The 114,577-nt window shown below is 63.4% G+C and carries 101 protein-coding genes and 7 pseudogenes (1 of these 108 only partly in view); 55 read left to right on the top strand and 53 right to left on the bottom strand.

The annotated features are described in order from the left end of the window. Positions 1-337 precede the first annotated feature (337 nt). The 6 genes from ASG11_RS19455 to ASG11_RS05115 all read right to left on the bottom strand — a co-directional run bounded on the left by ASG11_RS19455 (position 338) and on the right by ASG11_RS05115 (position 6,890). On the bottom strand, positions 338-481 hold the full coding sequence (locus tag ASG11_RS19455) for a DUF6894 family protein (protein WP_443024438.1): 144 nt from the start codon (positions 479-481) through the stop codon (positions 338-340). Between the two features lie 235 nt (positions 482-716). After that, positions 717-1,241: a PEPxxWA-CTERM sorting domain-containing protein gene (locus ASG11_RS19220; RefSeq protein WP_236697389.1), complete on the bottom strand. Its 525-nt coding sequence runs from the start codon at positions 1,239-1,241 to the stop codon at positions 717-719. A 240-nt stretch (positions 1,242-1,481) separates the two neighbouring features. Beyond that, on the bottom strand, positions 1,482-2,816 hold the full coding sequence (locus tag ASG11_RS05130; protein ID WP_055775999.1) for an alpha/beta hydrolase family protein: 1,335 nt from the start codon (positions 2,814-2,816) through the stop codon (positions 1,482-1,484). A gap of 284 nt (positions 2,817-3,100) precedes the next feature. Next, positions 3,101-5,257: a xanthine dehydrogenase family protein molybdopterin-binding subunit gene (locus tag ASG11_RS05125; RefSeq protein WP_055775996.1), complete on the bottom strand. Its 2,157-nt coding sequence runs from the start codon at positions 5,255-5,257 to the stop codon at positions 3,101-3,103. After that, a complete protein-coding gene (locus ASG11_RS05120) occupies positions 5,254-6,273 on the bottom strand; it encodes an FAD binding domain-containing protein (protein WP_055775994.1) in 1,020 nt (339 codons plus the stop codon). Before ASG11_RS05120 ends, ASG11_RS05125 begins: the two co-directional genes overlap by 4 nt. Continuing rightward, on the bottom strand, positions 6,273-6,890 hold the full coding sequence (locus ASG11_RS05115) for a (2Fe-2S)-binding protein (RefSeq protein WP_055775990.1): 618 nt from the start codon (positions 6,888-6,890) through the stop codon (positions 6,273-6,275). The genes ASG11_RS05120 and ASG11_RS05115 overlap by 1 nt, the downstream gene beginning before the upstream one ends. Positions 6,891-7,385: 495 nt before the next feature. On the opposite strand from ASG11_RS05115, the gene ASG11_RS05110 reads away from it, so the two are divergent. The 4 genes from ASG11_RS05110 to ASG11_RS05095 all read left to right on the top strand — a co-directional run bounded on the left by ASG11_RS05110 (position 7,386) and on the right by ASG11_RS05095 (position 12,782). After that, positions 7,386-9,584, top strand: coding sequence for a xanthine dehydrogenase family protein molybdopterin-binding subunit (locus ASG11_RS05110; RefSeq protein ID WP_055775983.1), 2,199 nt, complete (start codon positions 7,386-7,388; stop codon positions 9,582-9,584). A gap of 440 nt (positions 9,585-10,024) precedes the next feature. After that, positions 10,025-10,870, top strand: coding sequence for an alpha/beta hydrolase (locus ASG11_RS05105; RefSeq protein WP_156363663.1), 846 nt, complete (start codon positions 10,025-10,027; stop codon positions 10,868-10,870). A 182-nt stretch (positions 10,871-11,052) separates the two neighbouring features. Next, positions 11,053-11,487: a DUF2231 domain-containing protein gene (locus tag ASG11_RS05100; protein ID WP_055775980.1), complete on the top strand. Its 435-nt coding sequence runs from the start codon at positions 11,053-11,055 to the stop codon at positions 11,485-11,487. Next, positions 11,487-12,782, top strand: coding sequence for a PQQ-dependent sugar dehydrogenase (locus ASG11_RS05095; protein ID WP_055775978.1), 1,296 nt, complete (start codon positions 11,487-11,489; stop codon positions 12,780-12,782). Before ASG11_RS05100 ends, ASG11_RS05095 begins: the two co-directional genes overlap by 1 nt. 591 nt (positions 12,783-13,373) lie before the next feature. On the opposite strand, the gene ASG11_RS05090 is transcribed toward ASG11_RS05095, so the two are convergent. From ASG11_RS05090 to ASG11_RS05075, 4 genes and pseudogenes are all read right to left on the bottom strand, one after another. Continuing rightward, entirely contained in the window at positions 13,374-14,162 is a 789-nt protein-coding gene (locus ASG11_RS05090; RefSeq protein WP_055775976.1) for a hypothetical protein, read from the bottom strand. Between the two features lie 519 nt (positions 14,163-14,681). After that, positions 14,682-15,314, bottom strand: a complete 633-nt coding sequence (locus tag ASG11_RS05085) for a class I SAM-dependent methyltransferase (RefSeq protein ID WP_055775973.1) — start codon at positions 15,312-15,314, stop codon at positions 14,682-14,684. Positions 15,315-15,389: 75 nt separating this feature from the next. Beyond that, positions 15,390-15,839, bottom strand: a complete 450-nt coding sequence (locus tag ASG11_RS05080) for a nuclear transport factor 2 family protein (protein ID WP_055775965.1) — start codon at positions 15,837-15,839, stop codon at positions 15,390-15,392. 31 nt (positions 15,840-15,870) lie between these two features. Beyond that, a pseudogene (locus ASG11_RS05075) lies at positions 15,871-16,620 on the bottom strand (glucose 1-dehydrogenase). A 146-nt stretch (positions 16,621-16,766) separates the two neighbouring features. Here ASG11_RS05075 and ASG11_RS05070 point away from each other — a divergent pair. Then, positions 16,767-17,732: a LysR family transcriptional regulator gene (locus ASG11_RS05070; RefSeq protein ID WP_236697388.1), complete on the top strand. Its 966-nt coding sequence runs from the start codon at positions 16,767-16,769 to the stop codon at positions 17,730-17,732. Positions 17,733-17,849: 117 nt separating this feature from the next. Here ASG11_RS05070 and ASG11_RS19215 read toward each other — a convergent pair. Both ASG11_RS19215 and ASG11_RS19210 read right to left on the bottom strand, forming a co-directional pair. Next, positions 17,850-18,413: pseudogene (locus ASG11_RS19215) on the bottom strand (LysR substrate-binding domain-containing protein). 72 nt (positions 18,414-18,485) lie between these two features. After that, positions 18,486-18,764, bottom strand: a complete 279-nt coding sequence (locus ASG11_RS19210) for a helix-turn-helix domain-containing protein (RefSeq protein WP_236697387.1) — start codon at positions 18,762-18,764, stop codon at positions 18,486-18,488. A 56-nt stretch (positions 18,765-18,820) separates the two neighbouring features. Here ASG11_RS19210 and ASG11_RS05060 point away from each other — a divergent pair, with 56 nt between their 5' ends. Together ASG11_RS05060 and ASG11_RS05055 are read left to right on the top strand one after the other, a co-directional pair. Further along, positions 18,821-19,690 carry an aldo/keto reductase family oxidoreductase gene (locus tag ASG11_RS05060; protein WP_055775962.1) on the top strand — a complete coding sequence of 290 codons (870 nt, stop codon included), beginning with the start codon at positions 18,821-18,823 and terminating at the stop codon, positions 19,688-19,690. A gap of 461 nt (positions 19,691-20,151) precedes the next feature. After that, positions 20,152-21,066, top strand: coding sequence for an alpha/beta hydrolase (locus ASG11_RS05055; protein ID WP_055775960.1), 915 nt, complete (start codon positions 20,152-20,154; stop codon positions 21,064-21,066). Between the two features lie 132 nt (positions 21,067-21,198). On the opposite strand, the pseudogene ASG11_RS05050 reads toward ASG11_RS05055, so the two are convergent. Then, positions 21,199-22,135, bottom strand: a pseudogene (locus ASG11_RS05050) (DUF5996 family protein). Between the two features lie 300 nt (positions 22,136-22,435). Between ASG11_RS05050 and ASG11_RS05045 the strand changes: the two are divergent. Beyond that, positions 22,436-23,158, top strand: a complete 723-nt coding sequence (locus ASG11_RS05045) for a hypothetical protein (protein WP_156363662.1) — start codon at positions 22,436-22,438, stop codon at positions 23,156-23,158. Between the two features lie 208 nt (positions 23,159-23,366). Here ASG11_RS05045 and ASG11_RS05040 read toward each other — a convergent pair. Then, positions 23,367-24,052, bottom strand: a pseudogene (locus tag ASG11_RS05040) (nitroreductase). A gap of 227 nt (positions 24,053-24,279) precedes the next feature. On the opposite strand from ASG11_RS05040, the gene ASG11_RS05035 reads away from it, so the two are divergent. Beyond that, positions 24,280-24,957: a GntR family transcriptional regulator gene (locus ASG11_RS05035; RefSeq protein WP_055775954.1), complete on the top strand. Its 678-nt coding sequence runs from the start codon at positions 24,280-24,282 to the stop codon at positions 24,955-24,957. A gap of 2 nt (positions 24,958-24,959) precedes the next feature. Here the strand turns inward: ASG11_RS05035 and ASG11_RS05030 are convergent, their stop codons facing one another. Then, entirely contained in the window at positions 24,960-26,135 is a 1,176-nt protein-coding gene (locus ASG11_RS05030; RefSeq protein ID WP_055775951.1) for a cytochrome P450, read from the bottom strand. 101 nt (positions 26,136-26,236) lie between these two features. Between ASG11_RS05030 and ASG11_RS05025 the strand changes: the two genes are divergently transcribed. The 4 genes from ASG11_RS05025 to ASG11_RS05010 all read left to right on the top strand — a co-directional run bounded on the left by ASG11_RS05025 (position 26,237) and on the right by ASG11_RS05010 (position 32,106). Continuing rightward, complete coding sequence (locus tag ASG11_RS05025) at positions 26,237-27,553, top strand: MFS transporter (protein WP_236697386.1); 1,317 nt, start codon at positions 26,237-26,239, stop codon at positions 27,551-27,553. Between the two features lie 73 nt (positions 27,554-27,626). Then, positions 27,627-29,840 carry a TonB-dependent receptor gene (locus tag ASG11_RS05020; RefSeq protein ID WP_055775945.1) on the top strand — a complete coding sequence of 738 codons (2,214 nt, stop codon included), beginning with the start codon at positions 27,627-27,629 and terminating at the stop codon, positions 29,838-29,840. A 2-nt stretch (positions 29,841-29,842) separates the two neighbouring features. Then, the gene (locus ASG11_RS05015; protein ID WP_055775942.1) at positions 29,843-31,339 is read left to right on the top strand and encodes a hypothetical protein; all 1,497 of its coding nucleotides are present in this window, start codon (positions 29,843-29,845) and stop codon (positions 31,337-31,339) included. A 20-nt stretch (positions 31,340-31,359) separates the two neighbouring features. Continuing rightward, entirely contained in the window at positions 31,360-32,106 is a 747-nt protein-coding gene (locus ASG11_RS05010; RefSeq protein WP_168371698.1) for a hypothetical protein, read from the top strand. Positions 32,107-33,059: 953 nt separating this feature from the next. Here ASG11_RS05010 and ASG11_RS05005 read toward each other — a convergent pair. Together ASG11_RS05005 and ASG11_RS05000 are read right to left on the bottom strand one after the other, a co-directional pair. After that, positions 33,060-33,776: an IS6 family transposase gene (locus tag ASG11_RS05005; RefSeq protein ID WP_055775936.1), complete on the bottom strand. Its 717-nt coding sequence runs from the start codon at positions 33,774-33,776 to the stop codon at positions 33,060-33,062. Positions 33,777-34,461: 685 nt separating this feature from the next. Next, the gene (locus ASG11_RS05000) at positions 34,462-35,178 is read right to left on the bottom strand and encodes an IS6 family transposase (RefSeq protein ID WP_055775935.1); all 717 of its coding nucleotides are present in this window, start codon (positions 35,176-35,178) and stop codon (positions 34,462-34,464) included. Between the two features lie 283 nt (positions 35,179-35,461). On the opposite strand from ASG11_RS05000, the gene ASG11_RS04995 reads away from it, so the two are divergent. From ASG11_RS04995 to ASG11_RS04980, 4 genes are all read left to right on the top strand, one after another. Continuing rightward, positions 35,462-36,214 (top strand): SDR family NAD(P)-dependent oxidoreductase, encoded by a 753-nt coding sequence (locus ASG11_RS04995; protein ID WP_201781279.1) that lies wholly within the window; start codon positions 35,462-35,464, stop codon positions 36,212-36,214. A 19-nt stretch (positions 36,215-36,233) separates the two neighbouring features. Then, positions 36,234-37,322 (top strand): Zn-dependent alcohol dehydrogenase, encoded by a 1,089-nt coding sequence (locus tag ASG11_RS04990; RefSeq protein ID WP_055775929.1) that lies wholly within the window; start codon positions 36,234-36,236, stop codon positions 37,320-37,322. Positions 37,323-37,390: 68 nt separating this feature from the next. Beyond that, positions 37,391-37,924 carry a MarR family winged helix-turn-helix transcriptional regulator gene (locus ASG11_RS04985; protein ID WP_201781278.1) on the top strand — a complete coding sequence of 178 codons (534 nt, stop codon included), beginning with the start codon at positions 37,391-37,393 and terminating at the stop codon, positions 37,922-37,924. Continuing rightward, a complete protein-coding gene (locus ASG11_RS04980) occupies positions 37,921-40,113 on the top strand; it encodes a PQQ-dependent dehydrogenase, methanol/ethanol family (protein ID WP_055775923.1) in 2,193 nt (730 codons plus the stop codon). Before ASG11_RS04985 ends, ASG11_RS04980 begins: the two co-directional genes overlap by 4 nt. Here the strand turns inward: ASG11_RS04980 and ASG11_RS04975 are convergent. Next, entirely contained in the window at positions 40,091-41,056 is a 966-nt protein-coding gene (locus tag ASG11_RS04975) for a cyclase family protein (RefSeq protein ID WP_055775920.1), read from the bottom strand. The genes ASG11_RS04980 and ASG11_RS04975 overlap by 23 nt on opposite strands. Then, positions 41,053-42,369, bottom strand: a complete 1,317-nt coding sequence (locus ASG11_RS04970; protein ID WP_055775917.1) for an acyl-CoA dehydrogenase family protein — start codon at positions 42,367-42,369, stop codon at positions 41,053-41,055. The genes ASG11_RS04975 and ASG11_RS04970 overlap by 4 nt, the downstream gene beginning before the upstream one ends. A 149-nt stretch (positions 42,370-42,518) precedes the next feature. Between ASG11_RS04970 and ASG11_RS04965 the strand changes: the two genes are divergently transcribed. Then, entirely contained in the window at positions 42,519-44,912 is a 2,394-nt protein-coding gene (locus tag ASG11_RS04965) for a TonB-dependent receptor (RefSeq protein WP_082472595.1), read from the top strand. A 48-nt stretch (positions 44,913-44,960) separates the two neighbouring features. Here the strand turns inward: ASG11_RS04965 and ASG11_RS04960 are convergent, their stop codons facing one another. The 3 genes from ASG11_RS04960 to ASG11_RS04950 are packed head-to-tail and all read right to left on the bottom strand — an operon-like array spanning position 44,961 to position 47,835. Next, positions 44,961-45,341, bottom strand: a complete 381-nt coding sequence (locus ASG11_RS04960; protein WP_055775911.1) for a DUF6285 domain-containing protein — start codon at positions 45,339-45,341, stop codon at positions 44,961-44,963. A gap of 1 nt (position 45,342) precedes the next feature. Further along, positions 45,343-46,344, bottom strand: a complete 1,002-nt coding sequence (locus ASG11_RS04955; protein ID WP_082472594.1) for a phosphotransferase family protein — start codon at positions 46,342-46,344, stop codon at positions 45,343-45,345. A 9-nt stretch (positions 46,345-46,353) separates the two neighbouring features. Next, a complete protein-coding gene (locus ASG11_RS04950; RefSeq protein WP_156363659.1) occupies positions 46,354-47,835 on the bottom strand; it encodes an aldehyde dehydrogenase family protein in 1,482 nt (493 codons plus the stop codon). 63 nt (positions 47,836-47,898) lie between these two features. On the opposite strand from ASG11_RS04950, the gene ASG11_RS04945 reads away from it, so the two are divergent. The 4 genes from ASG11_RS04945 to ASG11_RS04930 are packed head-to-tail and all read left to right on the top strand — an operon-like array spanning position 47,899 to position 51,403. Then, positions 47,899-48,351 (top strand): MaoC family dehydratase, encoded by a 453-nt coding sequence (locus ASG11_RS04945; RefSeq protein ID WP_055775908.1) that lies wholly within the window; start codon positions 47,899-47,901, stop codon positions 48,349-48,351. Between the two features lie 2 nt (positions 48,352-48,353). Next, positions 48,354-49,217, top strand: coding sequence for an HpcH/HpaI aldolase/citrate lyase family protein (locus ASG11_RS04940; protein WP_055775905.1), 864 nt, complete (start codon positions 48,354-48,356; stop codon positions 49,215-49,217). 1 nt (position 49,218) lies between these two features. Then, positions 49,219-50,397: an acyl-CoA dehydrogenase family protein gene (locus ASG11_RS04935; RefSeq protein ID WP_055775903.1), complete on the top strand. Its 1,179-nt coding sequence runs from the start codon at positions 49,219-49,221 to the stop codon at positions 50,395-50,397. Between the two features lie 13 nt (positions 50,398-50,410). Continuing rightward, the gene (locus ASG11_RS04930; RefSeq protein WP_055775901.1) at positions 50,411-51,403 is read left to right on the top strand and encodes an NAD(P)H-dependent flavin oxidoreductase; all 993 of its coding nucleotides are present in this window, start codon (positions 50,411-50,413) and stop codon (positions 51,401-51,403) included. 135 nt (positions 51,404-51,538) lie between these two features. On the opposite strand, the gene ASG11_RS04925 is transcribed toward ASG11_RS04930, so the two are convergent. The 3 genes from ASG11_RS04925 to ASG11_RS04915 are packed head-to-tail and all read right to left on the bottom strand — an operon-like array spanning position 51,539 to position 53,956. Then, complete coding sequence (locus tag ASG11_RS04925; RefSeq protein WP_055775898.1) at positions 51,539-52,462, bottom strand: 3-keto-5-aminohexanoate cleavage protein; 924 nt, start codon at positions 52,460-52,462, stop codon at positions 51,539-51,541. Continuing rightward, positions 52,459-53,013, bottom strand: a complete 555-nt coding sequence (locus ASG11_RS04920) for a MarR family winged helix-turn-helix transcriptional regulator (RefSeq protein WP_055775895.1) — start codon at positions 53,011-53,013, stop codon at positions 52,459-52,461. Before ASG11_RS04920 ends, ASG11_RS04925 begins: the two co-directional genes overlap by 4 nt. A gap of 43 nt (positions 53,014-53,056) precedes the next feature. Further along, the gene (locus ASG11_RS04915; protein ID WP_055775892.1) at positions 53,057-53,956 is read right to left on the bottom strand and encodes an SDR family NAD(P)-dependent oxidoreductase; all 900 of its coding nucleotides are present in this window, start codon (positions 53,954-53,956) and stop codon (positions 53,057-53,059) included. Positions 53,957-54,062: 106 nt separating this feature from the next. Between ASG11_RS04915 and ASG11_RS04910 the strand changes: the two genes are divergently transcribed. Genes ASG11_RS04910 through ASG11_RS04870 form a run of 9 tightly spaced genes read left to right on the top strand, consistent with a single transcriptional unit; the run spans position 54,063 to position 65,750 of the window. Further along, positions 54,063-54,968: an SDR family NAD(P)-dependent oxidoreductase gene (locus ASG11_RS04910; RefSeq protein ID WP_055775889.1), complete on the top strand. Its 906-nt coding sequence runs from the start codon at positions 54,063-54,065 to the stop codon at positions 54,966-54,968. Further along, positions 54,965-56,443, top strand: a complete 1,479-nt coding sequence (locus tag ASG11_RS04905) for an OB-fold domain-containing protein (RefSeq protein ID WP_055775886.1) — start codon at positions 54,965-54,967, stop codon at positions 56,441-56,443. The genes ASG11_RS04910 and ASG11_RS04905 overlap by 4 nt, the downstream gene beginning before the upstream one ends. Before the next feature lie 2 nt (positions 56,444-56,445). Beyond that, positions 56,446-57,642 carry an acetyl-CoA acetyltransferase gene (locus ASG11_RS04900; RefSeq protein WP_055775883.1) on the top strand — a complete coding sequence of 399 codons (1,197 nt, stop codon included), beginning with the start codon at positions 56,446-56,448 and terminating at the stop codon, positions 57,640-57,642. Between the two features lie 24 nt (positions 57,643-57,666). Further along, the gene (locus ASG11_RS04895) at positions 57,667-58,464 is read left to right on the top strand and encodes an enoyl-CoA hydratase (RefSeq protein ID WP_168371697.1); all 798 of its coding nucleotides are present in this window, start codon (positions 57,667-57,669) and stop codon (positions 58,462-58,464) included. Positions 58,465-58,477: 13 nt separating this feature from the next. Beyond that, positions 58,478-60,019 carry an AMP-binding protein gene (locus ASG11_RS04890; protein ID WP_055775878.1) on the top strand — a complete coding sequence of 514 codons (1,542 nt, stop codon included), beginning with the start codon at positions 58,478-58,480 and terminating at the stop codon, positions 60,017-60,019. Beyond that, the gene (locus ASG11_RS04885; RefSeq protein ID WP_055775875.1) at positions 60,012-61,184 is read left to right on the top strand and encodes an acyl-CoA dehydrogenase family protein; all 1,173 of its coding nucleotides are present in this window, start codon (positions 60,012-60,014) and stop codon (positions 61,182-61,184) included. The genes ASG11_RS04890 and ASG11_RS04885 overlap by 8 nt, the downstream gene beginning before the upstream one ends. After that, the gene (locus ASG11_RS04880; RefSeq protein ID WP_055775872.1) at positions 61,184-62,779 is read left to right on the top strand and encodes a flavin-containing monooxygenase; all 1,596 of its coding nucleotides are present in this window, start codon (positions 61,184-61,186) and stop codon (positions 62,777-62,779) included. Before ASG11_RS04885 ends, ASG11_RS04880 begins: the two co-directional genes overlap by 1 nt. After that, a complete protein-coding gene (locus ASG11_RS04875; RefSeq protein WP_201781277.1) occupies positions 62,776-64,320 on the top strand; it encodes an AMP-binding protein in 1,545 nt (514 codons plus the stop codon). Before ASG11_RS04880 ends, ASG11_RS04875 begins: the two co-directional genes overlap by 4 nt. Next, positions 64,317-65,750, top strand: coding sequence for an aldehyde dehydrogenase family protein (locus tag ASG11_RS04870; protein ID WP_055775865.1), 1,434 nt, complete (start codon positions 64,317-64,319; stop codon positions 65,748-65,750). The genes ASG11_RS04875 and ASG11_RS04870 overlap by 4 nt, the downstream gene beginning before the upstream one ends. Here the strand turns inward: ASG11_RS04870 and ASG11_RS04865 are convergent. The 4 genes from ASG11_RS04865 to ASG11_RS04850 form a co-directional block, all read right to left on the bottom strand. Further along, complete coding sequence (locus ASG11_RS04865) at positions 65,740-66,597, bottom strand: MaoC family dehydratase (protein WP_055775862.1); 858 nt, start codon at positions 66,595-66,597, stop codon at positions 65,740-65,742. The two genes, ASG11_RS04870 and ASG11_RS04865, sit on opposite strands and share 11 nt — an antisense overlap. Positions 66,598-66,624: 27 nt before the next feature. Next, complete coding sequence (locus ASG11_RS04860; protein ID WP_055775859.1) at positions 66,625-67,959, bottom strand: spinster family MFS transporter; 1,335 nt, start codon at positions 67,957-67,959, stop codon at positions 66,625-66,627. Beyond that, entirely contained in the window at positions 67,956-69,479 is a 1,524-nt protein-coding gene (locus tag ASG11_RS04855) for a long-chain-fatty-acid--CoA ligase (RefSeq protein ID WP_236697494.1), read from the bottom strand. Before ASG11_RS04855 ends, ASG11_RS04860 begins: the two co-directional genes overlap by 4 nt. An 883-nt stretch (positions 69,480-70,362) precedes the next feature. Next, positions 70,363-70,839 carry a hypothetical protein gene (locus ASG11_RS04850; protein WP_055775854.1) on the bottom strand — a complete coding sequence of 159 codons (477 nt, stop codon included), beginning with the start codon at positions 70,837-70,839 and terminating at the stop codon, positions 70,363-70,365. A gap of 636 nt (positions 70,840-71,475) precedes the next feature. Here ASG11_RS04850 and ASG11_RS18645 point away from each other — a divergent pair. Together ASG11_RS18645 and ASG11_RS04840 are read left to right on the top strand one after the other, a co-directional pair. Continuing rightward, positions 71,476-72,693 (top strand): hypothetical protein, encoded by a 1,218-nt coding sequence (locus ASG11_RS18645; RefSeq protein ID WP_156363658.1) that lies wholly within the window; start codon positions 71,476-71,478, stop codon positions 72,691-72,693. A 373-nt stretch (positions 72,694-73,066) separates the two neighbouring features. After that, positions 73,067-73,315, top strand: a pseudogene (locus ASG11_RS04840) (transposase); the annotation flags it as partial. Between the two features lie 33 nt (positions 73,316-73,348). On the opposite strand, the pseudogene ASG11_RS18280 reads toward ASG11_RS04840, so the two are convergent. Continuing rightward, positions 73,349-73,754: pseudogene (locus ASG11_RS18280) on the bottom strand (integrase core domain-containing protein); the annotation flags it as partial. A 195-nt stretch (positions 73,755-73,949) separates the two neighbouring features. Here ASG11_RS18280 and ASG11_RS04835 point away from each other — a divergent pair. The 4 genes from ASG11_RS04835 (at position 73,950) to ASG11_RS04820 (ending at position 77,300) form a co-directional block, all read left to right on the top strand. Then, positions 73,950-74,471 carry a DUF3489 domain-containing protein gene (locus ASG11_RS04835; protein WP_055775846.1) on the top strand — a complete coding sequence of 174 codons (522 nt, stop codon included), beginning with the start codon at positions 73,950-73,952 and terminating at the stop codon, positions 74,469-74,471. Then, a complete protein-coding gene (locus tag ASG11_RS04830) occupies positions 74,468-74,926 on the top strand; it encodes a DUF2924 domain-containing protein (protein ID WP_082472590.1) in 459 nt (152 codons plus the stop codon). The genes ASG11_RS04835 and ASG11_RS04830 overlap by 4 nt, the downstream gene beginning before the upstream one ends. Next, complete coding sequence (locus ASG11_RS04825; RefSeq protein ID WP_055775843.1) at positions 74,923-76,611, top strand: recombinase family protein; 1,689 nt, start codon at positions 74,923-74,925, stop codon at positions 76,609-76,611. Before ASG11_RS04830 ends, ASG11_RS04825 begins: the two co-directional genes overlap by 4 nt. Positions 76,612-76,796: 185 nt before the next feature. Continuing rightward, the gene (locus tag ASG11_RS04820; protein WP_055780307.1) at positions 76,797-77,300 is read left to right on the top strand and encodes a MucR family transcriptional regulator; all 504 of its coding nucleotides are present in this window, start codon (positions 76,797-76,799) and stop codon (positions 77,298-77,300) included. Between the two features lie 170 nt (positions 77,301-77,470). On the opposite strand, the gene ASG11_RS04815 is transcribed toward ASG11_RS04820, so the two are convergent. The 8 genes from ASG11_RS04815 to ASG11_RS19200 all read right to left on the bottom strand — a co-directional run bounded on the left by ASG11_RS04815 (position 77,471) and on the right by ASG11_RS19200 (position 84,938). After that, positions 77,471-78,571, bottom strand: coding sequence for an extracellular catalytic domain type 1 short-chain-length polyhydroxyalkanoate depolymerase (locus tag ASG11_RS04815; protein WP_201781276.1), 1,101 nt, complete (start codon positions 78,569-78,571; stop codon positions 77,471-77,473). Positions 78,572-78,586: 15 nt separating this feature from the next. Next, complete coding sequence (locus tag ASG11_RS18275; RefSeq protein ID WP_330218889.1) at positions 78,587-78,919, bottom strand: DUF3253 domain-containing protein; 333 nt, start codon at positions 78,917-78,919, stop codon at positions 78,587-78,589. Positions 78,920-79,004: 85 nt separating this feature from the next. Beyond that, entirely contained in the window at positions 79,005-79,634 is a 630-nt protein-coding gene (locus ASG11_RS04810; protein ID WP_055775838.1) for an Eco29kI family restriction endonuclease, read from the bottom strand. Then, positions 79,634-80,821: a DNA cytosine methyltransferase gene (locus tag ASG11_RS04805; RefSeq protein WP_055775835.1), complete on the bottom strand. Its 1,188-nt coding sequence runs from the start codon at positions 80,819-80,821 to the stop codon at positions 79,634-79,636. The genes ASG11_RS04810 and ASG11_RS04805 overlap by 1 nt, the downstream gene beginning before the upstream one ends. Continuing rightward, complete coding sequence (locus ASG11_RS04800) at positions 80,818-81,240, bottom strand: very short patch repair endonuclease (RefSeq protein ID WP_055775832.1); 423 nt, start codon at positions 81,238-81,240, stop codon at positions 80,818-80,820. The genes ASG11_RS04805 and ASG11_RS04800 overlap by 4 nt, the downstream gene beginning before the upstream one ends. Before the next feature lie 828 nt (positions 81,241-82,068). Continuing rightward, on the bottom strand, positions 82,069-82,797 hold the full coding sequence (locus ASG11_RS04790; protein ID WP_156363656.1) for a Crp/Fnr family transcriptional regulator: 729 nt from the start codon (positions 82,795-82,797) through the stop codon (positions 82,069-82,071). Positions 82,798-83,408: 611 nt separating this feature from the next. Beyond that, a complete protein-coding gene (locus tag ASG11_RS18640; RefSeq protein WP_156363655.1) occupies positions 83,409-83,645 on the bottom strand; it encodes a hypothetical protein in 237 nt (78 codons plus the stop codon). 213 nt (positions 83,646-83,858) lie between these two features. Then, positions 83,859-84,938, bottom strand: a complete 1,080-nt coding sequence (locus ASG11_RS19200; protein WP_236697385.1) for a hemerythrin domain-containing protein — start codon at positions 84,936-84,938, stop codon at positions 83,859-83,861. A 240-nt stretch (positions 84,939-85,178) separates the two neighbouring features. On the opposite strand from ASG11_RS19200, the gene ASG11_RS04780 reads away from it, so the two are divergent. The 3 genes from ASG11_RS04780 (at position 85,179) to ASG11_RS18265 (ending at position 87,646) form a co-directional block, all read left to right on the top strand. Next, entirely contained in the window at positions 85,179-85,901 is a 723-nt protein-coding gene (locus ASG11_RS04780; protein ID WP_055775822.1) for an EAL domain-containing protein, read from the top strand. A 445-nt stretch (positions 85,902-86,346) separates the two neighbouring features. After that, positions 86,347-87,348, top strand: a complete 1,002-nt coding sequence (locus ASG11_RS04775; RefSeq protein WP_055775819.1) for a sensor histidine kinase — start codon at positions 86,347-86,349, stop codon at positions 87,346-87,348. Positions 87,349-87,388: 40 nt separating this feature from the next. Further along, positions 87,389-87,646 (top strand): hypothetical protein, encoded by a 258-nt coding sequence (locus tag ASG11_RS18265; RefSeq protein WP_082472589.1) that lies wholly within the window; start codon positions 87,389-87,391, stop codon positions 87,644-87,646. Positions 87,647-87,663: 17 nt separating this feature from the next. Here ASG11_RS18265 and ASG11_RS04770 read toward each other — a convergent pair whose 3' ends face one another. The 5 genes from ASG11_RS04770 to ASG11_RS04755 all read right to left on the bottom strand — a co-directional run bounded on the left by ASG11_RS04770 (position 87,664) and on the right by ASG11_RS04755 (position 92,615). Then, a complete protein-coding gene (locus ASG11_RS04770) occupies positions 87,664-89,883 on the bottom strand; it encodes a hypothetical protein (RefSeq protein WP_055775816.1) in 2,220 nt (739 codons plus the stop codon). Then, positions 89,880-90,068: a hypothetical protein gene (locus tag ASG11_RS04765; RefSeq protein ID WP_156363654.1), complete on the bottom strand. Its 189-nt coding sequence runs from the start codon at positions 90,066-90,068 to the stop codon at positions 89,880-89,882. Before ASG11_RS04765 ends, ASG11_RS04770 begins: the two co-directional genes overlap by 4 nt. Positions 90,069-90,268: 200 nt before the next feature. Continuing rightward, complete coding sequence (locus tag ASG11_RS18635) at positions 90,269-90,568, bottom strand: hypothetical protein (RefSeq protein WP_156363653.1); 300 nt, start codon at positions 90,566-90,568, stop codon at positions 90,269-90,271. 11 nt (positions 90,569-90,579) lie between these two features. Next, positions 90,580-91,611, bottom strand: coding sequence for a patatin-like phospholipase family protein (locus ASG11_RS04760; RefSeq protein WP_055775810.1), 1,032 nt, complete (start codon positions 91,609-91,611; stop codon positions 90,580-90,582). Next, positions 91,608-92,615, bottom strand: coding sequence for an SDR family oxidoreductase (locus ASG11_RS04755; RefSeq protein WP_082472588.1), 1,008 nt, complete (start codon positions 92,613-92,615; stop codon positions 91,608-91,610). Before ASG11_RS04755 ends, ASG11_RS04760 begins: the two co-directional genes overlap by 4 nt. A gap of 16 nt (positions 92,616-92,631) precedes the next feature. On the opposite strand from ASG11_RS04755, the gene ASG11_RS19195 reads away from it, so the two are divergent. The 5 genes from ASG11_RS19195 to ASG11_RS04730 all read left to right on the top strand — a co-directional run bounded on the left by ASG11_RS19195 (position 92,632) and on the right by ASG11_RS04730 (position 95,873). Beyond that, the gene (locus ASG11_RS19195; protein ID WP_236697384.1) at positions 92,632-93,000 is read left to right on the top strand and encodes a hypothetical protein; all 369 of its coding nucleotides are present in this window, start codon (positions 92,632-92,634) and stop codon (positions 92,998-93,000) included. After that, positions 93,000-93,479: a hypothetical protein gene (locus ASG11_RS04745; RefSeq protein ID WP_055775806.1), complete on the top strand. Its 480-nt coding sequence runs from the start codon at positions 93,000-93,002 to the stop codon at positions 93,477-93,479. Before ASG11_RS19195 ends, ASG11_RS04745 begins: the two co-directional genes overlap by 1 nt. 109 nt (positions 93,480-93,588) lie before the next feature. Further along, a complete protein-coding gene (locus ASG11_RS04740; RefSeq protein WP_055780297.1) occupies positions 93,589-94,140 on the top strand; it encodes a DUF4142 domain-containing protein in 552 nt (183 codons plus the stop codon). Between the two features lie 84 nt (positions 94,141-94,224). Further along, positions 94,225-94,992, top strand: a complete 768-nt coding sequence (locus ASG11_RS04735) for a histidine phosphatase family protein (protein WP_055775802.1) — start codon at positions 94,225-94,227, stop codon at positions 94,990-94,992. Beyond that, a complete protein-coding gene (locus tag ASG11_RS04730; RefSeq protein WP_055775799.1) occupies positions 94,989-95,873 on the top strand; it encodes an NAD(P)H-hydrate dehydratase in 885 nt (294 codons plus the stop codon). Before ASG11_RS04735 ends, ASG11_RS04730 begins: the two co-directional genes overlap by 4 nt. 522 nt (positions 95,874-96,395) lie before the next feature. Here ASG11_RS04730 and ASG11_RS04725 read toward each other — a convergent pair. The 7 genes and pseudogenes from ASG11_RS04725 to ASG11_RS04700 all read right to left on the bottom strand — a co-directional run bounded on the left by ASG11_RS04725 (position 96,396) and on the right by ASG11_RS04700 (position 100,525). Next, positions 96,396-96,650, bottom strand: coding sequence for a hypothetical protein (locus tag ASG11_RS04725; RefSeq protein ID WP_055780294.1), 255 nt, complete (start codon positions 96,648-96,650; stop codon positions 96,396-96,398). 93 nt (positions 96,651-96,743) lie between these two features. After that, positions 96,744-97,511, bottom strand: a complete 768-nt coding sequence (locus ASG11_RS04720; RefSeq protein ID WP_055780291.1) for a ZIP family metal transporter — start codon at positions 97,509-97,511, stop codon at positions 96,744-96,746. A 7-nt stretch (positions 97,512-97,518) separates the two neighbouring features. Further along, positions 97,519-98,115: pseudogene (locus tag ASG11_RS04715) on the bottom strand (glutamine amidotransferase-related protein); the annotation flags it as partial. A gap of 39 nt (positions 98,116-98,154) precedes the next feature. Continuing rightward, positions 98,155-98,364, bottom strand: coding sequence for a hypothetical protein (locus ASG11_RS19190; protein WP_236697382.1), 210 nt, complete (start codon positions 98,362-98,364; stop codon positions 98,155-98,157). A gap of 118 nt (positions 98,365-98,482) precedes the next feature. After that, positions 98,483-99,172 carry an HAD family hydrolase gene (locus ASG11_RS04710; RefSeq protein ID WP_055775796.1) on the bottom strand — a complete coding sequence of 230 codons (690 nt, stop codon included), beginning with the start codon at positions 99,170-99,172 and terminating at the stop codon, positions 98,483-98,485. Positions 99,173-99,545: 373 nt separating this feature from the next. After that, on the bottom strand, positions 99,546-99,962 hold the full coding sequence (locus tag ASG11_RS04705) for a cupin domain-containing protein (protein ID WP_055775794.1): 417 nt from the start codon (positions 99,960-99,962) through the stop codon (positions 99,546-99,548). Between the two features lie 149 nt (positions 99,963-100,111). After that, positions 100,112-100,525 carry a metallophosphoesterase family protein gene (locus ASG11_RS04700; protein ID WP_236697381.1) on the bottom strand — a complete coding sequence of 138 codons (414 nt, stop codon included), beginning with the start codon at positions 100,523-100,525 and terminating at the stop codon, positions 100,112-100,114. A 92-nt stretch (positions 100,526-100,617) separates the two neighbouring features. Between ASG11_RS04700 and ASG11_RS04695 the strand changes: the two genes are divergently transcribed. The 4 genes from ASG11_RS04695 to ASG11_RS04680 all read left to right on the top strand — a co-directional run bounded on the left by ASG11_RS04695 (position 100,618) and on the right by ASG11_RS04680 (position 102,592). Continuing rightward, a complete protein-coding gene (locus tag ASG11_RS04695) occupies positions 100,618-100,848 on the top strand; it encodes a hypothetical protein (protein WP_055775791.1) in 231 nt (76 codons plus the stop codon). 255 nt (positions 100,849-101,103) lie between these two features. Continuing rightward, entirely contained in the window at positions 101,104-101,346 is a 243-nt protein-coding gene (locus ASG11_RS04690) for a hypothetical protein (RefSeq protein WP_055780287.1), read from the top strand. Between the two features lie 70 nt (positions 101,347-101,416). Continuing rightward, positions 101,417-101,722 (top strand): hypothetical protein, encoded by a 306-nt coding sequence (locus tag ASG11_RS18630; protein ID WP_156363652.1) that lies wholly within the window; start codon positions 101,417-101,419, stop codon positions 101,720-101,722. A 663-nt stretch (positions 101,723-102,385) separates the two neighbouring features. Further along, positions 102,386-102,592: a hypothetical protein gene (locus tag ASG11_RS04680; RefSeq protein WP_055775785.1), complete on the top strand. Its 207-nt coding sequence runs from the start codon at positions 102,386-102,388 to the stop codon at positions 102,590-102,592. A gap of 200 nt (positions 102,593-102,792) precedes the next feature. On the opposite strand, the gene ASG11_RS04675 is transcribed toward ASG11_RS04680, so the two are convergent. Together ASG11_RS04675 and ASG11_RS04670 are read right to left on the bottom strand one after the other, a co-directional pair. After that, the gene (locus ASG11_RS04675) at positions 102,793-103,509 is read right to left on the bottom strand and encodes a LytR/AlgR family response regulator transcription factor (RefSeq protein WP_055775783.1); all 717 of its coding nucleotides are present in this window, start codon (positions 103,507-103,509) and stop codon (positions 102,793-102,795) included. Beyond that, positions 103,502-104,620 (bottom strand): sensor histidine kinase, encoded by a 1,119-nt coding sequence (locus ASG11_RS04670; RefSeq protein WP_055775781.1) that lies wholly within the window; start codon positions 104,618-104,620, stop codon positions 103,502-103,504. The genes ASG11_RS04675 and ASG11_RS04670 overlap by 8 nt, the downstream gene beginning before the upstream one ends. 144 nt (positions 104,621-104,764) lie before the next feature. Here ASG11_RS04670 and ASG11_RS04665 point away from each other — a divergent pair, with 144 nt between their 5' ends. Continuing rightward, positions 104,765-105,901 (top strand): serine hydrolase domain-containing protein, encoded by a 1,137-nt coding sequence (locus tag ASG11_RS04665; protein ID WP_055775778.1) that lies wholly within the window; start codon positions 104,765-104,767, stop codon positions 105,899-105,901. Between the two features lie 11 nt (positions 105,902-105,912). Beyond that, entirely contained in the window at positions 105,913-106,296 is a 384-nt protein-coding gene (locus tag ASG11_RS04660) for a hypothetical protein (RefSeq protein WP_055775775.1), read from the top strand. A 179-nt stretch (positions 106,297-106,475) separates the two neighbouring features. On the opposite strand, the gene ASG11_RS04655 is transcribed toward ASG11_RS04660, so the two are convergent. Next, positions 106,476-106,775, bottom strand: a complete 300-nt coding sequence (locus ASG11_RS04655; RefSeq protein WP_156363651.1) for a hypothetical protein — start codon at positions 106,773-106,775, stop codon at positions 106,476-106,478. Between the two features lie 1,043 nt (positions 106,776-107,818). On the opposite strand from ASG11_RS04655, the gene ASG11_RS04645 reads away from it, so the two are divergent. The 4 genes from ASG11_RS04645 to ASG11_RS04630 form a co-directional block, all read left to right on the top strand. Next, positions 107,819-108,760: a hypothetical protein gene (locus tag ASG11_RS04645; RefSeq protein WP_156363650.1), complete on the top strand. Its 942-nt coding sequence runs from the start codon at positions 107,819-107,821 to the stop codon at positions 108,758-108,760. Positions 108,761-109,186: 426 nt separating this feature from the next. After that, positions 109,187-111,676: an ABC-three component system protein gene (locus ASG11_RS04640; protein WP_156363649.1), complete on the top strand. Its 2,490-nt coding sequence runs from the start codon at positions 109,187-109,189 to the stop codon at positions 111,674-111,676. Beyond that, the gene (locus ASG11_RS04635) at positions 111,673-112,371 is read left to right on the top strand and encodes an ABC-three component system middle component 1 (RefSeq protein WP_055775761.1); all 699 of its coding nucleotides are present in this window, start codon (positions 111,673-111,675) and stop codon (positions 112,369-112,371) included. Before ASG11_RS04640 ends, ASG11_RS04635 begins: the two co-directional genes overlap by 4 nt. Further along, positions 112,368-114,577, top strand: partial view of an AAA family ATPase gene (locus ASG11_RS04630; protein WP_055775758.1) — the 5' portion only. The gene runs 916 nt beyond the window's last position; only the first 2,210 of its 3,126 coding nucleotides appear in the window; its start codon is at positions 112,368-112,370; its stop codon lies beyond the right edge, outside the window. Before ASG11_RS04635 ends, ASG11_RS04630 begins: the two co-directional genes overlap by 4 nt.

Here is a 114,577-nt window from a genome sequence, read left to right as displayed (position 1 = left end):
CGCTTTGATCCCCGTCCCCGATCTAGGCACCTTATAGCCACTCTAATCCCCCAAGAAAGCCGATCTCACACGAGAGCGGAGCGGCAAGAGTGGGACAGTTGCCGTCATCATCTTCATCGAGCACCCCGTATCAAACCTGGACACCAGCCCACCGGAGTTCTGCAATGTCGCCCAAGGACCTGTACAAATAGGCCGACTATTAATGCCGGCATCGCTCCGCATCACCGAGCGATTGCGCGTTTCGTCCTTGTTTCGCTGGGTCCAAAGTCGTGACGGTAATCGTAAATAGCGTGACACTCCGTTCGTCGCTGACGGTAAGAACCCATTCGTCCGCGTCTCAGAAAGGGGGAAGCTGGTCGCTTAAAATCTGAGCAGCGAAACGCAGGGCGTGTACCCTGGCGGAAGCCAATGTTGGAAATTCCACCGCGTCCGCAATCTGCGGAGCGAATCGATCGGCGACGGCAAAATAATATAAGTCCATGGAAACTCCACGCTGCTTGCGGGAGCACATGTTCTGTCTCTCAAGCACTGCCAGCCAAACACTCAGCAGCGACAATAATCTGATGTGCCTCATGTCGAAGCTATTTTACAACCTGCATCAAGCTGGGACGTCTTAGTTTGTTAACTGAAGGAGTGCCTTCTATCAAACAATGCATCGCATGCAGCAAAAAGCCGCCGGCCTTTCGGCCAGCGGCTTTGCTGGACGAAAGGACAGATTAAGCGAACGAGACCGTGGTGCTGCGGCGACGCCCGCGCATCGCTGCGCCCATCATCCCGAAGCCTGCGATCATCATGCCCCACGTCGCCGTTTCTGGTACAGCGCCCGCCACTGCCGAGGATGTGGCTGTAACGAAGCCCGACTGGAACGGATTCGTCGTGTTGATCCGATACTGACCTGCAGAATCGAAAAGGTTCGCATTGGTACCTGCCGCCGTCACGAAGCCCAGTCCGTTGCCGGAGACGAACTTGCCCGTCAGATAATAGAAATTGTCTGATCCGGTGACGGAAGCGAGACCCGTGATGGCCGAACCGTTGTAGGTTCCCGTAATGCCGGTGATCATCTGAGCATCGCGACCATTCTGCTGCACCGTCACACCGCTGGTCGTCAGCGTACCCGATCCCACGAGCGGCTGGCCGCCGAAAAGGTTCGTTCCAGAAAACGAGAAGATGTAGTCCGCTGCTATTGCAGGAGAAGCTGCAAAGACGATCACCGCCGCCAAACCAAGTGCCAACTTTTTCATATGTGCTCCCTGCCGATCAGGGCCGCGAAATGCTGGCGTGACGGCTGAAGAGGTACGGCTGACGGCACTAATAGTTGCTGCGGAATTAACGATTTGCGTCCCGTGTTGGGATAGCCCTCCTCTAATTTGCTTTAGACCTATCTTCGTAGTTGCGGCGATCAGACGCGGTCGACCACTCACATGAACGAGCGGCTGGATTTAGGGGGCGCCTTATCGGCGCTGAGCGGCCGAAAAAGTGGGTCATATCTTCACAACTGAACGAATCCAGTCTATCATAAGATCTAGTGCCTTCGGAGCGACGGTTGTCGTAATCGTACCATATTCACTAGGCGATCCGGTCGTGGCCGGTTGCAGCAGATGGTTCAGTCCGGGCAGCTCGACGATCTTTGCGTTCTTATTACCCGCCAAAGCCCGACGGATCAGTGGTAGGTTGCGACCGGGCAAAACCTGAAGGTCCTTGGATCCCGCAATCACCAGTGTCGGAACCGTGAGCGTTTTCAGGGCGGGTAACGGGTCGTCGTTGAGAAACGCCCGGTACCAAGGCGAGGCAAGACCCTCGGCTTTTACGACAGCGCGGTCGGTCGGCATGCCCGCCTTGATGAGGATGTCCGTTGCCGCATTTTCGGCGGCGATGCTGTCCGGTGCCGCAGCAACCGCTGCCAGCAGGCGGCGCTCCAGCGCGTCGTTGACGGTCGCGGTTGCCGCCGACACTCCGTTTGCCAGTGCGATGGCGTTAGCCTGCGAAGCTATGGTTTCGATGCCCGTTTCCGCCGGGGCTGATAGCAAAACAGTAAAGGCTACCTTCCTATCGGCTCCGGCAACGGCAGGCGCGATCTCGGCTCCCTCGCTGTGTCCCAACAGACCAACCCTGGCGGCATCAACAAAGGGCTGTTGACGTAGCCACCGAAGCGCCGCGGTAGCATCGGCAGTGAAGTCGCGTTGCGTGGCGTTTGCATAGCTACCGCTGGATTTGCCGACCCCGCGCTTGTCGTAGCGAAGGACAGCGACTCCTTGCCGCGTCAGGCGATCGGCGATCACGAGGAAGATGCGGTGGCCGTCGACGGTCTCGTCGCGGTTTTGAGGGCCCGACCCTGCGATCATGACAACGGCGGGAAAGGGGCCCGTTCCTTTCGGCATGGTCAGCGTTCCAGCAAGCGTCAAGGCACCATCAATTATGCTAACGTCAGAAGCGTCATAAGGGAATGGCGGTTGCGGGGTCTGGGGCCGGGAGATCGCAGGTGCGGCCGCCCCGGCCGGACGGCGTTTGAAACTGGCTTTCATTTCCATACCGCTCTGGCGGAAGGGACCAGTGAGCGTGCTGCAGTCCGTCGAAATGGCTCCGGTGAACTGGGCCTTAGTCGACGGTATGACTACCAATAGGCTGTTGCCGGTCGCGGTGACGTCAATGGATATACCGCGTGCACCCTGGTCTGGGCTATCGATCGTGCTGCCCGTGTCCTTTAGATGTAGTATTAGTGGAAGCTGGATCCCTGCGGGAACGGTCAGCGAACCATCCCAGTCGCCCGCCGGCGAACAGGAGGTTGCGGCGGCAGCAAGTAGGGCGAGCGCGATCATCGTTAGATGATACTCTCAAAGACCCAGCCTACAACTGATGCTTGTCGATAAATTTGAAATTGGTAAGCCAAAGGCTCGGCGCTGGATGGCTGTTGTCTGCCATCGGTGATGAAGTCGATCACTTGACCGCTAGCGTGGCCGTCCTGAACGAACGACCGATTTTTGGGTCGACTGATACCAATCGCAGGGGCCGGTTATGGGTCAAAAGCACTTATTGCGAAGTCGAGAGGATTTAACCATCCAAAGGCCGAAACGGTTTTGGCAATTCCGCTGTACTCTCTGCATCATAGCAAGTCGTCAACACGGAATGGCATCTCCCGCAGCCGTTTCCCCGTGGCATGATAGACTGCATTGGCGATCGCAGCTGCGCACCCGGTCATGGCGACCTCACCCAGTCCCTTGGCGCCGAGCGTGTTGAACTGCAGGTCTGGACGATCGATGAACCCGACGTCGATCTCGCCTATATCCGCATTCACCGCAATGACATAGTCGGCCAGGTCGTTATTGAGCCAGCCGCCAAAACGCGGGTCAACTTCACTCGCTTCGCGTAGGCAGGCGCTGACGCCCCATACGACGCCGCCACGGACCTGACTGGCGGCGGTGCGCGGCGAGATTACGCGGCCGCAATCGGCGATGCTGACGACGCGTGGCACGCGGATGCGCCGGGTATATGGTTCGACATGCACTTCGACGAAATGGGCGATGTAGCTGAAGCTAGTGAATTCAGGATAATCGGGCCCCGAAACTGCCATGCCGCCCTGACGCAGCCTCTCGACCTCCTTCCCGCCCTGGCCAGGACCTGTCGTCGTTACCTCAACCTGCACGAACGGGCGGCGCACCGTCGCGAGCTGACGGTGCAAATTGCCGCCGGGGGTCCGTCCGGCGAGCAGCTGGGCCATCGCCGCCTTCAGCTTGGCGGCGGCCTGTTCGGCGGCGGGCACCGCGCTCGCCGTACCCCACGATCCGGCGGTGACGTGCTGCGGTGCGACCGAGGTGTCGCCGATGGCGATCTCCAGTCGCGCCGGATCGATCGCCAGATCGCGGACAAGGATCTGCTCGATCGTCGAGCGGATACCCTGACCCATCTCATGCCCGGCGGCGGCGAAGCGGGTGGTGCCGTCCGCACCGACGCGAAGCGTAGCGATGTTGGGATGCACGTTCGCGGGATAGGCACCGCAGCCCACGCCCCATCCGATCTGCGTGCCGTCGGGTCGCACCATCGCGCCTGCTGCCAGCGGGCGGTCCTTCCAGCCAAACCGGCGCGCGCCTTCGATCACGCAATCACTCAGGTAGCAGGACGAGAACGGCTTGTCGTCGATGGGATCGCGCGTAGCACGGTGGCGCAGCCGGAACGCGACCGGATCGACGCCCAGCTTTACCGCAAGTTCGTCGACCGCGCTGTCGAACGCGAAAGATGAGGGATGCGGTGTCGGCGCGCGCATGTAGCCGGGGGCCTGCGAGTCGATGCGGATGTTGGCGGCGGTGCCGTGATAGTCGGCGATGCCGTACATCATCGGCGGCGACTCATGGTATTTGGGCGGGAACTGGCCTTGACGCGACTGCTGCTGGTCGGCGTCGTAGCGCACCGCGATCATGCGCCCCCCGGCGTCCGCGCCGATCTCGATGCGGTGGCGGTTCTTCGGACGGAAGGTGGCGTTGTGGAAGATCTGCCCGCGCGGCACGACCAGCTTAACCGGGCGTCCGAGCAGCATCGCCGCGCGCGCGACCAAGGCGGTTTGGCGCTGCGCGGCGCCCTTCTGCCCAAACCCGCCGCCGACTTGCGGGCTCTTGACCACAACCTGATCAGCGCTGAGGCGGAGCGTGCGCATCAGCGCGCCCTTGACCATGTTGCTGCCCTGCGTGCCCTCGTAGACGGTCAGCACGCCGTCTTTCCACTCGGCGGTGGTCGACAGCATTTCCATCGGGTTGTGGTGCTGCGCGGGGCTAACATACTCGGCACGGTGGCGCGTAACGGCGCGGTTCATAGCCGTTGCCGCATCGCCACCAGTGATCGGCTCGACCGGCTGGCGAACTGCGCCTCTGTCGTTGATCGTCGCAGTGAAACTCGAGTCCGTGGCGTAGACCGGGCGGATAGCCTCGGCACCCTCGATCGCCGCTTCCAGCGTCTCGGCGATGACCAAGGCGACCGGCTGGCCGCGATAGGCGATTTCGGCGGTAAGCGTCGGCGGCGGCGGCGGGGCGCCCGGCTGCGCGGCGGGCGGCGGGGGGAAGTCGGCGCTTGTCAGCACCGTGACCACGCCGGGCACCTTGAGCGCGGCGTCGAGCGACAGCGCGGTGACGCGTCCTTTGGCGATCGTCGCCGGCACCTGCATTGCATAGAGCAGGCCAGTCATCCCATAATCCGCAGCGTATTTGGTAGCGCCGAGTACCTTCTCGCGCGCATCGACACGCGGGCGGTTCGGGAAAGGAGCGCTCGTCATGCCGGTTTCTTCTCCGCAGCGATCATCAGCGCGTCCGCTACGGTGCGCGCGGCGAGTTCGATCTTGAAGCCGTTGCCGCGGCCCGCCTTGGCACCGGTAAGCGCGACGCGTCCGGCAGCAAGCGCGGTTTCGCGCGTCAATTGCTTGCCGGCCAATCCTGTTTCCGCCGCTAACGCCCGCCACGGCCGGGTCGCGACACCACCAAGCGCTATCCGCGCCTGCCGGACGTTGTCACCCTCCATGTCAAGTGCGACGGCGGCGGAGGCCAGCGCAAAGGCATAGCTCTCGCGGTCGCGGATCTTATGATAAGTCGATCGCCGGCCGACTGGCGCCTTCGGCACAACGATCGCAGTGATAAATTCGCCCGGCGTCAGCGCGAACTCGATGTGCGGTGTATCCCCCGGCAGACGGTAGAGTTCGGCAACCGGCAGCGATCGAGTTCCCGCCGGCCCGAGGATTTCAACATAAGCGTCTAGCGCGACCAGCGCGACCGGCCAGTCGCCCGGCGACACCGCAGTGCACGAAGTGCTTTGTCCCAGCACCGCCTGTCCGCGATCGAGCCCGCCAATCGCCGCGCAGCCCGATCCGGGGTCGCGCTTGTTGCACGGATAGGTCGTGCCGGCCGATACCCCGCCCGCGCCGTTGCGGAAATAGAGACACCGCGTTCGCTGCAGCAGGTTGCCGCCGACTGTCGCCATGTTGCGCAACTGCTGCGACGCGGCCTTCGCAAGCGACTCCGCCAGAACCGGATAGTCGCGCAGCACAACGCGGTCGGTCGCCACCGCGCTCATCGGCGCCAGCGCTTGAAAACGCAGCTTGTCGCCACTGGTGTCGATACGATCTAGCCCGCTGATTGCGGTCACGTCGATCAGATGTTCGGGCCGCTCTATATCGAGCTTCATCAGGTCATAGAGCGTGGTACCGCCGGCAATGTATCGGGCACCGTGGCCTGCGGCGGCAAACGCCGCGATCGCGGCCTGTGGGCTGTCGGGGCGGGCATAGCTGAACGGCCGCATCAGACCCGACGCCCCTTGCCGGCGACGTCCTCGATCGCATCAACGATCCCGACATAGGCGCCACAGCGGCAAATGTTGCCGCTCATTGCCTCGCGGATCGTGGCGCGGCTCGTCGCTTTGCCTTCGCGGATGCAGGCGACGGCGGCCATGATCTGGCCAGGCGTACAATAGCCGCACTGTAACGCGTCGTGGTCGATAAACGCCTGTTGCATCGGGTGTAGCCGTTCCCCCTCGGCCAATCCCTCGATCGTCGTCACAGCTTGCCCGTTTGTCTTCGCGGCCAGCGTGAGGCAGGAGACCACACGGCGGCTATTGATGTGAACGGTGCACGCGCCGCACTGGCCATGGTCACAGCCCTTTTTCGCTCCAGTGAGTTTGAGCTTCTCACGGAGTAGGTCGAGTAGCGAAGTGCGCGGGTCGATCGTGACTGGGGTCGCACGTCCGTTCACGATCGGCGTTATCGCGAGCGTCGCGCCGCTCGGCGGTATAGATACCTTTGCTTGCACCGCGTCCCCGTCGACCAACACGAACGCTGCGGCCAGGCCTGCGGTGCTGCCGATCGCGGTACGTCGTGTTATAGTCGTGGGATCGTTCTCGGATCGTTCGCCGCCGTCCATTCGCTGCACCCTCGATCGTTTTGCGCCATTATGCAGATCTTGTAGCGCAATAATCGGGCCTTGCCACGCACTCCGATCACCTCGTTGCGCAACGACCGTGAAGGGCACATGGCAGAGCCGTCCACGACGCGTCTATCTTCATCACCGGCGCAAGGCTCGCTGGAAACATTGGTACATCGCCTAAGGCCGCGCTTAGCCCCTCGGTGGTCCTGAGATCTTTCGCCAGCCCCCGTTCTGCGCACGGGCGCTTACTGACACACCATTAAGGGCTTCGCGATACGCGGGTTGTCAAAGCATGTCAGAGCATGAACGAACGTCCGGTTTCGGGAGCGCTGAGATTACGCTGAATGTCTGGACCTGGGTCAAACCAACCGCTTGATCGGTCTGATAATCCGATTCGGCCGGCTGATTTAGGGTCACCTTCGGTCACTTCGCGCATGCTATCGGTGCAACTTCGAGCGCAAGCGCCCATATGAAGATCTTGGGAGCGCACCGATGAACAAGATGATGATGGACGAGCCGTTCCGCCCCGTGGGGCTGACGCACGCGCAACAGGGTCTGCTCGGCCGTCCTTTGGCGCGGATCGACGGGCCAGCGAAGGTCACCGGCTCGGCGACCTACGCGTATGAGGGAACACCGGATGGCATTACCTACGCCGCGATCGTCGGGACGCCGGTGGGTTCGGGCAGGGTCACGGCGATCGACGCCACCGCGGCAGAGGCAATGTCGGGCGTGCTCGCCGTCGTCCATGGCGATCCGCGAATGCCGGCTGGCGAGGCGAACAGCCGTGCGATGCCCAGCATGGCAACAGACCGCATTTTTCACGCTGGCCAGCCTGTCGCGATCGTCGTCGCCGAGAGCTTGCTCGTTGCGCAAGAGGCCGCCGCGCTCGTTCGCGTCTCGACGGAGCCGGGCGAGGACCGCTTTGACCCGCGTGCTCAACCAGTAGACCGCAAGCCGGCGATTGGGTTCCTGCCGCCAGTTCGCAAGGGCGATCTGGACGCCGCGCTGGCTGCGGCCGCCGTCGTCTTAGACCGGACCTATACGACGCCGATCCACTTTCCCGCCGCCCTCGAGCCGCACGCGTCTACCGTGTGGTGGGACGAAGGCCGCCTGACGGTGCGGTCGAGCAACCAAGTGATCGGCGCGGCACGCACAACGATCGCTCAGGTGCTGGGGATCGATCCTCACAACGTGCGCGTCCTCGCGCCCTATGTCGGTGGCGGCTTCGGCGGCAAGACCGGGGTCGGCCCCGAGGTTATCCTGGCCGCGATTGCCGCCGAGCGGGTCGGGCGGCCGGTCAAGATAGCTCTGCCGCGCCGCCAGACGGCTTACATGGTCCACCACCGCTCCGACACGGTGCAGCGATTGCGTATCGCCTGCGATGCGGATGGTCATATTAGCGCGATGGCGCATGAAAGCATCGCCGCACAGAACGACGATGGCGAATTTCTGGAACCGGTGCCGTTCGGCACGATGCCGCTCTACGCCGGCGAGACGCGGTGGTTCACGACCGACCTCGTCCGCGTGGACCTGCCCGCCACCGGCGCAGTGCGCGCGCCCGGCGAGGCTGTCGGCACCTTTGGGGTCGAGTGCGCAATGGACGAGCTTGCGGAGCAACTCCGGCTTGATCCCGTCGAACTGAGAAAGCGCAATGAGCCCGAGACCGATCCGCTGAACGGCAAGCCCTTCAGCACGCGCCGGCTGCTCGACTGCTATGATGAGGGCATGCGCCGGTTCGGCTGGGCCCCGCAACCGGTCGCGTCTGTGCGCGAGGGTGAGTGGCTGATCGGGACTGGTATGGCCGCGGCGCTACGGGGCAACTTCACGGTCAACGCTGAGGCCCGGGTGACGTTGGCGGCGGACGGCCGCGCGGTAGTAGAGACCGACATGACCGACATCGGCACTGGCACCTACACCATTCTAGCACAGACGGTTGGCGAGATGCTGGGCCTCCCGCTCACTTCGGTCGAGGTGCGGATCGGCGACACCGATCTGCCACCCAGCGCCGGCTCGGGCGGGTCATTCGGTGCCGGCTCGGCTTGCGCCGCCGCAATTCTCGCCTGCGAGGACATCTTGGCCGAACTTGCGCTGCGGATGAATGCGGCACCCGACGAGCTGAGGCTAAAAGACGGCTGCGTCAGCGTCGGCGGCCGACAGGTAAGCCTGCTCGACCTCGTGCGCGGCAAGGCAATTGTCGGTAACGGCAAAACTGGCCCGGGAGCCGAGAGCAGGCGCACCAGCCAGGCAAGCCACGGCGCGCACTTTTGTGAGGTCGCGGTCAACGCCGTAACTGGTGAGGTGCGCGTGCGGCGCATGCTCGGCGTGTTCGATGTCGGCCGCGTCATAAACCGCAAAACCGCCGCGAGCCAGCTGATCGGCGGGATCGTCTGGGGTATCGCCTATGCGCTATGCGAGGAAGCGGCCGTCGACCCGCGCTCGGGGCGGTTCGTAAACCCGGACTTTGGCGAGTATCACGTAGCGACGCATGCGGATGTCCCAAATATCGATGTGCACTTTATTGAGCAGATTGATGACTCCGCCAACCCTGCGGGCGCCAAGGGGGTAGGTGAACTTGGCATATCGGGTGCCGGCGCGGCCGTCGCGAACGCAGTATACAACGCCACGGGCGTCCGGGTGCGCGACTTCCCGATCACGCTCGACAAGCTGCTGGACGGACTGCCGGCGAGCTGATGGGCGACGAGCCTGAACCGGTACAGTCTGTCCCGCTGAACAATGCCGTACGGCACCGGCAGGGTGTAGTGCATCGATCGTTTGGTTAGGCCGCGATGGGATGAATGACCCATTTTCGGCCCTTCGGCGATCGCTGATCTTCGCCTAACTCCGGACGCTCATTCATTCTTGCGGGCTTCTCGACCTCGTCCCCTGTAAGGCGAAATGGACGCAAACACCCAAATTGCGCATCCCGCGTACTACGGCAATCGAATGGCGATAGGCGCTTCGGGTAAAACTTCGGCGTTCAAGGGTCAGCTGCGGAAATTAACGGAGAACAATGGTGTGAGAAACGACATGAACCGCCGCGGTCAATCTGGGTCATGTGCGAGTGGACGGCAACGATCGTGCTGACAACCAAACATGCCGCCGCTCTAGTAATCATAGTTATCTTTGGAGGCATGGCCGCCGCCGCCCTGACCTCGCCGCCCGGCCTGCTCAGCTTTCTCGACGGTATCGTCGGAGGTGGCCGGGGGACTCACCGGACGGGCACGGGCGTGCCGTTCGGCACCCACGGTCAGGCTTTGGACGTGTGGCAACCGTCCGGTGGACCGCGTAAGAACCTGCCCGTCGTGATCTTCTGGTACGGCGGCGGCTGGGCACATGGATCGCGCGGGGCCTATGCCTTTGCCGGTCGCGCATTGGCACGCCGAGGCTTCGTTGCCGTCATCCCCGACTATCGCAAAGTACCGCAGGTGCGCTTTCCCGCGTTTCTGCAGGACGGCGCCGAAGCGGTCAGGTGGGTGCGTGATCATGTCGCCGATTACGGCGGAGACCCGAACCGCATCGCCCTCGCTGGCCATTCGGCCGGTGCGTACACGGTCGCGATGCTGACGCTCGATCAGCGCTGGCTGCGCGCCGAGAATGTCGACCCGCATGTCATCAAGGCGGCGGTCGGGCTATGCGGGCCTTACGACTTCTATCCCTTCACGGTACAGCGCGCCGCCGATGCTATGCGCGGTGCAGCAGATCCCGTGATGACCCAGCCAATCCAGTTCGCCCGCGCCGATGCCGCGCCGATGCTGCTGGTCTCCGCCGGTGACGACGTACAGGTTCGCGCCCACAACGCAATCAATCTCACCGCCCGGATCAAGGCGATGGGAGGCCGCGTCCTGCACGAAGACTATCCAGGGCTTAGCCACGAAAACATCGTCATGGCATTGTCCAAGCCGTTTCGGAGCAAGGGGCCGGTTCTGGACCATGCCGTGGCATTCCTGAACCGGGAGATGCCGCCGCGCGCCAAATAGTCAGGCCAACTGGAATACAGCGGAGTTGCCCGGTGGCTATCGGTGCGACGGTGGCCTTCAAATAGACCTCGGCTGCCGGAGAAATTCGAACCAAAAAGGCGCGAACGTGAGGGGAGCGGGTGGATCGGAACGCAAGGCATCTGCCGGGCGTATGATAGGTTCCTCAAAGACGGACGAACGTCATGGCGACCGAACCTCTCTACCGTCAAGCCTCTGGCTCCCATCCGATTCACGGCATGCTGGCCGCTTACCCTCTCGCTTTCTTCTCGGCCGCATTGGTCAGCGACATAGCCTATGCCAACACGGCACAGATGCAGTGGGCGAACTTCTCGGTGTGGCTGATCGCCGGCGGATTGTTAATGGGCCTGCTGGCCGCCATCGCCGGTATAGCCGATGCCGTCATGCATCGCGGCGTACCGCGCCGGCGGCCCTGGCCGCACAGCATCGGCGTCGGGTTGATGATGATGCTCGCCTTGATCAACGCCTTTATCCATAGCCGCGATGCATGGACATCGGTGATGCCCGCCGGGCTGATCTTATCGGCCATCGTCGCGGTTCTCGCGGTAGCGACGAGCTGGATGGGATATTCGCTCGAAGCCCGGCAGGAGTTGAAGTAATGCGCGCGACGTTAATGTTCGCCAGCGCCGTTGGCGCCCTTGCCTTGACCGGTTGCAGCGGAGCCGGCGGCGATACCACCGAACAGATCGGTCCAAACCCGAAATTGCCCGCGCAGAACCAGTATCTCGTTCCACCGATGCACGTCGCCAGCCCGGAAGCCTGGGGCGACAGGATTCCAATGGTAGCCCCGGGCCTGAAGATCTCCGCTTTCGCGACCGGCCTCAAAAACGTGCGAAACGTCTATGCGCTGCCCAATGGCGACATTTTGGCTGTAGAACCGAAGCCGCCGAGCGAGCCGGTGACACGTCCGAAGGACATAGTCGTGGGGTTCGTTCAGAGCCTTGGTCACAGCAAGGTGACCGGTGCCAACCAAATCACCCTGCTTCGTGATACGAACGGCGACGGCAAAGCCGATGTCCGCACCGTGCTGCTCGATAATCTCGTCGCGCCGTTCGGCGTGGTGCTGGTCGGGAGGGACCTCTACGTTGCAAACACCGACGCGATCGTGCGGTATCCTTACGTCACCGGGCAAACGAAGATCACAGCACCCGGCACGGTCTTGACCGAATTGCCCGGCGGCCCGATCAACCATCACTGGACCAAGAGCCTGACTGCCAGTCCCGACGGCAGCAAATTGTACGTCGGCATCGGATCGAACAGCAACATCACCGAGGCGGGGATGGAGGCCGAAAAGGATCGGGCAAGGATCTGGGAGGTTGATCGCAGGACCGGCGCGCACCGCGACTATGCGACGGGCCTGCGCAACCCGAACGGCCTTACCTTTAATCCAGCCAGCGGCGAGCTGTGGGCGGTCATCAACGAACGCGACGAACTCGGACCGGATTTGGTGCCAGACTATATGACCTCGGTGAAGTCCGGCGCGTTTTACGGGTGGCCGTGGAGCTATTGGGGCCGAAATGTCGACCCTCGCGTGATGCCGCGCCGACCGGACAAAGTGGCGAAGGCGATCATGCCGGATTTCGGCCTGAGTTCTCACGTCGCGCCGCTCGGAATGCTGTTTTATGATGGCGCAAGCATGCCGGCCTATCGCGGCGGCGCTTTCGTCGGCGAACATGGGAGTTGGAACCGGGGTCATCTGAACGGCTACAAGGTCGTTTGGGTGCCGTTCGCCGGCGCACAGCCAAGTGGGAAAGCGAAAGACGTGGTGACCGGTTTCATCGCATCGGACGGTAAGGCGCTTGGCCGACCTGTGGCATTGACCGTCGACAGGGCCGGCGCGCTGCTGATCGCCGACGATCTCGGCAACATCGTGTGGCGAGTTACCGGGGGATGACAGGCTATAACAGAGTGCTGCCGCTCCTAATTGGCCTTTACACGCGCGCCGCGACGATTGGCCGGCAGCTGGACGCGTGAGGCCTACCCACCGGACTGGGTCGCGCTTCGGTTATAAGCGCGCTCACCGTGCAACTCACTCGGGCCTGTGGCCACCGAACTGCAGCGATTGGTCAAGGCTGGCGTGAAAGACCCACATTCAGACATTCGCGGTCTTTTGGCCCTTTCCACGAATCGGACTCTCATTCATCAGAGCAGGAGATTGGGAAAGCGCCCATTTAGGCCCATTGATTCACTCCTTCGGTACAGTGTGACGAGTAATCGGTGATAGAGGCCGGCTTGTCCCGGATAGCGCGCAAATAGAGACGCGAGTTGTGAATTGCCCGCCGACGCTGGAACAACGCGGGATCGAAAGCCGGCGTTGTCGCAATTTCCGATGCGATTGTTTGATCGCCGATGTCGCGATGATTCGGAAGGCCGGGGAAGGGCCGACGCTTAAGGCGCCGGCCCGTTAGACAAGGTGGGTCCGTGGCGTGCAACCGATCTGAACCTGCGGCGCAGCACGCAGCTTCTCGCGCATCCCCGCAAGTAGCTATTGCTTTCTAAGCGTGAACTCGTCTGTGGTCCCAGCCTTCAAATTTACAGCCTTCAATGTCATGGTCGTGGCATTCACCGGCATATAAGTATAGGTTCCAACAGCTTTGCCACCGACATAATCCGTCTCGACAAAGCCCCCGCCAGCCTTGGTCAAAGCGACCATCGCGTTTGCCTTGTCCCCCATGAAAGCCACCTTTGGTCCGCCTAATTCGGCGGTATAGTGCTCGCCTGTACCGAGCGTCAGCGTGACGGCTTTGCCCGACGTAGTGATTGTTGCAGTTAGGTTCTCTTCTGCGATCTGGGCGCCATCATTGACAGCTACCCACGATCCGCTGGCGGCATGCCCGCCAACTGGCGCCGTCCCGACACGCTTCGACATACTGGTGCTGGTCGTTGTTTTACCTGATGCGTTGTCTGCCGAGACAGACGTATAGGTTAGCATGCGACCATCATTCGACGCCGCAACCTTCGTGGTGCCGACTAGCACTCCCTTACGAAAGCGCTTCCACTCCAACGTGCTAGCATCCAAAACAGTGACAGCGGCTGCATCCCAATAGTCGCGCCCAGCCACTGGGTGAGGCTGACCATCAGCAGCAATCTTATACGGGGGTGTGCACGAGGTGCAGTCGTAAACGCCGTCCTTGACGACGAAAACGTCAGGTTTTGTCGATAGTTTAGCGGTTGCAGTATCCGCCTTCCACGTCCCATCGATCTGGCCGGCCGCATGGGCCGGCACGGAAGCAACGAGTGTCAGGAAGCTCAAAGCGACATTAAAGCGGTTCATTATAATCCCCCTAAATCAATTGAAGACTCGATTCTTGGGCGACCCGGTACCGAGACTACCCTTAGGTTTCCCACTGCGCAATCGAATGCTTTACTGGCCTGCACCCGAAGATTTGGGCCATTCTTGAGGCATCTGGTAATCAACCTACGGCAATGCGCGGCTTACTGGTGACCTTGAGACAATGTCATTTTCGGTGTCGCCGGACGGCCTCGATGAATCGATCAAGTCGTCCCGCAATCTCTCGTGTACGATCCGTCATATCCGGAACGACCCAATGGCGGACGTTCCCAGTACCTCGGTCGCCTGCCCAAAGCGGAAGCTCGTTCAGTTTTAGATTTCGGCTCGAATTTCACCATTGGTCTATGATCGGCGGGTTTGCGCACCCGCGCGCGAGCAACGGTTGTTGACGAAGGCGCCAATCAATCTCTGTCCGGGTCATCCACGCACGAAGCAAGTCGGTTCGGCTTAGGGACCTTTAGCGGCTGGCGGTCGCTACTGCGGCCAGGAAGCCAGGGTATGTCACGGCTTGATGAACCGGTAGGCGAAGCGATCCGTCTCGCCGTTGATGGCCGGATCGAACACCCGGATGGCGTGCGTATCGTCCGCATTGGCAAACATGTCGCTCTCCGCATCCAACACGAAGCCGGCTGCTTCGACTTCCGCGCGGACCAGCGCCGGGTCGATGCGATGCATCGAGGGGGTGTCGCTGCTGCCTGACCCGGCTGCGGCGGCGTGATCGACGATGACGTAGCGGCCGCCGGGCTTTAGCGCGGCAAAGACGGCGCGATTGAAGGCGTCGGCCGTGGCGCCCTTGGCCTGCATCAGCGAAGTGTGCAGATCGTGATAGAATAAGTGCATCCACACGACATCTGCGGCCGAGGTCGCGTCCGCGATTGCGACGACATCGGCCGAGACGGCGTGGACATTCTCCCGCCCCGCCTCCTGCGCGAGCGTTCGCATAAGCCCGACCGGATCGTTCTTGAAGTGGGCGACTTCGGCCGGGACAAAGGTGTACACCCGCCCTTCTAGCCCTACGACGTCGGAATAGATGCGGGCCCAGTCACCGCCCCCGGGATAAACGTCGATGACGGTGTCGCCCGCCGTAATCGTGGTGAACTGGATGAGCTCGCATTGTTTGTCTTGATCGTACATCGAAATTTCCTTTGAATTGAGTGGCGATAGGCGCGCGCCGCGCGGGCGGTTAGCCCCCCCTGCAGATCGCGTGTCTTATGACGCGCGTTGTGCGGCTCCGATCTCGGTCGGCGATTGCTTGGCGGCGGTGTCGACCGTCGCCGCCCACGCCAATGCCTGCGTATCGACATATTCCCGGATGATGGTCAGCTTGCCGTCGCGAACAGTGATTGCGAACACCCATTCGTCGACGAACGGCTTGTTCGTGGCTTTGACTTTCCCGGTGGCGACGCCGAGCACGAGAACACGGTCCCCTTGAGCGATGATCTCACGCGGTTCGGTCGATGTCTCAAGCGACCGGGATGCCGTCTCGAGTAGGTCGGTCACGCCAGCATGTCCCTGGTGTGACCCTGCCAGCGGCCAGTCGCGCCCCGGAATGATCCATTCAATGTCTTCGGCGACCAGCGCCAGGAGAGCCTCCCGGTCGCCGCGACCGATCGCGGCGAAAAAGTCTTTCACGGTTTTAACGGTGTCCGCGGTGTTCATGAGAGGCTCTCCAATTGGTGGTTAGGTTAGGTCAGACCTGCGCCATGCCCCCATCGACGGCGAGATCGATGCCGGTGACGTACGAGCTCTCATCGGAGGCGAGGAACAGCACGGCGGCAGCAACTTCCTCGGCCTTGCCCCGTCGACCGAGCGGAACCTGCGACGCGAAGCTCGCTGCCGCCTGTTCGATCTGGTCGGCAGTGAGCCCGACCTTTTCCAGAGCCGGGGTTTCGATCGGGCCGGGGCTCATCGAATTCACGCGGATCTTTCGATCCTTGAGTTCCACCGTCCAGCCGCGCGCGAAGGTGCGGACCGCAGCTTTGGCAGCCGCGTACGCGCTGAACGCCGGATCGCCCCTAACATTCGCGACCGAAGCGGTCAGGATGATCGAGCCGCCGTCCTTGAAGAGCGGAAGTGCTTTCTGAACCGTGAAGAACGTGCCCTTCGCGTTCAGGTCGAATGTCTTGTCGAAATGCTCTTCGGTCGCGACTTCAAGCGGCGCAAGCTCGCCCCAGCCGGCATTCGCGAAGAGCACGTCGACATGACCGTACTTTTCCTTCACGACGGCATAGAGCCGGTCCAGGTCCTAAAGGCGCGTCACGTCACCCGCGACCATCGTGACGTTGCTGCCGATAGCGGCAGCAGCCTCCTGGAGTTCCTTCTCGCGCCGCCCGGTGATGACTACCTGCGCGCCTTCCACGACAAATCGCTTGGCGGTGGCCAATCCGATGCCGCTGTTTCCGCCGGTGATAACGGCGACCTTGCCTTCGAGCCTTTTCATTTCGTCGATCCTTCTGTGCCTGGGGATATCTCCCGACCGCCTCCAGATGGGTCGACTTCGCTTGCTTCAGCAGTGCGACATCCAGCACATCGGTGGTGCGTGAATGCACCGGCCACCAACCTGATTGGCGCTGCGGAGTTCAGTTCATGCAGCGGATCGTCGGGAAAAGGCTTCCGAACTCAACACTGTCGGTGCAACAGCGCACCATGATCGATTGGGATGATGTCCGCTATTTTCTCGCTGCGGCGCGCGGTGGCTCGGTCCGCGCCGCGGCCAAAGAGCTGTCGGTGAACCACGCAACGGTGCTGCGGCGCATTTCTCAACTCGAGGAACGCCTCGGCGCCCGGATGTTCGAAAAGCTACCCACGGGCTATCGCCTGACCGAAGCAGGCGAGGAGGTGCTCGAACTCGCGATCCAGATGGAAGCGTCGTCGCATCAGCTCGAAACGCGCGTCCTCGGGCGCGACCAAAGCGCGCGCGGCGCGCTGCGCGTAACGTTGACGCCAATCCTCGCGACGCACCTGCTGATGCCGGATTTTGCCGACTTCGCTCGCCTCTACCCGGAAATCGAAATGGAGATCCTGTCGTCGGGCGAGTTGGCGAACCTCACCAACCGGGAAGCGGATGTTGCGATCCGCGTCGTCTACGACCGCAAGACGCTGCCGCTCAATTTGCACGGCCTGAAGGGTCCCGAGGTGTTCGGCAGCGTCTACGTGTCGCGCGATCGGCTTGCCGAATGGCAGTCCGGTGCGGGCGAGTCGCTGCGGTGGATCGTCATCGCCACGCACGGCATTCCGGACTGGGCGAGCGAAGGTGCGGTGCGGACCGCGGGGGTGCCGTTTAAGGTCACCGACGCCGGAGCGGAGATCGCGGCCGTCAAAGAAGGTCTCGGTATTGCGACCCTGCCCTGTTTTGTTGGAGATGCGGACCCTCAGCTCGAAAGGGTGCCGGACACCAACCTACACATGTACGGGACGCTCTGGCTTCTGACACAAGGCGAAACGCGGAAAACTAAGCGCGTTCGGCTTTTTACAGAGTTCATATCAGAAAGGATCGTAGGGTATGGGCGGCGTCTCACCGGTCAGTTACCGGCGGGCGGGTCCTCAGCTTAGATGACACAAAAGCGGACGTTCTGGGCACTTTCTGCACAGTCCGGAAGCGGACGTTCGTTAAGCTCGGCCGCGCGGCCCAATCTCGGCTCTTTTTTAGCGGGCGTCGACTTAATGAAATCAATGAAGGCTCGCAGCGGGGGCGGTACTAATCGGCGGTCGGAATAATAGAGGAAAGGGCCTGAAAAATGGTTGCCACCAGTCCTCCAGCACAAGCTCCAACGCTCCGCTGTTGAGATGTGGTCGCAGCCAATCTTCAAACAGTGTGATGATTCCCAAACCGGAAATGGCAGCTTCGACAGCAAGATCAGTCGCGCCACCAACCTGCACGACAAGTGGCCCGCGAGGTTCGATCCGGACGATCTCGCCGGCACGCTCGAACTCCCACGGACTCGTCAGTGCGCCACTCGCAAAGCGCCCGAGCAGGCAAGCGTGATCGAGCAGATCGCGCGGATGTCGAGGGCGACCCTGACGATCGAGATAGGTCGATGCAGCGGCGGTGGCCATGCGCTGCTCACGCGGTCCGATCGGCACCGCAATCATGTCCTGCTCCAGCCTATCGTCGTATCAGATTCCGGCGTCACACCCCGCAGCAAGAACGTCGACGAAGCTGTCTTCCGCCACGATCTCCAGCCGGATGCCGGGGTGCGCGGCCAAAAAGCCCGGGATGATCGCGGGCAGCACCAGCCGTGCGGCGCTGACCGGCACGTTTAAGCGAAGCGCTCCCGCTAAGCCTCCCCGAAAGTTGCCGACCGCTTAGAGCGCCGCGCCGACTTCGCCAAACGCTGGCGTCAGCCGTGTGATAAGCTCTGCACCGGCCTCGGTCGGCGTAACGCTGCGGGTCATTCGGTGAAGCAGGCGCACGCCGAGCCTCGTCTCCAGGCGCCTTACGGCTTCGCTCAGCGTCGATGCGCTCGTCCCGCTTACACGTGCCGCGTCACGAAAGCCGCGCGCTTTCGCCACCGCAATAAAGGAGGTCAAGTCTCCGAGATCAGCATCCATCGTCCGGTTTTCTGTACAACCCGTGCGGATCATGCAGGATTATCGCGCGCTTCGCCAATGGCTATCTCAAGGAAGAAGAGGAGAACGACATGCAGACGATCGATCAGGCGGGCAGCTTTCGCTTAGGCGACCGCACCGTGAAGCGGCTGGGTTATGGTGCCATGCAGCTCGCGGGCCCCGGCGTGTTCGGGCCGCCGCGCGATCGCGATGCGGCGCTTGCCGTGTTGCGCGAGGCGGTTGGCGCCGGGGTCGATCATATCGACACAAGCGACTTCTACGGTCCGCACGTGACAAACCAGATTATTCGCGAGGCACTTCATCCCTACCCTGACGACCTGACGATCGTGACGAAGGTCGGGGCTGTGCGTGGCGAGGACGGTTCCTGGAACCCAGCACAAGACGCCGCGTCGCTAACCGCAGCGGTTCACGATAATTTGCGCAACCTCGGCCTGGACGTACTGGACGTCGTCAATATGCGCTTCATGGGAGGCGGTGACGGGCATGGGCCGGCGGAGGGGCCTATCGAACCTCAACTGGCCGCGCTTGCGGCCCTCAAGGACCAAGGACTGATCCGCAACATTGGGCTAAGCAACGTAACGGCTCTACAAGTCGAGAAGGCGCGTGATGTCGTCCAAATTGTCTGTGTGCAGAACCAATATAATCTTGCGTACCGCGACGATGACGCGATGATCGACGCGCTGGCGGCGGACGGAATCGCATATGTTCCATTCTTCCCGCTCGGCGGCTTCAGCCCGCTGCAGTCGCAGACCCTGTCCGACGTCGCTGCGAGCTTTAGTGCGACGCCGATGCAGGTGGCGCTCGCATGGCTGCTCCAGCGGTCGCCCAATATCCTTCTGATCCCCGGCACGTCTTCGATATCTCATCTTCGGGAGAACCTCGCGGCGGCGGGGTTAAACCTCCCCGCCGAGGCTGTCACCGCTCTGGACGACATCGGATGACAAACAGGTGGCTTCAGTAGCTGCGAACATCAAATTGACCGAGATTCCGAAATCGGAGGCTCATTGAGGTTATTCCAGACAGCGGTCATTCGTTTATCGGTCCGTTACCGCAGAGAAATTTTCGGAGATCCGAAAATCGACCGAAGTCGTTCGCCAAGAAAGGCGTCGCTCCTTTGCTTTATCGATTCCAATCGTCGGCTGCTCGGCATCTTACCTCAGGGTTTGTCCGGTTAGCCGGCTCCCTTACGGCGTCGGTTCGAATATTGGAACGGGTCGGCTGTGCAGCTGTAGCTGAACCAATCTCCGTGGTCACTTGCGTTTGCGAGCGGTATAAAGGACCCAGAACCCGACGCTCAGCCGCCTCGAACGCCTTCCAAGCTTCTGTCGTTCGTTCAGGTTGACAGGCTCCCTTTTGGCGGCCGAAAAATTGCTATTAATATGCGAACGTGCGGGGGCGTCTTATGCGGAAGTGGATCTGGGGCGGCGTCGTAATAGTCATCGTCGGGCTCGGCATCGCGGCGTGGCCGTACGCCCGCTTCGCTTATCTTTGGCACTTCTATGGTCCGTCTGCCCTCGAGCGCATGGCGGTGAACGCTCCGACCGATACTGTCCGCTACGGCCCCGCACCGAAGCAATATGCCGATCTGCGCGTGCCGCCCGGCAAAGGACCCTTCCCGATCGCCGTGATCATCCATGGTGGTTGCTGGGACGTCAGCTTCGGCAGTAGCGGGACGATCGCACCCATTGCCGATGCACTGACCAGACGAGGCATTGCCACCTTGAACGTGCAGTACCGCGTTGTCGGCGATCCCGGCGGTGGATGGCCCGGAACAATGCGCGACGTGGGCACTGCAATCGATGCGGTGAGGCAGCTTGCTCGGCGTTACCCGCTCGACCTGAATCGAATGGTGGTGGCCGGGCACTCGGCAGGTGCGCAGCTCGCACTCTGGAGCGCGATGCGCGACCGGCTGTCGCCTGGCAGCCAGATAGCGTTGCCAGATCCGTTGATGCCAAGGGCGGTGGTAGCGATAGACGGGCCGGGCGCGCTGGCCGAATTCATTGGCCAGGATGCGGACGCCTGCGGCAAGCCAGTGATCGTACCCTTCATGGGCGGCACTCCGGCCCAGGTGCCGCAGCGCTACCGTGACGCTTCTCCCCAAGATCACCTACCGCTGCACGTCCCTCAGTACCTCGCTCAGGCAGCGTTCGCCGATCTCATGCAGCATTATATCGATAAGGCACGTCGATCAGGCGATCCGGTCACTGCCTACCGTCCGGCTAATACCGGCCACTTCAGCATCATCAATCCGACCTTGCCGCAGGGCCAAGGAACGGTGGCGCCAATAACAGATGCGGTCCGGAAGCTGCCAAAATAGGCTGGCCAGCGTGTGCCGGATAGAAGGTTGACCGATATTTAATCATTAAAAGCCGCTCTACGGCATACCGATAGAGGATATTCGTTCAGATGATCGCCTTTCGGGATTGCTCTCGTTTGATCGTGAAAAGACTTATTGGACTGCTCGCGGTATTTTCGGTCGTCCGAGCGGGCATTCGAGAGCTTCGCGGTTCCCATCGCCTAAATCGGCTGCGGCATTGTAGGTGGATCGGCAGAAGGACAGGAGCGCATCGTCTGGGTCTGACGCGATGCGTACCGCTTCATAAGGCAGGATAAATTCGCCTAGAGCCGCGTCATAGCGCCGCATCCGGCTCAACACGAGCCTCGGCATAGCCAAAAAGTGCAGGCCAAGCGTAGGCATAGGAGGCGGCATGTGGATATGCGTCGCTTTCTGGCCAAAATCCCAGGCTCGACTCTTGGTCACTATAGACCTCGACCGTTACGGCGTCGGGCAGGCCGGGAACGCCGCCGGGATGACGCGGCGCGGTTCGCCCCGAAAACCGCGTCGAGGCAAGATCGAAACTTCCCCAGAAGAAGTGCGTCGGGCTCGCCTTGCCAAGAAAGCCAGTGCGAAAATCGTCGAACACGCGCGTCGCCTGGATCAGCGCGCGCCAGAAGTCGCGCACCGCGTCCCCGTCATACGGACGTTCGGCGTGGTCCTCGGCAAACGGTACCGCGTCCGGCATCTCGATGGGGCTGCCATCCACCGATACGACGATGTTCAACTCGGCCAGCACGGCGAGCACGGCCGCGTGAAAAGCGGATGTCCGGCCGGCCACGAGAGGAATGCGACGCTCATCACCGTCGCTGGTCGTGAAAATCAAAGTATCGGCGAGAAAGTCGAACTCAATCTCGAGGATGCGCCCGCCCAGCCGTATCGGCGACGTCGTCAGCCCCCGAGCCGAGACGTAGAGCGGCACGTGCCAACTGTGATTGAGCCAGGGTGTGAGCGCGAGCCGGACCTTGCCGACGATCTGCGTGCGCAGCTGCAAGGCGATTGCGGTGTCGCGCCAACGCGACCATTCGATGTTAGGCCAGGCGTCAGGCATCGGGCGGCTCCGAATGGGGAATGTGGTGCCTTGCATAGGCGCAATGCGGAGAGTGTCCTCTCCGATCGGCGGCACTCCCCTATCATTGATACCTCAGCGTCCTAACAAACCGTCATTCGCCCTGGTCCGCCGACAAGCTCGGCGTAATAAGACTTTCACCTCGACCACATGATGTGGCGGTCTACCTTGGCGGACGGCAGGACGCCGAAGCTTCGCGCGTGCCCTTGCCTCTCCCTATTGCTCTCCACTCTAACCGCGCGCATCCTATCGACGATCCACTGACGCGATGGGGCAAGCGGCATGGCGACGGCAATTCATCGACCCATCAGAATGGCGGAGGAGCGCTGGTTCTTCTTCGTCATGTCGATTGTGATCTTCGCGACTGCGATCGCGGAATTTGGCTCCGACATCGTCGTCGGCCACGTCTGGTTCACTGATTTTCCATGGCAGGTCCATGTCCACGCGGTTGTCTTTACCTCCTGGATAGTTCTTTACGTCGTGCAGAATTGGCTGGTCGTGAATGGCCACAACATCATGCTGCATCGTCGGCTCGGCTGGCTTGGCGCGGGGATCGCGGCAATCATGGTGCCGCTTGGCATTGCGGCGACTGTGATGGCGATTGCGCGCGGGAGCATTGCGGGCATTTTTCCGCTCGGCTTTTTTCTGGCGATGGACATCCTCGGCATTTTCGGGTTTGCCGCGCTCACCTTCGCCGCGATCCGGCTGCGCAACCATGCGGGATGGCATAAGCGGCTGATGCTGTGCGGGACGGTGCTGGTGATCGCGCCAGGGATTGGGCGGCTGGTAGGCCCGCTGCCGCTTGGGGATTTCACACCGTTCGCGCTGTTCGCCGCAATCATGCTATACATCTTGATCGGCATCGTCTTCGACCTGATCGTTTTGCGGCGCATCCACCCCGCCTACTGGTGGGGCGCCGCCACGGTAGCGCTGCTACAGATGCTGGCTGGTCCTATCGGCTTCAGCCCGCCGGTCGTCGTGTTCGCCGAAAGGCTTGCTTCATAACCACCGCACGGGTCATCGGCGCGTTGGATCGAGTGCTAACGTACAAGAGAGATTGCACGGAATTACGGTACAGCTCAAACGACCCAAAAAGCGATATCGAGCGCCCCCGCGCCATTACCCCCAACCGGACGTTCATGCATCATGGGAGCCGGAGCTACTTCATCTGCCGCCGTTCACGGAGTGTAAGCTGCTGGCGAGAATGGTGATGCTAGATCCGCTGATCATCGAAGCCTACGAACACTGAAGCTTCTTCGAATGAACTCCGCTCCGACACAACAGAATTTGCGGGGAAGCTGTCGTTCGGCCATCCGAGCGCAATACCCTTCATGATAACCTGATAGTCGGCAATTCCGGCATGGTCCCGGACGACGGGGGATTGCATGATACCTTGGCTGTTGATTACCGCGCCCAGCCCTCGTGACCATGCGGCGTTCACAGCGCGGTCGCGACCGCCCCGCAGTCGAACGCGGTGTCGTCGCTCGTGGCGAGACTGCGGTCGTAGGTAATGATGATGCACACCGGTGCGTCGAACTGACGAAAACCTCGCAACACCCAGTCCTGCCGCGCATCTTTATCGTCGCGGGCGATACCCATGGCTGCGAAAAGTTGCTTAGCCACTACAATTTGTCGTTCGCGATGCGATCCGGCGAAAGCTTCGCCAGTGCGAAACTCGCGTGAATGTGGGAGGCCGGCGACCATCCGCTCGGTATTTCAAGCACGGATGCGGTCTAGCGCGTCGCCGGTCAGGACATAGAAATGATATGGCTGCGTGTTCATCGACGAAGGCGCTCGCATCGCAAGGGCGAGCACGTCTTCGATCAACGCGCGCGGTACCGGATCGGGGTTGTAGCCCCGGATGCTCCTTCGCCCGATGATCACTTCGTCAAAATTTATAGCGTGCCTCGTGGAACTGATGTCGTTGACTCGATACAAGCTTATCGACTGATGGCCATCTTACATGCCGCAGAAATGCCGACTTATTGGATTCGAACTAACCCGCTGGCACACGATTGCCGAAAAATCCGAATGACCCGTCGTATGATAGATATTCCCCCTGACGCGTTTCTGGCGATAGGGTCGTGCCTGCGGTTGATGGTGGCCGCGACGGCTGAGGCAGGATCATGGCGGCGCACGGCGAGGCGAAGGGGAACGACGGCGGCCCTGTCACCAGTAACGAAGTGGCCAACTGGGTAAGCGATCGCGTGAAGACCGGGCGCTTCGTTCCTGGCCAGCGCCTGATCGAAGGCGACATCATGCGTGCTACCGGCGCGTCGCGCAGCCGTGTCCGAGAGGCGTTGCAACGCCTTGAGGTCGAACGCTTGATCGTGATCGAAGAGTTTCGAGGCGCGTCGGTCCGAACGTTCAGCGATGCAGAAATGCGCCAGCTCTATCGGGTACGGATGGCACTTGAAGGCTTGGCTGCGCACGACTTCGCCGACGCCGATGAACCAAGTCTCAAGGCCGAACTCCAAGCGCTGCAGGATCAGCTCGATGCGTGCGAGCGCGCCAGCAACCGTGCCGGATTTAGCGCAATCAACGACGCGTGGCACGACCTGATCATCGCCGGCTCTCGCAACGACTATATTGCGACGTTCGTTCAGCGGCTACGCGTCCCATCCTATCGGCTTCTGTTCGCGACATTTCACAAATGGGATCGCATCGAACAGGCCAATGCCGATCATCGCGCGATCACCGCGGCGATCACAAGCGGGCGCGCCGAGGAGGCCGAGCGGCTGATGCGCGCGCATATCGGTGACGCGTTGGTCGCGATCGTTGAGGAAGTACGCCTCGCCGACTGATCTTAGCTGACGGCGAGCGGCACGTAGACCGGCCCGACTTCGGGCATACCGCTCATCCGCACTTCGCCTGCCAGAGCGATCTCGCGGGTATTGGCCAGCATCTCTCGGACGCCTGCCTGTAGAATGACGCGCGCCATCGCCATGCCGGCGCAGCGGTGCGGCCCCCTGCCGAATGCGAGATGTTCGTTGATATTGCGGCGGCCGAGGCGAAATTCGTCCGGATCCTCGAACACCGCCGCGTCCCGATTGGCCGACGTATAGGCGAGTGCGATCGGTTCGCCCGGCGCTATTTCGCGCCCATGCAGCACGACGCCGCTGCGCGAGGTTCGCGCGAAACCACGGTACGGCGTGTAGAGCCTCAGCATCTCTTCAGTCGCGGCGGGGATGAGTGACAAGTCGGCGCGCAGTTGCGCCTGCAGCGCGGGATCGCGCGCGAAATGCACCGCGACGCTGCCCAGGAACACCGGCGGCGCGACCAGCCCGACGACAAGGATCTGACGGACGCAGCCCAGCAGCATCTCGTCGTCCAGTGGCCCGCCGTCCTCGTCGCGCGCGGCGAGCAGCGAACTGACCGGATCGCGTTCGGCGTCGAGCGGTGCCACCCGGCGCGCAGCGATCAACGCGGCGGCAAGATCGTAGATCACTTGGCTGGTCCGCTCGACCGCAGTGACATCGAACGCTTCCCACGCCTTCACGAAATCCTTGGCGGTATGCCACAACAGATCGGTCTGGGTGTCGTCCAGCGCGAACCAATTGGCAAAGGCGAACGCCGGCAGCGGGCTGGAATAGAGTTCGACCAAGTCTCCGCCGCCCTTCGCCACGAACGCCTGCATGAGCCGCCGGGCATGTCCCTCGATCACCGGCGCGATGCCGGCAACCCGCTTCGGTCCCAGAGCGCGATCGATCGCGCGGCGATAGGGCGTCTGGGCGGGTGGATCGAGATGCAGCGGCGGGCGGCGGCGCGTGGCCGAACTTCCCGGCACCACGTTGCGAACCGTCGTCGTATATTCCTGCCAATCCTCCAACACCGCGCGGATGTCGGCATGACGCGTCAGCATCCAGAAACCATTGAACGCATCGCTATGCGCGACCGGACATTCCTGTCTTAAACGAGCGAACTCGCGGTGCGGCGAATCGAAATCTTCATGCGCCAGCGGGTTGTAGTCTTGTTCGCGCATCGGGGGATTATCGTGATCTACCACAAACATCTCGATTGTTGATGATTTCGTCGACATTATCGTGCAGCGTGATTTGGTCGGTGTCAATCGAGGAGAGGGATGTGCCAGAAAGCATGGCGGGTATTTTCGAGATGGATCGACCTAGAATGGAAGCTGCGTATCGCCGAACCTCGCGACGCGTCGTTTTGCCGCTGGCCTTACTGATCGTCCTGAGTTCGATCGACCGGGTCAATATCAGTTTCGCCGCGCTTCGCATGAACGCCGAACTCGGACTTGATCCCAAAGCCTATGGGTTTGGCGCCAGCCTGTTTTTCGTTGGGTATTTGCTGTTTCAATTGCCCAGTATGGCATTGCTCGCGCGCTGGGGTGCGCGCTGGTGGATTGCCGGTAGCGTGATTGGCTGGGGCAGCGCAGCGACGGCGATGGCGTTCATCAATACGCGCGAGCATTTCTACGCGCTGCGGTTCGTGCTCGGCATGTTCGAAAGCGGCTTCGCGCCGGGAGTGGTCTGGTACGTCAGCCAGTGGCTGCCACAGGAATATCGGGGTCGCTCGATCGGGCTGACTCTGCTCGCGATCCCGACGTCGGTGGTCATCGGTGGCCCGCTGTGCGGCGCGCTGATGACGCAGGACTTCGGGCTGATCGGCGGCTGGCGCCTCATGTTTCTAGTCGAAGGGCTGGTGACGATTGCTGCCGGGATCGCCGCTGCCTGCTGGTTCGTCGACCGGCCCGACCAAGCGCGCTGGCTGCCGGATGTCGAGCGCGAATGGACCAAGCGCACTATTGCCGCCGAACGCGCTGCGGTGGGCCTGCGCGCCGAGCCGGAGCCTCTATTGTCGGTACTGCGGCGCCTGCTGCCCTGGCTATGCGCCGGCCTCTGGTTCGTGCTGGTAACGGCATCGAATGTTATCATCTTCTGGCTGCCGACCGCGATCAAATCGTTCGGCACGCACGATCCGCTCGTTATCGGCTTGCTCAGCGCGCTGCCGTGGCTGGGAATCGGATTGGGCATGTATTTCAATGCCCATCATTCCGACCGCACCGGCGAGCGTTTCCGCCACATCGGCGCTGGCGCGCTACTCGGTGCCGCCGGTTTGACTGGTGCCGCACTCGCCAATAGCGGCGGTCCGGCGATGCTGTTTCTGATGGTCGGTGGCTTGGGCATTGGCGGTGCGCAGACGGTATTTTGGACCGTGCCGACCCGTTTCTTCGCCGACAATCCAAAAATGATCGCGACGATCAATCTCGTCGGCAATTTGAGCGGAGTGATCGCGCCGGCTCTGATCGGCTGGATCATCGCCAAGACGGCGAGCGTCTCGCTGCCGGTGTATCTGCTCGCGGCCTTACTGTTGGCTGGAGTCGGGCTGCTCGTTGCCATCCGCCAAAGCGAAAAAACCGATCATCAGCGAAATCGTTGACAATCTTTTAGCTATGCGACAAAACATGTTCCGACGAAGCGCGAAAAAGCGCTCACGTGCGGGGAGGATACACATGCGCCACACATCAATAACGGGCATCGCCCTCGTTATGGGCGTATCGACGCTATCGTTGGGGACGGCGGCGGCGCAGACCACCCCACCAACCGATTCCAGTCCGTTGCCCGACGCTACGGACGATGACCGGCTCGCCGAGATTGTCGTGACTGCTGAGCGGCGCGTCCAAAATCTTCAGGACGTGCCGATTTCCGCGACCGTGCTCGACGCCGACGCTCTAGCCAGCAAGGGCGTCAATTCAGCTGCCGACCTGCAGCAGGTGGCGCCATCGCTGGCGATCAGCACGGTCAACCGCTCCACCTTTGTCAATATCCGCGGTGTCGGGCTGGCGCAGTCGGCGCCGACGTCGGCGCCCGGCGTCGCCTTCTACATCGATGGGCAATTGCTGCCGCACGAACAATTCATCGCCCAGGCATTCTACGATCTCGGCTCGATCGAGGTGCTGCGTGGGCCGCAAGGAACGCTGACCGGACAGAATTCGACCGGCGGTGCGATCTACATCCGCACGCCCGAACCGAAGTTCGACGGCATCTCCGGTTACATCGAACAGAGCGCCGGAAATTACGACAGCTACAAGACCGTCGGTGCGATCAACCTGCCGTTCAGCGACAATGTCGCGATCCGTGTGGCTGGCACTTATGATACACGCGACAGCTTCACCCGCAACATCGGCCCCAGCGCGAGCCAGCCGGGGCGGGGCAACCTGATTGCCGGTCGCTTCAATCTCGCCGCGCGTTCGTCCGACGATCGCATTCACGCCAATCTGCGCTTCGATGCTTTTCGCGGCCGGTCGGACAACAATGCGGTCAAGCGGCGCGGCGATCTCGTCTCGCTCGATCCGTTCGTGATAGAAGAGGATGCGCATTCGTTTCAGAACCAAGATGGCTACCGTATCGCCGCCGAGTTCAAATTTCCGGTAACCGACAATATCGGTTTGCGCACGATGAGCGCGTACCAGAACATGAAGACGGTCGATCAGGCCGACGGCGACCGCACCGCCACCGCTCTGCCGCGCCCTCCCGCAGCAAACGTTGGCCGCGTTTCCGATGGCTACACGAAATACGACACGCTGATCAATGAAGTGAACTTGCTGTCGACGGGTAAGGGACCGTTCAGCTGGGTGATTGGCGGTTTCTACCTTGACGAAAACATCGATACATCGGTGACGCGCGACAACAACAATGTTCGCGATTTTGTGTCATCGACCTCGACCATCGCGACACGCGCACGTAACGTCTCGAAATCCGTTTTCGGCCAGGTCAATTGGTACATCACCCCAAAGATCGAGCTGCTGGCTGGGGCCCGCAACAGCTGGGACAAGCAGATCTACGATCGCAATATAGTCGCCAGCGTGGTGCAGAACCCCGCGACGAAGCGCGGCATCCAGAAATCCAACGAGTGGACCGGCAAGGCGGGTATCAACTACCACGCCGGTGCGTCCTTGGTCTATGTCACTGCATCGAAAGGTTATAAAGCGGGCGGCGTGAACCTTACGGTCGGCACGCCGGGATTCCTGCCCGAGCGCAACATCGTTTATGAGGTCGGGTTCAAGACGACGATCCTCGATCGACGGTTGCGCCTGAACGGCGACGTGTTCCATTCGGACTACAAAGACATTCAGCTGAACAGTCTGTTGAATGGGCTGCCGACCACGCAGAATGCGGCGTCGGGCAAGGCCAAGGGCGCGGAGCTGGAAATCACCGGCCAATTTGGGGGGTTGGGCTTCAATTTCGGCGGCGGTTATCTTGATGGTGAATTCGCCAATACCAGCTGCATCAACGATACCAACAATCCTGCGGGCAACCGCGCTTCCTGCCCGTCCGCTTCATCGACCCAGGCTGACAGCGTCGTCACCAAAGGCAATAGATTGCCATATTCGCCAAAGTGGACGCTGAACGGCGGCGTGCAATATGCCGTGCGAGCCGGTGACACGTTGACGCTCACGCCGCGTCTACAGTGGAACCACCAGTCCGAGCAGATCACCACGCCGTTTCGCAGCGTCCGCACGATCGTACCCGCGCGCGATGTTTTCGACGCGCGGTTGACCGCAGACTTTGACAATCGCTTTCGCCTTGAGGCGTTCGTGATGAATTTCACCGACAAGACCTATATCGCCTCGCAGATCCAGAGTTCATCGAGCGCGGACGGCGGAATCATCTATGGTGCGCCTCGGACGTACGGGTTGCGCGCGGTCGTCAAGTTCGGCCGCTGAGAATGCGATATCGCGTCCTAGCTACGGCATGCGCGATCTTCGCCATCAGCGTCGTCGCCGCGCAGCAGCGGACGCCGCCTGATCGTTGGTGGCAGCCAGGCGATGGCCGTATCTTCCCCGCGTCGTTGAGCTACGAAAACCCGACCGGCAGCGTGAAACTGTTGCTCGATGGCGGCCCGATGGCGACGAAGGGCCACCCGTTCTTCACTGCACTCGGTCCCAATGGACGCGCCTGTGTCACGTGCCACCAGCCGGCAGCGGCGATGACCCTGTCGGTGGTAGACGTGCAGCGGCAATGGACGCGCGCGGGAGCGCGCGATCCGCTGTTCGCTGCGGTGGACGGTTCGAATTGTCCCAGTCTGCCGCAAGGCGAACGAGCATCGCATTCGCTGCTGCTCGACCACGGGCTGATCCGAATCGCGCGGTCGTGGCCGCCACGCGACCTGTCCGGCGCACCGATCGTGCCTGATTTCACGATTAGCGTGGTGCGGGATCCCGCTGGGTGCAACGCCGATCCCAAATGGGGCCTGAAGTCAGCCGATCCGCACATCTCGGTCTATCGTCGCCCGCGCCCGGTGGCCAATTTCAAGTTTATTGAGGCGATGGGCTTCGCCTATGATCCAAAGGCCGGCCTGCCGCTATCGCTTGATCCCGACACGAACAAGCCAGTCAGTGGCAATCTGATGGCCGACGGGCGGGTGCCGTCGCTGACCGCGCAGATGCGCGATGCGGCAAGCACCCATCTGGCGTTCCTGAAAAAACTGGATCGCGCGGACATCGCGCGGATCCTCGATTTCGAGCGGCGGGTGTATGTGGCGCAGGCCGTCGATATCGCGGGTGGCGCGCTCGATGCCGATGGCGCGGAGGGCGGGCCGGGCAAGCTCCAGCGCTCGGCTCCCGGCCGGCTTGGCAGTCAGGGCACGCCTGTGTGGAGCGAGTTTGCCGCGTGGGAAAAAATATCTGACGCCGATCGCGCGAAGTTGTCCCCCGCTGTGGTCGCGTTTCGCGACTCGGTTGCGCGCGGTGCCCGCGTGTTCCGCGACAAAACCTTCCTGATCAGCGACACCGCCGGGATCAATTCGCCCATAGGCTTCGGCAACCCGGTCCGCAACAGCTGCGTATTCTGCCATAACATGACCTATATGGGCATGGACGTCGCGCCAGGACAGGTCGATCTGGGTACAACAAATCAACCGTTCGCCGATCCGATGCCATGGCTTCCGCTGTTTCGCGTGACCTGCACCGGCAAACCTCATCCGCATTACGGCCGGACTATCCTGACGAGCGATCCAGGATATGCGCTTACAACGGGGCGCTGCGCAGATGTCGGGCGGATCACCCTGCAATCCATGCGCGGTCTGGGCGCGCGCGCGCCGTACTTCTCGAACGGTAGTGCGACGAATTTGCGCGGGATCATCGATTTCTATGAGCGTCGCTACAGCATCGGCTACACCGAGCGCGAGAAGCAGGACCTCGTCAACCTGATGCGGGCGCTGTGAATTCCGTCTGGGCCGCGATCGTGGCACTGGTCGCGACCGGCGCCACGCCTGCGAGCGAAGACCTGCGCTTTGTAGCCTGCCCGATCTACCGCGACACCGATGCCGGCAAGAAATCTGGCTGCTGGCTGGCCGACGACCCTGCCACTGGTCTGCGCTACGACGTCAGCCTTTCGCCGACCAAGCCAGACTGGAACCACGCGGTGCTCGTCGAGGGGCGGGCGGCGTCGCCCGGCGCTCAACCCTGCGGCGGTGCGGTGCTCGAACCGGTCCGCGTGTCGGTCCTCGACGAGTCCTGCACCCGGTTCAAGCTGGAGGCTGAAAGTTTCCCCGGCCGGACGTTCGCGCTCCCCACGCGCAACGTGCGCCCGCTGTACGAAGCAAGGGTTGCGCAGACGCGGCCTTTCCTCCCGCGTCGTTTCTCGATTCCGTTCGATTTTGGCAGCAGCTTCATCGTTTATCAGCTCGGTGACTATTATCTCGACGGCGCCATCAACTACGCGCTCGACGTTTTGCCGGTGCGCATTACTATCACCGGTCATGCCGATACCGAACCCGCAGAGGTGTCAGGACGGCGCATCGCCGAGCCGGCCTCCTTAGCGCGCGACCGCGCCGATCGCGTCGCGCAGGCGCTGGTCTTGCGCGGAATTTCGCGCGCCGCAATCACGATCACGACCGACGACCGCGAAGGTCCAGGCAATAACGAAGCATTCGACGGCTTAAACGCCGCGTCAGGGCGCCGCGTCGAAGTAGCCATAAGCCCGCAGTGAGGCTGAGACGAGGCAGATTTCGCAAAGTTTAATGCGATGAGCGAGGCTCGCAAAGCAACAAAGAAGGTCAAGAAGCCGACACTTAAGGGAAACGCAGAGTCGTAGCCGGGTTCGACCGGCAGGACTACTGGTATTCGAAGCGAAATCGTTGAGCGGGTAAATCCTCACACGTTGTCGAACAATATCATGCTTCACGAATCTCGTCGAGCGAGCCGGGGCGGCGGCAGTCGGCGCAGCAGTTTCCGGGTACCTCGGCTGAACGAATGGCGGCTCACCGCTTCCGGTCTCTTAAAGCGTCCATTCCGCTTTCCACCAATAATCCAACGATCGGATGCTGGGCTATGGCCGCAATGCAGGGCTCGGGAGCGACCACCTCTCGCTCAGCTCAGCGCTTGCGCAGCGGATCAAAGATACGCAGGTCGACGCACATGTTCGCGGCTGGGAGAACACCAGCGACCACCAGCCCGTGTGGATCGAACTCAAATCAACGCGAACCCGCCGCCGCTAATCAATCGACGTCCGCGTCAGCGAACCAAGCCGCGTAGGGCGTCGTGCGGGCCATGCGTCGATTGAAATCTGGCGCCCCGTCCGTCCGCCAGACAGGCTCGCGTTCGCCGAGCGCCACTTTAGCTGCATCTACCTCGGCATGCGCGAGGTCTTACGCCGCCGCATCGTTTATGCTGGCGCGGCGGCGACAGCGCGCCTGGCATCCATCAACCGCGCCACCAGTACTTCCCGCTGGGCAGCAGACAGTGATGGCTCTGACGTACGCCAGAGCCGCCCCCGCACGACAATGTACCGACCATCGGGAGTGGTCAGCGGCGGTACGGCATCACGCCTTTTTGAGATGGCGTTCGACCGCGTCAGCACTGTTTCCAACCGCCGCAACAGTGCTGTCAGTCTAATGCGAACCGCTCTCCGAACAATGCAGTTCGGTCCTTGAGCGCGACCGCCTAGCTTGCGACGATGCTCCACTCAGCCAGCGCGGCTGAGCGGCGTTCCTTGTAGGTCTGGCGATCAACGAGATGGCGCTCGAGATTGAAGTGGTTGAGGACGTTGGCATGCACGCTGGCAAACTTTTGTAGCGTCTTCATCCGCCTGAATCTAAGCATCGCCCGCTCCCGTCGTCGGAACGGCAGATGGCTGTTCTCGACCCGGTTGTTAGCCCAGCGTTCGACCTCCTGCTTCTCGGTGTTGCCAAGCTCTTTCATAGCTGCACAATAGGAGCGCAAACCGTCGGTGGTGATCGCCTCCGGGCAACCGTGACGCTTCAGCGCCTTCTTCATGAAGCGAAGCGCTGCGTCCTTATCGCGGGTCCTGGTGATGTAGCTTTCGAGTATCTCGCACTCGTGATCGACCGCCCGCCAGAGGTAAACCATCTCGCCGTTCAACTTCACGTACATCTCATCGAGATGCCAGCGCCAGTGACGAAACCCGCGCATGCGCGAGGCGCGCTGCCGGCGGATGTCCCCAGCGAACATCGGCCCAAACCTGTTCCACCACATTCGCACCGTCTCATGACAGATGTCGATGCCGCGCTCGAAAAGAAGGTCCTCCACATTGCGTAGCGACAGTGGAAAACGAACGTACATCATCACAACCAGGCGGATCACCTCGGGCGACGAGTTGAAGTAGCGGAACGGGCTGGCAGGCTTGCGGGGGCGGGGCATGCCTACGGCCCTGCCCCGCCCCGCCTAACGTTTGGTGCATTTAGTCTGACAAAGCCGTTAAACGACGTCGGACGCGCCCTGATGCCCGTTGAAAATTCCCTGTTATTTCGTCTAGGGAATTGACACTCCAAGCCTCTGGAAAAATCGATATTTGGTCCAGCCGAACGGCTTGTCCGGTGACGCATTTTATCTGGTTTCCCTGTAAAAGCGAGGTTGTCAGGGATTTGCTCGCTGTAAAACAAGTCCTATTGGCTGCTCTGGCCGGCGGCCCGGAAGCGTCGGAGAAGGCTTGAGCCGACCGGAATCACGATTGCTGTCAGCTCATATTTGGATCTCTCAAACGAAAAATGGCGCAAAATTGCGCCATTTTTTTGGGACTGAACGCCAGCTCATCCTCGAATTGTCGGCTTCTTCACGGCGGCAAGTGGGTGGTTTCTTCGCGCCAGTGCATTCGATACCAAACGAATTTGCCGCAGAGAAAAATTCTGAGAATTGGGTACTTTCGGGTTTTCCCTGACTCTCCGCAGTACCAAGTCAAAACCACAACGCGCGAATTCGCGCCATTCTCGGCGCCTTTTCGCGAGAAAATCTATGCAGTTCAATATGTTAGAACTGACTGGCGGTGCTGTCAGTCTAATGCGAACCGCCCTCCACACGATGTAGTTCGGTCTTTGAACGCGTTCGCCTAGCTTGCGATTTTGCTCCACTCAGCCAGCGCGACTAAGCGGCGTTCTTTGTAGGTCTGGCGGTCGACTAGATGGCGTTCGACGTTAAAGTGGTTGTGGACGTTGGCGTGTACGCTGGCGAACTTCTGTAACGTCTTCATCCGCCTGAACCTGAGCATCGCCCGCTCTCGTCGTCGGAACGGCAGATGGCTGTTCTCCACCCGGTTGTTGGCCCAGCGTCCGACCTCCTGCTTCTCGGTGTTGCCAAGCTCTTTCATGGCTGCGCGATAGGAGCGCAAACCGTCGGTAGTGATTGCCTCCGGGGTCCCGTGACGCTTCAGCGCCTTTTTCATGAAGCAAAGCGCTGCATCCTTATCTCGTGTCCTCGTGATGTAGCTCTCGAGGATCTCGCCCTCGTGATCGACCGCCCGCCAGAGGTAGACCATCTCGCCATTCAGCTTCACGTACATCTCGTCCAGATGCCAGTGCCAGTGGCGGAACCCGCGCATACGCGAGACGCGCTGCTGGCGGATGTCGCCAGCGAACATCGGCCCGAACCTGTTCCACCACATGCGTACCGTCTCGTGGCAGATGTCGATGCCGCGCTCGAAAAGGAGGTCCTCCACGTTGCGCAGCGAAAGTGGGAAACGGACATACATCATCACTACCAGGCGGATCACCTCGGGCGAGGAGTTGAAATAGCGGAAGGGGCTGGCAGGCTTGCGGGGACGAGGCATGCCAAGGGCCCTACCCCGCCCCGCTTAACGATTGGTGCATTTGGTCTGACAGAGCCCTCTCCTATCATTGTGGGTTTGCGCATTGCAGCGCCGGAGCGGTGTAAGTCTTCTGCAAGATCGCTCCCGGTGAGGCCTTGCTGTTTCAGACCCTTTCATGCAGCGCAACGCCGCGTCCCATCGATATAGTGTATGTGCGTATGATATGCTAATTTCCGGTTGACTGAATTTGCGAGAGTCGCGAGATGGGCGGATGGGATCTTCACCTGCAGACAGCGTTGAACGGATGAATACTTTTGCGGCGCAGGTCGCCTTCGTCACGGGCGGTGGCAGCGGTCTTGGCGCCGCCATCGCGACACAATTGATCGCGCAGGGCGCCTCTGTGGCGATCGCCGACCGCGACAAGGAGGCCGCGGAACGGATCGCCGCCGCGCTCGACCCCTCGGGCGAGCGCGCCCTCGCCATCGGCGTGGACGTGACGGACGACGCTCAGGTCGCCGCCGCGATCGGCACAGCCGACGCGCGGTTCGGGCGCCTCGATCTGGCGGTGAACAGCGCCGGCATCGTCCATCCCGCCAAGCGCGCGGGCGACCTCGCCGAGGCGGACTGGCGCCGCGTGATCGACACCAACCTGACCGGCCTGTTCCTGTGCCAGCGCCATGAAATCGCGGCAATGCTGCGTGGCGGCGGCGGCGCGATCGTCAACGTCGCATCGGCCTTGGGCGTGATCGGCGGAGTCGGCAGCGCGGCCTATGCCGCGTCCAAACACGGCGTCATCGGGCTGACCAAGGCATCAGCGCTCGACTATGCGACGCGCGGCATCCGCATCAACGCGGTGGCGCCGGGACTGATCGAAACGCCGCTGCTAGACAATTGGATAGACGACGCAACCAAGGCACAGCTGCGCGCGCTGCACCCGATTGGGCGGCTCGGCACGGCGGCGGAAGTCGCCGAACTCACCTGCTTCCTGCTGTCCCCCGCCGCCGCCTTCATCACCGGATCGGTGCACATGATCGACGGCGGCTGGACCGCGCAATGACCAAAACCGCGAGGCCGATGTGAAAGCCGCTATCCTTCATCAACCCGGAACGCCCCTGACGATCGAGGATGTGACGCTCGGCGATCCCGGTCCGTTCGAGATCAGGCTGCGCACCGTGGCGTCGGGGCTGTGCCATTCCGATCTCAGCATCATCGACGGGCACATGCCGTGGCGCTTTCCCGCGCTGATGGGGCACGAGGCCGCCGGCGTGGTCGAGGCGGTCGGCGCCAGCGTCACCCGCATCAAGGTCGGTGATCACGTCGTGACCAGCCCATCGGCCTATTGCGGCGCGTGCGAGGATTGCCTGGGCGGGCATATGAGCCTGTGCGAGACGCCGGGCAATCGCCGCGCCAAGGGGGCGCCGCCCAAGATCGCGCTGGGATCGGCCACCGTCTTCCCGTTTTTCGAACTGGGCGGTTTCGCCGAGGCGATGCTGATCCACGAGCGCAATTGCGTCGCGATCCGCAAGGACATGCCGCTCGACCGCGCCGCGCTGCTCGGCTGCGCAGTGACGACCGGGTTCGGCGCGGTGGCGCGCTCCGCTAAGGTGCAATTGGGCGAGACGGTCGCGGTGATCGGCTGCGGCGGCGTCGGCCTCGCAACCATCAACGCGGCCGCGGTGGCGGGGGCGTCGCGGATCATCGCGATCGACCGCGTCGCCGCCAAGCTTGATGCCGCGATTCAGATGGGCGCGACCGACATCGTCGATGCCAGTACCACGGATGCAGTCGAGGCGGTGCGCGAACTGACCCGCGGCGGCGTGCATCACGCGATCGAGGCGATCGGGCTGAAGGCGACGATCGAGCAGGCCTTTGCCATGCTCAGGCGCGGCGGCACCGCGACGATCCTCGGCATCCCGCCGCAGGGCGTGAAGCTCGAACTCGCGGCGATGGATTTTTTCGGCGAAAAGAAAATTCAGGGATCGCTGATGGGATCGAACCAGTTCCCGGTCGATATCCCGCGCTATGTCGACCTGTATCTGCAGGGCCGCATGAAGCTCGACGAGCTGATTTCGCGTCGCATCTCGCTCACCGATATCAACACCGCATTCGACGAGATGCGCGGCGCCACGGTCATCGCGCGGTCGGTGATTGAGTTCCCGGCATGATGCGGGCAAGTTTGACGTTTACCCGGCAACCGCCTGGCATGGCCGGCAACCAAAAGGCGAGAATGCGCATGGCCATCGGTAAGCCGCGGATCACCCGCAAAGACAAGCCCCAGGCGACGCCGTTTCGCTTCGGCTTCCTGGTCCACGACGTCTCCCGTCTCAGGCGAACGTTGTTTGATCAGGAAATGAAACCGCTCGGCGTCACCCGGTCGCAATGGTCGGCGTTGGCGGCCTTGTCGCGCCACCCGGATCAGGGGGTGACGCAGGTCGATCTGGCGCGGTTGCTTGAGGTCGGCAAGGTAACGATCGGCGGGCTGATCGATCGGCTGGAGGCGTCGGGGCTGATCCGGCGCGTGCCCGACAAGATCGACCGGCGGGTGAAACGCGTGTTCATCACCGACAAGGGGTACGACGTGATCGAGGAGATGCAGATCCACGGTCGTGTGCAGAACCAGTATATCCTGGAAGGCGTCTCGCCCGAGCATCTCGCGATCACTCTGGAGACGCTCGATCGCGTGCGCTCCAATATCCGCAAGAAGATCGTCACGGCGGTCGAGCTGGATGTCGCGGATGACGAGGGCGGACCGGCGATCGGCGAATGACGTTCCGCCGCGACCGGCGCGCGGACCGGATCGTCGTGGGCGTCGCGGCGCTGGCCCTGGCGACCGCCTGCACGCCGCGCGATGCATCTCGGTCGAACGATGCGGTCGCCGGCAAGATCGACGGCGCGTTTCTCGCCGGCGGTGGCGATGGCCGCGACTGGGCGATGACGGGATACAATTATCAGGAGCAGCGCTTTTCGCCCCTAAAGCAGATCAACGCCGGCAACGTCGCGCGGCTGGGCCTTGCCTGGCACGCCGACCTGCCCGATGCGCGCGGCCAGGAAGCGACGCCGATCGTCATCGACGGCAAGTTGTTCGTCAGCGGCCCGTGGTCGAAGGTATTCGCGTTCGACGCGGCAAGCGGCCAGCCGCTCTGGACGTTCGATCCCGAAGTACCCCGCGACAAGGCCGCCGAGGCGTGCTGCGACGTCGTCAACCGCGGCGTCGCGGCGTGGAAGGGCCGACTGTATGTCGGCACGATCGACGGGCGGTTGATCGCGCTGGACGCCGCCACCGGCAAGGCGGATTGGTCGGTGCAGACCACCGACAAGACCAAACCCTATACCATCACCGGCACCCCTCGCGTGGTGAACGACATGGTGATCATCGGCAATGGCGGCGCCGAATTCGGCGTGCGCGGCTATGTCACCGCGTATGACGCCGCGACCGGCGCCAAAAAATGGCGCTTTTATACCGTCCCCGATCCCAGCGGCGCGCCCGACGGCGAAGCGTCCGACGCGGCAATGCGCCGGGCGGCGCCGACCTGGTCGAAGGGCGGACAATGGCGGCAATCGGGCGGCGGCGGCACGGTGTGGGATTCGATCGTCTATGATGCCGAGCTCGACCAGCTCTATCTCGGCGTCGGTAACGGATCACCGTGGAACCACGGCCTTCGGTCGGAGGGGCAAGGCGACAACCTCTTCCTGTCCTCGATCGTCGCGCTGAAGCCGGAAACCGGCGCCTATCTGTGGCATTATCAGGAGACGCCGGCGGAGACGTGGGATTTCACCGCGACCCAGCCAATCAATCTGGCGACGCTGACCATCGCCGGACGCCCACGCAAGGTGCTGATGCAGGCCCCCAAGAACGGCTTTTTCTTCGTGATCGATCGCACGAACGGGCAGCTGATCGATGCGAAGACATTCGTGCCGACGGTCAATTGGGCCAGTGGCTATGACATGAAGACCGGGCGGCCGATCGAGAACCCGGCGGCGCGCTATTACAAGACCGGCAAGCCGTTCCTCGCCATGCCCAGCGCCATCGCCGCGCATAACTGGCAGCCGATGAGCTTCAATCCGCGCACCGGCCTGGCCTATATCCCGGCGCAGGAAGCCGGTATGGTCTATAGCGCGGCGGCGACGCCCGACGCGCGGGCGCGGCGGCCGATCGGCTACAATACCGGCATCGATACCAGCGGGATGTATCCGCGCGACGCGGCGGTGATCAAGGCGGCGACCGCCGCGACGAAAGGAAGCCTGATCGCCTGGGATCCGGTCGCCGGCAAAGCGCGCTGGCGCGTGGACTATCCGACACCGGGCAATGGCGGCACGATGACGACGGCGGGTAATCTCGTTTTCCAGGGCACGGCCTTGGGCGAATTCCGCGCCTATGCCGCCGATACCGGCAAGCAATTGTTCGCTTTTCCGGCGGGATCAGGGATCATGGCCGGCGCGGCGACTTACCAAATCGGCACGCGGCAATATGTCGCGGTGCTGACCGGGCGGGGCGGCGCGCTGCCACTGTCGATGGGCTATGCGATCGGCGCGGCGCGCGACGTGCCGAACGTGCCGCGACTGCTCGTCTTCGCGCTCGGCGGCAGCGCGACGCTGCCCGCCCCGCCGGCCAAGGATACATCGCTGCCGGCGGCACTCCCGACGGACACCGGCAGCGCGCAAGAGATTGCCGGCGGTCGCGCGCTGTTCGGCCGCTATTGCCAGGTCTGCCACGGGGCGAGTGCCGCCGGCGGCGGCGTATTGCCCAATCTGCAGCGCTCGTCGACGCTGGGCAATGCCGATGCCTGGCGCGCCATCCTGATCGACGGCGCGCTGAAGGAGCAGGGCATGGTCGGCTTCGCCCGCGTGATGACCCCCGATCAGGCGCAGCAGATCCGCCGCTACGTCATCGACGAAGCCCGCTGGGCACGCCGCCACATCGACGGCGCGAAGGTCACTTCACCACGATCGGATTGACTGGCGCGCCCGTGCCGCCGACCACCTTCAACGGTGCGGCGGCGTACAGGAACGTATATTGCCCGTCCGCCGCGCAATCGTCGGCCAGCGCATCGAGCTGCGCGATCTCGGTAAAGGCGACACCGAGATTGCGCATCAGCGCGATGTGTAGCGGCAACATCACGCCGCTGACCGGATCGACGGTTGTCTCGTTGGCCATCGTATCGGTGACGAGGTTGGGGATCTCCATCTCGGCAAACCACTGCGCCAGTGAGCGCGAATAGGTCAGCCCCGGTTCGCGGAAATCGCGGTAGAATTCCGCCGCGCCCATTTCATAGAAGGCACCGATCCAGCCAGTGCGGATGATCAGGATGTCGCGCTTCTCGATATCGACGCCCTGCACCGCCGCCGCCGCGAGCAGATCGGTGTGATCGAACGTCTCGCCCCGATCCAGCACGCGCTTGCCCCGATGCCGCGCGATGTCGATCAGCACCGCGCGGCCGACGACGCCGCGCTCGGCGATCGGCAGCACGCTGGCTTTGGTCATGCGCCGCGCGGTGGTCTTCGCGTCATAGCCGTTCCACAGCTGGTCCTCGCACCAGACATGGCCGAGCGCGTCATATTGCGTCGATCCCTGGAGATACATGATCAGCATGTCGTCCGCCGCCTCGGCATGGCCAGGCACCTCGACGCCCTTGCCGCAGGCGTAATCGCCCTTGTCGAGCAGGTTGACGTGCGTGCACTGCGCGCGTCCCGGCCAGATCGGATCGCCGCCGGGCGCGCCGATCTGCACCTGCAACGTGAACGTCCGGCCCTGCCGCACCGCCGCGACGCCGCGCAGCACTTCCGTCGGGCCGAGATAGTTGAGCGATCCGACCTCGTCGTCGGGGCCCCATTTGCCCCAATTCTTCGGCGCATCGCGCGTCAGGTCGGCGACCGAGGGGGGCTGCACATCCTGCGTCATGCCGCGCCTCCCTTGGCATCGGCGAGCGCCGCGAACTCGCGGCGGCGCGGGCCGATATACCCGAACAGATAGGCCGCCACCTTGCGTATCTGGATTTCCTCCGCGCCTTCGGTGATGCGGTAGCGGCGGTGATGACGATATATATGCTCAAACGGCTTGTGGCGGGAATAGCCGATCCCGCCATGCACCTGCATCGCCCGGTCGGCGGCATCGCAGCACAGCCGGTTAGCCCAGTAATTGCACATCGCCACTTTGTCAGACAACGTCTTCTCGATCTCGTCGCGTGGCATACGGTCCATCTGCCAGGCGGTCTGGCGGATCAGCAGGCGCAGCATCTCGACCTGCGTCGCCAGTTCGACCAATGGGAACTGGATGCCCTGGTTTTCGGCCAGCGCCTTGCCGAACGGCTTGCGATGCCGGGCATATTTCACGCTTTCCTCGATGCAGAATGCCGCCGCGCCGAGCGACGAGGCCGCTTGGCGGATGCGATTCTCGTGCACGAAATGCTGCGCCAGCGTCAGCCCATGATCGACCTGCCCGAACAGCGCCGATTCGGGCACCCACACATCGGTGAACGACACGCGCGGATGGTCGGTCGGCATGTTGAAGGTCCAGAGATATTCCTCGATTCTGACGCCCGGCGCATCGGCGGGGACGAAGAAGGCGGTGATGCCGGTCGCGGCGCCGTCGTCGCCTGACGTGCGCGCGAACAGGATGCAGTGCGTCGCGCTGTGCATGCCCGTGGTCCACATCTTCTCGCCGTCGATCCGCCAGCCGGCGACGCCGCCCCGCGTCTCGCGCACCGCGCGCGTCTTCATGAAGGTGGCGTCGGAGCCATGATCCGGCTCGGTCAGCCCGAACGTGCATCGGCGCGTGCCCTCCAGCGTGCCCTGGATAAATTCAGCACGCTGCTCGGGCGTGCCGTACTGCGCGAAGACATGGATTTGCGGGAAGTTGCCGACCACCGAATGTTCGGTCTGCAGATCGTTGTGCAGCCCAAGGCCCTGCGCCGCGAAATGCTCGCGGATCACCGCCATCCACAAGTTCGAGCCGCCCTGCCCGCCGAACTCGACCGGCAAGGCGAAGCGCCAATATCCCGCCGCATCGGCGCGGCGCCGCGCTTCCTCCAGCAGATCTTCCCATTCCTGGCGCGGCAGCCCGTCGCGATCCCAGTCGGTGCGCGCCCATTCGCGGCGATGGTCGAAGAAGCGCATATTGTCGTCCGCCTGCTGCAGCGGGGTGATCTCGGCGGCGATGAACGCATCCAGTTCGCCAAGATACGCCTTCAAATCGTCCGGTAGCTCGAAATCCACGCCGCCTCTCCTGCAGGTTCATGCCGACCTTAGTGGACGTTTGACATCGCGTATAGTGGTGATACAAACGGTATGGTAGCGAACCATTATTAGAGAGTGATCGATCGGGTCACCTGAACCGCCGACACGGTGACAAGGGAGAGGAATGTATGAGGAATTTTCACAAGCGCGTGATGCTGACCGGCAGCGCGAGCATCATGGCGCTGAGCCTGCCGGGTGTCGCTGCGGCGCGCGACGGCACGGCCGACGCACCCGTCCCCGCCGCGGCCCCCGCGGCATCTGCCGACCAGGCATCGCCCGACCAGACGGCGACGCCGCCTGCGGCTGAGTCGCCGAACGAGATCGGTGATATCATCGTCACCGCGCAGAAGCGCGAGGAGGCGATCAACCGCGTCGGCATGTCGATCACCGCGGCGACCGGCGATACGCTGATCGAGCGCGGCGTCACCGGTACGGCGGATCTCGCGCGGATCGTCCCCAGTTTCCAGGCCACCACCACCACCTTCGACACGCCGGTCTACACGCTGCGCGGCGTCGGCTTCTACGAATCGAGCGTCGGCGCGGCGCCGACGGTCAACGTCTATGTCGATCAGGTCCCCCTACCCTATCCTGTGATGACGACGGGTGCCGCGCTCGATCTCGCCCGTGTCGAGGTGCTGAAAGGACCGCAGGGCACGGTGTTCGGTCAGAACGCGACCGGCGGCGCGATCAACTATATCGCTGCCAAGCCCACCAATGATTTCCAGGCCGGCGGCACGGTGAGTTTCGCCCGCTTCGCGACGCTGGAGGCGCAAGGGTACGTCTCGGGGCCATTGTCGAGCACGGTGAAGGCGCGCCTGTCGTTCGCCACCACGCAGGGCGGCGATTGGCAGAAGAGCTATACGCGCGACGCCGGGCTCGGCGACCGCAACAAGGGCCAGGCGCGCTTGCTGGTCGATTGGGACCCGAGCGACCGTTTCCGCTTCGAACTCAACGTGAACGGTAATTTCGACAATTCGGATACCGTCGCCGGGCAGGTCATCGCGGTCAATCCCGGCAATCCCGCCAATGCCTATCCGGCATTGCTGAACTATCCGCTGGCGCCGCGCAACGCACGCGCGGCGGATTGGGACCCGATCGGCAATCTGCAGCGCAAGAACCGTTTCTGGCAGGCGTCGGGTCGCGCCGATTACGACCTGACCGACAGCGCGACGCTCACCTCGATCACCAGCTACGCGCACCAGAAGGTGCGATCGCTGGTCGATGCCGACGGTCTCGCGCTGGAAAGCACGCTGTGGCAGAATACCGGCGACATCAAATCGTTCTTCCAGGAACTGCGCCTCGAAAACGAGTTCGGGCCGGTCCGTGTCACGGTCGGCGGGAATTACCAGAACGACAAAATCTATGACGGCAATCTGATTTTTGTCCGTGAATCCACCACGCGCACCACTCTAGGGTTACCGACCCCCAAGGGGCTCAACTATTCGAACCAGAAAAACGAGCAATGGGCGGTGTTCGGCAACGCCGATCTGAAGCTGACCGATACGCTGACGCTGCAGGGCGGCGTGCGCTATACCGACAACAAGCGACGCTTTTCGGGCTGCAGCGCCGATGGCGGCGACGGGTCGCTCGCGGCGGTCTACAATCTGCTGATGGGCGTGTTTCGCGGCGCGGGCAATTTCAGCCCCGTCGCACCGGGCGGCTGCGGCACGCTCAACTCGGTTACGTTGCAGTCGGGCAATGTCGTGCAAAGCCTCGACGAGGACAATGTATCGTGGCGCGGCGGACTCAACTGGCAGGCAACGCGAGACACACTGCTCTACGCCAATGTCAGCAAGGGCTTCAAATCGGGTAGCTTCCCGACGCTGTCCGCCTCGGTGAACACGCAATTCTCGCCGGCGGTGCAGGAATCGGTGCTGGCGTACGAAGCGGGCTTCAAGACCGCCTTGGCCAATCGTCATATCCAGCTAAACGGCGCGGCCTTCTATTACGATTACACCAACAAGCAGATCCGCGGGAACAGCCCGGATTTCCTGTTCGGGCTGCTCGAAAAGCTCGTCAACATTCCGAAATCGGAAATCTACGGTGCCGAGGCGCAGATCATCGTCGCACCGGTGACCGGCCTGACGATGTCGGCGTCCGGCACCTATCTGCACACCGAGATCACCGACGATTTCAACAATTTCGATCCCAACGCCACGGCGCGTAACTTCAAGGGCGAGGCACTGCCGCGGTCGCCGAAATGGTCGGCCGTCGCGGATGCCCAATACAAGTTCCCGGTGGGCGATGCCCGTTCGGTATTCCTAGGCGGCAGCCTGACCTACCAGAGCACGGCGGAATCGAAACTGGGCGAACTGCCGCTGTACACGCTCAACGCTTATACCCTGCTCGATGCGCGCGTCGGCATCGAGAGCGACGACGGGCGCTGGCGCGTTGCGGCTTTCGGTCGCAACCTGACCAACAAATATTACTGGACCAACGTCTTCCGTACCTACGACACGGTAATCCGCTATGCCGGCATGCCGGTGACCTACGGCCTTCAGCTGAGTGTCAAGCTGCGCTGATCCGGTCGACCGGCACGCCTATGCGGCGTGCCGGTCGATCCCGCGCCGTCACCGGGGTGACGCGGATATTTCCTCGACGAAAGCGGCATAGCGCGGTTGATCGACCGCCATCTTTTCCAGCGTCGTTTGCCAGAGATGGGCGTGCAGCGTCTTATCCTCGCTATCTAGCCGACCATCGGCGATGGCATCGCACAATGCCGCATTGAGCGCCACCGTGTCGGCGTCTCCCCCGATCAGCGCGATAAGGCGGTCCCGCTCGTCGCTCTCCAGGCCCGGCGCCAGCGTGATCTCCCGCCGCACCAGCGCCAGCACGTTGATCGCAACGCGCAGGTGGAACGCGGTATGGCCGCTCGTTTCGGGCAGCACGCGGCTGCGCAAAAATTCCTCGACGATGTCCAGCAGCGCATCGGGCGCGGGTCGGTCCTGCATGTCAGCGGCTCCTGGGCGCGATCAGACGCAAAATGTCGAGTTCGGTTTCAGACGCGCGCCGGCCGACCGCGGCGCGCTCGACAGAGCGGTCGCCGGCGGCGAATTCTGCCGCCATCGTCGCGCAACCCAAGCCCCAGCGCAGGCTGCCGAACACTTCCCACCAACGCAGGTGGTCCAGCGTCGGCGTCCAGCCGGCGACCGTGGCATAACCCGCCAACAGATCCTCGCGCGATCCGACACCGCCGGCCGGCCGATCGATCCGGCCGAACCGCCACGAATTGACACACATCCAGCCGAGATCGGCGACCGGATCGCCGATATGCACCGCCTCCCAGTCGAGGATCGCGCGAACGCCGTCGGGGTCGGCGATGAAATTGCCCACCCGGTAGTCGCCATGCACCAGCGCGGCATGCGGCGCATCGGGCAACCGCGCCGCGAGCCACGCCAGCGCGAGATCGAACACCGGCCTGGGCGTGCCGAACGCGCGATATTGCACGCCAGCTTCGGCGAGCATCGCGGCCGGGCGCCGCGTCACCAGATCGAGGCCATCCGTCGGCACGCCGTGGATGCGTGCCGCGATCCCGCCGAGATCGGTCGCCAGATGGGTGCGAAGCGCGGCAAAGCCGTCGCCATGCACCAGCCGGTGACCGAGCGCCTCGCCATCGATGCGGCACGAGATGAACCCCGGCCCGAGCCCGTCCGACGGCGCCAGCGCGTGGACGACCGGCGCCACCGGCACGCCGTGCGCCTCGGCCACCGCGATCACCGCCGCCTCGACGTCGAGTCCCGCAGCGATGTCGCGCTTGTCGATCGCGCCGCCGGGCGAGCGGCGCAGGATCAGCGCGCTGATCCGGGCATCGTGCACGACGTCAAACGCCCACGTCTCCTGGCTTGCGCCGCCCGACAGGCGCACGGGGTCCGACACCCGCGCGCCGGGACATTTCCGGTTGACGATCTCCGCCAGCCGATCGGCGACTAGGCTGCGTTCCGCGTTTGACGGCATGATCCCTCCTTACGCCGCGATCGGGCCGAGCACAGCTTCGGCGGCGGCGGCGGCCGACGCGCCGTAGGGCGGGAAAATTATGTCGGCATGGTCGGCCGGCCCGCGCACGAACACCGCGCGGTGGTTGCTGAATTCGCGGAACCCCTCCACGCCGTGATGTCGGCCGAAGCCGCTGGCCCCCACGCCGCCGAAGCCGAGGGAGATGCACGCGGTGTTGAGCGCCGCGCCGTTGACCGTGACACCGCCCGACACCGTTCGCGCGATCAGCCCGTCGATCTCGCTTTGATCCTGCCCGAAAATGTAGATCGACAACGGCTTGTCCGCCGCCCAGAGCGCGGCCACCACGTCGTCGAGCGCGGTATAGCTGATGACCGGCAGGATCGGCCCGAATATCTCCTCCTGCGCGATGCGCATCGCCGGGGTGACGCCAGTGACCAGGGTCAGCGGCATCTGCCGCGTCGCGACGCTCGGTGCCGCGCCGTCTTCGAGCACGATCGCGCGGCCGCCCTTGGCGACCGCGTCGGCGAGCAACGCCTGCAGTCGGTCGACATGCCGGTCGCTGATGATCGCGGTGCAATCGCCCGATCGGGTGAAGCCGGGCGCCCGTTCGGTAAAATAGCCGCGCGCCAGATCGATAAACCGGTCGAGCTGGTCCGCGGGCACGAAAACGTGATCCGCCGATACGCAGACCTGTCCGCTCTTGGCGAGTTTCAGGCCGATGATCGATTCGACCGCGCGCTGATCGACGCCGCTCGGCGTCAGGATCGCCGGCGATTTCGAGCCAAGCTCTAGCGTCAGCGGCGTCAGCCGGGCAGCCGCCGCGCGCATCACCGCTTTCCCCACCGCGGTGCTGCCGGTGAACAGCAGGTGATCGAACGACGCCGCGGCGAACGCCTCACCCACCGTCTGGTCGCCCTCGATCACCGTCACCTCGTCTGGATCGAACGCCGCCGCGACCATCTTGGCGAGCAGCGCGCCGCAGGCCGGCGTCAGTTCCGACGGCTTGACGATCACGCGGTTGCCCGCCGCCAGCATCTCGGCCAGCGGTCCGATGCCGATCTCGAACGGGAAGTTCCACGGCACCATATTGCCGACCACGCCCTTGGGCTGCCATTCCATCCGCGCCGTCGCCGCGCCGAACGACGCGTCCACGTCGCGCGCCTCCGCCGCGATCCACGCGTCGAGATGGTCGATCGCATATTGCGCGCGACCGATGCCGCCGGCGATCTCGATCAAGTCGCTCATGATCGGCGGATGGACCCCGAAATCCTCGGTCAGCGCGGCGCGGATGCGTGCGCGGTTGTCGCGCAACATCGCGATCAGCGCCGACAGGCGGCGGCGGCGCGTGGCGACGCCCGGACTGGGGTCCGCCCGGTGCGCCGCCCGCTGTCGCGCGATCGCCGTCTCGATCAGGGTAGACCTGCCGTCGTCGTGCGCCACCATCAAACTCTCCCCATCGATATCGTAATATTCTGCATGATATGCTTGCATACTTATATCGCGTGCCGCTAGATCGGGTTCAAGAGGCTATATGAGATATACAGGAGAGTAAGGGTGGCGGGACTTTGGTTCAGCGAGTTCGAGGTCGGCCGCATGTTCGTGCACGAAATCCGCCGCACCGTCACCGACATGGACAACACGCTGTTTTCCGCGCTGACCTACAATCCGGCCGCGATCCATATCGATCATGCCTATGCCGCGACCACGGAATTCGGGCGACCGTTGATCAACTCGATCTTCACGCTCGGGCTCGTGATCGGCCTGTCGGTGCAGGACACGACCTTCGGCACGACCGTCGCCAATCTCGGCATGACCGATACGGTGTTCCCCACGCCGGCATTCGCGGGCGACACGATCCGCGCGCGGACCGAGGTTAAGGCATTACGCGCGTCGGCGTCGCGCCCTGGGCAGGGCATCGTCACGTTCGAACATGTCGGGTTGAACCAGCACGACGCCGTCGTCTGCCGCACGACGCGCGCCGCGCTGATGCTGGCGCGACCCGCGTGAGGATGCGGTCCTGGCTGTTCGTGCCCGGCGACAGCGCGCGCAAGCTCACCCGCGCGCGAAATGCCGGGTCCGACGTGCTGATCCTCGACCTGGAAGACGCCGTCGCGCCGGATCGCAAGACGGCAGCGCGCGCGATGGTGGCGGAGGCGATCGACGACGGCCCATCGCACGCGGCCGCGCTGTTCGTGCGCGTCAACGCGCTCGACACCGGCCTGACGCTCGACGATCTGGTCGCGACGGTCAGGCCAGGGCTGGACGGCATCATGCTGCCCAAGGCCAACGGCGTCGCGGATGCACTGCGGGTATCGCATTATCTCGATGCGCTCGAATGGGCCGCCGGGATACCGACTGGGCGGATCAAGCTGATCGTCGTGGCGACCGAGACGCCGGCGGCGATGTTCGCGCTCGGCGGCTACGGCGATCCGCCCGCGCGTCTCGTGTCGCTCACTTGGGGGGCGGAGGATCTGTCCGCGGCGATCGGTGCCAGCGCCAATCAGGAGGCGGGCGGGGCATGGACCGCACCCTATCGGCAGGCGCGCACGTCATGCCTGTTCGCCGCGGCGGCGGCGGGGGTCGCGCCGATCGACACTTTGTTCGGCGACTATCGCGATACGGCGGGGCTCGACCGATCCTGCGCGGAATCGCGCCGCGACGGGTTCGTCGGGCGCATCGCGATTCACCCTGATCAGGTGTCGACGATCAATCGCTGCTTCTCGCCATCGGACGAGGAACTGGACGTCGCCCGCCGCATCGTCGCCGCGTTCGCCGCCCGGCCGGAAGCCGGCGCGCTCGGCATCGACGGGCGGATGTACGATCTGCCCCATCTCAAAGCGGCGCGGCGGATGCTCGCCACGCAAGGAGCCTGACATGGCCGAACCGCGACCCACCCCGTCCGAAGACGATCTCGCCACGATCCGCGAGGGCGTACGCGCCGTCGTCACGTGTTTCGGGGACGACTATTGGCTGGAACGCGACGACAGCGGCGTGTTCCCGCACGATTTCCACCGCGCGATGGCCGATGCCGGCTGGCTCGGCATCACCATGCCCGAGGAATACGGCGGCGCCGAGCTGGGCGTCAGCGAAGCGGCGGTGATGATGCACGAGGTCGCCAGCCACGGCGGCGGGATGACCGCGGCATCGACCGTCCACATCAACCTGTTCGGCCCGCATCCGATCGTCGTCGAGGGCACGGCCGCGCAGAAGGCGCGCTGGGTGCCGCGGCTGATCGCCGGCGACGACCAGGTCTGCTTCGGCGTCACCGAGCCCAATACCGGCCTCAACACCACGCAGATCAAGACCTTCGCGCGGAAGGTCGATGGCGGTTACCTGGTCCACGGCCAGAAGGTGTGGACCTCCACCGCGCAGGTCGCCAACAAGATCCTGCTGCTCACGCGGACGACGAAGTTCGAGGATTGCGCGCGTTCGACCGATGGCATCACGATCTTCTACACCGATCTCGACCGCAGCAAGATCGACGTTCACCTGATCCCCAAGATGGGTCGCAAGGCGGTCGATTCGAACGCGATCTTCATCGACAATCTGTTCATCCCCGACGAGGATCGCATCGGCGAAGAGGGCAAGGGCTTCGGCTATCTGCTCCACAGCCTCAATCCCGAACGCATCCTCATCGCCGCCGAGGCGATCGGGATCGGCCAGGACGCGCTGCGCCGCGCGACCGCGTACGCCAAGGAACGCGTCGTCTTCGACCGGCCGATCGGGCTCAACCAGGGCATCCAGCACCCGCTCGCCGAACGCTGGATGTATCTCGAATCCGCTTGGCTGATGGCGATGCGCGCCGCCGAGCTGTACGATCGCGGCCTGCCGTGCGGCGCGGAGGCGAACAGCGCGAAATTCCTTGGCGCTCGCGCCGGCCACGACGCCTGCTGGCAGGCGATCGCGACGCATGGCGGGTTCGGCTATGCCAAGGAATATCATGTCGAGCGGCTCTACCGCGAAGTCGCCGTCACGCGGCTCGCGCCGATCACCGAGCAACTGATCATGAGCTTCATCGCCGAGCGCGTGCTCGGCCTGCCCAAAAGCTATTGAAAGGCCACTGCCGATGCTGACCACCCGCTTCACCGAGATGTTCGGCGTCGATCACCCGATCGCGCAGGGCGGCATGCAATGGGTCGGCACCGCGCCCTTGGTATCGGCGGTGGCCAATGCCGGCGCGCTCGGCTTTCTCACCGCGCTGACCCAGCCCGATCCCGCCGCGCTCGCCGCCGAGATCGCCCGCTGCCGCGCGCTGACCGATCGCCCGTTCGGCGTCAATTTGACGGTGTTCCCGACGATCAACGCGCCGGATTACAACGCCTATGCGCAGACCATCATCGATGCCGGCATCACCATCGTCGAAACCGCCGGGACCCCGGCGGTCGCCGAGCAATGGGCGATGTTCAAGGCGGCGGGCGTCAGGATCATCCACAAATGCACCAGCGTGCGCCATGCGCTGTCGGCCGAACGCAAGGGCGTGGACGCGATCAGCATCGACGGCTTCGAATGCGCCGGCCACCCGGGCGAAGACGACATCCCCGGCCTGATATTGATCCCGGCGGCGGCCAGCCAGGTGAAGATCCCTATCTTGGCGAGCGGCGGCTTCGGCGATGGCCGCGGCCTGGTCGCGGCGCTCGCCCTGGGCGCGGACGGCATCAACATGGGCACGCGGTTCTGCGCGACACAGGAAGCCCCGATCCACGACAATTTCAAACAGGCGATGGTCGCCAATGACGAGCGCGCGACCGAATTGATGTTCCGCAGCTACCGCAACACCGCGCGCGTGGCGCGCAATACCGTGTCGCTGGAGGCGGTCCGCATCGAGCGCGAGGGCCAGCCGTTCGAGGCGATCGCGCATCTGGTGAAGGGCAGCCGTGGCCGCGAGGCGCTGCAATCGGGCGAGCTCGATGCCGGCATTTGGTCGGCCGGCATGGTGCAGGGGCTGATCCACGACGTGCCGACCACCCAAGCGCTGGTCGAGCGCATCGTCGCCGAGGCCGAAGACATCATTGGCGCCCGCCTAGCTGGGTTCGTCTCCTCCGTCCGCCGCGCCGCCTAGGGTCGTCTTTACACGAACGCCCTCACCCTTCCCACCCGACTACCTCGGGCGGGCCCCTTCCCTCTCCCATTGGGAGAGGGAAAAGACGCCGAAGCCGGCGAAGGATGAGGGTGCCAGTATTGGCTCCAAGCTACCCTAAAACCCCACTCGGTCAGCGCCCTTCAACGCCAGGATCGCGCGCGCCTCGTCGGGCGTCGCGACCTCCAGCCCCAGCCCCTCGACGATCCGGCGCACCTGCCGCACCTGGCTGGCGTTGCTCTCCGCCAGCCTGCCCTTGCCCAGCCACAGCGAATCCTCCAGCCCGACGCGGACGTGACCGCCCATCGCCGCGCCCATCGCCGCGATACCCATCTGGCTCGCCCCGGCGCCCAATACCGACCAGTGATAGGCGTCGCCGAACAGCCGGTCGGCGGTGCGTTTCATGTGCAGCACCTCTTCCGGGTGCGCGCCGATCCCGCCGAGCAGGCCGAACACCGTCTGGATGAACAGCGGCGCCCGCACGAGCCCCTCGCGCCAGAAATAGTGCAGATTGTGCAGGTGGCTGGTGTCGTAGCATTCGAATTCGTAGCGCGTGCCCGTTTCGTTCAACGTTTCCAGCGCGTACCGGATGTCCTTGAAACTGTTGCGGAAGACGAGATCGTGGCTCCCCTCCAGCATTGCCGGTTCCCAGTCGTGCTTGAAGTCGGTGTAGCGCTTGAGCATCGGGAACAGTCCGAAATTCATGCTGCCCATGTTGAGGCTGGCGACTTCCGGCTTCCACACCGCCGCCGGCCGCACGCGCTCCTCGACCGGCATATAGGGCGAGCCGCCGGTCGTCAGGTTGACCACCACGTCGGATGATTGCTTGATTACCTGCAGGAACGGCGCGAACGCTTCCGGGCGCTGATCGGGCCGGCCGTCGATCGGGTCACGCGCGTGCAGGTGGACGATCGCCGCGCCCGCTTCCGCCGCGCCGAGCGCGGCATCGGCGATCTCCCGCGCCGTCACCGGCAGATGCGGCGACATCGATGGCGTATGGATCGATCCGGTGACGGCGCAGGTGATGATGATCTTGGTCATGGTGTTTCCTGTCGGTTGACCGGCGCGCCCCGCGCCTCGGCCGGCCGCGCGCGCTTCGCTCGCGACGCGGGACCGCTGGCGATGCTCGGCAGCGGCGGGAGCGGACCGGCCAGCGCACGCTTGATATTGACTTTGACCAGTTCGAGCAGCTGCGCCGCCGCGACCAGTTCGGCATCGGCCGCCCCGGCGAACAGCACCTTGTCCAGTTCGGACCCGACCAGGGCGATGCGATCGAGCATCTCGAAACCGGAATCGGTGATGAACACGCGCTTGATCCGCCGATCAACCGTGTCGGCCACGCGCCGCGCCAGCCCCGCTTCCTCCAGCCGGTCGATCAAATTGCCGGCACTGACCTTGCCGGTGTCGAGCAATTGCGCCAGCTCGGTCTGGACGACACCCGATTGCGAATAGCGCGAGATGTTGCCTAGCGCCCACCATTGCGCGCGCGTGATGCCGAACGGCTTCAGCGCCTGATCGAACAGGGTGCGCCGCATGCGCGAGACATCGTGCACCAGAAAGTTGAACCGCGCGCGCGCCGAGCCCTTGGCCATGACGTATCTCTCCTCTGCTGATCGTCGATTCAATAGGCGCGGCTTACGGGTCGAGCCAGGTGTCGCGGTCGATCCCGGCATTGGCGCGCGCCTGCTGCAGTATCTCGGCGATGCCCGGGCCGATCTCGGCGGGGTCGCGCGATGCCTCGGTGCTCGGTCCGTGCTGCCAGCCTTCGGCGACACCGTAGCCGTACCCCCACGCCTCGAACACCCGCCCGCTGACCGCGGCGGATTGCGGGCTGGCGAGCCAGGTGACCAAGGCGGCGATCCATTCCGGGCTGCGCCGGATACGCTCCTCGTCGGTCCACTCGCGCAGGCCCTCCGTCATCCGCGTGTTGGCGCGCGGCGCGATCGCGTTGACCGTCACGCCGATCCGTTTAAGCTCGCGCGCCACGACGATCGTGAAGGCGGCGATGCCGCCCTTCGCCGCAGCATAGTTCGCCTGGCCGATATTGCCGAAGATCGCCGAATGCGACGTGGTGTTGATGATTCGCGCATCCACCGCCTCGCCGGCCTTGCTCTTCAGCCGCCAGTAATTCGCCGCATGGTGCGTCGGCGCGAAGGTGCCTTTCAGATGCACCTTGATCACGCTGTCCCAATCCTCTTCGGACATGTTGACCAGCATGCGATCGCGCAGGATGCCGGCATTGTTGACCAGGATATCGAGCCGGCCGAACGTGCTCACCGCGCGCTCGATCATCTCGCGCGCGCCCGTCCAGTCCGATACGTCCGCCGTATCGACGATCGCCTGCCCGCCGGCGGCGCGAATCGCCGCGACGGTTTCGTGCGCCGGCGTCTCGTCCAGCGCCGCACCGTTGGGCGCCGATCCCAGGTCGTTGACGACCACCGAGGCTCCCTGACTGGCAAGCATTTCGGCATAGGCCCGCCCCACGCCGCGCCCCGCCCCGGTGATGATCGCCACCCTGCCGTCGCAGATACCCAATAGACCTCTCCCAAAAAAAACAGTAGCGCATCGTTCGCATGCGAACTATCAATATCTATACCGTGCTTGTGGCGAATGACAACGCCAAGCATGGGCGGGAGAGAGAATGCTGCTGAACAAGGCCATCATCGTCACCGGCGCGGGGCGCGGCGTGGGACGCGAGATCGCGCTCGCCGCCGCCGCGGCGGGTGCCTGCGTGGTGGTCAACGATCTCGGCGTAGCGCCCGACGGCGCCGATGCCGGCGACTCGCCCGCCGACGATACGGTCCGCGCAATCCGTGCCGCAGGGGGTATGGCCGTCGCGAACAATGACAACGTGGCGCACTGGGCATCGGCACAACGGATCGTGGGCTGTGCGATGGATACGTTCGGGCGCATCGACGGCGTGGTCAACAATGCCGGCATCCTGCGCGATGCCTTGTTTCACAAGCTCGATCCGGCCGATTTCGATGCGGTGATCGACGTCAACCTGCGCGGCCCCTTCTATGTCAGCCGCGCGGCCGCGCCGCATTTCAAGACGCAGGGGTCGGGCGCCTATCTGCACATGACCTCAACGTCAGCGCTGATCGGCAATATGGGCCAGGCCAATTATATCGCGGCGAAGCTCGGCGTCGTCGGCCTGTCGACGGCGATTTCGCTCGATATGGCGCGCTTCGGCGTGGTCTCGAACTGCATCGCGCCATTCGCCTGGACGCGAATGGTGGCGACGATCCCGACCGATACGCCCGCACAACAGGCGCGTGTCGCGGGATTGCGGCGCATGGCCGCCGATCGCATCGCGCCGGTCGCCGTGGCGCTGCTGTCGGACGGCGCGCGCGAGATCAATGGCCAGGTGTTCGGCGTGCGCAACAACGAAATCTATCTGTTCGGCAAGAACCGGCCGGTCCGCACGATGCACGATGGCGACGGGTGGCGGGCGGAGACCGTCCTCGACCGCGCGTTTCGCGCGATGGCGCCGGATATGCCGCCTCCCGTCCGCTCGGGCGAGGTGTTTTCATGGAATCCCGTATGACCGATCGTGAACCACAACAGCAGCACTACGGTATCGTCGGTTTCGGTGCCTATATCCCGCGTCTGCGCCTCGACCGCCAGGCGATTGCCGCGGCACATCGGTGGATGAACCCCGGCCTGAGCGCCGCGGCCAAGGGCTTTCGCGCCTTTGCGAGCTGGGATGAAGATGCCGTCACGATGGCGGTCGAGGCGGGACGTGCGGCGTTGGGCGACAACGATCGCGGCGCGATCTCCTCGATCCAGCTCGCCTCGACCACCTTTCCCTATGCCGATCTGTCCAACGCGGTGATCGTCGGTGCCGCACTCGGGCTTGCCGACGATATCGTCGCGGCCAATGCTGCGGGATCGCAGCGCGCGGCGACCACCGCTCTGCGTCAGACGCTCGCCGCGGCGGACGGCGACGCGCTGGTCATCGCCGCCGAACGCCCCGTCGCCGCGCCGGCCAGCCTCGCTGAACTGAACTCGGGCGCGGGCGCCGCGGCGCTGAAACTGGGCAGCGAGGGCGTGATCGCGCACCTGCTCGGCGGCGCATCGCGATCGGCACATTTCGTCGATCGGTTTCGCGCCGCCGACCACGCGGTCGATTACGGCTGGGAAGAACGCTGGGTGCGCGACGAAGGCTATGTGAAGATCGTGCCGCCGACCGTTACCGCCGCGCTCGACGATGCCGGCGTCGGAATCGCGGCGATCGATTTCCTGGTCTTTCCCTCGGCCGTGAAAGCCGTGGTCGCGGCGGTCGCCAAACAGATCGGTTTCGCCGGGACGATCATCGACGGATTCGAGCGCGATGTCGGCTATTGCGGCGTCGCGCAAGGGTTCCTGATGCTGTGCGCGGCACTCGAACGTTGCCGCCCGGGACAACGCATCCTGATGATCGGGTTCGGCCAGGGTGCCGACGCCTTGGTATTCGAGGCGACCGAAGCGTGCGCCACCTATACGCCGGCGCGTGGCGTCACCGCCGCGATCGCCGACCGCAACGAAACGGGCGATTACCTGCGCCTCCTATCCTTCTACGACCAGATCGCGCTCGACTGGGGGATGCGCGGCGAAAAGACGATCAAGGCGATCATGACCGAGCAATATCGGAATGCCGATCAGCTCGACGCGTTTACCGGCGGGCGTTGCACGCGCTGCGACACCCCGCAATTTCCAGTGCTCGAATATTGCGTCAATCCGGCGTGCAACGCGCCCGCATCGGCGCTCGCCCCGCTGGCGCTGGCGGACGAGCCTGCGCGCATCTTCACGATCACGTCGGACTGGCTATCCTATCATCCGGCGCCGCCGCTGGCGGTCGGCTTCGTGCAGTTCGATATAGGCGCGCGGCTGATGATGGAGATCGTCGATGCCGCGGCGGAAGAGCTGGAGGTGGGCACGCCGCTCAAGATGGTGTTCCGGATCAAGGATCGTGATCGGGTGCGCGGCATCAACCGGTATTTCTGGAAGGCGACGCCGCTGCGCGCCGCGGTGGAGCAATAACGATGGCATCGGGCATCAAGGACCGCGTGGCGATCCTCGGCATGGGCTGTTCGCGCTTCGGCGAGCGCTGGGACGCGGGCACCGGCGCCCTGCTCGCCGAGGCGTTCGACGAAGCGCTCGCCGATGCGGGGATCGAGCGTGGCGCGATCGAGGCGGCGTGGTACGGCTCCGCGCTCGATGCGGTCAATGTCGGCAATTCCGCGATCCCCGCCTCCACCGCGCTCAGGCTCGACGGCATTCCTGTCACGCGGCTGGAGAACATGTGCGCGACGGGCACCGAGGCCCTGCGCGGCGCGGTCTATGCCGTGGCGTCGGGCGCGGTCGATATCGCGCTGGCGATCGGCGCGGAGAAGTTGAAGGACACCGGCTATGGCGGCCTGCCGCCGGGGTTCAAGGGCACGTTTAACGATTTGTGGATGCCGATCGGTTCCGCCCCCGCCGGCTTCGCCCAGCTCGCTTCGGGCTACCGCGCGAAACACGGCCTCTCGCGTGAGGACCTGAAACAGGCGATCGCGCACATATCATGGAAAAGTCACCAGAACGGCCAACACAGCCCCAAGGCGCATCTGCGCAAGGCGGTGAGCATGGAGACGATCCTCAACGCGCCGCTGATCGCCGAGCCGCTTGGCCTGTTCGATTGTTGCGGCGTATCGGACGGCGCGGCGGCGGCGATCGTCACCACGCCCGAGATCGCCCGTGCGCTAGGCAAGCGCGATCTGGTCACGATCAAAGCGATCCAGCTGTCGATCAGCTCGGGCATCGAGACGACGATGTCCGACTGGGACGGATCCTATGTGCGCAACACGCGCAATGCCGCAAAGAAGGCTTATGCCGAGGCGGGAATCGACAATCCGCGCGAGCAACTCTCGATGATCGAGGTGCATGACTGTTTCTCGATCACCGAATTCGTGACGATGGAGGACTTGTTCATCTCGCCCGAGGGCGGCGCGGCGAAGGACGTGCTCGACGGTTTCTACGATGCGGACGGCGGCATCCCTTGCCAGATCGATGGCGGCCTGAAATGTTTCGGCCATCCGATCGGCGCATCGGGTCTGCGTATGGCCTATGAAGGCTATAACCAACTGCTCGGCCGCGCGGGCGAGCGCCAGCTCGACAATCCCTCGCTCGCGCTGACGCACAATCTGGGCGGCGTGCCGTATCAGGGGATCGCGGCGATCTCGATCCTCGGGCGGCTCTAGGCCAAACGCATGACGGAAGACCACATGACAGACGACCTCCTAACCGACATCACCGATGGTGTGGGCACCATCACGTTCAACCGACCGGACAAGCTGAACGCGCTGAGCCCCGCGATCGTCGAGGGGCTGATCGATGTCACGCACCGGTTCGAACATGACCCGGCGGTGCGCTGCGTGCTCATCCGCGGCGCCGGTGACACCTTCATGGCCGGGGGCGACGTCGAGGGCTTCAAGCGCTCGCTGACCGAAGACCGCGACGCGCATCTCGCCGGCATGGAGCGCCGCGTCGTGACCGGGCATCTCGCGATCCACCGTCTGCGCAGGATGCCGAAGCCCGTCATTACCGCCGTTCAGGGCGGTGCAGTCGGCTTCGGGTTCAGCATGGTCGCGGCGGCGGACATGGCGATCGCCGGCGAGAATGCGTTCCTGATGCTCGCCTACCGCCATGTCGGGCTGACGGCGGACGGCGGCATCAGCTATTTCCTGCCGCGCATCGTCGGTGAACGCCGCGCGATCGAGATCTTGATGATGGGCGAGCGCATTCCCGCCGCCAAGGCGCTCGACTGGGGTCTGGTCAATTGGGTAGTGCCCGATGCCGAGCTGCAGGACCGCGCGCTGGCGATGGCGCGCAAGCTGGCCGCCGGGCCGACCCGGGCGCTGGGCGGCGCGAAGCGGCTGGTGCGCACCGCGCTGGAGAACAGCTGGGACGAGCAATCCGCCCGTGAGGCGGAATCGATCGCAGAGATGATCGCCACCGACGATCATCTCGAGGGCGTGGACGCCTTTCTAGAAAAGCGCAAACCCGTGTTCCGGGGCTCGTGATGGGCCACCCGCGATGAAACGATCCGATTATGCCTCCATCGCCGATATCGTGCGCGTCGATGCCGGGTATCGCGACAAGACCGCGCTGCATTTTGCCGGGCAGGCCTACAGCTATGCCGAGCTCGACCGGCGATCGACCGGCGTGGCGAACGCGCTGGCCGCGGCGGGCGTCAAGGCCGGCGACCGCGTCGCACTGCTGGCGCGAAACGGCGTGGCGTTCTTCGACGCGATGTTCGCGGTGGCGCGGTTGGGTGCCATGCTCGTGCCGATCAACTGGCGCCTGTCGCCGGCCGAGATCGCCTTCATCCTCGACGATAGCGATCCCGCGATGGCGATCGCCGATGACGATCTGGCGGCCAATCTGCCGATCGATGCGCGGCCCGTCTTCATGATCCGCGATGCGGGCGGCAGAATCGACGTGCCGCTCGCGGGTAGCGTGCCGGATGCGGCGGCGGACGGCACCGGCGCTGCGCTGATCGTCTATACCTCGGGCACGACCGGTCAGCCCAAGGGGGCGATGATCAGCCACGACAATCTGGCGCGGCATTGCGGGCTCGACGCAGCCGACGTGCCGCGCTGGTACGGTATGGATCGCACCGACATCTGTTTGGTCGCGTTGCCGCTATTCCATGTCGGGGCGCTGGAGCTGGCGATCCGGCCGCTGTTCACCGGCGCCACGGTGGTGCTGCACCGCGAGGTCGATCCGGCTCGGATCATCGACGATATCGCGCGTTACGGCGTGACGATGACCGGGCTGGTGCCGGCGGCGTTGCAGATGCTGCTCGATCACCCGTCGGCCGAGGGCGCGCATTTTTCGAGCCTGCGCAAGCTGTTCTACGGGGCCGCGCCGATCCCGCTCGATCTGCTGAAACGCGGGCTCGAGCGGATGGAGTGCGACTTCCTGCAATCCTACGGCATGACGGAAGCGAGCGGCAGCTGTTCGATGCTCGCGCCCCGGGATCATGACGACCGTACCGCCGAGCGGCTTCGCTCCGCCGGGCGGCCGCTGCCCGGCGTGGAAATGAGGATCAACGGTGATGACGGCAACCCGCTTCCGCCGCGCGCCGTGGGCGAAATCATGGTGCGCGGGCAAAACGTCATGATCGGATATTGGCGCCGTCCCGACGCGACCGTGGCGACGATCGTGGCAGGCGGCTGGCTGCGATCCGGCGATGCCGGATATATCGACGAGGACGGCTTCGTCTACGTCTGCGACCGGATCAAGGACATGATCTGTTCGGGTGGCGAGAACATCTATCCTGCCGAGGTCGAGGGCGCGATCCACGGCCACCCGCAGGTCGCAGAAGTGGCGGTGATCGGCGTGCCGCACCCGCGCTGGGGCGAAAGCGTCGCGGCGATCGTCGTGCCGCTGCCCGGCCATGCCCCAAGCGCCGACGACCTCATCGCCTGGGCGCGCACCCGCATCGCCGCATTCAAGGCCCCCAAGACCATCACCTTCGTCGATGCCTTGCCGCGCAACGCCGCGGGCAAGGTGCTGCGGCGCGAATTGCGCGCGCTCCACACGACGTCTCTCGAAAAGGTCCCGCATGACTAGCCTGAGCAATCGCCGAGACTTCGCGATCGACCGATGCCTGTTCCAGCCCGAACACGACCAGTACCGCGATGCGGTGCGCCGCTTCGTCGCGAGCGAGCTCACGCCGCATCATGCCGCATGGGAAGCCGCGGGCATCGTGCCGCGCGACATCTGGCTGAAGGCCGGCGAGATCGGCATGCTGTGCCCCAGCGTGCCCGAGGAATATGGCGGGTTCGGCGGCGACTGGTTGTACGACGTCGTCGCGATCGAGGAACTCGCGCGCGCCGGTATTACCGGCCCGGGCTTCATGGTCCATTCCGAGATGGTCGCGCCCTACATCCTCGCTTGGGGCAGCGAAGAATTGAAGCGCAGCTGGCTGCCGCGCATGGTGACCGGCGAGGCGATCGGCGCATTGGGCATTACCGAGCCCGGCGCGGGCAGCGACGCGAAGGAAATCCGCACGCGCGCGGTGCGCGACGGCGACGATTATGTGATCGATGGGCAGAAGACCTATATCTCGAACGGCCAGCTTGCCGATATCGTGGTGCTGGCATGCAAGACCGATCCGGCCGCCGGTGCGCGCGGCGTCAGCCTGATCGCCGTCGAAACGGACAGCAGCGGCTTCGAGCGCGGCCGGAATCTCGATAAGATCGGCCTCAAGGCACAGGACACGTCCGAACTGTTCTTCAGCGGCGTGCGCGCGCCCGTCGCCAACCGGCTTGGCGAGGAAAATCGCGGCTTCGCGATGATGATGACGAAGCTCGCGCAGGAGCGGCTGACCCAGGCGGTGCGCAGCATCTGCGTGTGCGAGGCGGCGATTGACTGGACAGTCGATTACACGCGCGAACGCAAGGCGTTCGGCGGCACGCTCGGCGACTTCCAGAACACGCAGTTCGTGCTGGCGGGGCTCGCCGCGGAGACGATGGCGGCGCGCGTGTTCACCGACTGGTGCGTCGAGCGCTTCATGGCCGGCGCGCTGACCGCGGTCGATGCGGCGAAGGTCAAGCTGGTCGTCACCGACCTGCACTGCAAGGTCGTCGACCGGTGCCTGCAATTCTTCGGCGGCTATGGTTACATGACCGATTATCCGATCGCGCGGGCCTATATCGATGCGCGCATCACGCGCATCGCCGGCGGTGCGGCCGAGGTGATGAAGCAGATCATCGGGCGGGATCTCTATTCGTGATGGATCCGCGCGAGATCGATGTCGTCGTCGTCGGCGCGGGGTTTGCCGGGCTGTACATGATCCACAAGCTGCGCACATTGGGCTTCGGCGTGCAGGGCTTCGAGGCTGGCGCGGATGTCGGCGGGACATGGTATTTCAATCGCTATCCCGGCGCGCGCTGCGATGTCGAAAGCTTCGATTATTCCTATTCGTTCGATTCCGAGATCGAGCAGGAGTGGAACTGGACCGAGCGCTTCGCGACCCAGCCGGAAATCCTCCGCTACATTCGGCATGTCGCCGATCGGCTCGACCTGCGCCGCGACATCCGTTTCTCAACGCGCGTCGCCGCAGCGACCTGGAACGAGGACCAGCGCCGCTGGCAGGTGACCACCGACGCTGGCGAGATGGTCGCCGCGCGCTACCTGATCCTGGCGACGGGCAGCCTGTCCGCCGCCAAGGCGCCTGAGATTGCGGGTCTCGACTCGTTCGGCGGCGAAACGCTGCACACTTCCTCCTGGCCGGAGGAAGGCGTGGACTTTACCGGCCAGCGCGTCGGGATCATCGGCACGGGATCGTCGGCGATCCAGGCGATCCCCTTGATCGCCCAGCAAGCCGATCATCTGACGGTGTTTCAGCGCACCCCGGCCTTTTCGCTGCCGGCGCGCAACGCGCCGCTCGACGACGCCGCGATCGCGGCGCGCAAGCACGAGTATCGCCGCCACCGCGCGCGCTGTCGCGCGACGCAGGCCGGCGTGCTGTTTCGCGGTACCGACGTGCCGGCCTTGTCTATGGGCGAGGAAGAGCGTCGAGCAGCCTATGAAACGGCCTGGGCGAATGGTGGGCAGGATTTCGTACGGACATTCAAGGACCTGATCCTGAACCGCGCGGCGAACGACACCGCGTCGTGCTTCGTCCGGGAGAAGATCGCCGAGGTCGTCGCGGACCCGGCGACGGCGGCGGCGCTCACGCCGCGCGATTTCCCGATCGGGTCCAAACGGGTCGCGGTCGATACCGATTATTACGAGACGTTCAATCGGCCCAACGTCTCGCTCGTCAACCTGCGCGACACGCCGATCGAGCGCATCGAGGCGTCGGGCGTGCGCACCCGAGCGGGCGTCGTCCCGCTCGATGCACTGATCCTCGCCACCGGCTTCGATGCGATCACCGGATCGTTCCTGCGCATCGCGATCACCAATGGCGATGGCGCGACTTTGGCCGAGAAATGGGCCGCCGGCCCGCAGACCTATCTCGGGCTGGGCATGGCGGGCTTCCCCAACCTGTTCATCGTCGCCGGCCCCGGCAGCCCCTCCGTTCTGGTCAACATGGTGCTAGCCGGCGAACAGCATGTCGAATGGATCGCCGACTGCCTGGTGTCGCTGCGCACGCGCGGACTGACGCGGATCGAGGCGCAAGCGGACGCCGAGCGCAAATGGGTCGACCGCGTCAACGCGCTTGCCAACAAGACGCTCTTCATGGCCGGCGATTCCTGGTATCTTGGTGCCAACGTGCCCGGCAAGCCACGCGTTTTCATGCCGTTTGTCGGCGGGTTCGCCAGCTATGCCGCGATCTGCGACGACGTCGCAGGCAAGGGCTATGAAGGATTTACGCTGTCGTGAGCGGAGCGGGCTTCGGATGGCGCGACATGGGCGATCGCATCGCGGCCGTGCTGCCTGATGATGACGATCCCCTGACCTATGCGGTGCTCGAACGGCGTTCGGTCCAGTTGGCTGGCCTGCTGCACGATCGTGGCCTGCGCCCAGGCGACCGGGTCGCGATCCTGATGGAGAACAGCCTCGACTGGTTTGCCGCCATGTGGGGCGTGCGGCGGGCCGGCATGCTGTTCGTTCCCGTCAATTGGCACCTGCATCCTGCGGAAGTGCGCTATGTCCTCGAAAATAGCGATGCGCGCGCGCTCCTGACCGGCGCGCAAACGCGCCAGGTTGCGGCCGATGCATCCCGCGACCTGCCGCAACTTACCTTACGCCTCGTATCTGGCTCGGCGGGCGACGGTTTCGAGTCGCTCGAACACGCCATCGCCGCGGTGCCGTCGGTGTCTCAGGCATCGGAGCCCGATGGTGGAGCGATGCCCTATTCGTCCGGCACGACCGGTCACCCCAAGGGCATCCTGCGCCCCTTGCGCGGTGCCAAATTCGGCACGCGCACCGAGCTGGAGGACATGCTGATCGACGAATATGATCTCGATTCCGAGACCGTGTATCTGTCGCCGGGACCGCTATACCATTCCGCACCCGTGGCGTGGACCAATGCGGTGCAGGCGGCCGGCGGGAAAATCGTCGTGCTCCCCCGCTTCGACGCCGAGGACGCGTTGGCCGCGATCGAACAGTACGGCGTAACGCACGCCCAGTTCGTGCCGACCCATTTTGTCCGCATGCTCGGCCTTCCAGCATCGGCACGCCAGCGGCACGATCTTTCAAGCCTGAGGAAGGTCGTCCATGCGGCGGCGCCCTGCCCACCAACGGTCAAGCAGGCCATGATCGCGTGGTTAAGCCCGATCGTATTCGAATATTATTCGGGCAGCGAACGATGCGGCTTTACGGCGATCGACAGTCATGAATGGCTCGCGCGTCCGGGATCGGTCGGCACTTGCCGCAACGGCGCCATTCATGTGCTGGACGACGCCGGCATCGAACAGCCACCCGGCACGATCGGCCAGATCTATTTCGATCGTCCGGTGCCCTTCACATATCACAAGGCGGCGGCACAGGCGCTGGATGTGCGTGGCTGGGGCACGTTCGGCGATATCGGGCACGTCGATGACGCCGGCTATCTCTTCCTGGCGGATCGGCGATCCGACCTGATCCTGTCCGGCGGGGTCAACATCTACCCCCAAGAGGTCGAAAACCGGCTGGCGGAACATCCGGCGGTCGCCGACGTCGCGGTGATCGGTGTTCCGCATGCGGAATTTGGTCAAGCGGTCAAAGCCGTGGTCCAACTGGTCGAGGACATCGCTCCGCCGAGCGCGGCGGAGCTCATCGCCTTCGTCAAGGGCGGGATCGCGAGTTTCAAGGCGCCACGCAGCGTCGATTTCATCGACGTCATCCCTCGCCAGCCGAACGGCAAATTGCTCCGTCGCACCGTGCGCGAACGGTATCTTGCCGGAACCACTCCATCCGCCGAACAGGACAGCGCCCCATGACCGACACCTACGCCGCTACCATCAACGGCACCGACGCCCTCGTCTCCGCCCATTTCGATGTCATCAACCCCGCGAACGAACAGGTGATCGGACATGCCCCCGATTGCGGCGCGACAGAGCTGGACGCTGCCGTCGCCGCCGCGCGTGCCGCGCTGCCGGGGTGGCGATCGACTCCGCTTGCCCAGCGGCAGGCCATGGTCAAGGCGCTCGCCGCGCTGCTCGCCGAGCACAAGAATTCGTTGATGCGCCTGCTGACCAGCGAACACGGCAAGCCGCATGCCGATGCGCTGGGCGACGTGCTGGGCGGCGCGCATTGGGCCAATGCCTATGCCGATATGGATATTCCGATCGAGGTGACGGAGGACAATGCCGAACGCCGCGTCGAGGTGCGCCGCGTGCCGATCGGCGTGGTCGGGGCGTTGGCACCGTGGAATTTTCCGGTGATGATGGCGATGATGAAGGCGGCGCCCGCGCTGGTGGCGGGCAATACAGTGGTGCTGAAGCCATCGCCGTTCACGCCGCTGACGACGCTCAGGATCGGCGAACTGGCGCGCGCGATCTTCCCGCCGGGCGTGCTGAACGTGCTGTCGGGTGGCGATGCGCTCGGCCCCCTGATGACCGAGCATCCCGGCATCGACAAGATCACCTTCACCGGCTCCAGCGCTACCGGGCGGCGCGTGATGGCGAGCGCCGCACTGTCGCTGAAACGCATCACGCTTGAGCTGGGCGGCAACGACGCCGCGATCGTATTGCCGGATGTCGACGTGCCCGCCGTCGCCAAGCAGATCTTCGCCGCGGCATTCGGCAATGCCGGGCAGATTTGCGTCGCGGTCAAGCGGTTGTACGTCCATGCCGACATTTACGATCAATTCGCCGCCGCCCTCGTCGCGCTGGCACGCGCCGCGACGATCGGCGACGGCGCCGAGCAGGGCACCCGCTTCGGGCCGATCCAGAACCGCCAGCAGTTCGAGCGGCTGGTGAACCTGATCGAAGACAGCAAGGCGAATGGATACGCGTTTCTCGCCGGCGGCGAGGCGATGGACCGGCCGGGCTATTTCCTGCCGCTGACGCTCGTCGATAATCCGCCCGAACATGCCCGTATCGTCCAGGAAGAACAGTTCGGGCCGATCCTGCCGCTGCTGAAATTTGACGATATCGACGATGTCGTCGCACGCGCCAACGATTCGATTTACGGACTGGGCGGATCGGTATGGTCCGCGGATGCCGATCGCGCGCTGGAGATTGGTTCGCGGCTCGAAACCGGCAACGTGTGGATCAACCAGGCGCAGGCAATGTATGCGCATTCACCGTTTGGCGGGCACAAGGCATCGGGGATCGGTGTCGAATCCTCGCTTGAGGGGCTGCTGGCCTATACCAACGCGCAGACCGTGGCGGTGCGCAAGGCGAAGCCCTCACCCGTTACGGCGTAACGATCACGCAGCGCCCGTTGTTGATCGCCACCACGTCACGCTCGGGCACGCGGCAACGGAACGAAACGATGTCGCCGTCGATCCAGACATCGGTCTCGATCCGGTCGCCGGGAAAGACCGGCGCGGTGAAGCGCACGTCGAACTGGCGCACGCGGGCGGGATCATCCTCGCACGCCGTGGCGAGCACCGCGCGGCAGGCGATCGCATAGGTGCACAGGCCGTGCAGGATCGGCACCGCAAACCCTGCCCGGCGCGCGAGCGCCGGATCGGCGTGAAGTGGATTGCGGTCGCCGGTCAGGCGATAGAGTAATGCCTGGTCGGCCCGCGTTTCGGCGACATGGACGTGGTCGGGCGCGCGATCAGGCAAGGCATGGGTGGCCGGCGCGGGGCCGCGCGGTCCGCCGAACCCGCCATCGCCACGCGCGAACAGCGTGTTGCCAATCGTGAACAACGGCTCGTCCGTATCGGCCAGCCGCGCCGTCGTTTCGGTGTAGATTAGCGCGCCCTTTCCCTCGCCCTTGTCGAGCACCTCGGTGATCCGGCTGTCGGCGATCAGGCTGGCCGCGGTCGGCATCGGTCGGTGCAGCGTCAGCCGCTGCTCGCCGTGCAGCATCAGCGCGAGATCGAACGGAATGCGGCGCGCGATATCGCTGCGCGCCGCCACCACCGCCAGCGTCGGCATCGCGCAAAAGCCGTCGCCCTCGAACACATAGCGCAGTTCGCGCGCGTCGAGCGGATCGCGGCCCATGCCGGCGGCGAGCGCGTAGAGCATCGTCTCGCGGTCCGCATAGTCGAAGCGGCGCCCCTCGTCGCGCAACGCCATCGCGGCGGCATAATCGATCGTCATCTGCTGGTTCCCCGTATCGAAAAGCTGTCAATCAACGCGGTCGGCGACGCTGCTGCGCACGGCGAGACCGAAGTGCAGCGCGGCCCAGGCGAGCATGGCGGCGGCGGCAAGCAGCGCCTGACGCAAGCCCGCCGCCGAAGCGGCGCTGCAGGCTTGGCTGGTCGCCGTCCCGGCACGGCAAAGGACGGCATAGTTAGCATTGCCGAACTGCGCGGCGGCGGCGACATCGCTGAGATAGCCGACCGTCAACGGCCCGAGCCCGAGGCCGACCAGGGTCACCCCCGACAGCAGGATGGCGCTGGCCGTCGCGCGTGATCGCGGCCCGACCAGCGCATGCAGCGTGGCGAACAATGGCCCCTGGAACGTGCCGATGCACCCGTTCATCGCCAGGAAGGCCAGCACCGCGACCCACAGATTGGTCGTGACGAACGCGATCAATCCGAGCGGAGCCGCCGCGGCAATGAAGAGCGCCGGAGTGCGGATCAGCCAACGGCGATCGTGCCGCGCCGCGCGCTGTGCGAGAAACGCGCCGCCCAGCGTGCCGAGCCCGAGCATTACCCCGCCACCCACCCCGCCGATAATGCCGGCCTGCCGCAGGTCGAGCGCATAGCTGCGCATCAGGTGGGGAACGATGAAGCTGGCGATGCCGTAAGCGGCGAACAGCGTTAGGGCCGTGCCCGCCGTCAGATGGCGGAAGCTCGGCTTGCCGAATAGCGTGCGCGCCACATCGCGCGTGGAGGCGACCGGCTCGGGGGATACGGGCGTATCGCGGCGCGGCTCGCGCAGCGTCGTGATGGCGAGCAAAGCCAGCACCACGCCAGGCGCGCCCGCCACGACGAAGGTCCAGCGCCACCCCAACGCCTGCCCCGCGAACGCCGCGAGAAGCGCGCCCAGCACCTGCCCGATCGTGTTGCCCGAGGAAAATATCGCCAGCGCGCCAGCGCGGCGATCGGGTGGGTAGTAGTCCGACACCAGCGAATGCCCGGTCGGGGTGGCCCCCGCCTCGCCGATCGCCACACCGACACGCAGCAGCAGGATCTGTACGAAACTGGTCACCGCGCCGCACAGCATGGTGAAAGCCGACCAGGCGAGAATGCAGATCGTCAGCAGATGGATACGATCGCGGCGCTCCGCCAGCCGCGCGACGTACAGACCAAGCACGGTGTAGAACAACGCGAAGCTCGTGCCGCCTAGCAGGCCCAATTGCCAATCCTGCAACTGGAGGTCGATCTTGATTGGCTGTTGCAGGATGTTAACGATCGTCCGGTCGACGAAGTTGGAAGCGTAGATCGAAACCAGCAGGGTCATCGCCCAGCCGCGCCCGGCAGCATCGGTGCCGCCTTCCGCTGCGGACGGGGTCAATTGACGTTCCGATCGCTGCCCGACCAATAGGGCTGGCGCAGCGCCACCTTATCGATCTTGCCGCTGGCGTTGCGCGGTAACGCGGCCACGATATCCACCGACCGCGGCGCCTTGTAATGCGCCAGTCGCGTGCGTGCCCAAGCAATAAATGCGTCGGGTTCGATCCCGTCATCACGCGGCACGACGACCGCCTTCACCGCCTCGCCCCAATGCGGATCGGGAACGCCGATCACCGCGACTTCGGCCACCGACGGGTGCGCGGCGATGACGTTCTCCACCTCGGCGGAATAGACGTTTTCCGCGCCGGTGATGATCATGTCCTTGAGGCGATCCTTGATGAACAGATAGCCGTCGATATCGAGATAGCCGGCGTCACCGGTGCGATACCACCCGTCGTCGGACAGCACGGCGGCGGTCAGGTCAGGGCGGTTCCAATAGCCGTTCATGATGCCGGCGGTGTGGATCGCGATCTCGCCGATCTCGCCCGGCGGCAAGGTGTTCCCATCCTGGTCTAGGATACGCAGCGTCGTGCCAGGCAGCGGCTTGCCCGCCGATCGCATACGCTCATTCCCGGCGGGATCGTGATCGTCGGGCGGCAGCACCACGCAGGTTGCGCCAGTTTCGCTCATGCCGTAGCTCTGTGCGAAATCGCAGCCGAACGTCGCGATCGCTTCACGCAGCAAGGCCGGCGTGATCGGCGCGGCACCGTATAGCATGGTGCGGATGCGGGAATAGTCCACCTGTTGAGCGCGCGGATGATCGATGACCATTTTCATCGCGGTCGGCACCAGCCCGATCTTCGTCACTCCCTGCGTGTCGATCGCGTCCAGCACCGATCCCGGATCGAACGTTGGCTGGATGATCGCCCGCCCGCCGGTAAGCAGAGATCGAGCGAGCATGCTGAACCCGCCGACATGTGCGAGCGGCAGCGGCAGTAGCGTCACGTCGCTGGCATCCCATCGATCCCATGACTGATCCGCCGCCAGGCGGAGGACATTGGTGGCAAAGAGACTGCGATGCGAGAGCATCACGCCCTTCGGTACGCCGGTCGTTCCCGAGGTATAGATCAGCAGCACGGTATCGGCTGTCGATCCGTTGACTGCGACGAAATCTGCGCCGTCATCCAGCCATACAGAATCGAACAGCGCATCGGCCGGGGTCGTAGCCATTTGAAAGAGCGCCGTGTCGAGCTGTGCGCCGTCCTCTACGAATAAGATGGCAAGCCCCGCATCGGCGACGATCAGGGCAATTTCTGCCGATGACAGGCGCCAGTTGATCGGCACGAAAATCAGGCCGGCACGCGCGGCGGCAATCGCCAGGATGGGATGTAGATCGCTGTTGCGACCCACCAGCCCGAAGCGCTGACCGCGCGTCAGGCCGTTTCGACCCAGTGTGGCAGCGATCCGGGTCGCATGAGAATCCAAAGCCGCATAGGTCCAATTGCGCCGATCGAACTGGATCGCAATTTCATCCGGCCGGATACGATTATGCTGTGATGCAACGTCACTGAGGGAGGGCATCGGCATCGAAAATTGCACCGGCTCTCCAATCCCAAACGGCTGACCTATAATTTACAAACATATCATATGCTATATTACTAATATGATGCAAGCCATTTGGGCGTAGCGCGGAGTCGGGTTGACGCTCAGGGTGTCCAGATCATGTCGGCGGCGAGCTCGACAAGGCCAGTGACGTGGATAAAGCGTTGATCGCGGCACGTGTCGAAGCGGCAGAAGTGCATGAACGGTTGAAGCATCGTTCGATGCGATTACGGCGCTTGTAGATAGATTCGTCGTGCAAAATGATGACCTGGCGGCACGAAGGTCGTGGCGCCGCAGTGGCCGTGGGCGTGCATACAGGTCGGAGACTGCGGATCGTCGATCGAGATTGTGGATCGGCGTCGAAATGGGACCCCACCTACCCGAAACACAAGTTGTTGTTTTTGAATGTGAAAAGGTCAATCTCGCGGGGGTCCCGTTCGTTGCCGATCGGGACCCTTTCAGATCCGAAGTTACCGAGCAAATTTAATAGAGTTACAAAGCGATATGGTGGGGTCCCGTTTCGACGCCGATCCACACTGATCGACTGCCTTTCCCAAAATTCGACTCCAGTCGGGAAGGGCGGCCAAGCGCGCCCCAGCCCAACGCGCGCCGTAATGGTGTCATCAGATCATGAACGAGCGGCCGAAGTTGGTGCGTAGAAAGCGCGCCCTGTATGAACGGTCATGGGTCGTCTGAAATCGCGGAGCCGGTACGCAGCTAGCATTCAAAGGCATACGTTGAGAATGCCGGCAGGATCTGATGGCGGCCGCCGGTTCGTCAAACACGACCCGGCCGGTAGCAGGCGTCACTTATGTTGTAGGATTACGAGGAGCGGCTAGCTCCTAGCCAAAGGACCATTGCGTTACCGAAGCCCGTGAAAACGTCCCTCACGTTGATCAAAATGAGCCATCGCCGGCAGTGGTATAGAAACCGTCGAAACAATGCACATCCCGCCAGCGATGGCCAAGAACCTTTTCGAGCGCGTCGCAGCCCAAAGGCCGATGAAGTGCAGACCGACGATAATGCCGACGATCTGGATGAAATATTCACGGAATCCGAACCGGGTGGATACGGCCGACGCGACGTAGATCGCGAGGACCTCCGCTACGACCGAAAATAGATACGCTTTCCTCCGAAATAGAGACGGCATCGTGACCGAAGATGTCTGATTTATTCGCCAGAGGCGAACGATCAGTAGCGTTGTCACCAACGCTGCCATCATAACCAGGGGAAGACGCCAGCCTGAAGGGAAAGCCATAGCGCCGAGAATCGCCCACAACCCACCAAACACGACACCAATGGTTGTGGGGATGGGCCTGGACTGCGGTAATGCACGCATCCGAACCGGTTATCATTGCTTTTCCGCGAGCACAATTGAGAGAGCAAGGTTCGGTCACGCGCAAACTGGGTACCGGTGGGGAAATGCAGCCCTCCGCAAATCATCGGTACGCTGCTCAAAAGCCGGAGAGCGCGGAAAGTCGTCGCTTGAGCGACGCGGACGAAGGCCGATAACTGGAATAGGCAAAACAGGAATGTAAATGTCTTCTTGCGAACCTAGCCTGCGAACGGGAGCTGTGGGCAGCATTTCCACCTCTTCACTCTGCCCCCCGTTCCGCATCTTCGATATTTCGGGCCGCAATAAGATGGCCGAAGGGATGCGGAGCGATTGGCTAGGTTTTACCCTCCGAGCGTCCGTCCTTGAATGATCTGATTGGCGATCATTGTTGTTATTTCGCCCGTCGAGAGTGCCGTCAAAGGCGGCTGTACCGCTAAGGGGCGGCCAGATGACACTCGCACGGCGAAGATCGCCGGCTTTAGTCCAAGCCTTACGCAAGCGGCCCGCTCATAGGGTTGCCCGATTTCATCTTGCAGTCAGCACGTTGTCACTTTGTATGGCCTAAGGTCGCGACGCCGTCTGGTCTTCCCAAGAGCGCGGTCTCTACATCGGTTTCAACGCTTGATTTGGGGTACGGTGATGCTGACGTTCGCTCTGGCTCTCGCCGCGGTCGTTTCTCCGGTAAGCCAGACCTTGGCCGGAACAGCGTTCGATGCATTTGCTCAAGATGCAGATTTGAAATGCCCGTCGCGACATTTGCGAGAGATCACGCCTGGCGACCTGTCCTGGGAGCAGGAATCGTTCGTCGAGCAGATTTCTGCCGCGCAGCGCCGCAAGTTGGATGGGGCTAACCTTGAGGATCGCTTGTGCGCGAACAGCAACGGCCTTGCTTGCTCAACCACTCAGACCCTCGCGGCGATTGAACGAACTGGGTTACTTCCATCGCTCGTCCAATATTCCTGTACTCACCCAGCCCCCATTGGTGTCATTCGCAAACCCATATCAACTGCCACCGATGCGCCGACCTCATCGGCGATCATGCGTCGCCTTGATCTTAATAGCTTTCCAAACTCGACCGGCCCACGGCGAAAAATCTCGCTCCACACACCTACAGACTATGGCTTCACAAATTTCAAAGTTTTCCCAGATGGCTGGGCGCAGCTGAGCGAGCCCAATGATGAGTGGCACATGTCCGCCCTGCTGCTGGACTGGAAAGACGGAGTTGCAACGATCTGTTTTGTCGATGCGGGGGGCGGTGGGGCACGATACCGGGCAACTCAAGTCATACGTACTTCGCTCGATAGTGGCGCTCGCTGGAAGGCAATGCAGGTTGGTGATCGTCCCGACTGTCGAAACGACCCTCGCTTTCCCGTGAAGGCAGGCGTTTCGGTTGGAGCATCAGGCGGCTTGATGGCCAGGGAATTTGGTTCGCTTTGTCTTGATCGCCCGTCATCCACGGCCGCGATCCGCAAGCGGGCAAGCGATCGGGGATGGCACCAAACCGATCGTCGCGGCGAATTGGGTGAAATCAATGCCGAAGGGTCGTTGACGCTGAACGTTAGCGACAGTGAAAGCGCGGGAGAGGCGCGTCAGGTCTGCACGGTTGGAACAGACCAAGCGCTTTCCGGCACGGTACAGGCGACGAAGGCTCTATTGGGCTTCGAGCCCGCGGTTGATTTAGGCACATCGGCTACGTTTTTCGCGGTACGCGACGCCGTTGGATGGCATTCCGGAGCCGCTCTTGGCACGTCGTCGTTTCAGGCGGCGAAGCGTGAGGGACGGTTTTATAGCGTGATCGCCAGCAATGGTGACAGCAGTTCGCAGATCGTCGCCATTCATATTACGCACGGCAACTGATTGGGGACGCGCTGTTTCTCATGTTCTTCCCGAGAGGTCGGCGAAGAAATGGATGTCGGTCAGGTTCTCCCCGAACCATGGAGCATGCAGAAACTATGGCCGCTGGCACTTATAAAAGTCGAATTATCGCCTGGGGTCTGCTCTTGGCCGTTCTGATGATGTTCCTGCTTATCTTTCTTGCGGGATCAGGACGTGTTCCGCCTGAGCCTACGCTTGGCATAGTCGGTTTCCTGACCGGGATTGTTATAGTCCCCGCATTGACGTGGCATTGGGCCAATCGAAAGCGAACCGGCGGCTGATGGTCTATTAGTGATCTGCCCCCCGCTGAGTGGCCCAGGGACTATGATAGTCTGGACCACGAAAGGGACGACAGATGCCATTCAAGAAGCACAAGCCGGAAGGGATTATCGGCAAGCTGCGTGAGGTTGAGATCGTATTGGCGCAAGGGGCATCGACGGCCGAAGCATGTCGGCGGATCGCGGTCAGCGAGCAAACGTACTACCGCTGGCGCAAGGAATATGGTGGGCTGAAGACCGACCAGGCGCGGCGGATGAAGGATCTGGAAAAGGAGAACCTGCGGCTCCGCCGGGCGATCTCGGACCTGACGTTGGATAAGCTGATTGACCTGCCCCCGTCGATTGGGCCGGGTTAATTGTTAGTGGATTATGCTCGCCGCCGCCATATCTGGGCGGAGGTGGAGCGAAGCGGAACCGGAGGCCAGATATGGCGGTGAGGCCGTTTCCGGGGCCGGCGGTCGGTAGCCTAGGCTGCTGTGCGGACGGACGGTGTTGTAATGCCGCCGCCACGCTTCGATCAGCACCTTCGCCTCGGCGAGCCTGTAGAAGGCCTCGCCGCCCACACAGTTCGTCGCGCAGCGACCCGTTGAAGCTCTCTTTATAGCCATTCTCCCATGGTGACCCCGGTGCGATGTAGAGCGTCTTCACGCCGATCTGGCCGAGCCATTGCTGCACCGCATTGGCGATAAACTCGGCGCCATTGTCCGAACGTATATGCGCCGGTGGCCTTCGTGCGACGAACAGGTCGGCCAGGCGACGCGCGACAGTGACGATGGCTCGGCGCATGCCCCGGCGCATCGCGCTAAAAAACCATTCGACTTGTGCTGCGACCAGAGCAAACGTGTGCCTACTGAATCACGGCCTGGGACGGGGCCGCCCGGCCCGCCGATTTGAGATCGACGGGGCTGTGGACGGTGGGAGCGGCAAGCGTGCCGCTCGCCTTGAACAAGGACCACCACCATGACCAAACTGACCGATCTCGACAGCATCCTTTTGTCCACCGCCGCGCAGCGCGGCACCGGCAGTCTGCTGCCGGCCCCGGAGACTGTAAGCGGTGCCGGTGCCCGCCTGACCAAGGCGATCACCGGGCTGGTGAAGCGCGGCCTGGCCGAAGAGCGCGAGACCAACGACAAGCTCGCCATCCACCATGTCGATGGCGATATCGCCTACGGCCTGTACATCACGAACGCCGGCAACGCCGCGATCGGTATCGCCAACGGCGACAGCGGCGGTGAGGCTGGCGAAGCCCCTGCCCTCTCCGCCGCCGAGCCCGACAGGCCCCGCGTGACCAAGACCAGCGCGGTCCTGGCGCTGCTGAGCCGCGAGGAGGGCGCGACGCTGGCTGACCTGATCGCAGCCACCGGCTGGCTGCCGCACACGACGCGAGCGGCGCTGACCGGCCTGCGCAAGAAAGGCCATGTGCTCGAGAAGTCCAGGCGCGGTGACCAGACCTGCTACCGTATCGCGGGCGTGGCGGCATGATCACGAGCGTCGAGGACAAGCTGACCGCGCTGACGACGATGTCGTCGGCGCGGCTGCGCGACGAATGGCGCGCGCTGAAGGGTACGCCGGTGCCCCTGATCAGCCCCAGCCTGCTGCGGATGGCGCTGGGCTATGAGCTGCAGGCGCGGGCACTGGGCGGTCTGTCGCGGGTGAGCCAGCAGCGGCTTGCGCAGCTCGGTACCGCGAAGACCGTCACCCAGGCGGTGCGCCCGGGCACGCGGCTGATCCGCGAGTGGAACGGAGTGGCACATATCGTAGAGGTCGGCGAGGACGGCGTGATCCGCTGGAACGGGGCGGTGTGGAACTCGCTGTCCGAGGTCGCCCGCGCGATCACCGGCACGCGCTGGTCGGGGCCAGCCTTTTTCGGACTGAAGACCAGAAAGGGATCACAGGATAGTGGCACGCTCCCGAGTGCAAGAAAGGCTGCGGCATGAACCGTGTGCGCTGTGCGATCTACACCCGCAAGTCGAGCGATGAGGGACTAGAGCAGGCGTTCAACTCGCTCGATGCGCAACGTGAGGCGTGTGCCGCCTACGTGCTGTCGCAAGCCAGCGAAGGCTGGAATGCCCTGCCCGATATCTATGACGATGGCGGACTGTCGGGCGGAACGTTGGAGCGCCCTGCCCTTCAACGCCTGCTCGGTGACATCGCGGCAGGCAAGGTCGACATTATCGTTGTCTACAAGGTCGACCGCCTGACTCGCTCGCTGCTCGACTTCTCGAAGCTGGTCGAGATCTTCGACCAGGCCGGGGTGTCGTTCGTATCGATCACCCAGTCGTTCAACACCACCACCAGCATGGGCAGGCTCACCCTCAACATGCTGCTCTCGTTCGCGCAGTTCGAGCGCGAGGTGACCGCCGAGCGGATCCGCGACAAGATCGCCGCCTCCAAGGCCAAGGGCATGTGGATGGGTGGCCTGCCGCCGCTTGGCTACAGGCCCGATGGCCGCACGCTCGAGATCGTCGAGCCGCATGCGGCACTCGTGCAGGGTATCTTCCAGCGCTATCTCGACATCGGCAATGTCCGCTTGCTGGTCGACCGGCTGAATGCCGAGCGGATTCACACCCCGGTGCGCCAGATGGCCAATGGCCGTGCCTTTGGCGGCGTGCCGTTCAGCCGGGGGCAGATCTACGCCATCCTCAAGAACCCGATCTATATCGGCGAGATCCCGCACCGCGACCAACGCCACAAGGGGCTGCACAAAGCCATCGTCGACCGACAGATCTGGGATGCCACCCAGACTTTGCTGGCCGGGCATGTGCCGGGCGTGCGGCGCAGGTCGAACACCGCTAGCGGCAGCCTGCTCGCCGGTCTGATCGTCGACGATACGGGCGAGAAGCTGATCGCGGCGCATGCCTGCAGGGCCGTCTCGAACGGCGGTGACAACGGCAAGGTGCGCTATCGCTATTATGTCAGCCAGTCAGCACACCACGGTACTAGCGAGGGCAAAGGCACCCGCATCCCGGCGCGCGAGATCGAGACCGCCACTATCGAGGCGCTAGCGGCGGCCTTCGACGATCCGATGGCGCTGATGCAGCGCACCGGTATCCCGCTTGAGCTGCCGGACATGGAACGCATCTTCAGCACCTCGCGCGCCACCGCCGCGATGATCCGAAAGCGCGATCCCCACATCCTGCGCGCGATCATCGCCGGCATCGTCGTGCATCCGACAGAGGTCAGTATCGAACTTCTCATGGCAGCGGTCGCGCAGCACCTGTCGGTGTCACCGCCTCCCGATGCCGATACGATCATCACCCTCGCCTGCCCGGTCAGGATGACGCGCACCGGGCACCGGCTGCGGCTGGTCCAGAACGATGGCCGCAGCGTTGCCGCCGCCCCGCCCGACGCATCGATGATCAAGCTGCTGGTCAAGGCGCATAAATGGTGGGGGCAGCTTCAGCGCGGTGAGGTCACCGTCCGCGAGCTGGCCGAGGCCGAGGGGGTCGTCAAATCCTACGTCACCCGCGTCGTCAGGCTTGCGTTTCTCGCGCCGGCCATTGTCGATGATGTGCTGGCCGGGCGGCAGGTCGCCACGATCGATGCCAAGCGGCTGGCATTTACGGCTGATCTGCCGGTCAGTTGGGAAGAGCAGACGAAGTACTTCGGAATGGGCGTTTGAGACGGAGCATCGAAACTGAGAGCCATCATTGAAGATTAAGGTAAGTTCCGCAGCGTCAATCTAACCGCGTCACATGAGGTGCTCGTCCGGCGGACATGGTCCAGCTCCGATCCAACGCCTGACAGAGCTTTACTTGATCACCATGAACTGGCAGCGGCAATGTGTCGCAACATAAGGATACGGCAATGGCCGACAACGAAGACAAGATCGACGTGGTGGAACTCGCCACGGGTTTAACGGTCGCCTGGCTCTCTAATAGCAATACGCGCGCTGGTGCCGACGAGGTCTTGGCGTTCATGCGCTCCATGCACGAAGCCGTGAGTTCGCTCTCGCTTGGCAACGCACCCACTGAAGAGCCGGCCGAGGAGCATTCGTATGAGCCTGCGGTCACCGCAAGGAAGTCCTTGTCCAATCCCGATTTCATCATCTCAATGATCGATGGCAAGCCGTATAAGGCGTTGCGTCGTCACCTAACGACCAACGGCCTGACACCCGAACAGTATCGTGAGCGGTACAATCTGAAAGCCGATTACCCCATGGTCGCACCGACCTATTCGGAGGCGCGTCGCGCCATGGCGCATAAGATCGGGCTGGGCTCCAAGGGGCGACAGACCAAGGTCGCACAGGCAGCGAAAGCCCCCCGTAAGGCTCGCGCCGCCAAAACGGCGCAGGGTGACACCTCAGATTGAAAAACAGGCATCGAACGAGGCTGCGCGCTCGCGGCCGGCAAATAAGCACCGGCGAGAGCCTACTACGGGAACGATGCCCGTAAACTTCTCCGCCACGGTCGCCGAGCCAGATATTTAATATCGGACTCTCGATCTGGTGAGCTATCAGCCTATACCGGACATGCGGTGCTTCACGGCTTGATCAAACCGGCAGCACGAAGGGCATCATTGATGATCTGCCCCGGATTAAGGGGCTGCGGCGCTGCCTGCATCGGCCGCGAGCCAGCCACCTTTGGCCGGTCTGGCGCGGTGGGACGTTCTCGCGGGGGCGCGGTTGCGGGGACGACGCCCCATGACGCCGCGATCCGATAGGTGGAGGAGATGCCCGCATCGAGCATGTAAGGTCCAGGAACGCCGCAAGCTTCGTCGCCCGAAGTTGCGATCGGCGTGCCGTGGCCGAGCCGAGCCACCACATAGTCCTCGACCACCAGACGCCCTGCCTCATCGTGCCATTCTCGATGAACCTGCCCATCGACTTGGCCCTCAATGGGCGGCGAAGTAACGCCATGAACTCCCTTCCACTGCTCCACGATCATCGCGGCGTTCGCCGCATTCACCGTCATGTCCGTCGGTCCATGCCAAACAGACACGGCGGGCCATCGACCCCGATGTGCCGAAGCGGCGCGGACGCGATCACTCGACGCTTCGTGATCGTGTCCATGACCGCGCATCCGCTCGAGCGCCTCCGATACGCTGGCCGCCGTGCCAAAAGGCAGGCCAGCAATGATCGCGCCGGCGCAAAACATTTCCGGATAAGTGGCGAGCATCACGGAGGTCATGGCGCCGCCCGCCGACAGGCCAGTAACGAACACGCGCGAAGCGTCCAATCGACGCCGCTCGATCGCGGTGACCACCATCTCACGGATGGACTCCGCCTCCCCTACGCCCCGGCGTGTGTCGCTTGGTGAGAACCAGTTGAAACACAGGTTGGGATTGTTGCCGCGTTGTTGTTCCGGATAAAGTATGGCAAAACCGAAGCGGTCGGCCAGCGTTGACCACCCCGATCCCCGGTCATAGGCGCCCGCGGTTTGAGTGCATCCGTGCAGTACGACGACCAGCGGCGCCCCCGCGGGCAACCCAACCGGGACATGCATCAGCGCCCGCAAATTGCCAGGGTTACGCCCGAAATTATCCATTGGCTCAAGCTGACTCACATCTGTCGAGCGCTCAGCTGAATGAAAGCCACAGCCATAATGCTGAAATCTCGCAATGGTCTCGGAGATTGAAGCCACAAGACTTCCCTTCACTTACGGCGAATTATTGTGCAGTGCAGCATAATTGGGGCGGCGGATGGTTTTCGCAAGGTCAAGCGATCTGCCAAGCTCCACGCGACTAGCTTTTTGAGGCCTCTGACGGGCGACCAATCCGGTAGGGGCCAGCGCGCGCCGGCATCCCGCGTCCTCTCCAGCTGAGCTGAATGACCCTTCGGTCAGCAGTTGATCGACGGCGGCATGCACCATCGGCATCGCGCTCCGCCAGTCTTCCGACGATCGGTGAGTTCCCGATACGAAAGGCAGCGCCCGTGCTACTTCGCTCGGGCACACCGTCGCGTCCGGTGCGCGCCGCGCGAGGAGCTCCATGACAACGCAACGTGTGTCCTCGTCCGTCATGCGCGGGGATCGGTCTGGCGCGATACCGACCCACTCTTGATATCGAAGGCCGCCTTCAAGCCTCGTCCGCCGGCGGGTGCGCGGTGAGGTAGTCGGCGATCCGCGTGATGACCGCGTCGATCGGCTCGGGCCGAGCGGCGCACTTGACCGCCCAGCCGCGCCCTTCGTGTAAGTGATCCCAGAGCGGGCGCTGTCCCTGATGCCGGCCCTTGCCGGGGTCATGATTGCCAAAGCCATCAAGCGCGATGTTCCACACCGGGCGGAAGCGTGTGATCAGCAGGCTTTCGCCAAGCGGGATCCAGATGTCGTCGACGATCAGATAGCGGACCTGAAAATCAGCGACGGCGAGACTGGCCGACCCGCGCTCGACGTCGACGATGCTGTCGCGGTGATCGGACAGACGCGCGTAGAGCGAGCGGCCTCGGCCACTGGCGGTCAAGCTCGCGCCCTTGCGCGCGCCAGAGGGCACTGCCTTGCCGATATAGATCGGCCAGTGCGGCTCCTCGGCGTTGGCCGCCGCGATCGGCGCGTAGGCCGGGTATGGTCCGTTATAATAGAGAACGTAGATCCCCGCCCCCTCGAACGGCGCGATATCGGCGAGCGCTTCCGCTGGACGCTCGAGCAGCGCGTCGGCGACCGACTTACCGAGATTGATCTTGTCGAGTGGATTGTAGACCTCGGACATCAGGCGTGGCCGACACGGGACCGGGCACTATCCAGATGCTGGCGAACCGAGCGCGCCACGACCTCGGCCAGTTCCACCGGCACGGCGTTGCCGAGCTGGCGCATGGTTTCTGACCATGAGCCGTGGAACACGAAGTCATCGGGAAAGGTCTGCAACCGAGCGCTTTCGCGGATCGTGAAATAGCGCACCGAGCCATCGGGCCGGCGCAGCATGTTTTCGCCGCCGGGCACGCCGTGCACACCGGCCTTCAGCGTCTTGGCTGGCTCGTCGAGCGGGCTGCCGGTGTGGCCGGGATAGGAGCGTGCCCCCGCCTGCAGCCGGTGGTCGGCGAAAACGGTTGTCGCGCGCGGCGACAGTTCGGGATCAGGCAGCCCGACCAGCGCGTCGCGGGTAGTGCGCCAGGATAGTTCGGTCGGCTTCGCGTCGAGCTTGCTCGCCGCGAGCATCGCGCGGGGGTCGACCGGGCGGCCGCGCTTGGCGACCTGGTGGCGATCCCAATAGTCGCCGCTGCGGTATTGGTCCCAGAGCAGAGCCTCGCGGCTGTGGGTCTCGCGCGGGAACGACCATTCGATCCCCATGTCGCAGCGAAAGCCGACGAAGAAGACGCGCTCGCGGCGTTGCGGCACGCCGTGATCGGCCGCGTTCAGCACCTTGGGCGGCAGCACGCGGTAGGAAAGGCCCGAAGCCGCACCGGAGGTGTGGTGCTGTTCCAGCCGGGCGCGGTGGTCGAGCCAGCTCTCCCCTGCCCTGGCCACGATCTCGGGATAGGAAAGCTGGAGATAGATAGACGAGAAATAGGTCGCGAAGGTCGCTCGGGTCAGCCCCTTCACGTTCTCGAAGATGAACGCGCTTGGCCGGGTCTCGCGCACCGCCCGCACCGCTTGCGGCCACATGTCGCGCTCGTCCAGAAACGCCTTGTGACGGCCACCCAGCGAGAATGGCTGGCACGGTGGCCCACCGGTGACCAGATCGACCTGACCCTCGAACTGCTTAAACGAGAAGCCGCGCACGTCGCCTTCGCGCGGTTCGGGCCAATGGCGCATCGCCTCGGTCCCGCGCGCGCGGTTCTCGCGCAGCGTATCGCAGCACCAGCGGTCCCACTCGACCACGTCGAGTGGGGTGAACCCGGCGCGTCCAACGCCCAGCCCCAAGCCACCGGCGCCCGCGAACAGTTCGATCGCCTTCATGAATTCCCCTCGATGAATCGGCGAAGTTTGTTTCCTAAGTGTTCCCTATCCCGCAACTCGCATTCCCAGACAAGCAGCACCGACCACCCCATCGCTTCCAACCTTACTGCGGTCGCGAGATCGCGGGCGCGGTTCGCCTCCAGCTTGGGGCCCCAAAAGTCGAGGCGGGACTTGGGCATGCGCGCCAGCGGGCATGCCGGGTCGGGGTGGCGGTGCCAGAAGCAGCCATGCACGAAGATCACCTTCCTGCGCCCTCGAAACACGATGTCGGGTTTTCCGGGCAGATCCTTGGCGTGCAGGCGGTAGCGATAGCCCATGGCGTGCAGCATGCGCCGCACCACCAGCTTGGGCTTGGTGTCGCGATTCCGGACCCGCGCCATGCGTTCGCTTCTGGCCTTCGGCGTGAGGGTATCGACCATGGCCCCGGCTTACGGCCGCTCTCGCGCCTTGGGAATGCGGCATCCCGCGACCGGTCCCACATCCTCGCGCCCGCTGCACAAACCATTCGACTTGTTGGCCCTGGGAAGCGAACACCTAGGCATCGAGTCGCCCCGCACACACGGGGCGCCGAGCCTGACCGCGCCGCTGGTCGGGCCATCGTCGGTGGGAGCGGCGACGGACGCCGCGCCCAGCGGAGACCCGATGATGACCACCCACCTTCCCGCCGAGACTTGTGAATTACGCCCGGTTAAGCCCGTTACAGCGCGGGTGAGAATGCCGGATTTTCGGCTTATCGCGCTGCTGACTAAGCCTACGCCGCTTACCGCTGAGGAATGGGCGTATGTCGAGGCGGTTGAAGTAGCCACAGGGGGGGCAGAATAGCCGTGGCTCGTCAGTTCGGCGGGGGACTAATGCCCCCATGTCGACATTCAGGTTGCCTATTGCGCTTCCCAACTTCAGTCGCTTATTCATCTCTCGTGTGCCGCTGATGAAGCGTTTCAGCGGCAGGATTACCGGAACCCTCGTCGGTGGCGGTGCATCGGATCGCACTATCATGCGGAATACGGTTGGCGCTAATATCGATCAGCGACATCGGTTCGGCCGCAGGATAACCTTTTTGAAATGGGGTTAATATCCGCAGTCAAAGACATCGGATAGTTCAAGATGCATTATCGGCAATCGATTGAGCTCGGCGCGGCAAAAGACCCAGCAATCAAGATAAACCATTGCGAGATGGCGCAGTCATATTTCGAGAAAATCGCCATTGCGGAAGCCCAAAGGATTCAACGCGATAGGCAATATTTGCATTACGCAGCTTGATGCAAATATGCAGGATCAAAGTCGGCCAGCCGTTTCAGCTTTTGCCAATCGGCGATTTTGTAGGCTCCGTTCAGCCTCTCGAATGCACCTTCAGTGGTGAGCACCCGTAGCATTCGGTTCACATGCACCGAGGTGAGGCCAGTGGCATCCCCGATCTGCTCTTGAGTGAACGGGAGGACCATCGGATCGGCGGGAGAGATACCGATCGCCTCTCGTCGTGCCACAAACTCGCAAAGCATGTGCGCCACGCGCGTTTTCGCGTCCCGCCGCCCCACATTTAAAACCCACTCGCGGAATATCGACGCATCGATCAGCGCGTCACGAGCAAAAGCCTCGGCAATTTTCGGATGGGCCAACGCAAAGCCCTTCAGCTTCTCGACATCAACCCAGCCCACCGTTGCAGCCGTCGTGGTCTGAACGTTGTGATCAGCGCGATTAAGCAGCGAATGCTGCAGATCGAGCATGTCGCCAGGCATGTGAAAGGCCACGATCTGCCGCTGTCCATTACGCACCAACTTATTCCGCGCGGCATAACCATCAATAAGGAGACAGCAGCGATTTACCCGATCGCCCTCACGCACGAGGTAATGATGGTTGGCGACCTGCTCGGATTGAAATTCCAGCTCCGATAGCGCCGCAATATCGTCTGTGCCGAGCGCGACCAGCCGAGAGAGTTTGCGGACAAGCAGAGTTGATCCAGCGCAAACGGTCGTCACTTACCCATGTCCACTTCCTGATGGCATGAAGCGACAGTTTGTCAGACCGCACCCCGGTTGCCGAGCGCCAGGCCCCAGCCGGCCAGATCCTAAAGCTGCGGCGGCGCACTCCGCCCTAACCCAAATTAAGAATTTCGAGCGGGTAACAACGCGCCACTCTAAAAGGGGCTGGCGAAGGTAATCGGGGGGAACGGATTCAGGTCCGTGGAGGTTGCAGTAGGGAGGTCAAAAGCTCTAGATTTCAGGTATTTGTTGCCATTGCACGAGGCACGGTAACGCATGGAAGTGTGGGACGCTTCCCCAGTGGCGCGAGGTGACAATGGTTGAGAATAATCATCATAACGAGCGGCCGGACGCCCTTCGATATCTGCAACTCGCACTCGAAATTTTAGATACAGACGGCGATCACTTGGCCGGCGCGCATGTCGCCCAAGCCATCAATGTTTTGGCCCGAAGGAGAAGCCCGCCGGGATTCTCCGGTGGATCCGCTTCGAACTAGTCGGTGAGCGTCACATGATCGGATAGGAGCCTCCGCCTATTTCACGGTTGGCCGTCACGTCACGCAGCGGCGGATCGCACGATGCGGCTTTTAAGATATTCCTGAGCATCGATCATGCACGCTTCGACGGCCGCAATGCCCTGCGGCGTGAGTTCGATAATGTTTTCGGGGTCATCGCAACCGCCATTTCAGCAACGGACGATACCTTCGGATGAAGCACCATGACCCAACGCTTTCCCACGGATGCAGAGCCTTCGGCCACCGCAATCGCATCCTTGACGACAACCGGCTGGCCGTCGGCGCTTGCGACAAGAAGCTCTAAAAGAATATTCCACGATGCGTCGGACATGGCTGCTTCTGGGAGGGCTGGCCCTTCGCTTACGTAATCGCATATGCTCCGAGCTAGGTCCACAGCCTCGTCACGAACGCCCATGGCGTAATGCCTCCGGTTAGCTTGATCTCGGATAGCAGCTTGATCAGATACGATGCCCGACCTGCACAGTTCCGAAAGCACCAATGCTAATGCCCGGATCCAGCGTCGAGCAGTCCACCCGAGCGCCTGTCACGCCAGCTTGAACCCTTCCTTGTTGGCCTGCGCAGTGACCCTGGCATTGCCGACCTCGCCCAGGGCAGCGTGCAGAGGGGGAAATATCGCCTCCTCCTCCTCGCGAATGTGGTCCTCGAGCTCGGCGCGAAAAGACGACACCTTCTGCATAAAGGCAGGAGACGCATTGTCCATCTCTTCGAGATCATACAGGTTCTGCTTCACGTACCCATGATCATGATTCAACTTATCCGCGTCGGCCTTGTCACCCCATGCGCGTAGCGCGGGATAAATCACGTTTTCCTCGGTGAAGGCGTGCTTGCCAAGCGCATGCTTGAGCTGGGTTAGCAATATTGTGCGCTTGCCGGTTTCATCGCTGCCGGTTGCCTGCAGCTTATCGAACAACGCCAGCGCTAGCCGGTGTTCGACCTTCAGCGCGTCGAGCCAGTCGCCCGCCAGTGCACTCGGCGCCTGCACCGCCATCTTGCGCCCGAGGTTAACGACGAGCCCGGTTACAAGACCGGCCGCCGCTGCTCCCATGATTGACGCCGTGCGACCACTCACGGCTGCCTTCACCCCGTCGGCCGCTGCCCCCGCGCGCTTTATCGTCGCCTTCGGCGCTGCGGCTACCTTCTTTCGCGCAGAGGCCGTACGGCGGCTGCCAACCCTCGCCATTTTACGCGGGGCTCCGGCGATGCTGTCGATCGCAGGCGAGACGACCTTCGCCACGGGCTCCGTAACGGCCTCGACCGCCGCCGTTACCGGGGTGGCGACGGCAGCCAAAGTCTGGCCGACCGACGATGGTGTCGCTGCCGCAGTTCGCTTCCGCGTGCCAAGCGACGCACGCGTGCGCTTAGCGGTTGCGGAGGAAGAACTTGACGCTTTGGCGGTTCGAACCCGCCTCTTCGGCTCGGTAGTCGAGGCGGTAGCAACGGCGGCCTCCAACGCTTCGCGGCTATTTCCAACGCGGTCTATCAGAGCCACCGTTTCTTCGCGAGTGAGGCCGTGCTTCTTGGCGAAATAATCCACCTCGTAAGTTTCTTTTTTCGACACCGTCGCCTGGTCACGCGCGCCGAGATTGTCCTTATGATCCGCCATGTCTGGTTTCCCTCTGATCTTCTAGCTCAAAGCGTCACCCGCAGTAGAGTTCCGAAAAGCCACCGGGCCAAACAGCGGAACAGACGTCATGCGATACTTTCGGGCGTGAGATACGCGAGAAGAATAGATCGTATTAACCGGACGCCGGTAACGTAACCCAGCATAAGAGCCATAATGATTCGCGCTGAAGCCGCTGGGTGCAAAGGATGCCGGGGGGATAAGGAGGTCTTCGACTTGTCGATGGCGTTCCAACCGATCATCGACGTGGAGACTGGGTTGCCGTACGCGTTCGAGGCATTGGTCCGGGGTGCAGCAGGGGAAGGCGCCGCGGAGGTGCTGGCTCGGGTGACAGAGGACAACCGCTATGCGTTCGACCAGCAATGCCGCGTCGCCGCGATCGAGCACGCGGTCGTCGCTGGCATTCTCGGCACCGGCGCGCGGTTGTCGATCAACTTCCTACCCAATGCGGTTTATTCGCCAGTCGCGTGCATCCAGCTGACGTTGAAGACCGCGCGCGCCACCGGGCTGCCTAGCGAACGCCTGATCTTCGAATTTACCGAGAACGAGAAGATGGCCGACACCGATCACGTCGCCAATATCGTCGAGACGTATCGGAAGATGGGTTTCGGCACCGCGATCGACGATTTCGGCGCCGGACATGCCGGCCTCGGATTGCTCGCGAAGTTTCAGCCCGAAATCATCAAGCTCGACATGGATCTGATCCGCGGCATCAATGCCAGCCTGCCGCGCCGCATGATCGTCAACGGGGTTACGCGAATGGCCGAAGCGATGGGCATCCTCGTCATCGCCGAGGGGATCGAAACAGTCGGCGAGTTCGAAGCGCTGCGCGCGATCGGTATCCGCTACATGCAGGGCTATCTTCTCGCCAGACCGGCTATCCGTTCGCTGCCGGTGGGACTATTGCCTTCGGACAATCCCGTGTCGCTGCGAGCGGTCGGCTAGACTCCCGATCGCTTGCTTCCCTTGCCGCCCGGAAAATCACGGCGCTGGACAATAGAATGCCAATCACGAGCGCTGGGATCGACCATAATCCGCGCGTACTGATATCGACATTGGCCTTCAGTTCCAACGACTGCCCGATCCGCAGCAGCAAATCCGCGCGCTCACGATTGGTGCGGACCGCTGACGGGGTGTGGGTCAAATTGGACATGCTGCACGAACGCGGCTCGGGGTATTCGGTTCAAGGACTAAATTGCACGCCGATCGGCGAGTGGTGGCTACCGACGGTGCAGCCGTTTCCGTGTTGAAGATTGCTGCGTGGCGACCTGAAAGCGTACGAGAACCCGAGGAGACAATGCGGTGGCTTATCCGTTCGCCGACCACTATCGACCAGGTGACGATCGAACCGGCGTCCAACCAAGCAAAACAATGATCGATTGGACGTAAGATGAGTACGCAGCGCAACCCGACTCACGTCTGGGCATCCGACCATCTTCGTCTCGCGGTTACCGCAGCCGGCGTCGCATTGTGGGCTTGGGACGTCGACACCGACGAGTTTACCATGGACGAACGCGGCTTCGAATTATGGGGTATCGCGTGGACGCAGAAGGTAACCTTCGAGGAGCTTTCCGCGCATATTCATCCGGCCGACCGGGACCGCGTCAGGGCAGCGTTCAACGCCACCCGCGCGATGCTGGGGCCATACGAAACCGATTTCCGCGTCCTCGTTGGCGAGGAAATTCGATGGATTGCAGCGCGCGGACAAGGCGAGGATGTCGGTATCGTCGGGCGTACGATGTTTGGCGTCTTCCTCGACGTGACCGGCCGTAAGCAAGCGGAGGAAGGCCACGAATTGCTGGCGGGTGAAATGAGCCACCGGGTCAAGAACCTGCTGGCGATCGCGGCCGGGCTGACCAACGTCTCTGCTCGATCGAACGACACGACCGAGCAGATGGCGGAAGAACTGACCGGTCGCCTGACCGCGCTGGGACGTGCGCACGATCTGGTCCGGCCGCTCCCGGGCGGTCAAGGGGGCGCGGCGTTGCTGGGCGATCTCATCGTCATCTTGCTCGCACCATATGACGACCTTGGCGCATTCAAAGGGCGGGTGCGTGTCGCGGTCGAGCGGACGGGCGTCGGGGAACGCGCCGCCACGGCACTGGCGCTCGTGCTTCACGAGCTTGCGACAAACTCGATGAAGTACGGTGCTTTATCCGAAGAAGCCAACACACTTGATGTGTCCAGCACGACCGAGAGCGACAAGATCTGCCTGACCTGGCTAGAGCGCGGGGGGCCGCCGGTTGAAGCTAAAGTCGAGACGACCGGGTTCGGCACCAAACTGGTCGATCGCAGTGTATCCGGGCAGCTCGGCGGCTCGATACATCACGACTGGTCAGAGGGCGGACTGATCGTGACGCTCCGCATTGATCGCGAGCGGCTGGCGATCTAGCCTTTTCTATCTGAACCGAAATGTAGCCGAAGGATATCAGGTGTCGGACGATTTCGACCATGGCCTCAGGGAGGGGATGCGGCTCGCACTAGCGATCCTGGCAGCCGAAGAGGCCAAGTGGGCAGCCTTGCTGGGCGAAAGTAGATCATGGCGAACCAATGCTACGCGCGAGGTCCGCCACAAGACGCTTCAGGTTGCGCAGCAAAGGGTGCAAACCGCGCTCAATCGCTTACTTCCTAAAGGCGAAGCATTACAAAACCCCGAATTGGCCTCAGCGCTGGAAAAAGCTGGACTTTAGCGGAGCTCAAGCGATCGCTATGACCATTCTATCGTCAGCGGCGTCGCCGCCGGCACCATTGCCTCGAAGTGGCCCTCCTCCGTCAGCCGATGCGGGATCTCCGCCGATCCCGCCAGGGCCAGCCGGGGCACCGCTGTTCTGCGGCGCGGGTTGGCGATCAGGCGGACGCGGCACTCCATTCCGGCGACGCCGACCGTCTCGAAGCGGACGATGCTGTCGGTTTCTGCGATCCGGGATATCGGATAGTCGCAAAATAGCGTGAACGGCGCGAACTCCAACTTGCGCCACGCCCCGGCCGCGAACGCGAAGGCAGCGCCGCAGCCGTAGATCTCCTGTCCGACCTGTCCTGGAGGATCGCCTGCACCGTACAGGTCCTCCAAGGGGAAGCTCAATTTACGGTCGATCTCGCCGTTGCGGATCTCGTCGGGAAAGATGTCCGCCGGCAAGTGCGCAGGATAATAGCCCCAGGCACGCTGCAAGCCGTATCGGCAGAATTCGGAGGCCAACAGGCGGACCGAATGCGGCAGATCGTCGCGGCCTTCGACGAGATAATGGCGGAACGACTCCCAACTCTCGAAGCATTCGTAGATCGCCATGTATGGGCCATCGTGCAGGCATGTGGCGCCCATGAATGTCGTATAGTGCTCCGCTGCGCCGAGCTGCGATTCCCAGAACAATGTGTTGTGGAGGAAGCTCGCGAGGAACACGAAGCTCTGGTCGAGAAACCAGCGGCGCTTGGTCGCGTGCCACAGCCGGAGGCAGGCATTGACTCCGAAAGCGGTCAGGTTGGTCTGGTAGTTGAGGTCGAAGCGCAGGTCGCCGGTGGCTTCGATCGCCTTGATCGCCTCGTTGAGGAAGCGTTTCTGGCCGGTCAGCTCCCACACGTCCAGCATGACGTGCGCGTAGATGCCGCCGACATCCGACTGGCCGGGATCGCCTTCCTTTCGATTCAACACCTTCACTTCCAGCGTGCGGACGTCGAACGTGATCGGCCAGCTATATTTGAACCGCCGCGCAACCCTTATCGCGAAATCCACGCTTCGCAGCAGCAGGTCCTTGGCACTGTCGTCCCCGGCCCGCGCCAGCTTCGCGAGGTTGACCAGCGGGTGATACAGATACCAGCTGTCGACCTCGTTCTCGTCCTTCTCGTTACCCAGCGCCCTAGATTCCACCAGCACGTTGGGCAAAAACCGACGCACGGCGCCGAGCCTGGGATCGTAAAAGCGATCGACTCCGGCAAGCAGGTCGTCCGCTAACGGACGGTAACTGGCATCGAGTTCCGCGAGGCGCGCGATGGGCCGCGCAACGGCAAGCTGAACCATCGAATCCGGCACTTCGGCTGCGGTATAGGGGCGAACGTAACGGTGCCCGTAATGGTGCACGCTGGCCTTGGGCGAGCGTCGCAGGTCGCGCGCGGTTGCCTTGGCCAGCGCCGGCCAGTCGTGATAGGTCGTCGCCGGACGCGCGATGTGCGGATAGATCGTACCGAGCATGTTGAGAAACGCGATCGCGGATTGCCGCGGGTCGCCGGCATCCAGTTCGTCGAATGCCAGCAACGCGTCCGATATCGTCACTGGCGTATTTGCCGGCAGTGGATTGTCATCGGCCCGTTCGAACTCGGGCCCGGACGGCGGCTGGTAACCCAGTTGCGGCCATCGTCCACCTACGACGCCATCCGGGCGCGTGCCGGTGGCGCGGTAAAAACCGTTCAGCGCGGTGAGGTTCTGGAAATAGAGCAGGCCACCCATCCCCGGCTCGTCCCGCGCCACCAATACGATCGGCGCGTTCAGCCCGCGCTGTGCCGCCTGAACGTGGCCCAGCGACGTGAGAGGATCGTCGTCCGCCGCCAATGGATACAGATCAGGCGGCCAGAACCGCATCGCCAGCGGTACCGGCGGCGTCAACGTGACGCTGCACCTTAGCAGCGGCGAGACGCGATCCACTACATCTATCCGGACCTCCTGACGACCGACCGCGCTGTCACAGGCGAACACGAGCGTATCCTGCCCGAGGTGCTTCTCGATGATCGTCAGCCCGCTAGCGGAAAAGGCGGTGCGTAGCGCATAGCCACCGATGCCGGCGCGCCGAACGAACAGCCAGAGCGAATCCCTACCGAGCCTGACTTCAAGTTCAACCCAGGGCAGGGTGACCCTGGTCAGCGTCTCCATCGTGTCCTCCGCTAGTTCGCGCTGCAGGTGCAGTGCGCCAGCCGGAATCAGGGGTACCGGGTCGTTCATTCCCGCACCAGCTTCAGCCCGGGGCGGCGGGGCGCCTCGGCCCGTGTCAAATGCTCTGCGGCCATCGCCTGATGCGCTCGCCGCGCGCAGGCGTCACGCGAGGCGATTGCCATCGCCTGCGCCGCGCCGGCCCGCTTAAGATGATAGTCACGATCGACGAGGCCTTCATCGGTATCGTTCGACATCGATCCTCCCTTCGCGTTCAAGTCCGAACAGTGGCGTCTTCCGACGCTCGCGGCCCAAAACTCGCGGGCGGTGATATGGATGCAGCGGGCACCGCGCTATCGCGCGACGGCGCTGCAATCGCGTTGCGAGCAGGTGGCCGGCGTGTCTTCGCCGAGCGGGCGATCGCGTCTCCGGACGACCGGCGCAAGGTCGAAGAGCCTCAGTCCGGGGGCGTCTTGCCCGCCCCCGGCCCGGGTGCCGCACCACCAGGCGTACCCACATCATAGTCTTCGCCGGGATCGCCACCGCCGGCACCCGCGCCGCTTCCCCTGACCGCCCCATCCGCTGGCAGGTTGCGATGTTCCTCCTTCTTGCGCCATTCGGCCTGACCTTCGCTGTCGAACTCTTGTCCGGAATAGCCCTCGCCTGTGCCGACCGTACCGCGATCTGTATCGGCAGGCAGTGTCGAAGGGTCACGTTGACCCGCATCGGGTCCAACGTCTCTATCGTGTTCGTTCATGACTCTCTCCTTTATGTCGTTTCTAGCTCCGGGACGTGGAAACCATGCTGCACCGGCTGGAGTGAGCCATCGTGCAGACGTTCGATCACGTTTAGCATCGTTTTATAACCCGCTGCCCAGCGACGTTCGATGGTCGGTCCCGAGAAGTCCATCGCCTTGCCCGCGACCTCGTCCCCCTGGTCGGCGTATGCGATGCGCACGAGCGTCAGGCTGATCTCATCGTTCCCGGCATGGGCCATCCGCCAGCGCTCCAGCGTGCGTCGTGACTGCGCCGCGAAGATGAGATCCTGCATCCGGCTTGCCGCCTCACCTACCGTAGCAGGGAGCACCTGACCAAGCGGCAGCAGATCGACCGCGAGGCAGAGTTGCGGACGCGCCCCAGGGGATGAAAGGATCGGATCGAGCGGCAGATTGGCCGATATTCCACCGTCGATCAGCCACCGGCCGTCGATCTCTAACGGCGGGAAGAGCATCGGCAGCGCCGCGCTGGCGCGTACGTGCCGGGAATCGATGGTGCCACTGCGGCTGTCGAACACCACGTCGTCGCCGGTCGCCAAATCGACCGCGGTGGAAGTGTAGCGGCATTCGCCGCGGTTCAGCAGGTCGAAATCGACCAGCCGATCCAACGTAGCCGCGAGTTGCTCCGTTTCGAACAGTGAAGGCTGGTCGTCGGTCCACGGGGTCAGCGACGAAAGCAATGGGCCGAACAAACCTGCGCGCCCCAGCATCATCGTCGACATCGCCGCAGTGCAGCGCCGCGCAACGTCCATTGCCGATGGCAGCCACGGCGTACCGGGCGCACCCAAGCCGAAACTTTCCGGCTGCCAGAAGTCCCGAAGCGTACCGAGCCGGTCAGCCATAGCGGATCCTGCGATCAGCGCTCCATTGATCGCGCCGATCGACGCGCCGACAATCCAGTCCGGGAACAGATCGTGCTCGTGCAGCGCCTGGTACGCGCCCGCTTCGAACGCGCCGAGCGCGTTGCCACCGCTCAGCGCCAGTACGACGTCGAAGTCCCGTTGCGGTCCCATCCCGTTCGTCATCGCCGGGCCCGGACGGCGAGCCCGGCGACGATCGCCGCGCCCGCACCGAGCGCCAGCGCCAGCATCGGCCGCGGCAGTTTCTGCCCCTGTAGCGCGACGCTGGAACCGCGCGCGTGGACATCCAGGCTGCCCCGCAAGTCATCGTCACGCGCCTCGTAGAGATTGTCGCGCCGCGCCGCGATGCCAGGATCGCCCGGCTTCTGCTGCAGCGTCTTACCTGTTAGTTCCATGATCTTGTCGGTCAGCCTGGGCGCGGCCTGTGCGAGCAGCGACGATAACAGCCCCCCGCCCCCGGCATACAACGTACGGCGAGGATGCGCGCAGGCAAACAGCACGGCGTCCGCCACCACCTCAGGCGTGTAGAGCGGCGGCGGCAGGCGCGGCGGCTGGTCCATGAAGTTGCGTGCATGCTCTGGGAACGGCGTGTCGATCGCACCGGGTTTGATCAGCGTGACCGAGATACCTGCGCCTTCGCGCTCGAGTTCCATACGCAACGTGTCGGTCAGCGCCTGAACGGCGTGCTTGGTGGCGCAGTACGGCCCCTGCTGCACGATCGATCGGTCGCCGAGAATCGAGCCGACGTTGACGATCGCCCCGCCCCGCCCGCGCAGGTGGCGCGCCGCGACGAGCGAGCCGTGCAGCACGCCGAAATAATTGACGTCGAAGACGCGGCGGTGGTCGTCCAGCGGAACCTGCTCGAGCGTGCCGTACGTGCCGACCCCGGCATTGTTGACCCAGCTGTCGAACCCGCCGAACGTCGCGATCGCCGCCGCCGCAACCGCTTCAACGGCTGCCGGATCGGCGACATCGGCCGCGTATGTCGCAATCCGACCGCCGCCAACGCCGAGCCGCGCGGCAAGCTCCGCAAGCGCGTCTTCGTTGCGCGCGACGGCCAGGACGGACGCTCCGCGCCGGAGGGCCTGCTCGACGGTCGCCAATCCGTTGCCGCTGGTTGCTCCGGTCACGACGAGCACCTGCTGGTCGAGCGGTTTCAATCGTATCATCAATCTGCTTCCCGACATGGCGATGGCCGCCCTTCACCCCAACGGAGCAGCTACCGGTTCGATCCGCTTGCGCCGCCGGGCGCGAGCCGCCATGGAACGTATCACGAACACCAGGCCAAACCTGCGGCGCTTCAATCTGGATATTTCGATGCCAAACCAAGACTTTTCGAACGCCGCGGAGCAAGCCTTTGGCGCCTGGCTGCTAACGCAGAAGGATCGCGGCGACTGGGTCGATGACCTTGCCGCGGCAGCGCGGGCGGATCGCACCTTCCCGAAGAATGGCGATCCGGAAGCGGTGCGCGCCCATATCCGCAAGCAACAGGCCGACGGGGATACGTTCCAGGCGATCGAGGATGCGGAAAGCGACTGGCAGAGCGGTCGGTGATGCGCCGTCCGCCGCCCCGGGCGGCGATCGCGCGCGTGCCGCCGGGTGCGACGATCGTCCGCGTCGAGCGCATGTCGCGGGCGTTCACCAAATACCATCTCGACGACGGCAGGGTGCTGCATCGCTTCACCCGTGAGGAGCCGCACGCCGCCCCGCACGACCATCCATGGTCCTTCGAGACGACGATCATCGACGGCGGCTATGTCGAAGAGGTGTTTCACGTCGACCCGGGTGGCGGCTGGCATAGCGAGTTGGTGCATCGCCATCCCGGAACGTCGTACCACGTCTTAGCCGACCATATTCACCGTATCGTGGAGCTGCCCGAACGGGAATGCTGGACGCTGGTGTCATCCGGTCCGCACGAACGGGAGACGCGCTTCTGGCGGTTCGGCGACGCCGTGTGGTCTCGGGCTTGGCACGAACGCCGGTGGCAAGTGGAGGATACGACCATAGGATCACGAGTTGATTTGCCTCAGTGAGATTGAGCGAACCGTTCTCCGGTCCCGAGCGTTCGACAGCGATGATCAATATCCGCACGTCGTCGGCATGCCGCCGCGGCGAAACGTCGTTCCAAAGGACCTTTCCATGATGAACCGCTCGATCCTGACCCTGACCCTGGCTCTGGCGCTGTCCGTTCCCACGTTCGCGGTTTCGGCGCAGACGCCGCCCCCACCGCCGCCCGCCGAAGCGAAGATGTCGGCTGCGCCGTACGTCATGGCCGCCGGGATGAGCGACCTCTACGAGATCAATTCCAGCCAGGTCGCGGTGCAGCGTTCGCAGAACCCGGCGATCCGCCGGTATGCCGCCATGCTGATCAAGCATCACCAGAAGACCACTGCCGCCACAATGGCAGCGGCGAAGAAGGCCGGCATGACCCCGCCGATGCCCATGCTTGATCCAGCCGCGACCACCTCGGTGAACGAACTGCAGACCGTCGCCGTCACGGATTTCGACCGCACCTATCTCGCGCAGCAGGTCCCGGCACACCAGGCCGCGCTCGACCTGCACACGAGCTACGGAAAGGACGGCGATCAGGCGGCGCTGCGCGCCTCGGCCAAGAAAGCGGTGCCGATCGTTAAGCAGCATCTCGCCGCGGCGCAGAAGCTGCAAACGGGTGCCATGGCCGATCACGCCATGTGATCATTTCCCGCCCATGCCGCTATCGCATATGGCGATGGCGGCTCGGCGGGAGCATTCTTCTTTGCCAGTCTCAGGTAGACTCCGATGACATCCCGTTGGCCAAGCACACTCTGGATCGTCCGCCACGGCGAAAGTGCAGGAAATGTCGCGAGGGACGCGGCGCATGCGGCCGGCTCGGATCGCATAACGCTCGATGCGCGGGACGTGGACATACCGTTGTCACCGCGCGGCGAAGATCAGGCAGCGGCGCTGGGCAGTTGGTTCGGCGCGTTGGACGACGATGCCCGCCCGGACGTACTGCTCGCTTCGCCTTTTGTCCGCGCACGGGAAACCGCCGAGATCTTCCGCGGCTGCTGGGACCCGGATGCGGCGGTGTCGATCTGCCTGGACGAGCGGTTGCGCGAGAAGGAGTTCGGCATTCTCGACGGCCTGACGACCGGCGGCGTCGCATCGATCCATCCAGATCAGGCCGAGTTCCGGCGCATTCTTGGCAAATTCTATCATCGCCCGCCGGGCGGAGAGAGTTGGTGCGACGTGATCTTCCGGCTGCGCTCGGTGATGGACATGATCGCGCTTCACTATGCTGGCCGCAGGGTCATGATCGTCGCGCATCAGGTCGTCGTGCTGTGCCTGCGCTACGTCATCGAGAACATGACTGAAGAGCAAATCCTGGCAATCGATGCCGACGGCGATGTCGCCAACTGCTCGATCACAGAATATCGCCTCGACGAAACCGCGGCATCGGGCGGCAAGCTCGTCCTGACCCAATACAATGCCGTCGAATATCTGGAAGGCGATAGCGCAGCGGACGTGACGGCCGAACCGGAACGGACTGCGGGGGTCCGGGGGTGAGCGGCGCGGTTCGGATTGATAGCGCATGGATCGCCGCCAACCCGGTACCGGTGCACGACGCTTCCGGCACGACCAAGAACAGCCGTGGCCGCGTGCTCGCCATCGGCGGCTCGCGCATGGTACCGGGCGCGCTCCGGCTGACCGGCGAAGCCGCCCTGCGTGCCGGCGCAGGCAAGCTGCAGATGGCAACGATCGCTTCGGTCGCGACGGGGCTCGGCCTTCTCGTGCCGGAAGCGGGCGTCGTCGCACTGGCGGAGGATCCGGATGGCGAGATCATTGGCGATCCGCAACCATCGCTACGGAAAGCGCTCGATGGTTGTGAAGCGCTCATCGTCGGCCCCGGTATCGGGACGACCCGAGCCGCTGCCGCATTGCTTCGGATCGTGCTCGATGATTCTCGTGACGACTTGACCCTCGTGATCGATGCGCTCGCGCTGGGGTGCGCGTCCGAACTGAAGTCCGAGTTGGAGGCATTCGCGGGGCGGCTTGTGTTCACCCCGCACCACGGCGAGATGGCAATGCTGACCGGCCTGGACGAGGACACGATCGGCAATGATACGGAACGCGTCGCCCGCGAGGTGTCCGACATCTACAATGCGGTGGTAGTGCTGAAGGGCAGTGACACGGTCATAGCCGCCCCAACTGGCGAACTCCTCCATTATGGTGGTGGCGGCACTGGGCTCGCCACCGCCGGATCCGGCGACGTGCTCGCAGGTGCAATAGGCGGGCTACTATCACGCGGTGCGACGCCCTTGGTGGCCGCCGGCTGGGGCGTCTGGCTGCACGGCCAGGGCGGCCGGCGTGTCGCCACGACGGCCGGCCCGATCGGCTTCCTCGCACGCGAACTGCCGCCCGAATTCCCCCGCCTGCTGCCCCAATGACGCTGGGGGAATAAACCGTCGAGCCGGACATACGGCTGATAACTGAGTACTAGCTGCTGGAACACTTGGCGCTAGGATCCGCCGGGCACCCGATATCTGACGTTGGTCATGCCGAAGGGCGGGTCATCCCGGTCTTCCGAGATACCGCCAGGCTAGAGCGTGCGTCCTTGTGTCTCGGATGAGTATAATGTGGGCGCTGACGCCCCGCTCCCTAGCGGCGGAAACGTACCGATACAGCGGCGGGCGGCCTATGATTTGGTTTCGGCGGGCACCGATGGGGTTGCGATCAGCGACGAGAGGATCGCGGCAGCGTCCAAGCGCAGCTGATAGCAACCAGCGCCACGGACGCTGGCGGTATTCGTCAGCAGCAGCTGCAGGTACGAACGCGAGGGGCTTCTCGCTTGGCCTTTGCCGCAAGCCTGCGTCGCTCCAACCGATTGCCTAGGACCGCGATCGGCACCTGGCACACATCCCGTTCGTCCGCATCAGCCTGGAGGGCTACCACCGGGGATCGATGCGCCCTCACGGGGCCTCCGATTCGACGATCGCGGCATCGACCATGGCCGCCCAGATCCTCGGGTCGCCGGCCGCTGACATTGCCCCCGAGGGTTCGCGGATCGTACGGAGTACCGCGTCGGCCTGACCGAGATAGGCTCGCCAGGTCTCGTCCACACTAGTGGACGCCGACGTCTCGCCACCAGCGGCGTTCGCGCTATGATCGAGACCCGCCAACGCACGCGCGATGCGCTCAACCAGACTTGTCGTTGCAACATCCATGTCCATCCCCCTCTGTTCGGCCAACAACGGCGACCCTGCGTCAGTCGTTCCAACGGTTTGACGGCAAATACGGTATGACCGCGGGGACGCGCCTTAGCCGCCGAGCTTTGACAAGACAAAGGCCAGCAGGAATCCCACGACCGCTATCAATCCGGAATATTCATGCGTTGCCTCCGTTGCCTCGGGAATCATCGTATCGACCAGCATCGCGAGAATGGCACCGGCCGCCACCGCTGTTACCGCTGCCACGATCTCGGGACTGGCGCCTGCAAGCGCGACGTTGCCGACCATCGCGGCGATGCCGGAAGCCACGGCGATGCCGCCCCATACCCCGAAAACGTAACCCGGGCCCCTTCCCGCCTTCTTCATCCCCGCCGCGCTCGACAGACCTTCGGGCACGTTGGAAAGGAATACGGCCGCCACCGTGACGACACTAACGCCGCCGCCCGCAAGGAGGCTCACGCCGATGACCACCGATTCGGGAATGCCGTCGAGCAGGGCGCCGACGGCGATCGCAGTGCCAGCCCCGGCGTCAGCATGCGTCTGACTGGCGTCCGGGTTCGAGCCCGACCGCTTGCGATGGCGGGCCCCCCGGCGTGAAATGAGCACGTTGGCCGCGGTGTAGACTATGGCTCCTCCGAGGAAGCCGGCCGCCGTGGAGTCAAAGCCACCCTGGCGGAACGCCTCATCCATCAGGTCGAAGGCCACCGCCGAGATCAAAACGCCCGAGCCGATCGCCATGATGGCGGCGATCAGTCTTTGCGGGAGCGACACGAACCAGGCGATCAGCGCACCGAGGATGAGTGCGGAGCCGCCCACGAAACCCCAGAAGCCGGCTTCAAGTACGTTCGACACGATCATCGGATTGTCACCGTGCACCGCGCAGCGTTGGGATCGCCGCGATGAAATTGGTCAACTCCGTTCGCCGGCGGTCCTCCTCCGCGAACTCGCCATCGACCCCCAGCTCCCAACGGGCGGACACGTCGTGCGGATCGCGGTGGATGCGGTCCAGGAGCTCGGCCCGCCGTTCGACGGCGGTGGTGTCCCCCGCCAGTCCGGCCTCGACGATGGAGGCGGCCTGCCGCCGTATCGCCGCGGCGATCTCGCCCGGTGCAAGCTCGGGGTGATACTGCACACCCCAGAAGATGCCGGCCCCGTGGCGTATCTCCAAGGCCTGCACCTGCGTCACATCATTTCCTGCCAGCAACGTTGCGCCAATCGGAAGCGTGTCGACCTCGTCCGTATGTATCGCCGCCGCATCCCACGCGGCCGGTCGGCCCGCGAGCAGCGGGTGCGTCCGCCCCGCCTCGGTCGCGGTGATGCGGCGTGCCACGGCAGCCTCGATGCGTTCTGACATAGGGCGAACCTTTCCGCCGGCCGCGGCGACCGCCAGCTGCAGGCCGGCACAGGAACCGAACGACGGCGTTCCCGAGGCGTAGACCGCCTTCATGAAGGCGAGCTGCCGTTCGACCTCCGGCGCGGGCTCGTAAACGTGGAGCGGCGATCACGTGATGAAGACCGCGTCGAACGCAGAGATTTCGTCCACAACCATCGGCCGGGTGTCACCGTCGGCCGGGGCGGTGCGTTTAAGGTCCACGCCCGGCACGAGTTGCTCGAGAGTGGACTGATATGTCTCCCCCGAGCTCTTGCCGGCCGTGGCACGCCGCGTCTCGCGTTCCTCCTTTGTCTCGCTTTCGACTACCAAGAACCGCATTGCTCATTTTCGCCCTTAGACATGGCAGGGTCAATCCCGCCTATCTCGGATGACATCGAGACCTGGCAACCGCGGCTCGCGCCGGATCGTTCACCTCCCGTTTCGGATTCAACACACATTAGTACCGCGCCCCACCGTCGGCATCGGGGGCCAACGGCGAGGTGTCGTAATTCCGCAGCAGCGCCTCAACGTCGTCATACAGCGCGACCGCCCCGGCTCCGAGTAGCTCTTCATCGGGGAAGCCACCGGAGCGGACAGCAATCGCCGCGATGCCGCACTTTCTGGCCGCCTCGATGTCGTACGGTGTGTCGCCCACGACGACGACCTCATGCGCCTGCAGGGGCGCGACCTTCCCCAAGGCGACCGAGAAGATGTCGGGCGCAGGCTTGGTGTTCTCGACGTCATCCGAACTCGTGGTGGCGCTGACCAGGTTTCGCGCGTCCAATAGGTCGAGATAGTGCTCGAGCTCGTCCGACGACGCCGACGAAGCGAAGACGATGGCCTGTCCGTTTTGCGACGCTCGCGGAAGCAGATCGCGCGCCCCCGCGAATGGACGGACGCGCTTGAGAAAGCGGGACTTGAAGGCCTTGCCATGCTCGTCGCCAAGACGCTCCTGCTCATCCTCATAGGCGTCGGGCAGCAGCGTCGGCACAAGCATGTCGGTGCCCTTGCCTATCTGGTCGTGGATAGTCTGACCGTCGAAGGTCGCGCCAACGGTAGCGAACGCGTCCATCCAGGCGTCCACATGCATGTTGTTGCTGTCGACCAGCGTGCCATCGATGTCGAAGAATATAGCCTTGATCGTCATGTCGTGCCCGTGTGTGGAGTTGATTGGAAAGAGCGACCGCCCGCCAGGCGCGTGCGCTACTCAGACGGCCTCGGCATCCAAATTCACGCTGGTCTCGGCGAGCTTGGTCATCAACTACGGGCCACCTTGTGTTGACACCGCGGCGGGTGATCGTGAACGGGCGCGGTGGCCTCGGGCGCGATCTCGGCCCGCAAGACGCGAATCTCATCGTCTTCTGAGAGAACGCGATAACAATTCGGCGCAGCGACGACGGCATCATAGCTTGCCGGCTCGGCCTGAATGGCCAAAAGTATCGTGCCAATTATCGGATACCCCCGTTTATGAGCATGCTGTCAGCGATGGACCCGGGACGCAACGCCGCGCCCCGCGCCGGTCATCGCCTTATTGCCTCCTTCACCTTGTCGGCAGCCTTGGCGAAAACGCTCTTCTCGGCCTCCTCGGCTTCAGCCTTCGTCTTGAACGCGGCGCCTTCCGGTTCGGCTGGCGGCGCATAGACCGAGAACAATTTCAGTGCCTCCGTTCCCTTGTTGATGACGTTGTGTTCGGCACCCTTGGGCACGACCACGAGATGATTGGGACCCGCCTTCGTCGAGTGCCCGTCGATCACCATCTGCGCTTCGCCATGCACGATGAAGGTCGTCTGATCGGCCGGATGGGTCTCCAGCCCGATTTCCTCTCCAGCCGGAATACTCATCAACACAATCTGTACCTTGGCGTCGCGGTACACCTCCTTCTGCCAGAGATCGTTCTTGCCCGCGAGATCGATCATATCCTTGTTGAAGATCGCCATCTGTTCTGCTCCTGCTGTTCATCGATTGGACGAACGACGGGCGGACGTGTTCCAAGTTGACAGCAACGCTAGCCCTTCGCCGGCAGTCCAAGAAGCTGCTCAAGCGTCACTGGCGCGAAACCGTGCACGTCCACTCCGACGTCGAGCTGTCACGGCATGGGTTTCAGCCGACCATGGCTATGTCCATGGAGGTTGAGCGCGCCGCGATGCTGGCCGTTCCAGCTACGGAAGGGATAGTGGCACAGGACGAGCCTGCGATCCTTCATGTCCAGTTCGGCATAGTCGCCGACGCTGGCCCAACCGTCGGCGGTCAGCGTCGCCGCAGGGTCGTTATTGCCGCGCAGCAGGTGCTTGGTGCCGTTCAGACGGGCGAGCAGCAGCGCGACGTCCCCAGGTCGACGTGCGACGTCGCCAAGATGCCATACCGTGTCGTCGGGCCGGACGACCGCGTTCCAGCGCTCGATCAGCACTGCGTCCATCTCCGCTGTATTCGCGAACGGCCGACGCTGGATGTTGATCGTGCGATGATCGCCGAAATGCGTGTCAGCGGTGAATAGGATCATAAGGCGTCGCTACTCCGATTTTTCGGCGGTGCGGAACGCCGGGAGTTGCGATACGGGCAGCCGCCACCTCCCCTTTACGACAACGGATAAAGATGACGGGCGATGACATCCTCGACCTGATGATAGCAGCGCTAATCCGCAAGGCGGGCGGCAGCGCGCGGCACTGGCGGCTGGCGATCGGCCCCGTACGCGTGCACCATCCGGCGACCCATCTGCACTGCAACTGGTCGGTCTCGCCATCAGGTAATCCGCGCGACGTGGCGGCTATCGAGCATTTGCTCGACGAGTTCAGACTATCGCATTCGTTAGTCACTCACCGTTAAGAGTAGGACGCAGGACACAGCTGGCAGCGATCAAGCAGCCTTGGCCGGTTTAAGTCGCTAGCTCCGTCGTTTTCTTCTGCTCGTGCGTTCTCGGTATTACAAAGGAGACACCATGAATCCGACGCAATACTCCAGCAACGAACCTAGTCCCGCGACAAGTGCGCGATATTTTGGAGAAATGTGTTGAACGTCAGATCGGAAGCGGATGGCCCTCTTGGAACCAAGTCCAGCGCGTCACCCGATTTGGTCGGGGACATGAGCGCCGTTCAGCTGGGCATTCGGCGGTCGGCGGAGATGGCCGCCGTATTTATGATAGGAGATGGACTGCTCGGCGTGCTCCAGCCGAGACGTCATATCGAACTCTGGCGGTCGAACTTCGGCGCGGTCGATGTCCTCGTCAGGCCTTTCGTGGAGCGTCCGAACCGCCGCCGGGCATACGGTCTGCTTCAGGTCGGCGCCGGCATCGTTCTTGCGTCTGTATTGAAGCGTACAAAATGATGGTCCGGACCGCTGTGCATATTCGTCCTTTCGTGCGTTGAGCGCGACGTCACGAAACGGAGTTCCCGATATGCCCACTATCAATGCAACCTTCGAGACCCGGCGCGAGGCCGAGTTGGCGACTGAGCATCTCGTGCAGGAGCACGGTGTCGATCGCGAAGATATTGATGTTGGTACGGAAGGCAGCGAGAACAGTGCTGGCGTCACGGGAAACGGTTCTGAAAATCCGACCGAATTGGAAGACGGCACGGAGGACGAAGCGGCTTTGAACGGTCGGATTGCTGTTACCGTCACCGTCGATAGCGAAGAGATCGCCGAAGCTGTCCAAGAGGTTCTCGAGGAACATGGCGGTGACGACGTCACGGTCGAAGGATAAAGCTTCAAATTGTTAAGCCAGGATACGCCGTCGCCGCGCACTATGCGGTTTAAGAGACGATGATCCAGTTACTGGCACTTCTGACCGCTGCGTCCTTTATCGCGCCGCCTGAAGGCATTGTGTCCTAAGGGGAAAAGCGCGTCCTCGCCGTAAAGCGCGCCAGATGCTAACGACGCGCTGCTCGCAGCACAGCGTCAGATCCTCGCCAAGTGGAAGTTCGGTGCCAGCGAACGCGACCTATCGGTCGTTGAGTCCTCGGAAACAACTTGATCGGCGCGACGGATACAGCCGCGAGCATCCGTCGGCGCTACGACTACCGCAAACCGGTTTTGCCATCTTTCTGATCGGCGAGGACGGCGCGCTGCTGCTGTTCATCCCTGCGGGAATCGCGTTTGATCTCGCTACTTGGCACTGTTCTCATCCCGCCTATTGGTAAGGCGCAGGCGTCGTATTGCTCGTTGAGATGTTGATAGTGCCGATTGGGTTCTGCTCGCCAGTGATGGTTTGGCAACCGCCTCGCGAGCTAATTTGTTTAGGAGAAAAGACCATAAGGCGACCCTCGGGCGGGCCTCGGTGCTCCTCCAAAGCCGACGCTCGTTCATCTCGGCCTGCTGAGCTGAACCAGGCGCCGCCCGCTGCGTTATCGACCAGAAGGAGAGGAAAATGGCCAAGCTATCCGAGTCCGAGCGGGACAAACTACCGGCGAGCAAATTCGCCGAACCGCAGAAGAGAGCCTATCCGATCGAAGATGCTGCCCACGCCAAGAATGCGAAGGCTCGCGCTAGCCAAGCTGTAAAGGCCGGCCGGATGTCAAAGGCCGAAGAGAGCAAGATCGACAAGAAGGCTGACACTGTGATCGAGAAGGACTGACGGCAGTTCACGACGTGGTGGCTCAGGGCTGTGAGGATGTTTGGTGACCGAGGAGGAAAGACCCAACTACCGTGGTCACGCGCCCATTGCCGCTATCCAAACCTTCCACTCGTTCACGTTAGGGATCAACCGCTAGGGCGAGACAGATGCAATGTGATCGGCAAACTCCATCTAGACGCTAATAACTCTCAATCGGCAGGTCATATCTGGCGGACCGCGTGAAGGTAGCTACGGCCGATACGACGTGTCACCCCGTCCGGGAGAACGACGGACCAGACGCCGCTTCCTTCGTGTCGCAGGCCAGCGACCAGATCGCGCCGGACGATCGTTGAACGATGGATACGCTGAAACAGAGGCGCGGGCAGTCGCGTAGCGATGTTTTCCATCGTTTCGCGCAAGAGATGCGATCGGCCTTCGACATGCAGGCGCACATAATCCCGCTCAGCCTCGACCCGCTGCACCGCCGCGAGATCGACCCGCACCAGATCGCCCTGGTGCGATACCCACACATGGTCCTCCACCGTTACGTCGCCGGTGGAGCGTCCGGTCAGGAACGCCCGCGCGCGAGCCAGCGCCAGCGCCAGCCTTTTGGGTTCGATCGGCTTGAGCAGGTAATCGACGGCCCCCACGTCGAAGGCGGCGACGGCAGGTGCGGTGAACGCGGTGGTAAAGACGATCGCTGGCGCTTGGTGATCGCGCGGCAGCCGTCGTGCCGCTTCCATGCCACCAATTCCCGGCATGGCTATGTCGAGGAACAGGATATCAAAGGACCGCTCGCGCAGAACCTCCAATGCGGCTTCTCCGCAATCGGCCTCGCCAATGACATCAAGGCCCATATCGGCGCATAGCAGGCCGAGCAGGCGACGGGCGGGTGGCTCGTCGTCCACTATCAGCGCCGAGAGCGCGCGATCAGCCATCGGCAGGAACCATCGGGATGGACACGATGCTGTCCCAGCCGCCTTCGACCGCTCCGGCCGAAAGCGATGCGCTGGTGCCAAAACGCGTCATCAGCCGCGCCCTTGCGTTCGCCAAACCGATACCGGTTGAAGGCAAGGAAGTGACAATCTCGCGTGCAGCGGTGCCCGTTGCGCGATCGGTCACATGCAGATGGAGCATTCCGCCCTCGCACCGGCCTCGTATGCCGATCGCTACCGGGGCCGTCGTTGCGCCCAGGCCATGCTTGACCGCATTCTCGACCAGCGGCTGAAGGACAAGCGGCGGCAGCATAATGCCGTGCAGCGACGGGGGAACGTCGATCTCGACGGACAACCGGTCGCCGAACCGCGCCTGCTCGATCGCGAGGTAGAGCCGCTGGAACTCCACCTCGTCGGCGAGCGGGATATCGGCCACCGGATTGTCGACCAGTCCCGCCCGGAAGAACGCTGCCAGGTTGCGGATCATGGCACCGGCGGCCTTAGTATCGCCGCTCGCCACCATCGCCGCGAGCGCGTTCAAGGCATTGAACAGGAAGTGCGGATCGACCTGGAGCCGCAGCATAGCCAATCGGGCGTCCTGCGCAGCGGCCTCCGCTGCTGCCCGCTGGCGTTCGACCGCGCGTACCTCGCCAACGACGCCTAGCGCCAGCAGGAACGCGGCCCATGCGGCGAAGAAGAAGTACCAGGTGACGAAGCCGTCCGCGATGGCGGTCCGTAGCACCGCGCCCTCCTCCCACCGGGCAAGGTCAGGTAGTACCGAAGGCACAGGCAGCCAGCGATAGAACAGGTAACTATTGAGGCCCGCAAACAGCATCGCCGCGGGCGCGCAGGCGAGGAACGCTGCAGCGACGCGGATCGGCAGCCGCACCAGCGCCATGCGGCGCAGCCCCAGATGTATGCACCAGGAGAGTCCGACGCCGACCAGCGTCATGCAGAGCCGGCGCCCGAGCATCCCCCCCTGATCGGGCCAGCCCATGACCAGCGCTCGGCCCGTGACAAGCGCGAGCCACACCGCCCAGAATCCGACGATGCTGGCGAGGGCAAGGCGGGCGGACACCGGAACGGCAACGGCAGGACGGGCGGAATCATGCATTTCCGATATCTCTAGCACGTCCCCCGTTATTGCCATCCCATTTCGCGCGACGCCCATCGCAGCGTGACGACGCCGGTCGCGCCATGCTCGACGCCCACGGCATCACTCGCCAAATGTCGGTCAACGACCTAGAGGAAGATAGTGATGAAGACGAAGCAGGCGGTGCGAACGAGTGTGCTGGTTCTGCTGCTCGGCCCGGTAGGAGGTCAGGCGATAGCCAGTGCGTCGGCTTCGGCGCCGGCGCCATCGCTCGACTCGGCGTTCGCCCGCGCGTCTGCCGTCGTCAAGGCCGCGGGGTTGCCGGGCGAGCTGGTCGTGACCGACGCCTCTGGTGCGCAGAGGGCTGCCGCATTCGGTATGGCGGACCGCGCGGCGAAGGTGCCGAACCGTGTTGGCCAGCGTTGGCTATGGGCGTCGGTGACGAAGCAGGTCACATCGACGCTCGTCATGCAGGAGATCGCCAAAGGCCGGATGGCGCTCGACACGCCGATCGGCCGCTACCTCCCCGACTTCGGTGGCGATCGCACCATCACCGTACGCGAGCTGCTTCAGCATCGCTCCGGCCTCCCCAACCCTTCCAACACAACCGCGGTCGATGGCGTGCCCAGTTTCTACCGCGAGGCGGGATCGGGGATCGGCGATGCCGCCCGCGCCGCCGGCTTCTGTTCGGGCAAGGCCAAGCGCGCGCGGGGTGGCCAGTGGGAATACAACAATTGCGACTACCTTGTCCTCGGTGCCGCGCTTCAAGCCGTGACCGGCCGCAGGTATGCACAGTTGGTCGAGGAACGCATCGCCGCACCTTTACGGATCAAAACCGTGCTGCTCGCCCCCGACGGTGGGTCGCACGGGGGCGCCGCAGCGACCGGCTATGACGGCGCCGCGCCAACTCCGGCGATGAACATCGCCACCGGCGGGGCTGCCGCGGCGCTGACTGGCAGTGCCGGCGACCTCGCCCGCTTCGATCGCGGGTTGATGACCGGGCGTCTGCTGAATGCTTCGGCACGCACCATTGCCTGGGCAGGCGATCCCAAGCTTGGCTTCATGGCGCTCGGCGTCTGGTCGTTCCCTGCGCGTCTGAAAGGCTGCGCCGCTCCAGTCCAACTCGTGGAGCGGCGCGGCGACTTTGGCGGCACCCAGGTGCGCAACGTCATCGCACCCGCGCTGGGGCGCGCCGTGATCCTGTTCACCAACAATGCCTCGGCAGAGTTTGGCGAGGTCTGGCAGGGCAACGGCCTGACCTTCGACCTGCTGTCGGCGGCCTTCTGTTCCCCCAACGCCTGAAAGGTACTCACATGTCCCGGTCTACCTGTCGTCTTCTCCTCGCCGTCGCGCTCGGTTCGATCGCGCTTCCCGCACTCGCGCAGCAAAAGCCCGATCTCGCTGGAGAGTGGACGGTCGATCTTCGTCCGACACCGCAGGCGCCGGCTTATCTCAAGCCGATGACGCTCATCGTGGCGACGGACGGAACGCTGACCGGCGCGTTCTACGAGCATCCGATCGACCTTGGCCGGGCCGGCGCTACCAACGGGCGTCCGTGCTTCGCCTTCCGCACCCAAGACGCATCCGGTCCCTATCAGACGTCGGGCTGCCTCGTTGGTGACCATATCGAGGGGCAGACCTGGTCTGAGGGGCGGCACTTTGTACTCACATGGCGGGCGAACCATACACGTAAATAGCGGTGCGGGATCACAAGGACCCAACCCCGGCCGCTGGGTGGGCGCTCCCGACCTTCCCAGATCCGGTCGTCCGTTCACCTTGGCCCGTGCCGCTCAAAGGCATTCCGGAGTGCTGGAGAAAACGACCGGCTCTCGGGACTGACGGAACAGCGACTCGTAACGGTCAGCCGCGTTCGGGATCACCGTGCTTGGACTGCGCTGGCCACGTCGTCGATTGCCGCTACGACGTCCTTTAAGTTTGTGACGTAAAGGTCGTGATCACCGTCGAGCACGCGAAGTCGGCCGTTCTTCCCCGCTTGCGCCGCAGCCTCTGACGTTGCGACGAAGGCGTCGTAAACTCGCCCGCAGATCTCCGCAGTTCTGCATTGGAACCGCTCGGTCGATATCATGATCACGTGTGGGATGACGGGTGGTTTGGCAGTGTCGATCACCCTGCTTAGGTCTCTCGCATCGATATGCTCGTTGTTGTCGCCCGCCATCCAAGCTGCATCGGCGACGCGTTGCGACAGCGACATCAAGGGGTAGGCTAACCGCGACCACTCTCGTGACGTGCCGGGCTGGTTGCTCGTCACGAACCCCGCTACCTCACGCGAGGTCGCATACGATCGCACCATCAGTCCGCCCATGGAAGTGCCAAAAAGAATATAAGGGCCACGCTCGTTGGCTGCGGAGAGAGCGTCGAAAACATCTGCCGTCAGATCAACAGCTTTTCGGGGCAGTGGAGCAGCAGAGCTGCCTCCACGTTGCGTCGATCGTACGCACACACGCGGTAGCGACTCGATAGCGCTCCAAAGAGCGCATCCATGTGGGTGCGACGACCCCCATCTCCCGGCTCAAGGAGAACCGTAAACTTGCCGCGCCCGGCGCAGCGCATCGCAATGATCCTACCCCCCGAAAGCTTGACCGCTCGATCCGCTGCGTTCGCCAGTGCAGGATCACCGTGGCTCGGCGCAGTCGTGGCAAACACAGCAGCAACAAGAGGGAAATGCCATATCGCCATCTGTCAGACATAGCTTTCATGCTGAGCACCGCAAAGTCCGTCAGTGTTTGGCTGCGGAATGGCACCTTCGCCCCAGCGCGGCCCCCGTCAGGACCGAGCTCACGCACGGCGGCAGAGACCCACAATCGGCCGTTTACGCCCGCTGTGCGGCCATCCGGAAGCGGACGTTCGTTAAGGCAGAACGCTATGGCCGGGATTGGGCCGATTCCGGACTGGCTGCTTTTTGCCGAGTAAGGAGGCAGACCGGACGTGCGCTCACGCAGCTGACGAAGCCGCAAAGGCCACTTCCATGGGTTCAGCGCTCATGCGCCGTCCCAGAGCGGGACGTCGGTTCAGCCTCGCGCAGCAGTCGCTTGGGATGCAGGCGCAACAACGCCTCATTTGCGTCGCCATCGACCAGCCGCTACGCTGGCGGCGCCATGCCAGAAAGCGCCGAACATCAATTCATTTCTCACTCATTAGATCATTTCTCACTCATTAGATCGCGCTCTGCACTCCTATTCTGAAACGCGGCTGCTCGGGTTGCGAGAGGCGGAGCGGCGCAAGTTCGACTATGGCTGCATTCTCCTTCGAGATGCGACGCGACCTTTGGTCTCGCAGGTGCTGTGGAGCCACGAAGAGGGTGTAGAGAAGGATCTTCGGACCCTTCTGTTCGACGGCGAGTCCGCGATAAAGCTCTACTTCGTACGTGACCGGATCAAAAATCGCGCCAAGATCGACGAGGCTATCAAATCTTACCGAGCTAATCCCGCGACTGCCGCAATGCTGCGCGGGTTAAAAATAGTGTTAGTCCCGGAAGGATTCGACGCGGACTCGGTATCGGAGCGTGATTGGATGAACGATCATATTCGTCGAACGGTGTCATCGGATCTCCTTTTCGCCGTCGTCTTTGGCAAGTTGACTGCTCACGATGTGCGGGTGTTTGCGCGGCATGGTGGCCCAACAGGACTGAAAATCGCTGCGCTCCACGCGATCGATACAGTTGGTTTCGAGCATGGTCCGACATTCGAGAGTCAGCTTGGAACGCGCGGGTCTCCACTCCGAGAGGTGCTTGCGATGCTGACGGGCGTGGGCTTAATCGTAGCCCCTACTTACTCGAATCAGCGACTTCCTACGCTCAAGGTACGTTTCCTGTTGGATTTGGCGCGCCTACTTACATTCGAACGTGCCACGCTCACCGATTGGTCGGATGAGCTTACGTTCATTCTTCAGCATCTTGGCGTGGATCCAGCGGACGGTTGGCAGGAGTTGTTCGATGGAAAAGTTCATAAAGGGTTCGCCAGCGATGTGATAATCTCAGTGAAGTTTGCGGAAAATTTCGGGATGAACGTGATGGATGGCGTCAGTGCCTCCGATCCTCGATTCTACTCGATGTTCAATGCAAATCGGTTTTTGACAGGTTGCTACATGGATGCCTCCGCCGCACTTTGGCACGATCCGGAAGATATCGCTTCGTTCGCATAAGGCACTTACACGCGTGCCTCGGCGGAATACGGGACAAACGACCCACAAGTTGACGTTCGCACCACTTTTTACGCCCCACGGAGAGCCGTCGTTATTCAGGTATTACGTGGCGATTGAAACGGGGCCGGTTGCGGACTCGCAGGTTACGGTCGCGAGACACTAAAGGCAGACAAAATCATCGCTACGACCTTATTCCCGTAAATACCTGCCTCATTTAACAATAAGCGCTTGTTTCTAGCTTTTCCCTTGCTGAGTGAGCATCACCCGGCGACAGTGGCGCAGAATCTTGAAAAGGGTCACCAGCGTTGGCTGCGAAAAACGTTATGGATTTAATTGCATAATGAGAATTGATATAAATCGCGAATCTCTTCAAGCATTTATGCACATGCACCTGTGCTAGGCCCAGCAGATATTCTTGAAGGCGCGTTGCCTCATCCGGGCACCCGCTTCTACGTGATCGGCTGCTATGATAGCCGAATCACTTTCTATTCGCAGCAAGTTCGAGCGCTATTGCTCATCCACGCCCTTCATGATCAGGGCTATCTCGCCACCAATCCGCGTATTGCCGTGATCGGCGCGGGTGCTGCCGGAGTGACGGCGGCGGCCGCGGCGGCGTTGGTAACGACAGGCGAAGTCTTTCTGTTCGAGCGTGCGCCAAATATTATGCCGCTCCAGGCACTAACCCTGAGGCGCCATCTCGACCCGCATATATTCGATTGGCCTGAAAGCGACACCGATGATCCGGTCGCCGACTTGCCGATCCTCGACTGGGAGAAAGGCCCATCGCGCCAGGTCCATGACGATGTCGAAGCGGAGTTTGAGGCAGTGGCGCAGCGTCTGGGAGCACGGCTCCAGCGTCGCATGCGTCAAGAGGTGAAGAGCGTGACGCCGCAGGGCAACATGTTTTCGCTCTCGATCGAACGGGACCGCGAGCAAGGCGATCCCGCCGATCCGCCGGGCAGTCGCGTGCTCTACCCCGATGCGTTCGACATGGTCCTGCTCGCCATCGGATTCGGTCGAGAGCCTGAGCAAAGCGTGCCGGGCATTCCCAATCGCAGCTATTGGGAAGATGCCGGCGTGCCGGGCGGTGCCATAGCGGGTGCCGCCCATCCACGCTTCCTAATCAGCGGCAATGGCGACGGTGCGCTGATCGACTTGGTTGCCGCCGGTTCGGCCGACTTCTCACATGCAGAGATGATCCGCGTGATCAATAGCCATCCCGGCATCGCGCAGCTATTCTTGCCGCTGCGTTCCCTCGACGTGCAAGCTCGCGCGGCCGAAGCGGCAGGCGCGCGCTTCGACTATATTGCCGCTTATGATGCCCAGATCCTGCCCCTCGCCAATCAAATCGGGCTGATCGCCGCGGTGCGCCAACGCCTCAAGCCTGGTGTGCAGCTCGTCTTGCAGACCCTCCATGCCGAAGCATTCGCCGCGACCAGCTCGGCGCTCAACCGCCTGGCGGCGTGGCTGGTGATGCGCGCCTGCGACACGGATGCCCAGGCCAATTTCCGCCATCTCGCATGCCCGGACCTGATCCCGATCGCGCCTCCCGATCCGGCACCCTATCTTGCCCAACACTGGTTCGATTGCGGCGGCGAAGCGATCGGCGCAAACGAAGTGATCGTCCGGCGTGGCCCGGTACGCGAGGCTGTGCGTGCGCCCTTCGACAATATGCTGGCAGGCTTTGACGCAGAGCATCGTGCCTGGCTCGCCAAACATGGCGATGCGGTGCGCGTGCCCAAGCTATCGAGCGCGGCGCGCAAGCTCTTTACCGATGCGGCCATTCGCCTCGGCGTGCCGATGTCGCAGCGCGAAGCTCGGCAACTTGCCAATTTGCTGCCCGCGCGCGTCCAAGTGCGCACCAACAATGGTGCGCTGCGCTGGTCGGGCACCGCTGCGCCCGCCGAAATCACCTCCCCCTGGGCAGATGCCGGCTCGCTCGAGATCGCCTGTCCCGACGCGCCCGCCGATCTTGGTCCAACTTCAGCTGCCTTGATCCGCGCCGCTGCACATAGTCGACGGATTACACTGATCGCAGACCCTGCCAGCTGGAACCGCGAAGCGCAGCGGCTAACCGCTCTGTCGCTGCAAGCCGAAGGCATGCCAATGCCGCGCATCGAGAACCGCCAGACCGGGGGCAATACGCGAGACCCCCTGCCCCTGCCGGCAGCGCAACTGGCAAGCAGGCTCAACCAGGCGATGGATCGCTGGATGCTCGATGCCATCCACCGCCACATCGAAGCCTATTGCGCTACGGGTCAGGATTTTGGCTGGCGGATCGGCATCGAAGCGCATGATGATCTGCGCCACGCCATGGCTGCGGTGTGGCAGGGCTGGCACGCCTCCTTCATCGCCGATCCGGCCTTGCTTGCCCGCTTCCTGCAATTGATGGTCTGCGCACTCGATGCCGATGATAGTCTCGACTCTGCCAGCGTGCTGGTGGGACCGATTACCCTCGATGCCTTGATTCGCGGCACCGCGGTTGCCTGCATGATCGCAAGCGACTGGCAGGCAACGACGCCGCACGGCGTGCGCCCTGGCAATCTCAAGCGCCAGCGCGCTGCTGGCGACTGGTGCGGCCATAGCTGCGGCGCTAGCCGGATCGATGGCAAGCCGCTGGCGCTATGCGCTGCTGACTTCATGTGGCAAACCGAGTTCGTGATCCTCTCGCTACAGGGTTCGCTCAAGGTTGCCTCAGAGGCTGAAGAGGCGTTCAGCACGCTCGACCCTAGCCAGCCGCCGCTCACTGACACCGCTGGTTCCGGGCAATTGATCATGACCATCGATGATGCACTACGCGACGCGGCCAAAGCCGGCCCTGCCGCGCTTCACGCCCTGTTGGAAGCGGCGGAAACCGGCCATTTCGCTGCGCGCCGTCACGCAATCCTGCCCATCGATGCGGAGAACGCGGCATGAGCACGGAGTTCGAGCGGCCCGGTGATGTGCTTGAGGCATTTGCCAAGCGCCTGACTGACGCTGCCGATCTAGCCGGCCTGCCGCATTTATCTGCCGAAGCGATCGTCAGCGGAGACTTTCGCGGCGGCGCAGGCTCGGGTGTGGCGAGCATTACGGCAAGCGACCTGCCGGCGGCGGGTATGGGTCTCAAGATTGGCCGCTACACGTTAGTGCTGGGGCTGCTTCCCGACACGTCCAATCTCAACGCCATTCGCGAAGCCGTGCGCCGCTATCGCAACCAGTGCGTGATTGCCCGGTCGTATTTGTCGCCAAACGAGGCGCTGGACTTGCAGCTCCTGCTTGTCGGGCCGGTAGGCAGCGAGGATTCGCCGGACTGGAAGGCGGCCGCATTGATGGTCGAGCGAGATGACCGGGTTGCGCGCAAGCTGATCTGGCTTCGCCCTGGCGATCCGGTCAACGTCGCCACGAGTTTTGCGGAATTTCTCGGGCGCTCCTTCCTGGCGCGGCCCTGGGTCGTTGCCGATGCGCTCGATCCGGCGCTGCTCGATGAGCTCAACAGCAAGGATGGCGGCGGCACTGGCGTGCCACGCAACACCGCCGAGGCCTGGGAAGCAATCGCGCTGCGTGAAGAAGAAGATCCGATGCGCACCGTCAACTTGGTGATCGAGGCCTGGGCAAAGCGGGGGGCCGCATGAACCCGCTCTATCTCTCTCGCATCAAGATCCAGGATTTCCGGACCTTCGGGCAATTCGATATCGAATTGCCCGCACAACCTGGCCTGATGCTGGTCACGGGCACCAACGGTCTTGGCAAAAGCAGCTTCTTTGATGCGATCGAATGGGGGCTAACCGGCGATATCCGCCGTTTCGACAGCTATTTGGCCGAAAGCCGCAAGAAGCGGAAAAAGATCACCGAGGCCGAATATCTGACTCGCCGCGGCGCTACGGCCGATGCACACCGGGTCGAGCTTGGCTTTGGCGACGCTGGCCATCTGGCGCGCAGTGCGACGCAGGCGCCGGCGCTTGGCGAAATCATCGGACTGCTGGCGCAGGAAGGTTGGGGACCGATCCGCGATGTCGCGACCTATCTGGCCTTCACCCACTTCCTCGGGCAAGCCGCGCAGCAACGTTTCACCAGCCGCAAGCGCGACGAGCAGTGGGAAGCGCTCAAAGGTCCGAGCGGCATCGACCGGCTAGAGCGGATCCGCAACGGTCTGCGCGGCCGTCCGACCCAATTAGCCTTCACCAAGCGGATCGATGGCGAAAAGCAAGCGATCGAGGAACTCGAACGCCAGATCGCCCAGTGGTCGGGCTGGCGCGACCGCCTGGCGCGCTTGCAAGAGGCGCTGAGCAGCTCGAATTCGCTCGACGCCGACGCCTTTGCAGTGGCGCTGAATGCGCTCCGTAGCGATGTCGCTTCGCAGACCCGGATGGAGCTCGGCAACTCCGATCGCGATAACCCCGGCAAGCTGCTGAGTGACATTGAGCAGGCGATCAACGCTTATCAAGGCCAGCTCTCCACTTGGAACGCGACGCTCGACGGCCTGGCGATGCTGCCAGAAGAATGGGCGACGTTCGCGGCGACCGCCGACCCTGACAACCCGGCGCTGGAAAGTGCTCGCGTACTGCTCAGCGCCGCGCGGGCAGTGCATACTCAGGCCGTGGAGGCAGTCGAGGCGGCGGCGGCGCGGCTGCAAGCACATGCCGGCGAAATCGCCAGGCTCGAGGCGCAGATATCGGCCTATGAGAGCCAGCGCCGCGACCTTGTACGGCTCGCTGAACTCGATACCAATGTCGGTGAGGCCGGGCAGCAACTCGAGCAGCTCGATGCGCAGATCGCGATGGCGCGAGAGGCAATTGCCCGGGCCGACGAGCGGATCGCCGCACGCGGCGCGGCAGAAGCCTTTTGCGCGCAAGCCCGTAGCGCTGCTGCAGGCGCGGGCGAAACCCTTCGCCTAGCGCAATCGATCGCCGAGATCAGCGCCGCTTGCGAGCGCGCCGCAGGCGATCATAGCCTCGCGGCCCAGGCAGCGGATTTGGCCCGGCAGCAGCGCACGACTTTCTCCGACGAGCAAGTCCGGCTCGGGCGCGAGCAGGCGGCAGTGGAAGCGCGGATTGCCGCACTTCGCGCTGAAGCCGATACCATTGCCGGCGCTGTTGCTGCGATCGCTGGGCATCTGCACGAGGATGATACCAACTGTCCGGTTTGTCACTCTCACTTTGCCCCCGGTGCGTTACGGCTGCTGGCGAGCGCGGCGAGCACAAGCAGCGCGGTCGGGCTTACCGAGGCCGAGCTCGACTTGCAGAAGATCCGCGAACGGCTCGAGCAGCTCGTTGAGGAGATCGCGCGGGTCGATCGCGCCCTGGCGCACGAATCTGTTGCGCGAGTTGCGCTCGAGCAAAGCCGAGCGACCTTGTCGGACCTACGGGCCCGGGTAGCGGCGTCGCTCGGCACGTCTGTCGATGCTGATTTGTTTCTGATGGCCGAGCGCAAGGCGCAGCGCGCCAGCAGCGATCTAGCCAGCGCCGAGGCGGCCCGTACTGCGGCGAGCGAGGCGGCGGCGGGCATCGACGCGGCGCGCCTAACACTGACCGCAGAGGTCGATGTGCTGGGCCAACGGCGCGACAGCGAGCAGGCACGGCTGGGGCGGCTCGATGCCGAGCGCACGGCCTGCCGTGAACGGCTCGCAGCTGCGGCGACCCAGCTCGACCTGTTTGCCATCGATGAGCAGCTCGCCATGTTGCGCACGCAACTGACCGCGCGCATCGAGCAGCGCGCTACCCGTGAACGGGCGGCGAGCGACGCAACAAGCGCCCGTGAGGAAGCGTTCTCCCAGCTGCGGAGCGCCGAGCGCGCGCTTGCCGAAGCGCAGGCAGCGCAGCAAGCGGCGCTTTCCGCACG

This window comes from Sphingomonas sp. Leaf357, from assembly GCF_001423845.1.
GTDB lineage: Bacteria > Pseudomonadota > Alphaproteobacteria > Sphingomonadales > Sphingomonadaceae > Sphingomonas.
The sequence above is the reverse complement of the archived record's forward strand: the minus strand, read 5'-3'. Positions and strand labels throughout refer to the sequence as shown.

Coding starts and splice junctions, on each gene's coding strand:
- ASG11_RS18645 (WP_156363658.1), top strand. CDS start 71,476: ATGCTGACGTTCGCTCTGGCTCTCGCCGCGGTCGTTTCTCCGGTAAGC.
- ASG11_RS05090 (WP_055775976.1), bottom strand. CDS start 14,162: ATGAACCGCTTTAATGTCGCTTTGAGCTTCCTGACACTCGTTGCTTCC.
- ASG11_RS04975 (WP_055775920.1), bottom strand. CDS start 41,056: ATGACGCAGGATGTGCAGCCCCCCTCGGTCGCCGACCTGACGCGCGAT.
- ASG11_RS04710 (WP_055775796.1), bottom strand. CDS start 99,172: ATGACGATCAAGGCTATATTCTTCGACATCGATGGCACGCTGGTCGAC.
- ASG11_RS05095 (WP_055775978.1), top strand. CDS start 11,487: ATGCGCGCGACGTTAATGTTCGCCAGCGCCGTTGGCGCCCTTGCCTTG.
- ASG11_RS05100 (WP_055775980.1), top strand. CDS start 11,053: ATGGCGACCGAACCTCTCTACCGTCAAGCCTCTGGCTCCCATCCGATT.
- ASG11_RS04865 (WP_055775862.1), bottom strand. CDS start 66,597: ATGACGATCGATTATGCCGCCGCGATGGCGTTGCGCGACGAGGGGCGC.
- ASG11_RS19220 (WP_236697389.1), bottom strand. CDS start 1,241: ATGAAAAAGTTGGCACTTGGTTTGGCGGCGGTGATCGTCTTTGCAGCT.
- ASG11_RS19210 (WP_236697387.1), bottom strand. CDS start 18,764: ATGATCCGCACGGGTTGTACAGAAAACCGGACGATGGATGCTGATCTC.
- ASG11_RS04780 (WP_055775822.1), top strand. CDS start 85,179: ATGGCGTTCCAACCGATCATCGACGTGGAGACTGGGTTGCCGTACGCG.
- ASG11_RS05045 (WP_156363662.1), top strand. CDS start 22,436: ATGGCGACGGCAATTCATCGACCCATCAGAATGGCGGAGGAGCGCTGG.
- ASG11_RS19455 (WP_443024438.1), bottom strand. CDS start 481: ATGGACTTATATTATTTTGCCGTCGCCGATCGATTCGCTCCGCAGATT.
- ASG11_RS04735 (WP_055775802.1), top strand. CDS start 94,225: ATGACATCCCGTTGGCCAAGCACACTCTGGATCGTCCGCCACGGCGAA.
- ASG11_RS18640 (WP_156363655.1), bottom strand. CDS start 83,645: ATGTCCGACGCATCGTGGAATATTCTTTTAGAGCTTCTTGTCGCAAGC.
- ASG11_RS04985 (WP_201781278.1), top strand. CDS start 37,391: ATGGCCATCGGTAAGCCGCGGATCACCCGCAAAGACAAGCCCCAGGCG.
- ASG11_RS04885 (WP_055775875.1), top strand. CDS start 60,012: ATGACTAGCCTGAGCAATCGCCGAGACTTCGCGATCGACCGATGCCTG.
- ASG11_RS18275 (WP_330218889.1), bottom strand. CDS start 78,919: ATGGAGCTCCTCGCGCGGCGCGCACCGGACGCGACGGTGTGCCCGAGC.
- ASG11_RS04765 (WP_156363654.1), bottom strand. CDS start 90,068: ATGTCGAACGATACCGATGAAGGCCTCGTCGATCGTGACTATCATCTT.
- ASG11_RS04775 (WP_055775819.1), top strand. CDS start 86,347: ATGAGTACGCAGCGCAACCCGACTCACGTCTGGGCATCCGACCATCTT.
- ASG11_RS04955 (WP_082472594.1), bottom strand. CDS start 46,344: ATGCCGTCAAACGCGGAACGCAGCCTAGTCGCCGATCGGCTGGCGGAG.
- ASG11_RS19200 (WP_236697385.1), bottom strand. CDS start 84,938: ATGGCGGATCATAAGGACAATCTCGGCGCGCGTGACCAGGCGACGGTG.
- ASG11_RS04900 (WP_055775883.1), top strand. CDS start 56,446: ATGGCATCGGGCATCAAGGACCGCGTGGCGATCCTCGGCATGGGCTGT.
- ASG11_RS04635 (WP_055775761.1), top strand. CDS start 111,673: ATGAGCACGGAGTTCGAGCGGCCCGGTGATGTGCTTGAGGCATTTGCC.
- ASG11_RS18630 (WP_156363652.1), top strand. CDS start 101,417: ATGCCCACTATCAATGCAACCTTCGAGACCCGGCGCGAGGCCGAGTTG.
- ASG11_RS04835 (WP_055775846.1), top strand. CDS start 73,950: ATGACCAAACTGACCGATCTCGACAGCATCCTTTTGTCCACCGCCGCG.
- ASG11_RS04855 (WP_236697494.1), bottom strand. CDS start 69,479: ATGCCCTCCCTCAGTGACGTTGCATCACAGCATAATCGTATCCGGCCG.
- ASG11_RS04930 (WP_055775901.1), top strand. CDS start 50,411: ATGCTGACCACCCGCTTCACCGAGATGTTCGGCGTCGATCACCCGATC.
- ASG11_RS04825 (WP_055775843.1), top strand. CDS start 74,923: ATGAACCGTGTGCGCTGTGCGATCTACACCCGCAAGTCGAGCGATGAG.
- ASG11_RS04745 (WP_055775806.1), top strand. CDS start 93,000: ATGCGCCGTCCGCCGCCCCGGGCGGCGATCGCGCGCGTGCCGCCGGGT.
- ASG11_RS05060 (WP_055775962.1), top strand. CDS start 18,821: ATGCAGACGATCGATCAGGCGGGCAGCTTTCGCTTAGGCGACCGCACC.
- ASG11_RS04805 (WP_055775835.1), bottom strand. CDS start 80,821: ATGAAGGCGATCGAACTGTTCGCGGGCGCCGGTGGCTTGGGGCTGGGC.
- ASG11_RS18635 (WP_156363653.1), bottom strand. CDS start 90,568: ATGAACGAACACGATAGAGACGTTGGACCCGATGCGGGTCAACGTGAC.
- ASG11_RS05105 (WP_156363663.1), top strand. CDS start 10,025: ATGGCCGCCGCCGCCCTGACCTCGCCGCCCGGCCTGCTCAGCTTTCTC.
- ASG11_RS04800 (WP_055775832.1), bottom strand. CDS start 81,240: ATGGTCGATACCCTCACGCCGAAGGCCAGAAGCGAACGCATGGCGCGG.
- ASG11_RS04660 (WP_055775775.1), top strand. CDS start 105,913: ATGTCCCGGTCTACCTGTCGTCTTCTCCTCGCCGTCGCGCTCGGTTCG.
- ASG11_RS04870 (WP_055775865.1), top strand. CDS start 64,317: ATGACCGACACCTACGCCGCTACCATCAACGGCACCGACGCCCTCGTC.
- ASG11_RS05085 (WP_055775973.1), bottom strand. CDS start 15,314: ATGTACGATCAAGACAAACAATGCGAGCTCATCCAGTTCACCACGATT.
- ASG11_RS04895 (WP_168371697.1), top strand. CDS start 57,667: ATGACAGACGACCTCCTAACCGACATCACCGATGGTGTGGGCACCATC.
- ASG11_RS04905 (WP_055775886.1), top strand. CDS start 54,965: ATGACCGATCGTGAACCACAACAGCAGCACTACGGTATCGTCGGTTTC.
- ASG11_RS04850 (WP_055775854.1), bottom strand. CDS start 70,839: ATGCGTGCATTACCGCAGTCCAGGCCCATCCCCACAACCATTGGTGTC.
- ASG11_RS04920 (WP_055775895.1), bottom strand. CDS start 53,013: ATGGCCAAGGGCTCGGCGCGCGCGCGGTTCAACTTTCTGGTGCACGAT.
- ASG11_RS04940 (WP_055775905.1), top strand. CDS start 48,354: ATGCGGTCCTGGCTGTTCGTGCCCGGCGACAGCGCGCGCAAGCTCACC.
- ASG11_RS05070 (WP_236697388.1), top strand. CDS start 16,767: ATGCAGCGGATCGTCGGGAAAAGGCTTCCGAACTCAACACTGTCGGTG.
- ASG11_RS04670 (WP_055775781.1), bottom strand. CDS start 104,620: ATGCATGATTCCGCCCGTCCTGCCGTTGCCGTTCCGGTGTCCGCCCGC.
- ASG11_RS05000 (WP_055775935.1), bottom strand. CDS start 35,178: ATGCCTCGTCCCCGCAAGCCTGCCAGCCCCTTCCGCTATTTCAACTCC.
- ASG11_RS04820 (WP_055780307.1), top strand. CDS start 76,797: ATGGCCGACAACGAAGACAAGATCGACGTGGTGGAACTCGCCACGGGT.
- ASG11_RS04965 (WP_082472595.1), top strand. CDS start 42,519: ATGAGGAATTTTCACAAGCGCGTGATGCTGACCGGCAGCGCGAGCATC.
- ASG11_RS04705 (WP_055775794.1), bottom strand. CDS start 99,962: ATGGCGATCTTCAACAAGGATATGATCGATCTCGCGGGCAAGAACGAT.
- ASG11_RS04810 (WP_055775838.1), bottom strand. CDS start 79,634: ATGTCCGAGGTCTACAATCCACTCGACAAGATCAATCTCGGTAAGTCG.
- ASG11_RS04770 (WP_055775816.1), bottom strand. CDS start 89,883: ATGAACGACCCGGTACCCCTGATTCCGGCTGGCGCACTGCACCTGCAG.
- ASG11_RS04880 (WP_055775872.1), top strand. CDS start 61,184: ATGGATCCGCGCGAGATCGATGTCGTCGTCGTCGGCGCGGGGTTTGCC.
- ASG11_RS04935 (WP_055775903.1), top strand. CDS start 49,219: ATGGCCGAACCGCGACCCACCCCGTCCGAAGACGATCTCGCCACGATC.
- ASG11_RS04755 (WP_082472588.1), bottom strand. CDS start 92,615: ATGATACGATTGAAACCGCTCGACCAGCAGGTGCTCGTCGTGACCGGA.
- ASG11_RS05030 (WP_055775951.1), bottom strand. CDS start 26,135: ATGCGCGAACAAGACTACAACCCGCTGGCGCATGAAGATTTCGATTCG.
- ASG11_RS05015 (WP_055775942.1), top strand. CDS start 29,843: ATGCGATATCGCGTCCTAGCTACGGCATGCGCGATCTTCGCCATCAGC.
- ASG11_RS04980 (WP_055775923.1), top strand. CDS start 37,921: ATGACGTTCCGCCGCGACCGGCGCGCGGACCGGATCGTCGTGGGCGTC.
- ASG11_RS05035 (WP_055775954.1), top strand. CDS start 24,280: ATGGCGGCGCACGGCGAGGCGAAGGGGAACGACGGCGGCCCTGTCACC.
- ASG11_RS05130 (WP_055775999.1), bottom strand. CDS start 2,816: ATGATCGCGCTCGCCCTACTTGCTGCCGCCGCAACCTCCTGTTCGCCG.
- ASG11_RS04740 (WP_055780297.1), top strand. CDS start 93,589: ATGAACCGCTCGATCCTGACCCTGACCCTGGCTCTGGCGCTGTCCGTT.
- ASG11_RS04760 (WP_055775810.1), bottom strand. CDS start 91,611: ATGACGAACGGGATGGGACCGCAACGGGACTTCGACGTCGTACTGGCG.
- ASG11_RS04695 (WP_055775791.1), top strand. CDS start 100,618: ATGACGGGCGATGACATCCTCGACCTGATGATAGCAGCGCTAATCCGC.
- ASG11_RS05055 (WP_055775960.1), top strand. CDS start 20,152: ATGCGGAAGTGGATCTGGGGCGGCGTCGTAATAGTCATCGTCGGGCTC.
- ASG11_RS04665 (WP_055775778.1), top strand. CDS start 104,765: ATGAAGACGAAGCAGGCGGTGCGAACGAGTGTGCTGGTTCTGCTGCTC.
- ASG11_RS05005 (WP_055775936.1), bottom strand. CDS start 33,776: ATGCCCCGCCCCCGCAAGCCTGCCAGCCCGTTCCGCTACTTCAACTCG.
- ASG11_RS04675 (WP_055775783.1), bottom strand. CDS start 103,509: ATGGCTGATCGCGCGCTCTCGGCGCTGATAGTGGACGACGAGCCACCC.
- ASG11_RS05080 (WP_055775965.1), bottom strand. CDS start 15,839: ATGAACACCGCGGACACCGTTAAAACCGTGAAAGACTTTTTCGCCGCG.
- ASG11_RS04950 (WP_156363659.1), bottom strand. CDS start 47,835: ATGCAAGCATATCATGCAGAATATTACGATATCGATGGGGAGAGTTTG.
- ASG11_RS05120 (WP_055775994.1), bottom strand. CDS start 6,273: ATGCGGCCGTTCAGCTATGCCCGCCCCGACAGCCCACAGGCCGCGATC.
- ASG11_RS05110 (WP_055775983.1), top strand. CDS start 7,386: ATGAACAAGATGATGATGGACGAGCCGTTCCGCCCCGTGGGGCTGACG.
- ASG11_RS04910 (WP_055775889.1), top strand. CDS start 54,063: ATGCTGCTGAACAAGGCCATCATCGTCACCGGCGCGGGGCGCGGCGTG.
- ASG11_RS04890 (WP_055775878.1), top strand. CDS start 58,478: ATGAAACGATCCGATTATGCCTCCATCGCCGATATCGTGCGCGTCGAT.
- ASG11_RS04690 (WP_055780287.1), top strand. CDS start 101,104: ATGAGCGCCGTTCAGCTGGGCATTCGGCGGTCGGCGGAGATGGCCGCC.
- ASG11_RS04655 (WP_156363651.1), bottom strand. CDS start 106,775: ATGGCGGGCGACAACAACGAGCATATCGATGCGAGAGACCTAAGCAGG.
- ASG11_RS05115 (WP_055775990.1), bottom strand. CDS start 6,890: ATGGACGGCGGCGAACGATCCGAGAACGATCCCACGACTATAACACGA.
- ASG11_RS04720 (WP_055780291.1), bottom strand. CDS start 97,511: ATGATCGTGTCGAACGTACTTGAAGCCGGCTTCTGGGGTTTCGTGGGC.
- ASG11_RS04725 (WP_055780294.1), bottom strand. CDS start 96,650: ATGGATGTTGCAACGACAAGTCTGGTTGAGCGCATCGCGCGTGCGTTG.
- ASG11_RS04680 (WP_055775785.1), top strand. CDS start 102,386: ATGGCCAAGCTATCCGAGTCCGAGCGGGACAAACTACCGGCGAGCAAA.
- ASG11_RS04700 (WP_236697381.1), bottom strand. CDS start 100,525: ATGATCCTATTCACCGCTGACACGCATTTCGGCGATCATCGCACGATC.
- ASG11_RS04925 (WP_055775898.1), bottom strand. CDS start 52,462: ATGACCAAGATCATCATCACCTGCGCCGTCACCGGATCGATCCATACG.
- ASG11_RS04830 (WP_082472590.1), top strand. CDS start 74,468: ATGATCACGAGCGTCGAGGACAAGCTGACCGCGCTGACGACGATGTCG.
- ASG11_RS04995 (WP_201781279.1), top strand. CDS start 35,462: ATGAATACTTTTGCGGCGCAGGTCGCCTTCGTCACGGGCGGTGGCAGC.
- ASG11_RS19190 (WP_236697382.1), bottom strand. CDS start 98,364: ATGCGGTTCTTGGTAGTCGAAAGCGAGACAAAGGAGGAACGCGAGACG.
- ASG11_RS05020 (WP_055775945.1), top strand. CDS start 27,627: ATGCGCCACACATCAATAACGGGCATCGCCCTCGTTATGGGCGTATCG.
- ASG11_RS05125 (WP_055775996.1), bottom strand. CDS start 5,257: ATGACGAGCGCTCCTTTCCCGAACCGCCCGCGTGTCGATGCGCGCGAG.
- ASG11_RS19195 (WP_236697384.1), top strand. CDS start 92,632: ATGGCGATGGCCGCCCTTCACCCCAACGGAGCAGCTACCGGTTCGATC.
- ASG11_RS04960 (WP_055775911.1), bottom strand. CDS start 45,341: ATGCAGGACCGACCCGCGCCCGATGCGCTGCTGGACATCGTCGAGGAA.